This window comes from Streptomyces sp. DH10 (assembly GCF_029813805.1).
Taxonomy (GTDB): Bacteria; Actinomycetota; Actinomycetes; order Streptomycetales; family Streptomycetaceae; genus Streptomyces; species Streptomyces coeruleofuscus.
In genome coordinates, this window is the sequence record NZ_JARVKU010000022.1 from 57,672 (window position 1) to 166,389 (window position 108,718).

The following is a 108,718-nucleotide window of genomic DNA, read 5'->3' on the forward strand; positions in this document are numbered from 1 at the left end:
GCGAGCACGGCACCGCCGCGCCGCCCGCCGACCACGCCCAGCCCCCGGTCGGTACGCCGCTTGCGCACCGCCAGGTACTCGGTGATCCGCTCCTTCACGTCCTGGAGGCCGGAGTGCTCGGCGTCGAGGACGGCCTGGGCGGCCTGGATGTCGTAGGCGTCCTCCGTGCGCTCGCTCCACGGCATCTCCAGGACCGTGTCGAGCCAGGTGCGGATCCACGAGCCTTCGGGCGACTGGTCGGAGGACCGCTCCAGCTTGTCGACCTCCTTGAGCGCGGCCTCGCGGACCTTCTCGGGCAGGTCGGCGGCCTCCACGCGGGCGCGGTAGTCGTCGGACTCCTCGCCCTCCTGCTCGCCGTTCAGCTCGCGCAGCTCCTTGCGGACCGCTTCGAGCTGACGCCGCAGCAGGAACTCGCGCTGCTGCTTGTCGACGCCTTCCTGGACGTCCTTGGCGATGGACTCGGCCACGTCCTGCTCGGCGAGGTGGTCGCGCAGCTGCTGGGTCGCGAGCTTCAGCCGGGCCACCGGGTCGGCGGTCTCCAGCAGCTCGACCTTCTGATCGGTGGTCAGGAACGGCGAGTATCCGGAGTTGTCGGCGAGCGCCGAGACGTCGTCGATGGCCTGGACCCGGTCGACGACCTGCCAGGCGCCGCGCTTGCGCAGCCAGGCGGTGGCGAGGGCCTTGTACTCCTTGACCAGTTCGGTGACCTGCCCGGGCAGCGGCTCCGGGACGGATTCGTCGACGCTGGTGCCCTCGACCCAGAGGGCCGCGCCGGGACCCGTGGTCCCCGCACCGATCTTCACCCGGCCCCGGCCTCGGATCAGCGCGCCCGGATCGCCGTCGGCCAGCCGGCCCACCTGCTCGACGGTGCCGAGGACACCGGTGCCGGCGTATGTGCCGTCGATGCGTGGCACCAGGAGTACCCGGGGCTTTCCGGGTGTTGTCCGAGCAGCGGCCTGGGCGGCCTCCACCGCGGCACGGACCTCGGAGTCGCTCAGGTCCAGCGGGACCACCATCCCGGGCAGGACGACCTCGTGGTCGAGCGGCAGCACGGGCAGGGTGAGCGGTGTGGACGTCGAAGCCATGATCTCCCCTTCGGCAGTCAAGTTGAGCTATGCCGACTCAATGCTCGGGAGGCGCCGGATGTTCCCCACCCGCCGTTCGCTGTGAGCGATCGACCGTGACGCCAAGGGCGACCAGGACCGTAGAGTCAGCGGCGTAACAGATCAGGCCCATGAGTGCCTATTACCAGGGGGCGGCGTGGACGGGACCGTGCAGGCGTGGGTGGACGGGTGGGTCGTGTCGCGCGGGGCGGCTCCGCCCGTGCCCGAGCCGTGGGGCTGGACGATCGACGTGGGGATGTACGGACACGTCACCCGCCATGTGTTCGGTGCGACCGGCGACGACCTCGACGAGGCGGCCGTCCGCAAGGTGGCCGGCGCGGTGACCGGGGCCGGAGTGTGGCTGAAGGCGTTCCAGGACCCGTCCGTGGTCGCCGGCTGGCTGGACGCCACCTGGTGGATCGACCCCGAGCCCGGCTATCTGATGACGGTCCCGCTGACCCCGGGAGACACGCCGGACCCGCCCGACGGCTACCGGCTGCGCAGCTGGGAGCGTGGCGGGGTGACTCGCGTGATGGTGGCGGCCCCGGACGGTTCGCTGGCGGCGCGCGGCCAGATCACCCCGACCGGCGGCACCGCCGTGGCCGACCAGATCGAGACGGCACCGGAGCATCGCCGCAAGGGACTCGGCAGCCTCGTCATGCGGACGTTGCAGATCACCGCCGTCCGGCAGGGCGCGCGGACCGGTGTCCTCGCCGGCACGCCCGCGGGACGAGGGCTCTACGAGGCGCTCGGCTGGGAGGTGGTGGCCATGCTCACCAGCGCGAAGCACTGCCCGCGGACCTGAACGAGCTCGCCGTCAGCTCCGCACCGGCCGGGGGGGGACAGGGGCCCCTCGACCTGGCCGTCAACTCCGGACCGGACCGGGGGAACCGGGGCCCCTCGCCTGCCACCGCCGGACCACCGGCCAGGTAGCGACACCGATGGCCAGGGCGATCACATGCCCCCAGTTGGTCATCGGGTCGGTGAAGGCGAGCAGGTCCTGGAGCAGCATCCCGCCGAAGCCGGCCAGCAACGGCACCCGCAGCCAGGGCGGCAGCAGTCCGGCCAGGGCGCCGGTGCCGGCGGCGACGCCGAAGCTGACGCCGTAGTCGAGCCGGTGCAGCGAACTCCCGGGGAGCTGCCCGGCCAGCACCGCGAGCCCGACCGGGACCTCCGTCGCCAGGGTGGCGAGGACGTGCCCGAGCAGGAAGACACCGGCCGTGCGCAGACCGCCGATCCGCCGCTCCAGCGCGGTCAGCACGAGCACGAACCCGATCGCGAACGGCGAGGCCACCCCGCCCGCGAGCCACAGCGCGCTGCCGACCAGCACCAGCTCCGGCGTCCGCACCAGGTGCGCCACATCTGTACTGAAGGTTTGCCGCAGGGCGTGCACCAGGGCGGGGTCCGCGTAGGCGGAGATCAGCGAGGTCAGGCAGAGGACGATCGCGTAGCCGAAGGTGAAGGGCGTACCCGTGGGAGTCGGGAGCAGCCGCCACGGTCGCGGGGTCCGAAGCCAGGGGCTTTTTACCGCGGTGGGCTCTGTTACGCCCGGGCCCCCGGTCCCGCATGGCCCTCGGCCGCCGGCCCGCTGCCGCGGCACCCCGTCCAGCAGCCCCGGCGCATCGGGAACGGGCGCGCCCGTCGGCGTCGGCGTGGCCGTCTCATCGGCCGGCGCGGTGCGATCCACGGCGGGGCGCTCCTTCCGTCCCGCCCCACACTTCGCGCACCTTCGCTCCCTGTCTGTGACGGGCGCCACGCGAGAGCCGATTCACAGCAACCTGACAGCAGTCCACCGCGTCCCCCGGCGGCCGCTCCTTATTTCTTGGCGCGGGACACCCCCACCTGCCAGGATGCCCGGATGCCCACCTCGAACGACATCCCCCATGTGCTGGACCGTCGCGAGGGCCCGCACGGCGAGGTCGTGCTGCGACGGCACGACGACCGGCTGGAGATCATCGCGAACGGCTGCTTCCTGATGGACACCTCCGACGGCCGCTCGGAGCGGCGGCTGGTCGACGCGGCCCTGGACGCCCTGGCCGGCCGGGACCGCCCGGACGTGCTGATCGGCGGACTCGGCGTCGGTTTCTCCCTCGCCCACGCGTCGGCGGATCCGCGCTGGGGAGGGATCACGGTCGTGGAACGCGAGCACGCCATCGTCGAGTGGCATCTCGGCGGCCCGCTCTCCGCGTTCTCCGCCGAGGCCCTCGCCGATCCCCGCACGCGCATCGTCGAAGCCGATCTCGTGGCCTACGTCAATGAGACATCCGACACGTACGACGCCCTGTGCCTCGACATCGACAACGGACCCGACTGGACCGTCACGGAGGGCAACGGAAATCTCTACGGAGAAGCCGGACTGGCAAGCTGCGCAAGGGTGTTGAGGCCCGGCGGGGTGCTCGCCGTCTGGTCCGCCCAGCCCTCTCCGGAATTCGAAGAAACCCTGCGGAATGTCGGATTCCAACAGGTGCGTACCGAAGAGATCCCGGTTGCCCGGGGCGTTCCGGACGTCGTACACCTCGGCATCAGCCCTGGATAGCAAAGGTGTACTGACTCCCCGTACGCTGCTCCCCTGACGCCGATCATTCAAGCGTCAATCGCAACCATGCGCAGACCGAGGAATCACCCCACTGATTCCGGAAAGCACACCCCAGGGGCGGGCGATGGAGCAGACACACACCTCCCACAACGGTTCGGCGACGGCTACTCCGGGCGCACAGCGCCGGGTCCTGGTGGTCGAGGACGACGCGACGATCGTGGACGCCATCGCGACCCGCCTGCGAGCCGAGGGATTCCTCGTGCAAACAGCCGGTGACGGTCCGGCCGCCGTGGACACGGCCGAGGCCTGGCAGCCCGACCTGCTGATCCTCGACATCATGCTGCCCGGCTTCGACGGTCTGGAGGTCTGCCGACGCGTGCAGGCCGCCCGGCCGGTACCGGTGCTGATGCTCACGGCGCGCGACGACGAGACCGACATGCTGGTCGGGCTCGGCGTCGGTGCCGACGACTACATGACGAAGCCGTTCTCGATGCGGGAGCTGGCGGCCCGCGTGCACGTGCTGCTGCGCCGCGTGGAGCGGGCCGCGCTGGCCGCCGCGACGCCGCGCAGCGGCATCCTGCGCCTCGGCGAGCTGGAGATCGACCACGCGCAGCGCCGGGTCCGGGTGCGCAGTGAGGATGTCCACCTCACGCCCACCGAGTTCGATCTCCTCGTGTGCCTGGCGAACACCCCGCGCGCGGTGCTCTCGCGCGAGCAACTGCTCGCCGAGGTCTGGGACTGGGCGGACGCCTCCGGCACCCGGACCGTCGACAGCCACATCAAGGCACTGCGCCGGAAGATCGGCGCCGAGCGGATCCGTACGGTGCACGGCGTGGGTTACGCCCTGGAGACCCCGACGCCATGAGCGGCGGGCCGGCCGCACGGAGAGGCCCCGGGGATCCGGAACCCTGGGGCGGGGTGAGCCCGTTCTCGATCAAGACCAAGCTGGGCGCGCTGGTCGTCATCTCGGTGCTGATCACCACGGGCCTGTCGGTGATCGCGGTGCACACGAAGACGGAGCTGCGCTTCATCACGGTCTTCTCGATGATCGCCACACTGCTCATTACGCAGTTCGTCGCCCATTCGCTCACCGCCCCGCTGGACGAGATGACGGCCGTGGCCCGTTCCATCTCGCAGGGCGACTACACCCGCCGGGTGCGGGAGAACCGCCGTGACGAACTGGGCGATCTGGCCGTGACGATCAACGCCATGGCCGACGAGCTGGAGGCCCAGGACAGCCAGCGCAAGGAGCTGGTGGCGAACGTCTCGCACGAGCTGCGCACCCCCATCGCGGGACTGCGCGCGGTGCTGGAGAACATCGTCGACGGCGTCACACAGGCCGACCCGGAGACGATGCGCACGGCCCTGAAGCAGACCGAGCGGCTCGGCCGGCTGGTGGAGACGCTGCTGGACCTGTCCCGCCTGGACAACGGCGTCGTACCGCTGAAACAGCGGCGGTTCGAGGTGTGGCCGTATCTGTCCGGCGTGCTCAAGGAGGCCAACATGGTCGCCTCCGTACGCGCGGGCATCGCCACCGGCTCGGGCAGTCACACCCGTACGGACGTCCATCTGCACCTCGACGTCCATCCGCCGGAGTTGACCGCGCACGCGGACCCGGAGCGCATCCACCAGGTGGTGGCCAACCTCATCGACAACGCCGTCAAGCACAGTCCGCCGCACGGCCGCGTGACGGTCAAGGCGCGGCGCGGCTCGCTGCCGGAGTCGCTGGAGCTGGAGGTTCTGGACGAGGGCCCCGGCATTCCGAAGTCCGAGTGGCACCGCGTCTTCGAGCGGTTCAACCGCGGCAGCGCCAAGCGGCAGCAGGGTCCTGGCAGCGACGGCGGCACGGGCCTCGGTCTGGCCATCGCCCGCTGGGCGGTGGATCTCCACGGCGGGCGCATCGGAGTGGCTGAATCCGAGCGAGGTTGCCGGATTCTTGTCACTCTTCCGGGACTTCCATCTCTGCCAAGTTGACGTAAAGTTCGAAGCGGAGCCACAAGATCCACGGGCGTCCGCGCTGACGGACACGTGTGATCAGGCACAGGCCCGCGCCGTCGGCGTATGAGGCCCGGCTCAACCCTTGCCTCATTAAGCGGAACCACGCTTGTTTCCCGCCATTTCAAGCCCCGAAACACGCTCTGAGATGTGACTTGCGCGACGTTGAACGGGCCCGACCTGACCTACCCGGTGCGGGGGGCGTAGCCTTGATTCCCGCTGTCCATCATCTTGTGAAGCGGAAGAGGGCGGTTGCCGCCGTGTCGCCACAGTCCCCCAGTAACTCGAGCATCTCGACCGACACCGACCAAGCGGGGAAGAACCCTGCCGCGTCGTTCGGTGCCAACGAGTGGCTCGTCGACGAGATCTATCAGCAGTACCTCCAGGACCCGAATTCGGTAGACCGAGCCTGGTGGGACTTCTTCGCCGACTACAAGCCGGGGGCGGCCGCCGCCTCGGCTCCGGCGGGTACCGCGGCCGCGGGGGCCGCGGGGACCACCACCGCTCAGCCGGCGGCCCAGGCCGCCCCCGCCGCGGCCGCCGCCCCGGCGGCCCAGCAGCCCGCCGCCGCTCCGGCTCCCGCTCCGGCGAAGCCCGCCGCGCAGGCCCCGGCCCAGGCCGCCGCTCCGGCGAAGGCCGCCCCGGCCGCCAAGCCGGCGGCCGCGAAGCCGAAGGCCGAACCCGCCGCCGGGGCCCCCTCGGGCCCCGAGCAGGTCGTGCTGCGCGGCCCCGCCGCCGCGGTCGCGAAGAACATGGACGCCTCCCTGGAACTGCCCACGGCCACGTCCGTGCGCGCGGTCCCGGTGAAGCTGCTGTTCGACAACCGCATCGTCATCAACAACCACCTCAAGCGGGCGCGCGGCGGGAAGATCTCCTTCACGCACCTCATCGGTTACGCGATGGTCCAGGCCATCAAGGCGATGCCGGCGATGAACTACGCGTTCGCGAAGGTGGACGGCAAGCCGACCCTGGTCAAGCCGGAGCACGTCAACCTCGGTCTCGCCATCGACCTGGTCAAGCCGAACGGCGACCGCCAGCTGGTCGTCGCGGCGATCAAGAAGGCCGAGACGCTGAACTTCTTCGAGTTCTGGCAGGCCTACGAGGACATCGTCCGCCGCGCCCGCGACGGCAAGCTGACGATGGACGACTTCTCCGGGGTCACGGTCTCCCTGACCAACCCCGGCGGTCTCGGCACGGTCCACTCGGTGCCGCGTCTGATGCCCGGCCAGTCCGTGATCATGGGCGTCGGCTCCATGGACTACCCGGCGGAGTTCCAGGGCACCTCCCAGGACACCCTGAACAAGCTCGGCATCTCGAAGGTCATGACGCTCACGTCGACCTACGACCACCGGGTGATCCAGGGCGCCGCCTCCGGCGAGTTCCTGCGCCAGGTCGCGAACCTCCTGCTCGGCGAGAACAACTTCTACGACGAGATCTTCGAGGCGCTGCGCATCCCCTACGAGCCGGTCCGCTGGCTCAAGGACATCGACGCCAGCCACGACGACGACGTCACGAAGGCCGCCCGCGTCTTCGAGCTGATCCACTCCTACCGGGTCCGCGGCCACGTCATGGCCGACACCGACCCGCTGGAGTACCAGCAGCGCAAGCACCCCGACCTGGACATCACCGAGCACGGGCTCACCCTGTGGGACCTGGAGCGCGAGTTCGCCGTCGGCGGCTTCGCCGGCAAGTCGATGATGAAGCTGCGCGACATCCTCGGCGTGCTGCGCGACTCGTACTGCCGCACCACCGGCATCGAGTTCATGCACATCCAGGACCCGAAGCAGCGCAAGTGGATCCAGGACCGTGTGGAGCGCCCGCACTCCAAGCCGGAGCGCGAGGAGCAGCTGCGCATCCTGCGCCGCCTGAACGCCGCCGAGGCCTTCGAGACGTTCCTCCAGACGAAGTACGTCGGCCAGAAGCGCTTCTCCCTGGAGGGCGGCGAGTCCGTCATCCCGCTGCTGGACGCGGTCCTCGACAGCGCTGCGGAGTCCCGCCTGGACGAGGTCGTCGTCGGCATGGCCCACCGCGGCCGTCTGAACGTCCTGGCCAACATCGTCGGCAAGTCGTACGCCCAGATCTTCCGCGAGTTCGAGGGCAACCTCGACCCGAAGTCGATGCACGGCTCCGGCGACGTGAAGTACCACCTGGGCGCCGAGGGCACCTTCACGGGCCTCGACGGCGAGCAGATCAAGGTCTCCCTGGTCGCGAACCCGTCGCACCTCGAAGCCGTCGACCCGGTCCTGGAGGGCGTCTCCCGCGCCAAGCAGGACATCATCGGCAAGGGCGGCACGGACTTCACGGTCCTGCCGGTGGCGATCCACGGCGACGCGGCCTTCGCGGGCCAGGGCGTGGTGGCCGAGACCCTGAACATGTCGCAGCTGCGCGGCTACCGCACCGGCGGCACGGTCCACATCGTCATCAACAACCAGGTCGGCTTCACCGCGGCCCCCGAGTCCTCGCGTTCCTCCATGTACGCGACGGACGTGGCCCGCATGATCGAGGCCCCGATCTTCCACGTGAACGGCGACGACCCGGAGGCCGTGGTCCGCGTGGCCCGGCTGGCCTTCGAGTTCCGCCAGGCGTTCAACAAGGACGTGGTGATCGACCTCATCTGCTACCGCCGCCGCGGTCACAACGAGTCGGACAACCCGGCCTTCACCCAGCCGCTGATGTACGACCTGATCGACAAGAAGCGCTCGGTGCGCAAGCTCTACACCGAGTCCCTCATCGGTCGCGGCGACATCACCCTGGAAGAGGCCGAGCAGGCGCTCCAGGACTACCAGGGCCAGCTGGAGAAGGTCTTCACGGAGGTCCGCGAGGCCACCTCGCAGCCGGCCGCCGCGGAGCCCACCGACCCGCAGGCCGAGTTCCCGGTCGCCGTGAACACCGCGGTGACCACGGAGGTCGTCAAGCGGATCGCCGAGTCCCAGGTCAACATCCCCGACCACATCACCGTCCACCCGCGTCTGCTGCCGCAGCTCCAGCGCCGGGCGTCGATGGTCGAGGACGGCACGATCGACTGGGGCATGGGCGAGACCCTCGCGGTCGGCTCCCTCCTCCTGGAGGGCGTCCCGGTCCGCCTGGCCGGCCAGGACTCGCAGCGCGGTACGTTCGGCCAGCGCCACGCGGTCATCATCGACCGCAGCACGGGCGACGAGTACACGCCGCTTCAGTACCTCTCCGAGGACCAGGCGCGTCTGAACGTCTACAACTCCCTGCTCTCCGAGTACGCGGCGATGGGCTTCGAGTACGGCTACTCGCTGGCCCGTCCCGAGGCGCTCGTGATGTGGGAGGCGCAGTTCGGCGACTTCGTCAACGGCGCGCAGACGGTCGTGGACGAGTTCATCTCGTCGGCCGAGCAGAAGTGGGCCCAGACCTCCGGTGTGGTCCTGCTCCTCCCGCACGGCTACGAGGGCCAGGGCCCGGACCACTCGTCCGCCCGCCCGGAGCGCTTCCTCCAGATGTGCGCCCAGAACAACATGACGGTCGCCATGCCGACGTCGCCGTCGAACTACTTCCACCTCCTGCGGTGGCAGGTGCACAACCCGCACCACAAGCCGCTGGTGGTCTTCACGCCGAAGTCGATGCTGCGTCTGAAGGCGGCGGCCTCGAAGGCGGAGGAGTTCACGACCGGCCAGTTCCAGCCGGTCATCGGCGACGCGTCGGTGGACGCGGCCGCGGTCAAGAAGGTCGTCTTCTGCGCCGGCAAGGTCTACTACGACCTGGAGGCCGAGCGTCAGAAGCGCGGCGTCACGGACACGGCGATCATCCGCATCGAGCGCCTGTACCCGCTGCCGGGTGCCGAGCTCCAGGCGGAGATCAAGAAGTACCCGAACGCCGAGAAGTACCTGTGGGCCCAGGAGGAGCCGGCGAACCAGGGTTCCTGGCCGTTCATCGCGCTCAACCTGATCGACCACCTGGACCTGGCGGTCGGCGCGGACGTCCCGCACGGCGAGCGCCTGCGCCGCATCTCGCGCCCGCACAGCTCGTCCCCGGCGGTGGGTTCCGCGAAGCGGCACCAGGCCGAGCAGGAGCAGCTGGTGCGTGAGGTGTTCGACGCGTAAGCGTCCTCGCGCGTTCCACGCGGCCGGGCCGCATCCCCGCTTCGGGGGTGCGGCCCGGCCGTTTGCGCGCACATAAACTTGACGGCATGTACTTCACGGACCGTGGCATCGAGGAACTGGAGAAGCGGCGCGGCGAGGAGGAGGTCTCCTTCGAGTGGCTGGCCGAGCAGTTGCGGACGTTCGTCGATCTCAACCCCGACTTCGAGGTGCCGGTGGAGCGGCTGGCCACGTGGCTGGCACGGCTGGACGACGAGGACGAGGAGTAGGGGCGCGCGGAGCCTGGCAGAAGCCGCCCCCGACGCGCCGTAGCCGCCCGAGGGAGGGGTCTGGGGCGCCGTAGCCGCCCGGGCAAGGGGTCCGGCGCGCCGGAGCCGCCCCTCAGGAACCGGGTCCGGCGCCGTCCGGTGACAGGCGCCCGGGAACCGGCGCCGGGACGCCGGAGACCCGCAGGAACCGGGTCCGGGAGGCCGGAACCGCATGGGAGCCGACCCTGGACGCCAGAGCCCCGAGGGAGCCGGGTCCGGCACACCCGAGCCCCCCGGGGAGGTGTGGACGCGCCCAGGAACCCAGACCGGTGCTGCCGTCCGGTGATCAGGCGCCCGTGAGCCGAGGCCGGGCGCCCAAGCTCCGCAAAAGCAGGTCCGGGACGCCAGAGCCCCGAGGGAGCCGGGGCCGGCGTGCCCGGGCACCGCAGGAGCCGGAGTCGCGCAGAAACTGGGCCGTCGCCCGAGGACCGGGGCCGGCGCCGTCCGGTAACCAGGCCCTGGAGGGCAGGGCCGGTCCGGGACGTCCGAGCCCCGCAACAGCCGGGGCCAGCACGCCCAAGCCCCGCAGGAGACCGGCCCGGCACGCCCCCAGCCCCGCAGGAACCAGCCCCGCATGCCCCAGCCACCCCGCGGGAGCCGAACCCGGGTGGGAGCCGGAGTCCGCGCCGTCCGGTGATCAGGCGCCTGGGAGCCAGGTCCGGGCGCGTTCCGGTGATCAGTCGCGCGGTTGGGTGACGGCGTACGCCAGGCCCAGTGCGCCATGAGCCAGGAGCAGCGCTCCGGCCGTGGCCCAGCCCCAGCCGCCGCTGGGGCGCCGTAGCCCCCAGGTGATGAGCGGGACGCCCGCCGCCACCTGGGCGAAGGCCAGCGCGCGGGCCCTGGGGCCGCCGGTCCAGGGCATCCAGGGGCCCAGGCGGCTGTGGTCGACGGTGTCGCGTTCCGCGACCGCCTCGCGCCAGCCCGGCCATTCGACCGGGAGACTGTCCGGCTGGAGTGCGGCGGCTTCCCGGAGGCGGTCCGCGGGCTCGCCGGGGGTTAGTTGCGGGGACAGTGAGACGCCCACGCGCGCGAGGACCGCCAGCAGGCCGCGCAGACGGGTGCGGGCGTCGGCCGCGGAGTCGGCCTTGGTCAGCTGGTCGAGGGCCTGGAGGTCCAGGACGGGGTCGAGGCCCACGCGCGCGGCGAAGGCGCGCATCGCCTCCTCCTCCCCCACCGGGACACCGCTCGCGAGCCAGACGAAGCCGACCGGGCGTCGGAAGCCGGAAGCGAGCGTGAAGCCCGCGTGGTCGGCGTCCCACCACAGGGCGAGAACGGGCCAGGGCGCGCCGACCGCGAGGGCCGTGGCCCAGCCGGTGACCACACGGTCGACAGGCTCGCCGGCGTCCCGCCAGGGCCCGCCCTCGGGGACGAGAACGCTCCATTCGTCGCCCGCCCGGGTGAGCTGCATCCGTTCCCGCAGCAGATGGGCGACCGGGGCGACGGCCCCGGGCACCGCCCGGCACAACAGCAGCGCCCCAGGGGCTGGACCGGTGCGGTCGGCTTCCGTCGGCATGGACACACGTTAGGGCGAATAACTCCTCTTTGAGTACTTTTGTGCACCCTAAGGCCCCGGAACGGGTGTCTTGACTTTCCCCGACCACGATATATCGTGATTCCCAAGACGCGATATGGCGCGTCGTGTCGGGAGGTCTGCCCCATGTCCGAGTGGTCTGTCACGGAGCCGAGGAAACTCACCTTCGACGAGCCCGTGACCGAGCTTCACGTGCGTCTCGTCAACGGAACGGTGAACGTGGTGGGCACGGACGAAGGTTCCGCCCGCCTGGAGGTCTCCGAGATCGAGGGCCCGCCCCTGATGGTGACCCAGCAGGACGGGACCCTCACGGTGGCCTACGAGGACCTGCCCTGGAAGGGCTTCCTCAAATGGCTGGACCGCAAGGGCTGGCGCCGCAGCGCGGTGGTCTCCCTGGCCGTCCCGACCTCCACCCGGGTGGAGGTCGGGGTGGTCGGCGCGGCGGCCGTGATCTCCGGGATCGAGGGACCGGCGGTGGTGAAGGGCGTCACGGGCGACACGACCCTCGTGGGCCTCTCCGGCCCGGTCCGCGCCGACACGGTCTCCGGGAGCGTGGAGGCCCAGGACGTGACCGGCCACCTCCGGTTCAACTCCGTCTCGGGCGACCTCACGGTGGTCGAGGGTTCCGGCTCCTCCGTGCGGGCCGACTCGGTCAGCGGCTCCATGATCGTCGACCTCGACCCGGGCGGCCCGACGGACGTACGGCTGACCAGCGTCTCGGGCGAGATCGCGATCCGGCTGCCGGACCCGGCGGACGCGGAGGTCGAGGCCAACACGGCGAGCGGCGCGATCTCCAACGCCTTCGACGACCTGCGGGTGCACGGCCAGTGGGGCGCCCACAAGATCACGGGCCGTCTGGGCGCGGGCAACGGCAAGCTGCGAGCCGCCACGGTCTCCGGCTCGATCGCCCTGCTGCGCCGCCCCTCCAGGGAGGACGAGCCCGACGAACCGCGGGACACCCGGCCGGGCACCGGCAGCGCGCCGGCCGACCCACAGGACGACCCGCAGGCCCGGCCGGGAGACAATTCCGTCTCCGACCGGGGCGCCGCCGACGCCGGCGTCCCGGCCGACGGCACGACCGACAAGAAGGTGCTCTGACATGCCCCCCGTCTTCGCCCACGGCCGCCTCCGCCTCTACCTGCTGAAGCTGCTGGCCGAGGCCCCCCGCCACGGCTACGAGGTGATCCGCCTCCTCGAAGAGCGCTTCCAGGGCCTGTACGCACCGTCGGCGGGCACGGTCTACCCGCGCCTGGCCAAGCTGGAGGCCGAGGGCCTGGTCACCCACACCACTGAGGGCGGCCGCAAGGTGTACTCGATCACGGACGCGGGCCGCGCCGAACTGGCCGAGCGCAGCGGCGAACTGGCCGACCTGGAGCTGGAGATCCGGGAGTCGGTCGCGGAACTGGCGGCGGAGATCCGCGCCGACGTGCGCGGGGCCGCCGGCGATCTGCGCCGCGAGATGCGCGCCGCCGCGAGCGAGGCCCGCCGGGAGAACGGCACAAAGCCCCGTGGCGCGGAGGACGCGCCCTTCGGGGACTTCGGGCAGTACGGCGACAAGGAGGCCTGGCGGGTCGCCAAGGAGGAGATGCGGCGCGCCAGGCAGGAGTGGAAGGAACAGGCCCGCCGCGCCAAGGACGAGAGCCGCCGCGCCCGCGAGGACGCCCAGCGCGCCCGCCGCCAGGCCAAGGAGGCCCAGGAGCAGGCCCGCGCCCAGGCCCAGGAGCAGGTGCAGCGCATCGCCCGCCGGGTCCAGGAGCAGGTCCAGGACCACTTCGCCCGCGGCGACTGGCCCACGGGACTGCGCGAGGGCCTGAGCGAACTGGCCAAGGAGGTAGGCGAGTTCGGCAAGGACTACGGCAAGGACTTCGGCTTCGACTGGACCGGCACCGGCACCGGCACCGGCAAGCCGGCCTCGCAGCCGACGCCCTCACAGACCCCCGAGGACTTCCCGGCCGCCTACGAACCGGCCTGGGCCCATGAGGGCACCGCGGACTCCACCGGCGACCCCGCCCGCGACCTGGACCGCCTGCTCGACCGCTTCCGGGACGACATCCGCGACGCGGCCCGGGACCACGGCGTCACACCCGACCAACTGCGCGACGCCCGCCGCCACCTGTCGACGGCGGCGGCCCACATAGGAGCACTGCTGCGCACCCCGAAGGAGTAGGCGTCCGGGGCCGCCCGTCACCCGGCCTTGGCCTCGCCGCCCCCGTACAGCACCCGCACCAGGGATTCGTACGTCACCCCGTGGTCGGCGAGGACCTCGGCCGGCACTCCGGGGCGCATGGTCAGGGCCAGCAGGATGTGCTCGTCACCGATGTGCCGGTCCCGCTGGGCGAGGGCGGCCCGCAAGGAGCGCTCCAGAACGTCCTTGGCACCGCGCCCGAAGGAGGCCCGCCCCGACGACCACCACCCCTTGTCCTTCCGGTTACCGGCCATGGCACCAGGACCGTGCACTTCCTCCACCCGGGCGACGATCTCCTCCACATCGATCCCGAGCCCGGCGAGCGCGTCGGCCTCGGCCTGCGACAGCCCGGCTCGCCGCCGCGCCGCGCCCAGCGCCTCCCGCACGGAATCCCTCCGCTCAGCGAGCCCGAGAGCGGCGAGCGCGAACGACCCACGGCTGCCCTCCCGGTCGAGCAGCGCGAGCAGCAGATGCTCCGGCTCCACGACCTGCCCGCCACCACCGCCCTCCACATACTCGAACGCGCCCTTGACCACGCTCCGGGCGTCCTTCGTGAACCGCTCGAACATCAATGCCTCCCGTACTTCTTGTGCACGGCCTGCCTGCTCACACCGAGTTCGGTGGCGATCTCCTGCCACGACCAGCCCTGGTTGCGCGCGTTGCGCACCTGTACGGCTTCCAGTTGCTCCAGCAGCCTGCGCAAGGCGGCGACGGCCCGCAGGCCGACCCGTGGATCACGGTCGCCCGCACGCTCGGCCAGATCGGTTGCTTCGGTCATAATGTCAACCTACGTTGACACCCCGCCCCCGTCAACCCCAGTTGACAAACCAAACGGCCGGCCCGAACCCGGACCGGCCGTCAGCACACGCAGCGGTGACTAGGGGTTGGTGAGCACGACCTTCCCGAACTGCTCACCGGATGCCAGCCGTTCGAAGCCCTCCCGCGCGCGGTCCATCGGCAGCACCTCGTCGATGACCGGTCGCACACCGGTGGCGGCACAGAACGCGAGCAGGTCCTCCAGCTCGTCCTTGGTGCCCATCGTGGACCCGACGACCCTGAGCTCCAGGAAGAAGATCCGCGTCAGTTCGGCATGTGAGGGCCGGTCACCGCTGGTGGCACCGGAAATCACCAGCGTGCCGCCGGGCTTCAGCGACTTCACGGAGTGCGACCAGGTGGCGGCCCCGACGGTCTCGATCACGGCGTCGACCCGCTGCGGCAGCCGCGCCCCCGACTCCAGGGCCTCCACGGCCCCCAGCTCCACGGCCCGCTTCCGCTTGGCCTCGTCCCGGCTCGTGGCGAAGACCCGGAGCCCGGCGGCCTTCCCCAGCACGATGGCGGCCGTGGCGACGCCTCCCCCGGCGCCCTGCACGAGCACGGAGTCGCCGGGCCGGACCCCCGCGTTGGTGAACAGCATCCGGTACGCGGTCAGCCACGCCGTGGGCAGACAGGCGGCCTCCTCGAAGGAGAGCTCCTTGGGCTTGGGCAGGATGTTCCAGGTCGGCACGGCGACCTGCTCGGCGAAGGTGCCCTGGTAGCGCTCGGTGAGGATGGAACGGGGTTCCTTCGGGCCGACCCCGTGCCCGCTCTGTCCGATCACGGAGTGCAGGACGACCTCGTTGCCGTCCTCGTCGACGCCGGCGGCGTCACAGCCGAGGATCATCGGCAGCTTGTCCTCTGCGAGGCCGACGCCGCGCAGGGACCACAGGTCGTGATGGTTGAGGGAGGCGGCCTTGACCGTGACGGTGCTCCAGCCGGGGCGGGTCTCGGGAGCCGGACGCTCTCCCAACTCCAGGCCGGCCAGTGGCTGGTCGCGGTCGATTCGGGCGGCGTAGACAGCGAACATGACCTTGACGATAGGTTCCCGAACGGACCCGGGGAACCACGGGCCCGTGTGAGACACACCCTCTTGCCACGCGCTCGACGTCGGTGCCACTGCCGGGTGCGCCCGCAGCCCGGCGGAACGGGGTGCCGCTTCTTTGGGACGGGTGCCGGCCTGGGGGCACCTCCCAGGCCCTTAAGGCACTGGGGGAGGCACGACTGCCCGCAGCTGGGCAAGACCGGCGGCCCGCAGCGCGGCGGCCTGCGGCAGTCAAGCCACCACGCGCCCGCACGCCGCCCACGGAGAGAAGGGGACGTGTCGGGGGGTGTCCGCCCGCAGCGGTTGGCGCGTCAACGGACAGTCAGCCGGCGTCCGACCCCATCGCGCCGTTCCGAGGACGGACACCCCCGGACGCGGCCCCGACCCACGCCCACCGCCAAGGCGCGACACAAGCCCCCACCGAAGCCGCACAGGCCGCCGCAGGCACCCGCCCAACCGCCGGAGGCAACCCGCACACCACCCGAACAGCCGCACCCGAAGGCAAAAAAGTGACCCCACCACCAGGGCAGGGCCACCTCACAACACAGGCGAACGTCAGCGCCGAGCCACACCCTCAGCCCGCGCGGCCGCCGCCACCGCGGCCGTCACCGCCGGCGCGACCCGCTCGTCGAACGGCGACGGGATGACGTAGTCGGCCGCGAGGTCGTCCCCGACCACGCCCGCCAGCGCCTCCGCGGCAGCCAGCTTCATCCCCTCCGTGATCCGCGACGCCCGCACCTGCAGCGCACCCGCGAAGATCCCCGGGAAGGCCAGCACGTTGTTGATCTGGTTCGGGAAGTCCGACCGCCCGGTAGCCACCACGGCCGCGTACTTGTGCGCGACCTCGGGATGCACCTCGGGATTCGGGTTCGCCATGGCGAAAACGAACGCACCCTCGGCCATCGACGCGACCGCGTCCTCCGGCACCGTCCCACCGGACACCCCGATGAACACATCGGCCCCGGCCAGCGCCGCTTCCAGCGATCCGCTGATGCCCGCCTTGTTCGTGAACCCGGCCAGCTCCCGCTTCACCGGCGTCAGATCGTCCCGGTCCGCCGACACGACACCCTTGCGGTCGGCCACCGCGACATCTCCGATCCCGGCCTCGACCAGCATCTTCGCGATGGCGACACCCGCCGCGCCGGCGCCGGAGATGACGGCCCGCAGCTCCCCCAGCGCCCGCTTGCTCAGCCGCGCGGCGTTCCGCAGGGCCGCCAGCGTCACCACCGCCGTACCGTGCTGGTCGTCGTGGAAGACGGGAATGTCGAGCCGCTCCTGGAGCTTCCGCTCGATCTCGAAGCACCGCGGCGCCGAGATGTCCTCCAGGTTGACGCCGCCGAACGACGGCGCGAGCCGCACCACCGTCTCGACGATCTCGTCGACGTCCGTGCAGTTCAGCGCGATCGGAACCGCGTCCACGCCACCGAACTGCTTGAACAGGATCGCCTTGCCCTCCATCACCGGGAGGGAGGCCTCGGGCCCGATGTCACCGAGCCCCAGCACGGCCGTACCGTCCGTCACGACGGCCACGACCGACGACTTCCACGTGTAGTCGTGGACGAGTTCCGGCTGCTCCGCGATCGCGCTGCACACCTTCGCGACCCCGGGCGTGTACGCCAGGGACAGGTCGTCCTTGTCACGGACCGGCACCGTGGCCTGCACGGCCATCTTGCCGCCGCGGTGGAGCGCGAACGCCGGATCGAAGGAGTCGAGGGGCTCCGCACCGCCCTCTTGACCCGTATGGTCCGTCGTGCTCTCGCTGCGAGGATTGACGATCTCCGCTGCCACTTCGTTTTACCCCTTAAATCTTCATTGTCTGAGGGTGGCCACTCCTGGTGAGGCGTGGGCGGGACCGCGTACGGCCGTGGTCGTGCTGTGTACGTGATACGTACGGGCGCATACGCGACGGGCGCGCCGCACACGCGCCCTGAGCCCCGGATGAGGGGTGTAAAGACCCTTCATACCGGACGGACGGCGCCGACGACGAGTCCATAACGCGAAGGTCACACACGGACGCCCGACTCTTCGTCCAATATCGGGACAAGGCCTGGACAATCCCCCGGCAACCGGTCAACTATCGGCGAATCCTTCGGGGCCCGTATCGGATTCTCGGGACATACCGAAGATCTTCCGGCTGGAAGGAGTGATTCCCGCAGAAGGTCCGGTCGTGATGTACCGGAGTGGTGCGGTTCGGGGGTCGCCCGTTATCCGATTTTGACATGGCTGGCCCCCAGAATGGCGCCGTCCGAATGGCAAGATGCCGTAATCACACGAGGTCGCGACACTCGAAGACGTGTGTTCTCGTCGACCCACGGGACTGCCGGCACCGTCGGCAGTCCACGGCACTGCCGAACCCATCGGCAGCGCCCGCCCCATCGGCAACTCCACCCATCCGCCGGAGGAACCCACCATGACCGCAAGCTCCACCCGTCGTACGACCGCCGCGCAGTCCCGGCTAGCAGCGGTCGGTGCGATCGCGGTCGCAGGCGCGCTGATGCTCACCGGATGCGGTGACCAGACCAAGGACAACGGCTCGGACAACCAGACCGCGACGGCGTCGGCCCCGCTCGCCGACAAGCTGCCGCAGGCGATCCGGGACAAGGGCATCATCAAGGTCGGTTCCGACATCGCCTACGCCCCGGTCGAGTTCAAGGACAGCTCCGGCAAGGTCGTCGGCATCGACCCGGATCTCGCCGCCGCCATGGGCAAGCAGCTCGGGGTCGACTTCCAGTTCGAGAACGGCACCTTCGACACGCTGATCACCGGTCTGCGCTCCAAGCGGTACGACATCGCCATGTCCGCGATGACCGACACCAAGGACCGCCAGGAGGGCATCGACTCCGACACCGGCAAGAAGGTCGGTGAGGGCGTCGACTTCGTCGACTACTTCACCGCCGGTGTCTCGATCTACACCAAGAAGGGCGACGACCAGGGCATCAAGACCTGGTCCGACCTGTGCGGCAAGAAGATCGTGCTGCAGCGCGGCACGGTCTCCGAGGACCTCGCCAAGGCCGAGTCGAAGAAGTGCCCGACCGGCAAGAAGATCGCCATCGAGCCCTTCGACAACGACCAGCAGGCCCAGACCCGCCTGCGCGCGGGCGGTGCCGACGCCGGCTCGTCCGACTTCCCGGTCGCCGCGTACGCCGTGAAGACCTCCGGTGGCGGCAAGGACTTCCAGCTGGTCGGCGAGCAGGTCGAGGCCGCTCCGTACGGCATCGCGGTCGCCAAGAACCAGACGCAGCTGCGGGACGCCCTCAAGGCCGCGCTGGACGCCGTCATCGCGAACGGCGAGTACGAGAAGATCATGAAGAAGTGGGGCGTCACGGACGGCGCCATCAAGGAAGCCACCATCAACGGCGGCAAGTGACCGCGACGCAGCGGCACTGAAAGGCAACACCCGTGACTGTTGACATCGACAAGACGACGGGCGACACGCCCCCGGCCGGGCCGGAGGCCATCAAGGCCATCCCGGTCCGGCACTACGGGCGGTACATCTCCGCCGTCGTCGCCATCGCCCTGCTGGTCGGGGTCGTCTACGCGTTCTCCCAGGGCAAGATCAACTGGGACGCGATCCCCGACTACTTCTTCGACGACCGCATCCTGGACGGCGTGGGCAAAACGCTCCTGCTGACCGTGCTGTCCATGGTGATCGGCATCGTCGGCGGCGTCATGCTCGCCGTGATGCGCCTGTCGAAGAACCCGGTGACCTCGTCGATCGCGTGGTTCTACATCTGGTTCTTCCGCGGCACCCCGGTCCTGGTGCAGCTGATCGTCTGGTTCAACCTGGGCCTGGTCTTCGAGTACATCAACCTCGGGCCGTTCTACAAGGACGAGTGGTCGGACTTCATGACCCCGTTCCTGACGGCGCTGCTGGGCCTCGGCCTCAACGAGGCCGCCTACATGGCGGAGATCTGCCGGGCCGGTCTGCTCTCCGTCGACGAGGGCCAGACCGAGGCGTCGCACGCGCTCGGCATGAGCCACGCCAAGACGCTGCGCCGGATCGTCATCCCGCAGGCGATGCGCGTGATCGTGCCGCCGACGGGCAACGAGGTCATCAACATGCTGAAGACGACCTCGCTGGTCTCGGTCGTCCAGTATCCCGAGCTGCTCCGTGCCGCCCAGGACATCGGCCAGACCTCCGGCGCCCCCGCCGAGATGCTGTTCCTGGCAGCGGCCTGGTACCTGCTGATGACGTCCATCTTCAGCATCGGCCAGTACTACCTGGAGCGGTACTACGCGCGTGGTTCGAGCCATTCGCTCCCGGCCACGCCGCTCCAGAAGATCAAGGCGAACGTGCTGTCCCTGTCCAGCCGCTCCAAGCCGACGGGAGGCACCGCATGACCGCCATGGTCAAGGCCGAGGGCGTCCACAAGTCCTTCGGCCCCGTAGAGGTCCTCAAGGGCATCGACCTGGAGGTGAAGTCCGGCGAGGTGTTCTGCCTCATCGGCCCCTCCGGCTCCGGCAAGTCGACCTTCCTGCGCTGCATCAACCACCTGGAGAAGATCAACGCCGGCCGTCTGTACGTGGACGGGGAGTTGGTCGGTTACCGCCAGAAGGGCGACAAGCTCTACGAGCTGAAGGACAGCGAGGTCGCCGTCAAGCGCCGGGACATCGGCATGGTCTTCCAGCGCTTCAACCTGTTCCCGCACATGACGGCCGTCGAGAACGTCATGGAGGCACCGGTCCAGGTCAGGGGCGTGGGCAGGGGCCAGGCCCGGCAGCGTGCCCTGGAGCTCCTGGACCGGGTGGGCCTGGCCGACAAGGCGGGCAGCTACCCCTCGCAGCTCTCCGGCGGCCAGCAGCAGCGCGTCGCCATCGCCCGGGCCCTCGCCATGGACCCGAAGCTGATGCTCTTCGACGAGCCGACGTCGGCGCTCGACCCGGAGCTGGTCGGTGACGTCCTGGACGTCATGCGCGACCTCGCCGAGTCCGGTATGACGATGATCGTCGTCACCCACGAGATGGGCTTCGCCCGCGAGGTGGGCGACAGCCTGGTCTTCATGGACGGCGGTGTGGTGGTCGAATCCGGTCACCCGCGTGAGGTGCTGACGAACCCCCAGCACGAGCGGACGAAGTCGTTCCTGTCCAAGGTGCTCTGACCGCACACACGGCGAGGGGGCGGTACGGGAACTCCGTACCGCCCCCTTCCGCGTGCTACTTCAGGGCGAGCAGCAGGGTGTCCGAGGGCGAGCACCACACCGGCCTGGCCTCCGCGAAGCCCTTTTCGCGCAGCACGCGCGCGTGCCACGCCGCCGACGGCATGTCGCCGTCCGCGTGCTCGCCGTAGATCTCGTAGCGCCGGGCCGTGGGCTCGGCGAGGACCGGGTCCTTGGCGGCGAGCTGCCACCACTGCGACCAGTCGAGGACGCCGTCCCGCTCGGCCTGTTCCATGCGGGCGTGCCGCTGCGCCCGCTCGGCGGCGTTGATCCGGGGCGTCGTCTCGTCGATCATGTGGTCCGCGTTCATGAAGACACCGCCGTCGCGGACCACTCCCGCGACCTGGCCGTAGAGGTCCGCGAGGGGTTCCCGGTGCAGCCAGTGCAGGGCCGTCGCGGTCAGGACGGCGTCGTACGAGTCGTACGGCAACTTCGCCGGCCAGTCGGGGTCCTTGAGGTCGGCGGTGACGAGGCCGACCCGTTCGTCGCCCGCGAAGGTGCCCTCGGCGATGGTGAGGAGCGCCGGGTCGAGGTCGACGCCGGTGCTGGTGGCCTCCGGGAACCGGGCGAGCAGCCGGGCGGTGATGCTCCCGGTGCCGCAGGCGAGGTCGAGCACGCGCGGGGCGGTGCCCACGAGGGCCTCCACCATGTCGAGCATGATCCGGAACCGTTCCTCGCGGTCGGGCAGGTACCACTCCTGCTGCCGGTCCCAGCTCTTCTGCCAGGCCTGCCAGTCGGCGGTGGTCGTGGTGGTGTCCGCGTCCGTCATCGAGCCCCTCCCTCGTAATACCCTGGAAGCACCATCAGCTGTTACGAGTGCGCGCTCATGACCATAAAGCCCCTCCGTAAGGACTACAAGTGGAACTGGCCTATTACTCGGACTATGCGGTGCGCCTCGTCAACACCGAGGAGCCGGCCCGGGGCAAGGACTCCCTGACGTCGGTCGAGGCGGTCCGCGAGCTGTTCGGCGTCAACCAGTCGGCGGCCCGCCGCGCCACCGACGCGGACGTCACCCGCTTCCGCTCGGTCCGGGCCCGGCTGCGCGCGGTCTTCGAGGCGGCCGACAAGGACGACGAGACGCTCGCCGTGGACCTGCTGAACTCACTGCTGCTGGAGTTCCCGGTGAGCCCGCAGATCTCCGGGCACGACTTCCGCGACGACGACGGCCGTCCCCTGTGGCACATGCACCTGGCGGACCACCCGTCCAACGCGACCGCGGGCTACGCGGCGATCGCGGCGATGGGGCTGGCGTTCCACCTGACCGAGTACGGCGTGGACCGGCTCGGCCTGTGCGAGGCCGCGCCCTGCCGCAACGTCTACCTGGACACCTCCACCAACCGCTCCCGGCGCTACTGCTCCGACCGCTGCGCGACCCGCGCCAACGTGGCGGCCTACCGCGCCCGCAAACGCCTCGAAGCCGCCCGGCCCGGCCTGCCCGAGAGGACCGGCCTGGCGGCCGACAGCGCCCAGCCGAGCAGCGCCCAGGGCGAACGCCGGCCGGGCTTGAGCGGCCGGTAGCGGAACCGGACCCGGCCCAGCACCAGCTCGTCCGGTACGACGCCGTAGTCGGTGCTGTCGCCGCCTGCGTACGTGTTGTCCCCGAGCACCCACCAGCCGTTCTCGCGCCGCTCGGCGACCCGCTTGACGACCAGCAGGTCCTGCTGGAAGGGGTGCCGCAGCACGACGACGTCACCGGGCTTGGTCCGGGCCCCGTAGTGCACCAGGAGCCGGTCCCCGTGGTACAGCGTGGGCACCATGGACGGACCGGTCACCTCGGCCACCCCGAAGGGCGCGGCCGACCTCCCCCGCTCGGACTCCTGCGACAGCTCCGGCATCACCCGGCACCTCCCCGGTTCTTCGTCCACCAGTCTCAGTCTCACCCCGGACTTTTGTCCTAAGCCCAAGGGGGCACCCGCGAAAAGCCGTCCCTCACGGAGTAATGTCCCCTGTGAGAAGACGATCACGAGGAAGGAATGCTCCATGCTTTCCCGCCTGTTTGCCCCCAAGGTCAAGGTCAGCGCACACTGTGACCTTCCCTGCGGTGTGTACGACCCTGCTCAGGCCCGCATCGAGGCGGAGTCGGTGAAGGCCATCCAGGAGAAGATGGCCGCCAACGACGACCCGCACTTCCAGGCGCGTGCCACCACCATCAAGGAGCAGCGCGCGGAGCTCGCGAAGCACCACGTGTCCGTGCTGTGGAGCGACTACTTCAAGCCGCCGCACTTCGAGAAGTACCCCGAGCTGCACCAGCTGGTCAACGACACCCTCAAGGCCCTTTCGGCCGCCAAGGGTTCGACCGACCCGGCGACCGGCCAGAAGGCGCTGGACTACATCGCCCAGATCGACAAGATCTTCTGGGAGACCAAGAAGGCCTGAAGTCAAGGGCAGAAGGGGCCCGGCCGGGAGCACCGGCCGGGCCCCTTCGTCATGGGCGCGGTCGTCGCCGTCAGTGGAACCGCGGGACGATCAGGAAGATCCCGTACGCCACCACGGCCGCGCAGGCCAGGAAGCACAGCGCCGCCTGGGTGAAGCCGAGGGCGGAGGTGGGGCCCGGCTGGTCGCGGGCGCCCTCCAGTTGGGCGAGGCCGAGGACGCCGAGGGCGAAGACGACGACCACGGCGACGGTGACGCCTGTGCTCACCGCGGCGACCTGGCCGAGTGCGGTCCAGTCCAGATGCATGTCGACTCCCCGTCGTTCAGGCGGCCGTGCCGAGCTTGGCGGGCGGCTCGGTGCGGATGGTGACGTCGTGTGCGTCGTTGACGTTGTGCGCGTGGACCGGGTTGCGGCGGGAGACGACCACGATGCCCGCGGCGAGGGCCGCGCCGACCAGGGCGACGACCGCCGTACCGAGGTCGCCGCCGCTGCTGACCACACTCGCGGCCAGGCCGCCGACCAGCGCGGCGGCGGGCAGAGTGACCAGCCACGCGACCGCCATGCGGCCCGCGACGCCCCAGCGGACCTCCGCGAGCCTGCGGCCGAGCCCCGCGCCGAGGATGCTGCCCGAGGCGACCTGGGTGGTGGACAGGGCGAAGCCCAGGTGCGCGGAGGTCAGGATGACGGTGGTGGAGGCGGTCTCGGCGGCGAAGCCCTGCGGCGACTGGATCTCGGTGAGGCCCTTGCCCATGGTGCGGATGATGCGCCAGCCGCCGAGATACGTGCCGAGGCCGATGGCGATGCCCGCGGACGCGATCACCCACAGGGGCGGTCCGGCGTCGTGGCCGAGCGCGCCGGCCGAGATCAGGGTGAGGGTGATGACGCCCATGGTCTTCTGCGCGTCGTTCGTGCCGTGGGCGAGGGAGACCAGCGAGGCCGAGGCGATCTGGCCGATCCGGAAGCCCTTGGTCACGGAGTCCTTGCGGGCGCGGTCGGTGAGCCGGTAGGCGAGGTAGGTGGCCAGCAGCGCGGCGACGCCCGCCACGACCGGCGAGGCCACCGCCGGCACCAGCACCTTCTCGACGACCTTGTCGAAGTTGACGCCGTGGCTGCCCGCTCCGACCCACACGGCCCCGATCAGCCCGCCGAACAGGGCGTGCGAGGAACTCGACGGCAGGCCGACCAGCCAGGTCAGCAGGTTCCACAGGATCGCCCCGACCAGGCCCGCGAAGATCATTCCCGGGGTGACGAGGGTGTCGTCCACGATGCCGCCCGAGATGGTCTTGGCGACCTCGGTGGACAGAAAGGCACCGACCACATTGAGGACACCGCTGATCAGGACCGCCGTACGGGGAGCGAGTGCGCCGGTGGCGATGGACGTGGCCATCGCGTTCGCCGTGTCGTGGAATCCGTTGGTGAAGTCGAAGGCGAGCGCCGTCACGATGACGACCGCCACTAGGAACGTGATGTGGTCCATTCCTGAATGCAAACAAGTGCAGGCCAATAGGCGGGGAACGGCGAGGCAAAGGCTGGTCAAGGTTCACGCGGGTGGCGGTGACGCCGCCCTTGTACGATCGCGCCCATGAGGATCGGCTGGACGTACGCCTTCATCGACCGCCCGCGCGAGGGGTTCGACGCCGCCTGCGCGTTCTGGACGGAGGTCACGGACACCCGGCTTTCCGAACTGCGCGGAGAGCAGGACGAGTTCGTCACGCTGGTCCCGCACGACGCCGACGCCTGCCTGAAAGCACAGGCGGTGCGCTCGGGGGACGGCGGTGCACATCTCGACTTCTGTGTGGACGACGTAAGGGAGTTCGCCGACTCGGCGACGCGGCTCGGCGCGAGCGTGGTGGCCGACCTCGGATCGCTCGTCGTGCTGCGGTCGCCCGGTGGGCAGTTGTTCTGCGCGGACCCTTGGCGCGGGCAATCGTCGCGGCCGGGGGTGGTGGGGGGCAGCCGTCTCGACCAGGTGTGCGTGGACGTGCCGCCGTCCGCCTACGACGCCGAAGTCGCCTTCTGGAGCGGGCTGCTGGCCGACTGGACGTCACGTCCCGGTGCACTCCCGGAGTTCCACGTGGTCGAGCCGCCGCCCGGTCTGCCGGTGCGTCTGCTCCTGCAACGCCTCGAAGAGGAACGCCCGGCCTCCGCCCACCCCGACCTCGCCTGCGCGGACGTCGAGGCGACCCGGGCGTGGCACGAGGAGCGCGGGGCCGTGTTCGTGGCCGGCTTCTCGGGCTGGACGGTGATGCGCGACCCGGCGGGCGGCACGTACTGCCTGACGACCCGTGATCCGGAGACGGGCGGGCTGCGCGTCTAGTCCGATTCGGCGTACGCACACAGGACGGCCCCGCCGTGCTCGGGCGTCGGGCAGGGCGGCAGGTCCGGTGTCTCGTCGGGGTTCGTGTTCTGCCAGACGTACGGCCCCCGAGGCCGAGTCGAGTCCTGCATCCACAGCGTCAGCCCGCCCGCGACGACCACGACCAGTGCCCACACGATCATCACGCGGCGCCACACCCGGCGCCGCCGCTCCCCCGCCATGTCCATGCCTCACACGCTAGTCGGTCAACCGCGCCGCCCGCGCCTGGAGATAGCGCTGTTCGGGCAGGCTGAGGGTCTGGGCGGCGGCCGACTCGTAGGCGGCACGAGCGGCTTCGGGCTCGCCCGCGCGCTCCAGGAGGTGACCTCGTACGGCGTCCAGGCGGTGACCCTTCAAGTCGCCTGCCAGGGCGTCCAGTTCGGACAGACCCGCGCGAGGGCCGTGGACCATGGCGACGGCCACCGCGCGGTTGAGGCGTTCGACCGGGCCGGGGACCAGGGTCACGAGGACGTCGTAGAGGCCCAGGATCTCGGCCCAGTCCGTCGCCTCGGGCGAGGGCGCCTCGTCGTGGACGGCGGCGATCGCGGCACGCAGTTGGTAGGGCCCGGGCCGGCCCCGGGACAGCGCCCCGGTGACCAGGGCGACGCCCTCCTCGATCGCGGCCTCGTCCCAGCGGTCCCGGTCCTGCTCGTCGAGGGGGATCAGCTCGTCGTGCGGTCCGCTGCGCGCGTCGCGGCGGGCGTCGGTGAGCAGCATCAGCGCGAGCAGGCCGGCCACCTCGCGGTCCTCGGGGAGCAGCCGGTGGACCGTGCGGGTCAGGCGTACGGCCTCGGCTGCGAGGTCACGGCGCTGGAGTGTGGCGCCGGAGGTGGCCGTGTAGCCCTCGTTGAAGATCAGGTAGAGGGTCTGGAGGACGGACGGCAGCCGCTGTTCCCAGCGCTCCGGGCGGCCGAAGCGCACACCCCGCACCTTCTGCTTGGCCCGGCTGATCCGCTGGGCCATCGTCGCTTCCGGCACCAGATACGCGCGGGCGATCTCCGCCGTGGTGAGACCGCCGACGGCGCGCAGGGTGAGCGCGATCTGGGCGGGCGGCGTCAGGTCAGGGTGGCAGCACAGGAAGAGCAGCGTGAGGGTGTCGTCCTCGCGGGGAGCCCGCTCCCCGGGCGGCGGGGCGGTGAAGGCGTCGCGGGGCGTGAGCGCCGCCGCCCGCTCCTCGCGCTGCCGCCGTGCCTCCTCGCTGCGCAGGGCGTCGGTCAGCCGCCGCGAGGCGACCCTGATCAGCCAGCCGCGCGGATTGCCGGGCACACCCGCCGAGGGCCACTGCCCGGCCGCCGCGAGCAGCGCCTCCTGTACGGCGTCCTCGGCGGCGTCGAACTGCCCGTAGCGCCTGACCAGCGCGCCGAGGACCTGCGGCGCGTTCCGGCGCAGCAGGTCCTCGATCTCGGGTGGGTTCCTCACCGGCCCGTCCGTCGGCGTGGTCCGGCCCTCAGATGTCCCCGGAGCCGTCCATGATCGGACGGATCACGACCGGGTAGTCGGGGGCGCCGGCCGGCTGGGGGCACCGGGCGACGCGCTCGGCGATCTCCGTGACCCGCTCCAGGCTCTCGCACTCCAGGACCCAGTAGCCGGCGAGCAGCTCCTTGGTCTCGCTGTACGGCCCGTCGGTGATCACCGCCTTGCCGTCGTCACCGAGGGTGACGTGCCGGGTCTGCGCCGGCTCTGCCAGGCCCTGACCGTCGACGAATTCGCCCGTCTCGGAGAGGTCGTCGTTGATGGCGCCCATGTAGGCGAACATGGCCTGGATCTCGTCCTCGCTCCAGGCGGGGGAGCCCGCCGACGCCTTGCCGCGCATGGCTTCGTAGTCCGCCTGCGTGCCCTGCACCATGACCAGGTACTTCATCAGTCCGCTCCTTCGGCTCTCGCCGCCCTCATGGGCGGCTCTCACAGGGGACGTCGGAGCCGGGCCGGGATTCTCGACACGAGCTCAGGGATTTTCCGCGACGGTTTCTCCTGGGGCGTCTTCGGTCGGGGTCGTCGCAGGTGGGGCGGTGCCCTCGGCGGACCGGGGCCAGTCGGCGGTCCGGATGCCCTCGCCGGACTGACCGCCCTCGGCACTCTCCGTGTCGTAGGCCGCGCACTCGGGGTTGCGGCAGGGGCCCGGAACCCAGCGCGGGACCCACGCGCCCAGCGTCTTGTGGCGCCGGACGACTGTTTCCACTGGCTGTCCGCAGGTCGGACAGACGCGTTCTTCGCTGCCCATGTCCTCAGGGTAGGCCGGGCGGGGCCTCAGCGCTTCCTGCTGTACGTGCGCACCAGCACGTCGTTGCCGAAGGTGCGCACCGACTCCAGGGCGAACTCCGAGATCTCGAATCCGGAGCCGAACATCGGCATGCCCGCGCCGTACACGAGCGGGTAGGTCTTGATCACGAGTTCGTCGATCTCGTCGCGCAGTTCGCCCGCGATCTGCGCGCCGCCGCACAGGTAGATGCCGAACTCGCCGTCCTCGGCCTTCAGTTCGCGGACCTTTCCGGCCAGGTCGTCCGCGATGATCTCGACGTTCGGGTCGGGCGACTCCTTCAGCGTCCGGGAGGCGACGTATTCACGCAGGTGGGCGTAAGGGCTGGTGATGTCGTCCTTCAGGGCGAGGTCGTAGCTGGCCCGGCCCTGGACGATGGTGTCGAACCGCTTGTTCGGCAGGTCGTCGAAGCCGAGGGCCCGGCGGCCCTGGGTGGGCACGGTCTCCGGGTATTCCGCCTTGAGGAAGGCGAGGAACTCCTCGTCGACGAAACGGACCATCGACGTCGCGTCGCCGCCCGGGTCGCCGATGAAGCCGTCGATGGAACAGGCGATGAAGTACGTGAGCTTTCGCAAGCCGGTCTCTTTTCGTAGGCTGCCGGTGCAACGACTTCAGTTGTAGTACTCCTGCTGTAGTGGTTGCAAGCCGATTTCCACGAACCGCCGAAAGTGGGAGAAGGGACTCCGCATGGTCAGCAATCCCGAGCGCCGGGCCGCGCTCGTCGACGCCGGCGTCGAGGTGCTCGCGCGTGAGGGAGCGCGCGGGCTGACGTTCCGCGCGGTGGACGCGGAGGCCGGCGTGCCCGTGGGCACGGCCTCCAACTACTTCACCGGCCGTGCCGACCTGCTGCGCCAGATCGACACCCGGCTGCACACACGGCTCGCGCCCGACCCCGACGTGGTCGCCGAGCTGATGACCCGCCCCAGGGACCGTTCACTGGTCACGGCCTTCATGTACGACCTGATGGCCCGCGCGACCCGCGACCGCACGGGCTACCTGGCCCTCATGGAGCTGCGCCTGGAGGCCACCCGGCGCCCCGAACTGCTCGCCTCCTACACCAAGTCGGTGCGCGGCGACCTGGAGGAGGCCATGGAATTCCACCGCACGGCCGGCCTCCCCGGCGGCGACGAGTCCGTCGCCGTGCTATACCTGGCCATGCTCGGACTGCTCCTGGAACACCTGACCCTGCCGGGCGTCCTGGAGGGCGTACTGCCCGGGGTGAGCGTGCCGGACGGGCTGGTGGACAGGATCGTGGCGACGGTGTTGCCGGAGGGAGGAGCCGGAGAGGGTGGCGCGGACACGCCCTAAGCCTTGCGCGGGCGGGGCTCGCGCCACATCGGCCACATGGCCGGGCCGTTCTCCGGGAGGTCGAGCGCCGGGCCGGCGGGCTCGAAGCCGAGGCGTTCGTACAGCTTTCGGCTGCGGCCGCTGCTCGCCTCCAGGTAGGCGGGCAGTCCCTCGCGGTCGCAGCGGTCGAGGACCGACTCGATGAGCGCCGTGCCGAGACCCTCGCCCTGGCGGCCGGGGGCCACGGCGATCATCCACAGGTACTCGTGGGCCCGCCCGGAGGGGTGGATGGCGGCGGTCAGCCGGCCGATCGCCTCGACGCGTTCGTTGTCCGGGTCGACGGCCTGACGCACCTGGGCCGGACCGTCGTCCTCGGCGTCGCCGTCATGGTCGTCGGCCGGCATGGACAGCCACAGCGCACAGGCCGAACCGTCCTCGGTGAGGTCGATGCGCCCGGCCGCGAGCACGATGTCGGTGAAGGCGGCCATGAGTCCGGGATGCTTGGCGCGACGGTCCTCCGCCCCGGGGAAGACCCAGCCGCTCACCGGGTCGTTCTGGAACGCCTCGTCCAGCAGCCGGACAACCAGCTCCCGGTCGCCCTCGCCCGCCGTCCGGATCGCCACACCCATGTCCCGCCCCTTCGCTCGCCCGACGGGCGTTGATCGTAGGGCGGTTGGGAGCCGCCCCGGCACGTGGGGCCTGAGCTTGGCGGGATTTCGTCGAACAGCTGCCCAAAGCGCCTGTCCTGACCGGCAGGAGGAGGCGGGCCCCGCACACCGTGGGGCAGTGCGGGACCCGCCTGGCCGGAAGCCCGGGGCCGTACGGAGTCAGGAGCCGCACGGCCCCCGGGGCGCTCCGGGGTCCTGCCCTTCGGTGACCCGAAGGTCCGTCAGGTGCCGCCGACGGCCCGTTGCAGCACCGGCGGCCGTTCCCGACCGCCATGCCCGCACCGTCCGCCGCAAACGGCCGCGCCGTCAGCCGGTGCGCCGCGTCACGAACTCGGCGAGGGCCAGCAGGCCGCCCGCCGCCTCCGGGTCCGGCACCGCACGCGCCAGTTCCTGCATCGCCAGTGCCATCCGGTCGGCCGCCTGGTTCTGCGCCCAGTCACGGCCGCCCGCCCGCTCCACGGTCAGGGCGATGTGGTCCAGGTCCTCCTTCTCGCTGGGTCGTGCGTACAGTTCGGCGAGTTCCGCGGCCGCCGGCGTGCCGGAGGTGAAGGCCGCCACGACCGGCAGGGACTTCTTGCGGGCGGCCAGGTCCGCGCCGACGGGCTTGCCGGTGCGGCGCGGGTCGCCCCATATGCCGATCACGTCGTCGATGAGCTGGAAGGCGAGCCCGGCCTCCCGGCCGAACGCGTCCAGCGCCGCCACGTCCGCGTTCCCGGCACCCGCGTACAGCCCGCCGATCGCACAGGCGCTGCCCAGCAGTGCGCCCGTCTTGGCCTCCGCCATGGCGAGCACCTCGTCGAGCGTGACCTCGCCGGGAGCGCGCCGCTCCAGAGCCGTGTCCGCGTGCTGTCCCGCGCACAGTTCGATCACACAGTCGGCGAGCCGGGCGGTGGCGGCCGCGGCCGCCGGATGCGGGTCCTCGGCGAGCAGCCGCATGGCCAGCGCCTGGAGGGCGTCGCCGGCGAGGATCGCGTCGGGGTCGCCGAACACGGTCTACGCGGTGGGCCGGTGCCGGCGGGTGGCGTCTCTGTCCATCACGTCGTCATGCAGAAGCGTGAAATTGTGGACCAGCTCCACCGCCGCGGCCGCCCGGACCGCCGCCACCCGTGCCTCCGCCCCGCCCAGGGCGGCCGCCGCGGCGAGGACGAGCGCGGGCCGGATCGCCTTGCCGGAGCCGCCCTCGGCCGGTGTGCCGTCCGCCTGCTCCCAGCCGAAGTGGTAGAGGGCGATCCGGCGCATCGGCCCGGGCAGCGAGTCGAGCGCGTCCCGCAGTACCGGGTCGACCTCCGCCCGGGCCCGCTCCAGGAGCATGACCGCCTCGTGCCCTTCGGCCGGTCCTGGCCGGCCGTCCCGCTGTGTTCCGATGGGCCCCCGCCTTTCCGGTGCCCCGGCCGCACGCCCGGGCTCGGCACCGCGCTGCCCGCCGGGGGCGGGCAGCGTCGTCTCCGTCCTGAACTCCGTAAGGGACTCACCCATGGGACCGCCTCGGAGACTGAGCGGACGGTAGTGCTTCCGCTGCCGCTGGGCGCGTACTCCGAGGGTGTACCCGCACCGCCGGGCGCGGACACGGCCGCCGCACCGGAAGCGTCACCCCCAGCGCCCGATCTCGACGTTCTCCAGGACGCCGAGCGCGTCCGGTACCAGGACCGCGGCCGAGTAGTAGGCCGTGACCAGGTACTTGATGATGGCCTGTTCGTTGATGCCCATGAAGCGCACCGACAGGCTCGGCTCGATCTCGTCCGGGATGCCGGAGGCCCGCAGGCCGATGACGCCCTGGTCGCTCTCGCCGGTACGCATGGCGATGATCGAGGTCGTCCGCTCCTGGCTCACCGGGATCTTGTTGCACGGGAAGATCGGCACTCCGCGCCAGGTGGGGATGCGGTTGCCGGCCATGTCGATGGTCTCGGGGACGAGCCCGCGCTTGTTGAGCTCGCGGCCGATCGCGGCGATGGCGCGCGGGTGGGCGAGGAGCAGTTTGGTGCCGCGGCGCCTGCTGAGCAGCTCGTCCAGGTCGTCAGGGCCGGGCACGCCGTCGTGCGGCTGGATCCGCTGGTCGTACTCGCAGTTGTGCAGAAGGCCGAAGTCACGGTTGTTGATGAGCTCGTCCTCCTGGCGCTCCTTCAGCGCCTCGACCGTCAGCCGGATCTGCTGCTCGGTCTGGTTCATGGGCTGGTTGTAGAGGTCGGCCACGCGCGTGTGGATGCGCAGGACGGTCTGGGCGACGCTCAGTTCGTACTCACGGGGCCTGGCCTCGTAGTCGACGAAGGTGTGCGGGATGTCCGGCTCTCCGGAGTGGCCGGCGGCGAGGTCGATCTCCTTCTCGCCGTACTTGTTGGAGCGCTGCTGGGGGATCGAGCGGCGCTGGCGGAGGTGCTCGCGCAGCGAGTCCGAGCGCTCCGCGATCTGCTCGACGTCCTGGCGGGTCAGGACGAGCACGGTGCACGCGGTGAGCGCCCGGGCCGTGTACTCCCAGATGGCGTCCTCGTTCAGCAGCGCCTCGTCGCCGAGGTAGGCGCCGTCGGCGAGGACCCCGAGAGACTCGTCGTCGCCGTACGGGCCCGTGCCGACCTTCTCCACCCTGCCGTGCGCCAGCAGGTACACCTCGTCGGTCGGGCTGCCGAACGAGGCGATCACCTCACCGGCGGGGATCTCCCGCTGCTCGCAGCGCCGGGCGATCTCGAAGAGCACCTCCTCGTCCTCGTACGACCGCAGCGCCGGCAGCTCACCCAGCTCCGCGGGGATGATCTCGACGCGGTCGCCGGTCTTCACGAACGTCAGCCGGCCGTCGCCCACGGCGAACGTCAGCCGCCGGTTCACCCGGTACGTACCACCCTGGATGTCGACCCAGGGCAGCATGCGCAGCAGCCAGCGGGAGCTGATCTCCTGCATCTGCGGCACGGACTTGGTCGTGGTGGCCAGGTTCCGCGCGGCCGCCGTGCCGAGACTCTGCTGCGGCTTGGTCTGCTCCGTGCGGACCTCTTCGCCTACCGACATAGAGAACTGCCCTCCCGGTTGTGACCGACGCCCATATGCCTCGGGCATCGATGTGCACCGCCAAGCCTTCCTCACTCAACGTCGCGGTGCTATTACACGAACGAGCGGGAATGGATCTTCGTACGACTGGGCAGGGGCCCGCTTTCCCGGCGTTAACGGGCGGCGTGGCAGGCTCCGTGGCTGCTGGCGAGAACCCGTCGGAACCTGTCGGTCATGCCGCTGGGGAGCGTGCGGGGCCGGACCTAGCGTGGTGATCCCTTCCTTTCACCGACTCCGGAGACGGCCCGTCCATGCAGTACATCGCGCCGATCGCCATCGGCATCCTCTACGCCCTGTTGATGTCCCTGGTCCGCGAACCGCACCGGCGGCGCCTGAACGCGGTCATGGTCGCCGGTGCCGGCGCGGCGTACCTCAGTGGCGGCGGCATGGGCGGCTGGGAGTTCCCCTTCACCGCGCTGCTCGCCTACGTCGCCTTCCGCGGCCTGGAGTCGTGGGCGTGGATCGGCGCCGGCTGGCTGCTGCACACGGCGTGGGACATCGTGCACCACGTCAAGGGCGCCCCGATCATCCCCTTCGCCCACACCTCCTCCCTGGGCTGCGCGATCTGCGACCCGGTGATCGCACTCTGGTGCCTGCGGGGCGGCCCGTCCCTCATCGACTTCGTGCGCGAGCGCCGCCGGCCCGGGCAGCCGCGGCCCGGCCCGGGCTCGCGGGAAGGCGTCAGCCCCGAGTCCCCCTCCCCCACCCCCGGGTGACAATGGCCCGGTGACCAGCCCCGACACCTCCGGATTCGCCGCACTGCGTCCCCGGCTGCCCTCGCCGGCGGAGGAGGTGGCGGACGACCGGTTCGAGCGCCACGGCGTCCGGCTGGTGCTGAAGCGGGACGACCTTATCCACCCGGAACTGATCGGCAACAAGTGGCGCAAGCTGGCGCCCAACCTCGCGGCGGCGGCCGGCCGTACCGTCGTCACCTTCGGCGGCGCCTACTCCAACCACCTGCGCGCCACGGCCGCGGCGGGCCGGCTGCTCGGCATCCGCACGGTCGGCGTCGTACGCGGTGAGGAGCTGGCCGGCCGGCCCCTCAACCCCTCACTGACCCGCTGCAAGGCCGACGGCATGCGGCTGCACTTCGTCGACAGGGCGACCTACCGCCGCAAGTCCGAGCCGCGGACCCTGGCCGCGATCCTGCGCGCGGCGGACGCCGAGGAGGCCTACGTCGTCCCCGAGGGCGGCAGCAACGCGGAGGCCGTGCGCGGCTGCCGGGCGCTCGGCGCCGAACTGCACGGCCGAGCCGATGTCGTCGCCGTGGCCTGCGGCACCGGCGGCACACTGGCGGGACTGGCCGCCGGCCTCGCCCCCGGGCAACGCGCCGTGGGTGTCCCCGTCCTCAAGGGCGGCTTCCTGGCCGCCGACGTCAGGGCCTTGCAGCACCAGGCCTTCGGCGGTCCGCGCGGCACCTGGAGCCTCGACGACCGCTTCCACTTCGGCGGCTACGCGCGCGTGCCCGGCGAGCTCGACTCCTTCGCCGCGGACTTCGAGCACCGTCACGGACTGCCCGTCGAGCGCCTGTATGTCGCCAAGCTGCTGTACGGGCTCGTCGCCCTGGCCGGCGAAGGAGCCTTCCCGCGCGGGACGACGGTGGCGGCCGTGGTCACCGGCCGCCCCTTCCCGTGACGCCGGGCAGCGCGCCCCCGCCGCCCCTCCCGCCGCCAGGCCGTGTCCTGCCGTCCGTCCCTGCCCGCCTCTATGCCGTCTCCCGAAAGGCCGCCGCCTCCTCCAGGTCCAGCCTGCGCAGCAGCGTCCGCAGCATCTCGTCGTCGATGTACCGGGCGTCCCTGAGCTTGACGAACACCTCGCGCTCGGCGCTGATCATCTCCCGCGACAGCCGCCGGTAGGTGTCGTCGACGGACTCCCCGGTGACCGGGTTGGCCTGCCCGAGCCGTTCCCAGACGGCGTTGCGGCGGCGCTCCAGGACGGTGCGGAGCCGGTCGGCGAGCGGCGCGGGCAGGGCGTTGCGGTCGTCGGCGAGGAGTTCGTCCAGGCGCCGCTCGGCGGCCCGGGAGGCCTGCGCCTGGGCGTTGGCCTCGGCCAGTGTCTCGGCCTGTGCGTCCCGCCCGGGGAACCTCAGCAGACGGATCAGCGGGGGCAGGGTCAGCCCTTGCACGACCAGCGTCCCGATGACGGTCGTGAAGGTCAGGAAGAGGATGAGGTTGCGGTGCGGGAAGGGCTCCTCGCCGTCATGCAGGGTGAGCGGGATCGAGAAGGCGATGGCGAGCGAGACCACGCCCCGCATACCGGCCCACGCGACGACGAACGGCCCCCTCCAGGTCGGACTCGCCTCCCGCTCCCGGATCCGGGCCGACAGCAGCCGCGGCAGGAAGGTCGCCGGGTACACCCACGCGAACCGGGCGGCGACGACCACCAGGAAGACGGCGACCGCGTACCAGGCGGCCAGGACCCCCTCGTACTCCCCGAGGCCCCTCAGCACCACCGGCAGCTGGAGTCCGATCAGGGCGAACACCGCCGACTCCAGGACGAAGGCGACCATCTTCCACACCGCCTCCTCCTGGAGTCGCGTGGCGAAGTCGACCTGCCACGCGCGGTGTCCCAGATAGAGCGCGACGACGACGACGGCGATGACACCGGAGGCGTGCACCTGCTCGGCGACGGCGTACGCGACGAACGGGGTCAGCAGGGAAAGCGTGTTCTGGAACAGCGCCTCCTTCACGTGCGTGCGCAGCCAGTGGATCGGCGCCATCAGCACGAGCCCGACCACGACGCCGCCGACGGCCGCGAGCAGGAACTCGCCGATGCCCCCGGCCCAGGTCGCGCCCTCGCCGACGGCGGCGGCCAGGGCCACCCGGTAGGCGGTGATCGCGGTGGCGTCGTTCAGCAGGGACTCGCCCTGGAGGATCGTGGTGATCCGCGACGGCAGCCCGACCCGGCGGGCCACGGCCGTCGCCGCGACCGCGTCCGGCGGTGCCACCACCGCGCCGAAGACCAGGGCGGCGGTCAGCGGCAGGTCCGGCACGATCAGGTACAGGGCCCAACCGACGACGAAGGTCGCGAACAGCACGTACCCGACGGACAGCAGCGCCACCGGGCGCAGCTGCGCCCGCAGGTCGAGGTACGAACTGTCGGTGGCGGCCGTGTGCAGCAGCGGGGGCAGCAGGAGCGGCAGGACGATGTGCGGGTCGAGGGTGTAGTCCGGCACCCCGGGGACGGAGCTCACCGCCAGCCCGACCGCCACCAGCAGCAGGGGCGCCGGCACCGGTGTGCGCCTGGCCGCCGCGGCGATCGCGGCGCTGCCCGCCACCAGCAGCAGCAGTGGCATCACGTCCATCTTCTCGCCCGCCCTCTTTTTTCCACGCGGTCTTCGGCGCGACCGTCGTAACCTGGCAATCATGAAACAGTGCACCCACGCCGAGGCGCTGCCTCATCCCGAACCCGTCCCGCTCAGCGAGACGTGTCCGGAGTGCCTGGCGGAGGGCATGGATCCGGTGCAACTGCGGCTGTGTCTGAGCTGCGGTCACGTCGGCTGCTGCGACTCTTCGCCGGGGCGGCACGCGGCGGTGCACCACGAGAAGTCCGGACATCCCGTGATGCGGACCCATGAACCCGGGGAGAGTTGGCGGTGGTGCTTCGTCGATCATGTCCTGGTGTGACTCGGCAGGACCCCGGCGCGGGACGGTTCGACCGTCTGACGTCTGGGTACGTCAACCCGGCGCACGCTCTTCCCATTTGGGCCCGCAGAACCTCTAGACACGGAGCGTATTCACAGGTTTACTGTGAGTGACGGCAAGGGGTTGGGGTCCCGGGGACAGGACCGTTGAGAGCGCGGTAGCGTCACCGCTGAACCATGTATCGCGTTACCCCGGGGGGCGACCCTCGGCCCCGAAACACTTGTACCACCATGGAGGTGAGGGTGTCCCAGATCGCAGGCGAGCCCGCGACGCAGGACTTCGTGGAAGTCCGGCTGCCGGCTGCGGGTGCCTACCTGTCGGTGCTGCGTACGGCCACGGCCGGTCTCGCGGCCCGTTTGGACTTCACCCTCGACGAGATCGAGGACCTGCGCATCGCTGTGGACGAGGCCTGCGCGATCCTGCTTCAGCAGGCCGTGCCCGGCTCCGTGCTCAGCTGTGTCTTCCGCCTCGTCGACGACTCACTCGAGGTCACCGTCTCGGCGCCGACCACCGATGGTCATGCCCCCTCGCGGGACACCTTCGCCTGGACGGTCCTGTCCGCTCTCGCGGGCAAGGTCTCCTCCGCCGTGGACAAGGACAAAACCGTTTCGATCAGCCTCTACAAACAGCGCGGCGCGGGACCCGGGCCGGCGTGAGGAAAGAGGACGGGCCGGTGCGGGACGAAGAGCGCGGCACACGAGAGCTGCCGGCCGAGGGCACGGCCACGGACCCGTGCGGTCCGACCGTGGCCCGGCGCATGGCGGACGGCATCGACGGCATCCCCGAGCAGGCCCGCCCGCATCCGGAGGACGACTCCGCGGGGGCCGTCCTCCCGGGCGGCGGGCAGCGGACCCAGGACGGTGCCGTGCGGAGCGCGCCTCCGGGCGGAGGGATCGCGGCACCTCCTGCCCAGGGGGGTCCCCCCACTCGCGCGAAGTCGGGAGTGGCGGAGGAGGCGAGGGCTCGGGGAAGGGCGACGGGCGGGACGATGAGCGAGCACGAGCGACACTCCGAGGACGAAGCGCCGCGCGCACGCCACACACAGGGTGCGCACGGCTCCACGGACCGCAGCGGGGCGCGCGAGATGTTCCTCAAACTGCGCACGCTGGACAACGGCAGCCCCGAGTACGCGGAGCTGCGCAATCAACTGGTCCGTATGCACCTGCCGCTCGTGGAGCATCTCGCACGCCGCTTCCGCAACCGCGGCGAGCCGCTCGACGACCTGACCCAGGTCGCCACGATCGGGCTGATCAAGTCGGTCGACCGCTTCGACCCGGACCGCGGCGTGGAGTTCTCCACGTACGCGACCCCGACGGTCGTGGGCGAGATCAAGCGGCACTTCCGTGACAAGGGCTGGGCGGTGCGCGTCCCGCGCCGGCTCCAGGAGCTGCGCCTCTCCCTGACCACGGCCACGGCCGAGCTCTCCCAGCTGCACGGCCGCTCCCCCACGGTCCACGAGCTCGCCGAGAAGCTGGCGATCTCGGAGGAGGAGGTCCTGGAGGGCCTGGAGTCCGCCAACGCGTACTCCACGCTGTCCCTGGACGTCCCCGACACCGACGACGAGTCCCCGGCGGTCGCCGACACCCTCGGCGCGGAGGACGAGGCGCTGGAGGGCGTGGAGTACCGGGAGTCTCTCAAGCCGCTTCTGGAGGACCTCCCGCCGCGTGAGAAGCGGATCCTGCTGCTGCGCTTCTTCGGCAACATGACCCAGTCGCAGATCGCGCAGGAGGTCGGCATCTCCCAGATGCACGTCTCGCGGCTGCTGGCGCGCACGCTGGCCCAGCTCCGGGAGAAGCTCCTCGTCGAGGAGTGACGGCTACTTCTGTACGTTGCCGGGCCCGCGGATCCCGAGGGCCCGGGTCGTCTCCGGGTTCACCAGCAGGACGAGCGCCGCTACGGCCACGACCGCGAGGGCGATCCCGGCCGGAATGGCCATGCTGTCGGCCTGGAGCAGGTTGTAGGCCACGGGCAGCGCCATGAGCTGGGTGATGACGGCCGGGCCGCGGCTCCAGCTGCGGCGGCCGAGCAGCCCGCGCGCGGCGAGCAGCGGCAGCAGCGCGAGCACGACGAGCGTGACGCCGCCGGTCACGGCCTGCTGGCGGTTGTCCGGCTCACCGGTGAGTGCGAGGACGAGCATCCAGACGCCGCCGACGACCAGCGCCAGCCCCTCCAGTGCGGCCAGCAGCGCGGCGTACGTCAGCCGCCGCGGGCGGGGGCCGGTGTTGTCCGAGGTGGTGGGGGTCTGCTCACTGCTCACCCCTGAAGAGTAGCCCTCGGCCGCGCGCCCCTCATGGCGAGGTTCACCCCCGCTCTCTTACCTGATCCCTACCTCGGTCTGGGCCAGGTACCACCCAGTAGGTACGCTGCCAGTCATGCGTGCACTTCTCGTGGTCAATCCGGCGGCAACCACCACAAGTGCGCGCACACGCGACGTACTGATCCACGCGCTCGCCAGTGAGATGAAGCTGGAAGCGGTCACCACCGAGTACCGCGGCCACGCGCGCGACCTGGGCCGGCACGCGGCGGAGAGCGACGACATCGACCTCGTGGTGGCTCTCGGCGGCGACGGCACGGTCAACGAGGTCGTCAACGGCCTCCTGCACGCGGGCCCCGCCCCGGGACACCTCCCCGGCCTCGCCGTGGTGCCGGGCGGCTCCACCAATGTCTTCGCCCGCGCCCTGGGTCTGCCCAACGACGCGGTGGAAGCAACCGGCGCCCTGCTGGACGCCCTGCGCGACCGCAGTGAACGCACTGTCGGCCTGGGCCTGACCTCCGGCACACCGGGCACGGAGGACGAGGCGGTGCCCCCGCGCTGGTTCACCTTCAACGCGGGGCTCGGCTTCGACGCCGGCGTGGTCGGCCGGGTCGAGCAGCACCGCGAGCGCGGCCGGAAATCCACACACGCTCTTTACGTGCGCCAGGTCGTGCGCCAGCTCCTCGGCGAGCCGAACCGCCGGCACGGCACGATCACGCTGGAGCGGGACGGCGAGGATCCGATCACCGATCTGGTGCTGTCCATAGTCTCGAACACCTCCCCGTGGACGTTTCTGGGGAATCGCCCGATCTACGCGGCACCTAAGGCCTCGTTCGATACCGGCCTCGATCTCTTCGGTCTCAGCCGGCTGTCCACCGCGGCCGTTGCCCGGTATGGCACCCAGTTGCTCACTTCGTCCCCCGAGCGCGGACCCCGTGGCAAGCACGCCACCTCTCTGCACGATTTGACCGAGTTCACCTTGCATTCGAAGGCTCCGCTCCCCCTCCAGATGGACGGTGACCACCTGGGCCTGCGAACAAGCGTGACGTTCACAGGCGTACGCCGTGCACTGCGTGTGATTGTGTGAGCAGAACTGGCTAAAGTCCTTTCACTCGAACGTTTAGGCCAGGGTCCACCCCATGGAAGTACGGCTGTGACCTAGTCGACACCGAAGAATCAAAAAAAACTTTCCAGAAGGGGTTGTATCCGCCGCTGAGGTTTGCGAGTCTCTACGTGGCGATCGGGACGGCCCGCAACATCGGCCTCCACTGATCACCAGAACCCCTCTTCAATTCACAGGACCCACGCCAGGGAACCTGGCGATCGGCCCTTCACTTGTTGAGGGATTCGTGAAAGCGTTCACATTCACAAGCACCTGCACGTAATACCAAGGAGAGGTAGCAGCCATGGACTGGCGTCACAACGCCGTTTGCCGCGAGGAAGACCCCGAGCTCTTCTTCCCCATCGGCAACACCGGTCCTGCGCTGCTGCAGATCGAGGAAGCCAAGGCCGTCTGCCGTCGCTGCCCGGTGATCGAGCAGTGTCTGCAGTGGGCGCTCGAGTCCGGTCAGGACTCCGGCGTCTGGGGTGGTCTCAGCGAGGACGAGCGCCGCGCCATGAAGCGCCGTGCCGCCCGCAACCGGGCCCGTCAGGCCTCCGCCTGACAACCCACCCCTGCTGACAGCCTGAGCTTGGCGGCGCGTACAGCGAGTACGCATCTCCCGCCCCCGAGCCGCAGCGCGCAGTTCCCCCGATGCGCTTGAGTTAAGCAGCAACGAGCTTTAGCCCCGGGCCACTTGGTGGCCCGGGGCTCAATGCTTTTCAGGGCCGGATCCGGATGGGCGTTTCCTACTTCCGCGTCGGCACCGGGATGTCCAGGATCACGCGGGTGCCTCGCTCCGGGGCCGGAACCATGTCGAACGTTCCCCCCAACTCGCCCTCCACCAGGGTCCGTACGATCTGGAGTCCGAGGTTGCCCGCCGTCTGCGGATCGAATCCCTCCGGGAGACCGACGCCGTCGTCCTGGACGGTGACCAGCAGTCGGGCCTCCTTGGTCGTACCGCCGCGGACCGCCGACACCTCGACCGTGCCGGTGTCGCCCTCGCGGAAGCCGTGCTCCAGCGCGTTCTGCAGAACCTCGGTCAGCACCATCGACAGCGGCGTGGCGACCTCGGCGTCGAGGATGCCGAAGCGGCCCGTGCGCCGGCCCGTGACCTTGCCCGGGGAGATCTCCGCGACCATCGCCAGGACGCGGTCGGCGATGTCGTCGAACTCCACGCGCTCGTCCAGGTTCTGGGAGAGCGTCTCGTGCACGATCGCAATCGATCCGACGCGTCGCACCGCCTCCTCCAGCGCTTCGCGGCCGCGGTCGGACTCGATGCGCCGGGCCTGGAGGCGGAGCAGGGCCGCCACCGTCTGGAGGTTGTTCTTGACGCGGTGGTGAATCTCCCGGATGGTCGCGTCCTTGGTGATCAACTCGCGTTCGCGGCGGCGGAGTTCGGTGACGTCACGGAGGAGGACCAGCGAGCCGATGCGGGTGCCCTTGGGTTTGAGGGGGATCGCACGGAACTGGATGACCCCCTCAGTGGCCTCGATCTCGAACTCGCGGGGCGCCCAGCCGCTGGCGACCTTGGCGAGCGCTTCGTCCACCGGGCCCAGGGTCGGGGCGAGTTCCGCGGTGGTCTTGCCCAGGTGCTGGCCGACGAGGTCGGAGGCGAGGCCGAGGCGGTGATAGGCGGACAGCGCGTTCGGGGAGGCGTACTGGACGATGCCGTCGGCGTCGAGCCGGACCAGTCCGTCGCCCACCCGGGGCGAGGCGTCCATGTCGAGCTGCTGGTTCGCGAACGGGAAGGCGCCGGCGGCGATCATCTGCGCGAGGTCGGAGGCGCTCTGGAGGTAGGTGAGCTCCAGGCGGCTCGGGGTGCGCACGGTGAGGAGATTGGTGTTGCGCGCGATGACACCCAGGACGCGCCCCTCCCGCCGTACGGGGATCGACTCGACCCGGACGGGGACCTCCTCGCGCCACTCGGGGTCCCCCTCGCGCACGATGCGGCCCTCGTCGAGGGCGGCGTCGAGCATCGGGCGGCGGCCACGCGGGACCAGGTGGCCCACCATGTCGTCCTGGTAGGACGTGGGACCGGTGTTGGGCCGCATCTGCGCGACGGACACGTACCGCGTGCCGTCGCTGGTGGGGACCCACAGCACCAGGTCGGCGAAGGAGAGGTCGGAGAGCAGCTGCCACTCCGAGACCAGCAGGTGGAGCCACTCGAGATCGGTGTCGTCGAGGGCGGTGTGCTGGCGGACGAGTTCGTTCATGGAGGGCACGTGAGCGAGCGTACCCGGGGGTTTGTACGGCTCTGAAATGTACGGCCCCTCACAGACAGGGGTGCCCTGAAACACCCGCGGGCCGCGGCGCCTGAGAGGGACCCTCAACCCTCCCGGCACCGCAGCCCGGAGCAGTATCGGCCGCGGGGTGTGCGGTCCCGGTCGGCCGAAGGGCGAGGAGCCGGGGCAGTCAGGGCAGAGAGCCTCGGTTCCTCTGTCCGCCTTCCTGTGCGGGGAAAGCGGAGGCTGGTGCACGCTTCACACGCGCTCTCGTCACGCATTGTGGACTAGACCACTCGCAGGTGTCCATGCGTTGGAGGCTGTTCGTTGTTGTTAATTCTCCGACTGATCGGACGCGCCAGCGTCCACCACGCAGCCTAACCCGTGTGGGTTCCTGTGCGGGGCCAGATGGACATGGCAATTTCCGCGACCGCCTCCAGTTCCTCCCGGCTCGCCCCGTCGCGCGCCTGTTGCGACATGCCCTGGATCATCGCTCCGGTATGACGGGCCAGGGCGGCGGCGTCGGTACCCGGGGGCAGCGCGCCGGCGGCGACATCGGCTCTGATGCGGCTCTCGAACGCGGCGATGTCGGCGTTACGGCGGTCCCGCAGCGACTGTTCGACCTCGGGCGTCGAGCAGTTCGCGGCGGCGTGGACGACGAGGCAGCCGTGCGGGCGGCCGGGTTCCGTGTACGCGGTGGCGGCCTCGCGCAGCATGCGGTCGACGGCGGCCCGGGCGGTGGGCTCCTCGGCGAGGGCCCGGTCGGTGAACGAGCCGTACCTCGCGGCGTAGACCTGCACCACCTCCTCGAAGAGGGACCGCTTGTCGCCGAAGGCCGCGTAGAGACTGGGGGCGCCGATGTCCATGACCCGGGTGAGGTCGGAGACGGACGTGGCCTCGTAGCCGTGCTCCCAGAAGGCCAGGAGCGCCTTCTCCAACGCGGTCTCGCGATCGAAGGAGCGGGGACGGCCGCGGGGCCGCCCCTTGGCCTTGCCCGCCGCGGCCCCGGGCCTCTCGGCCTGCGCGATTCCGTGCGGCTCAGCCCTCGTGGTCACGTCGTCGTTCACCATGGAGTGCATTTTATAGCGGGCACTAGAGAAATGGCGGCGGACTACGGTACGGTCTTTTTGTAGCGATCACTAGCGAACGGCGCTGTTCACCCGCTGGAGACTCGGTCGGCACCGGCCGGCCGCCCCTGCGGGACCGGGGGCATTCACCCTGGGGACGACGCCACCGCTCTGTTAGATTGGTCTAAACCACACGACCCCTCTCCCGGGTCCAGTCCCAGTTGAGCATCCCTCTCAGATCGGCAGGCCCAGCGTGGAAGTTGTCATCGTTCCGGACGCCAAAGCGGGCGGCGAGCTCATCGCCGAGGCCATGGCTCAGCTGCTCCGGCGCAAGCCCGACGCCCTGCTCGGCGTGGCGACCGGCTCGACGCCTCTGCCCGTGTACGAAGCGCTGGCGGCCAAGGTTCGGTCCGGTGCCGTGGAGGTCGCGCGGGCTCGGATAGCCCAGCTCGACGAGTACGTGGGGCTGCCTGCCGCGCATCCGGAGTCGTACCGCTCGGTGCTGCGGCGTGAGGTGCTGGAGCCGCTCGGGATCGGGATGGACCAGTTCATGGGGCCGGACGGCACGGCCGAAGACGTGCAGGGGGCGTGCGAGGCGTACGACCAGGCGCTCGCGGACGCCGGGGGTGTGGACCTCCAGCTGCTCGGGATCGGGACCGACGGGCACATAGGGTTCAACGAGCCGTGTTCGTCGCTGGCGTCACGCACACGGATCAAGACGCTGACCGAGCAGACCCGGATCGACAACGCGCGCTTCTTCGACGGCGACATCGAGCAGGTGCCGCACCACGTGATCACGCAGGGCATCGGCACGATCCTGGAGGCCCGGCACCTGGTGCTGCTCGCCACCGGGGAGGGCAAGGCGGACGCGGTCGCGGCGACGGTCGAGGGGCCGGTCGCCGCGGTGTGCCCCGCGTCCGCGCTCCAGCTCCACCCGCATGCGACCGTCGTGGTCGACGAGGCCGCCGCGTCGAAGCTGAAGCTGGCGGACTACTTCCGGTACACCTACGCCAACAAGCCGGAGTGGCAGGGCATATAGGGCCTGCCGTTTGGATCAGGACCTAGGGGCCTAGGGGCCTAGGGGCGCGCACCCCCCTAGCGGCCGGGCGCCGCTGCCTCGAGCGTCTCGTCGTCGGCCGGCTCGTCCTCGGCCCGCAGGCCGGCCACCCACAGCGGCATGACCCAGTGGACGACGAGGACGGCGATGAGGAGGGGTGCCGCGTAGGCCTTCGGGGCGTTGCCGTCGACACCGCCTGTGATCAGCAGGGCGACCGCCGCGGCGGCCAGGAGCAGGGTGGTCATGCGGTGGGCCCGGGCCAGGACGCGGCTGCGTTCGGCCCGCTGCCGCTCGTCCAGTACGTGTTCGCGCAGCTCCAGCAGGCCCCGGGTGGCGCCGTTGATGATCCCGGTCGCGACCGTCCAGGGAAGCAGCAGCACCGCCATCGCGACGACGGGCCACAGCGGCTCGCCCTTGGCGAGGTAGAAGTGGGTCATCAGGGCGCCGATGGCCACGGTGAGGGTGATGTGTGCGGCGACGGCCAGACGCCGGCGTGCCGCCGTGGCGACCAGGCCTGGCCGCGACGGTCGTTCATGAGCCGCAGCATGCTCCGGTCGTAGCGGGTCAGGCGTGTCGTCGTCATGGCTGGTTCCTCCCGTAGACCTCGTCCGTGAGCGGCCGGAACGGTTCGAGGGAGAACAGGGCCTCGACCGGCAGATCGAAGAATTTCGAGATCTTCAACGCCAGGTCGAGGCTCGGGTTGTACTGCCCTCGCTCGATGTAGCCGATGGTCTGGTAGTGGGCTCCCACCGCCTCGGCCAGGCTCTGGCGCGACACCTTCCGTTCGGCGCGCACCATGGCCAACCTGTTGTGCACCTGCTCGCTCACGTATGAGAAGTACTACATTCGGAGGTAGCTTTACAACCAGCTTTACAACCCGGCGATCACCTCGGCCGCCGCCCGGCCGCAGACGCGGGCCGCGCCGTGGGTGGCGATGTGCAGGGCGCCGCGGGGTGCGGCCCGGGGGACGCCCATTTCGACCACGATGGTGTCGGGGCGGGCGGCCAGCAGGGTGTCGAGGGCCGAGGCCATCCAGGGGTGGCGGTGTTCGTCGCGGACGACGGCGACGATGCGGCGCGCACCGGCTGCCTGAAGGGCCGCCCGTCCGGCGCTGTCACCGGCACCGGCGTCGCCCTCCTTGCCTTCGGCCGCCGAGAAGCTGCCCGTCACCGTGCCCGGCAGGAGGTGGACGAGTTCGGCCGCGACGCCCCAGGGGGTCTCGTCACCCACCGCGATGTTGGCGACGGGCGTGAGTGCGGCGACGTAGGGCGGTTCGGTGAGGGGCTCGAAGGTCTCCGGGCTCCCCAGGCCCGGGGCGGCGGTGACCGTGAGGGCGCGGCGGGCGGCGTGCAGGCCGATCTCGCTGCCGCGGGTCTCCTCGGACGCACGGCCGGCCGTGCTCGCCCAGCGGGCCAGCGCCCGGACCCGGTCCGCGGCCTCGGCCAGGCGTTCCTCCGGCAGTTCGCCCGCGCGTACCGCCCCGACCAGGGCGTCCCGCAGGCGCCGTACGGTCGCGTCGTCGGCGAGGCCGCCGCCCACGCAGATCGCGTCGGCACCGGCGGCGACGGCGAGGACGCTGCCCCGTTCGATGCCGTAGGTGCCCGCGATGGCCCGCATCTCCATGCCGTCGGTGACGATGAGGCCGTCGTAGCCGAGTTCGCCGCGCAGCAGGCCGGTCAGGATGCGGCGGGAGAGGGTGGCCGGGCGGTCGGGGTCCAGGGCCGGGACGAGGATGTGGGCGCTCATCACGGCCCGGCTGCCGGCGGCGATGGCCGCGCGGAACGGAGTCAGCTCGCGGTCGCCCAGCACGTCCGCGGGGACGTCGATGCGCGGCAGGGCGTGGTGGGAGTCGACGGCCGTGTCGCCGTGGCCGGGGAAATGCTTGGTGCAGGCGGCGACTCCGGCGGACTGGAGGCCCGTCACATAGGCCGCGGTGTGCCGGGCGGCCAGTTCCGTGTCGGCGCCGAAGGAGCGGACACCGATCACCGGGTTGCGCGGGTTGGAGTTCACGTCGGCGGACGGGGCCCAGTTGAGGTTCACGCCGCAGGCCGCGAGACGGCGGCCCAGTTCGTGGGCGACCTCTCGCGTCAGCTCCACGTCGTCCACCGCGCCGAGCGCGTGGTTGCCCGGGAAGGAGGAGCCGGTCCGCACCTCCAGGCGCGTCACGTCACCGCCTTCCTCGTCGATGGCGACCAGGACGTCGTCGCGCTCGGCCCGCAGCCGCGCCGTCAGCGCGGCCAGTTGGCCGGGCGAGGCGATGTTGCGGCCGAACAGGCCGACGGAGGCGAGGCCCTCTCCGAGCCGGCGCAGCAGCCAGTCGGGGGCGGTGGTTCCGGTGAAGCCGGGCTGGAGGACCGTCAGGGCGTCACGGGTGAGCGTGTCGGTACCGCTGGCGAGTGTCGTCATGGGGCGGGGTCATCCCTTCACGGCGCCCGCGGTCAGGCCCGCGGCCATCTTGCGCTGGACGAGGAGGAAGAGGGCGACGATCGGCACGGCCATCATCGTGGCGCCGGCCATCATCGGGGCGTATTCGGTGCCGTGTTTGGTGGTGAAGTTGCCGAGCCAGACGGTCGCCGTCTGGTTCTTCTGGCTGAGCAGCATCAGGGCGTACAGGTACTCGTTCCAGGCCTGGATGAAACCGTAGACGGAGGTGGCGACCATGCCGGGGGCCAGGAGCGGGAAGACGACCCGGAGGAAGGCGCCCGTGCGGGAGCAGCCGTCGACCATGGCCGCCTCCTCCAGTTCCTTGGGGATGTTGACGATGAAGCCCCGCAGCGTCCACACGGTGAACGGCAGGATGAAGGTCAGGTACGTGATGATGAGACCCGTCAGCCGGTCGTACTGGCCCAGGTCGTTGAGCAGCAGGAACACCGGGATGATCATGGCGACCAGCGGGACCATCTGGACCGCGAGGATGCCCACGATCACGATCTTGCGGCCGCGGAAGGCGAAGCGGGAGATGGCGAGCGCGGCCAGCAGCCCCACGACCATGCCGATGACGACCACCGCCAGCGAGACCACCATGCTGCGGCCCACCGGACCCCAGAAGTCGGCGATGTCCAGCGCCCGGCCGAAGTTGGCGAAGGTGATGCCGGTCGGCAGCAGGCTCGGGTCCGGGTCGATGGCGTCCTTGGCGGGCTTGAACGCCGTGTTGAGCATCCAGTACAGCGGGAAGCCCGCGGTGACGAAGACCAGGAGGCCGAGGACGTTCCACCAGAGCTTCGGCGCCCGGCGGCCGGTCAGCGTACTGCTCATTCGACCTCTCCGATCTTCAGCATCTGCCGCATGTAGACGGCGACCACGCCGAGCAGCAGCAGGACGGTGACCAGCGCGATCGCCGAACCCTGGGCGTAGTCGTTGACCACGAACGCCCGGTCGTAGGAGTAGGTGTTGAGGACCTGGAACTCCGGCTCGGGGTGGCCGTTGCGCATGACGAACACCTGGGGGAAGACGCCCATGTCCCAGATGACCGACAGGGTCGTGAGCATCACGATGATCGGCTTGAGGACGGGCAGGGTGACATAGCGGAAGACGCCCCAGGACCCGGCACCGTCCAGTCGGGCCGCCTCCTCCAGTTCCTTCGGCACCTGGGTGAGACCCGCGCTGAGCGTGATGACCACGAACGGCACGGCTCCCCACACCACCAGCAGCATGATCACGGCGAGGCCCTCGGGCCCGCTGGCGAACCAGTTGTGGCCGATCATCTCCACGCCGGGCAGCTTGCTGAGCAGCGCGTTGAAGACGCCGTAGTCCGAGTCGAAGAGCCACTTGAAGACCGTGGTGGCCACGATGACGGGCATGCCCCAGCTGGCCACCAGCACGATGTTGATGAGCACCTTCAGCCAGCCGGAGACCCGCTGGAGCAGCAGGGCGATCGCCATGCCGATCACCATCGTGAAGACGACGGCCCCGGCGGCGAAGACGATCGTGCGGACCACGACGGTCCAGAACTCGCCGTCGCCCAGCACCTTCGCGAAGTTGCCGAACCCGACCGACTCGGCCGGCTGGAAGCCCCACAGCTGGGACTGCCCGAACTTCTGGAAGGACAGGGTGACCAGACGGGCCAGCGGATAGCCCATGACCAGGGCGAGGATCAGCAGGCAGGGCGCGAGCAGCAGCCAGGGGACCGCGGTCCCGCCCGACGGCCGGTTCGCCCGTGGCCGCTCGGCGGCGGGAGGTGGCGGTGCCTGCCGCGGTGGCGGCACCTTGACGGGGGTGGTGGTGTCTGCGGCACTCATCGCGCGCTCCTCGGCGGTCCCTCAGGTCTTGACGACGGCGGGGCTCCCCGGCCGGGAGCCCCGCGCGAAGATCACTTCGTGTTGATGACCTTGTCGATCGCGGCGTCCGCCTCCTTGGCGGCGGCCTCGACCGACTTCTTGCCGGTGCCGATGCTCTGGAGCATGGTCTGGAGGATCTGCGCCTTCTCGACCTGGCCCCAGCCGGGGGCCATCGGGACGAACCAGTTGGACTCGGCCGCGGTGGCGGGGACCGCCGTCTTCGGGTCGTTCTTCAGCGTCGCGAGGTCGGTCTTGTTGTTGGGCAGGTTGCCCTTGGCCATCAGGCCCTTCTGGCCGGAGGAGCCGGTGAACGCGTTGATCCACTCGGCGGCCAGGGCCTGCGCGTCGGACTTCACCGGCACGGCGAGGTCGCTGCCGCCCAGGAAGACGGGCAGGTTCTTGCCGGACGGGCCGGGCATCACGAAGTTCTCGAGGTTGCCCTTGAGCTTGCCGGACTTGTCGTTCTTCGGGTCCTCGGCGGTCGCGCCCTCCCAGGCGGCGGCGAAGATCATGGCGGACTTGCCCTGGCCGTAGACGATGTAGCGGTCGGACTCGTCCTTGGTCTTGTCGCCGTGCATGTACTTGTCGACGACGTTCTTGAACTCCTTGAGGCCCTTGAGGGACTGGGGCGAGGAGAGGGAGGCCTTCCACTGGCCGCCCGACTCGGTGGCGATGGCACCGCCGGCGTCGTAGACGAAGGACATGGCCGCGTACCAGTCGCGGGTCGGCTGGTACCAGGCGCTGAACTTGTCGCCCTGCTTCTTCTGGATCTTGTCCAGGGCGGCGGTGAGCTCCTTGTAGGTCTTCGGAGGAGTCTTCACCCCGACCGAGGCCGCCACGTCCCCCCGCCAGTTGGCGACGCGGCCGCCGGCGTAGTACGGGACCCCGTAGGTCTTGCCCTCGTAGGTCACCGAGGCCTCGAGGCCGTCCAGCCAGGCGTCCGAGCTGTCGAACCCGGCGGGGTCGAGGGGAGCGAAGGCGCCCTTGACCATGTAGCCGAGCATCTCGGTGTTGCCCATCTCGACCACGTCGGGGACCTTGTCGGTGGCGAGGACGGCGTCGAGCTTGGCGTTCTTGTCGGGCCAGCCGTAGTACTCGTGGTTGATCTTGAGGCCGGGGTGCTTCTTCTTCACCGCCGCGTCGGCGGCCTTCACCAGCTCCGGCCAGTTGTTCTGTGCGTCGACGGTGAGCCAGACGGTCAGCTCCTTGGCGTCCGCGCCCTTGTCCGAACCCCCGTTGCCGCCCTCGCCCCCGCACGCCGCGATGGAGACCACCATGCCCGCGATACCGATCGCGGATATCAGCTTGCGCTTCACGCCACCCTCCTCAGGGATGCCACCGACCCCCCTGCTCCCCGAACGTGGGGCCAGGACCCTGGACCAATGGTGTAGACCAGTAGGGGGAGCTTGGACCAGACCTGTAGGCCTGTCAAGGGTCCGGAATGAGCTCTGACCAGCCGTTATGCGACCTACATATGCAGGAACCTTTAAGTAAGAACCCGGCGAAAACCCGGCCGGGCACGGCATACTCCAGGTAGACCACTTGCAGTTGTGGACTAGACCAAAAGCAGGGCCGACGGTATACAAGTGGGATCGTGTCGGCACAGGAGCCGGGAAGGCGGAGCATGAGCACCGACATCAGCAGTGCGGAGAACGAGAGCGGGGCACCCGTCCGTACCGCACGCGTGCCCAAGTACTACCGCCTTAAGAAGCACCTGCTCGACATGACCGAGACCCAGGCGCCCGGCACGCCGGTCCCGCCCGAGCGCACACTGGCGGCGGAGTTCGACACCTCGCGCACGACCGTGCGCCAGGCGCTCCAGGAGCTGGTCGTCGAGGGCCGGCTGGAGCGCATCCAGGGCAAGGGCACGTTCGTCGCCAAGCCGAAGGTCTCGCAGGCGCTGCAACTGACCTCGTACACCGAGGACATGCGCGCCCAAGGTCTCGAACCCACCTCGCAGCTCCTGGACATCGGCTACATCACCGCCGACGACCGCCTCGCCGGGCTGCTCGACATCACGACCGGCGGACGGGTGCTGCGCATCGAGCGGCTGCGCATGGCCAACGGCGAGCCGATGGCCATCGAGACCACCCACCTCAGCGCGAAGCGCTTCCCGGCCCTGCGCCGGTCACTGGTGAAGTACACGTCCCTCTACACCGCGCTCGCAGAGGTCTACGACGTCCATCTCGCGGAAGCCGAGGAGACCATCGAGACCTCGCTGGCCACCCCGCGCGAGGCCGGCCTGCTCGGCACCGACGTCGGCCTGCCGATGCTGATGCTCTCCCGTCACTCACTGGACCGGGACGGACAGCCGGTGGAGTGGGTGCGGTCGGTGTACCGCGGGGACCGGTACAAGTTCGTGGCGCGTCTGAAGCGGCCTCAGGAGTAATGCGCACCGGGCGGTGCGACTGCTGCTGAGCTCGGTTTCTTTTGGGTACCGCATTGCGGACGAGGGGTTCCGTTCCCGCCGCACCCTGACCTAGATTGCCTGCGCATTCACAGGTGATCACTGAGGGGACGGAGCCGCCTGATGTCGCAAGCCCCAGAAGCCGGCAGAGGGGCGACGGTGACGCCGATGCGCGTCGTCATCGCTCTCTGCCTCATAGCGCCCTTCGTGGCCATGTTGTGGGTCGGCTCGTACGCCAAGACCGACCCGGCCTTCATCGGGATCCCGTTCTTCTACTGGTACCAGATGGCGTGGGTGCTGATCTCCACCGTGCTGACGATGATCGCCTACAAGCTGTGGCAGCGTGACCAGCGCGCCCGCTCTGCCGCGAAGGGCGGTGCGTCGGAGTGAAGGACGGCGTGAACGGCGTCGCACTCGCCGTCTTCATCTTCTTCTTCCTGCTCGTCACGGTCATGGGCTTCCTGGCCGCGCGCTGGCGCAAGGCCGAGAACGAGCACAGCCTCGACGAATGGGGCCTGGGCGGCCGCTCGTTCGGCACCTGGGTCACCTGGTTCCTGCTCGGCGGCGACCTGTACACGGCGTACACCTTCGTGGCCGTGCCGGCGGCGATCTACGCGGCGGGCGCGGCCGGCTTCTTCGCCGTGCCGTACACCATCCTGGTGTACCCGCTGATCTTCACGTTCCTCCCGCGCCTGTGGTCGGTCTCGCACAAGCACGGGTACGTGACGACGTCCGACTTCGTGCGCGGCCGCTTCGGCTCCAAGGGCCTCTCCCTGGCCGTGGCCCTCACCGGCATCCTCGCGACGATGCCGTACATCGCGCTCCAACTGGTCGGCATCCAGGCCGTGCTGGACGTGATGGGCGTCGGCGGCGGTGAGGACACCAACTGGTTCATCAAGGACCTGCCGCTGCTGATCGCCTTCGGTGTGCTGGCGGCGTACACGTACTCGTCGGGGCTGCGGGCACCGGCGCTGATCGCGTTCGTGAAGGACACCCTGATCTACATCGTCATCGCGGTGGCGATCATCTACATCCCGATCAAGCTGGGCGGCTTCGACGAGATCTTCGCCAAGGCCGGCGAGGCGTACGGTCAGACCAACCCGGCGACGGGCGCGCCGCGCGGAGCGCTGGTGCCGCCGGAGGCGGGGCAGTGGACGTACGCCACGCTGGCGCTGGGCTCCGCGCTCGCGCTCTTCATGTACCCGCACTCGATCACGGCGACGCTGTCCTCGAGGAGCCGTGAGGTGATCCGCCGCAACACCACGATCCTGCCGCTGTATTCGCTGATGCTGGGCCTGCTCGCGCTGCTCGGCTTCATGGCGATCGCGGCCGGGATCAAGGTGCAGAACGGTCAGCTGGCGATCCCGCAGCTGTTCGAGACCATGTTCCCGGACTGGTTCGCCGGCGTGGCCTTCGCGGCGATCGGCATCGGGGCCCTGGTCCCGGCGGCCATCATGTCCATCGCGGCCGCGAACCTCTTCACCCGCAACATCTACAAGGACTTCATCAAGCCCGACGCCACGCCCGCCCAGGAGACCAAGGTCTCGAAGCTGGTCTCCCTGCTGGTGAAGGTGGGCGCGCTGGCCTTCGTCCTCACCATGGACAAGACGGTCGCCATCAACTTCCAGCTGCTCGGCGGCATCTGGATCCTCCAGACCTTCCCGGCCCTGGTCGGCGGCCTGTTCACCCGCTGGTTCCACCGCTGGGCCCTGCTCGCGGGCTGGGCGGTCGGCATGGTCTACGGCACGGTCGCCGCGTACGGCGTCGCCTCCCCGACCCAGAAGCACTTCGGCGGCTCGTCGAAGGAGATCCCGGGCATCGGCGAGATCGGTTACATCGGCCTCACGGCGTTCGTCCTGAACGTCGTCGTCACCGTCGTCCTGACCTTCGTCCTCCGGGCGCTGAAGGCCCCCGACGGCATCGACGAGACCAAGCCGGAGGACTACACGGCGGACGCGGGCGACCCCGGCGTCCAGGTGGAGCTTCCGCCGGCGACGGCCGGCACCTCGCACTGACTCGCAGGTGACAGCGGGCCGTCGGCGAGAAACCGGCGGCCCGTTGTCATACCCGTCTCGCACACTCGGACCATGGACATCCTCATCCGGCGGGTGAAGCCCGCCGAATACGACGCCCTCGGCGAGATCACCGCCCAGGCCTACCTGAAGGACGGCCTCCTCGACTTCGGGGAGAGCGACGGATACCTCGGCGAACTCAGGGACGTGGCCAAGCGGGCCGCCGCCGCGGACGTCCTCGTGGCCACCCAAGGCGAACACGTCCTCGGTGGTGTCACCTTCGTCCCCTCCGGCGGTCCCATGGCCGACATCGCCCGGCCCTCGGAAGCCGAGATACGGATGCTCGCCGTCGCCCACGAGGCCCGCGGGCGCGGCGCCGGAGAGGCCCTCGTCCGCGCCTGCGTCGACCGCGCCCGTGCGACGGACGGCTGTGTCCGCGTCGTCCTGTCGACACAGCGCACCATGCACTCCGCCCACCGCATCTACGAACGCCTCGGCTTCGTCCGTACCCCGGAGCGCGACTGGAACCCGCTTCCGGAGCTTGCCGACATCACTCTCCTCACCTACGAGTTGACGCTGTCACCTTCTCGGCCCTGAACGGCCGAGCTTGTTGGCTCGGTCGTTCACACCTCGTCGCGCTCCCGACTGCCCCCTACGACAGGACGGTCACGGGTCGCATCTCCCCTCTCCGGTCAGACCGGGTGTGGGACGGGCATGGTGACGAATGCCCACGCCGAGCGTGCGCGGTCGCGCACGTTGACCCCGGCTACGACGTCGGCGGGGCCAGCGAGCCCGCACCGACGACAGCGGAAATAGTCCCGGGTGGGCCGGTTGGCCCGCTCGGTGTGACCGCAGCGCGGGCAGCGCTGCGAGGTATGTCGTGCGTCCACTTCCAGGAATGGCACCCCGGCCTTACGAGCTTTGTAGGCGAGGTGGTGTCCGAGCTGGTGGAAGGGCCATGAGGAGAGGGTGCCCCGCTGGTGACCCCGTAGCCGTACCCGCTCGCGGATCCCGCCGAGGTGCTCGACGGCAATGCCGCGACCGGTGCGTTGGGCAACGGACACGATCTCCTTGCTGATCCGGTGGTTCACATGGGTGGCATGGCGGCGTTCCTTCTGTGCGCGGCGGGTGGCCGAGCGGGTCCGCCTGGCCTGGAGTTCGGCACGTTTGCGGGCCTGCCAGCGCCAGTAGCGGGACAAGCGGCGGCCCTGGTGGTTGGTGCCGTCGCTGGTGGTGGCGAGGTTCACGATGCCCCGGTCGACCCCGATCCAATCGGCAGGCTCGTACACCTCCGGGCCGGGGATGTCGCAGGTGGCGATCAGGAACCACTTCCTGCCGCGCTGGACGAGGTCGCTCTCGCCCTTGCAGTACTGCACGAGGGTCTTGAGCTGCTCGGGGGAGCAGACAAAGCGGATGCCCTTCATCCGCCCGGCGACGGTCCAGATGGACACCGTGCGTGCGTCGTACTGCCACGACAGGCAACGGTCGTCGAACGGCTGGGCCGCCTCCGGGCGGAAGGCGATCGGTGAGCCGACCGCCCTGCGGTGCCGCTTGGAGGTGGGCGAGCCCAGGTTTCCGGCCTGAAGGTTGTCCTTGAGGTTCTCGGCGAAGGCAACCTGCGAAGCGTAGGTGGCGGCCCGGTTGCAGGCGCGCAGGGTCGCCTCAAGCGCCGACGCCTGCTCGGGCGTCGGCAGCAACTTCACCTGCACGACCAGCCTCATGGCATCGGACCGTAGTACGACATCCGCACACACAACCGCTATTCGCCCCGCACTCACCACAGCAGGTGACCCGCGGGACGACTGTTCGCATTCCCCGGCTCCGCCGGGCAGCCGTGGGCGGGCGCCCCTCGCCGGACAAAGAGCCGACGCGGCGACGCTCCGCGTCGCGGCCGACAGGAGGCGATTGCTCCCCGGCGTAAACGCCGAGGCATCCTCGCCAGAAGCGGGTGAAACCGTCGCGGCACTACATCTAGGGGTGCTTTCTCAACCCGGCACAAGATGTATGCTCATGCTCGCTGTCGCCGCAGGGGAATCCGGTGCGAATCCGGAACTGTCCCGCAACGGTGTACTTGTGCGTGTTCGCGCACAGGCTTCAGTCCGAGGACCTGCCGACAGCGCGCCCGGCCGCCCGGCCGGTGCGCCCTGACGTCCGGGCCTCGCGGAGTGGGCCGGTGGACGCGACGCCGCGTGCGCTCGCGTGCTGCCCGCTGCCCTGCGAGGCCCCCGTGCCGAGCGAGGGAGAGCCCCACGTGACCATCGCGCCAGCCGATCCGGTCTCAGCCGCCGAAGAAGAGCAAGACGGTCCTGGTGCCGCGCTGCTGCGGACCCTGACCGAGCTGACCGCCGACCTCCCCGACGCCGACCCCGGCCGGGTCGCCGCCGCCGCGCTGCGCGGCCGGTCCGCGCGGGCCGACGAGTCGGAGTTGCGCGAGCTGGCGACGGAGGCGGCCGCCGGCCTCATCTCCGAGGACCCCGCCTACTCCCGGCTGGCCGCGCGCCTGCTGACGATCGGGATCCGCGCCGAGGCCGCCTCGCAGGGCGTCACATGCTTCACCGAGTCCGTCGCGGTGGGGCACCGGGAGGGCCTCATCGCCGACCGGACCGCCGAGTTCGTGCGCGTCCACGCCGCCCGTCTCGACGCCCTGATCGACACGGCCGCCGACGACCGCTTCGGCTACTTCGGCCTGCGCACGCTGCACAGCCGCTACCTGCTCCGGCACCCGATCACCCGCAAGGTGATCGAGACGCCCCAGCACTTCATGCTGCGCGTCGCCGCCGGTCTCGCCGAGGACGACACCCGCCGCTCCGTCGACGAAGTCGCCGCGCTCTACGGGCTGATGAGCCGGCTCGACTACCTCCCCTCCTCCCCCACCCTCTTCAACTCCGGCACGCGGCACCCCCAGATGTCGTCCTGCTACCTGCTCGACTCCCCCAAGGACGAGCTGGACTCGATCTACGACAGGTACCACCAGGTGGCGCGGCTGTCGAAGCACGCCGGCGGCATCGGCATCGCGTACTCCCGCATCCGTGCGCGCGGTTCGCTGATCCGCGGTACCAACGGCCACTCCAACGGCATCGTCCCGTTCCTGAAGACCCTCGACGCCTCGGTCGCCGCCGTGAACCAGGGCGGCCGCCGCAAGGGCGCCGCCGCGGTCTACCTGGAGACCTGGCACTCCGACATCGAGGAGTTCCTGGAGCTGCGCGACAACACCGGCGAGGACGCCCGCCGTACGCACAACCTGAACCTCGCGCACTGGGTGCCCGACGAGTTCATGCGGCGGGTGAACGCCGACGCGCACTGGTCGCTGTTCTCCCCCGCGGACGTGCCCGAGCTGGTCGACCTGTGGGGCGAGGAGTTCGACGCCGCGTACCGGGCGGCCGAGGCGAAGGGCCTCGCGCAGAAGACCCTGCCGGCCCGCGAGCTGTACGGCCGCATGATGCGCACCCTCGCGCAGACCGGCAACGGCTGGATGACCTTCAAGGACGCCGCCAACCGCACCGCCAACCAGACCGCCGAACCGGGCCACGTCGTTCACTCCTCCAACCTCTGCACGGAGATCCTGGAGGTCACCAGCGACGGCGAGACGGCGGTCTGCAACCTGGGATCGGTCAACCTCGGCGCGCTGGTCGACCAGGCCGGCGGGGACATCGACTGGGAGCGGCTGGACGAGACCGTCCGCACCGCCGTCACGTTCCTCGACCGGGTCGTGGACATCAACTTCTACCCGACCGAGCAGGCGGGCCGTTCCAACGCCAGGTGGCGTCCCGTCGGCCTCGGCGTCATGGGCCTCCAGGACGTCTTCTTCAAGCTGCGCCTGCCCTTCGACTCGCCCGAGGCCAAGGCGCTCTCCACCCGCATCGCCGAGCGCATCATGCTCGCCGCCTACGAGGCCTCCGCCGAACTCGCCGAGCGCAACGGCCCGTTGCCCGCCTGGGAGAAGACCCGTACGGCCCAGGGGGTGCTCCACCCCGACCACTACGACGTGGAACTGACCTGGCCGGAGCGCTGGGCCGCCCTGCGCGAGCGCATCGCCGCGACCGGCCTGCGCAACTCCCTGCTCCTCGCCGTCGCGCCGACGGCCACGATCGCCTCGATCGCTGGCGTGTACGAGTGCATCGAGCCGCAGGTGTCCAACCTGTTCAAGCGCGAGACGCTGTCCGGTGAGTTCCTCCAGGTCAACGCCTACCTGGTGCAGGAGCTGAAGCGGCTCGGCGTGTGGGACGCCCGCAGCCGCGAGGCCCTGCGCGAGGCCAACGGCTCGGTGCAGGACTTCGCCTGGATCCCCGAGGACGTGCGCGCCCTCTACCGCACGGCGTGGGAGATCCCGCAGCGCGGTCTGATCGACATGGCGGCGGCCAGGACCCCGTTCCTGGACCAGTCCCAGTCCCTGAACCTCTTCCTGGAGACGCCGACCATCGGCAAGCTCTCCTCGATGTACGCCTACGCCTGGAAGTCCGGGCTGAAGACGACGTACTACCTGCGCTCGCGCCCGGCGACCCGCATCGCCCGCGCCGCCCAGGCCGCTGTCCCCGCGCAGGCCACCCCGGACCCCGAAGCGGTCGCCTGCTCCCTGGAGAACCCCGAGTCCTGCGAGGCCTGCCAGTAATTCCCACCCGCCACCCGACCGCCACCCCTGGAGGACGGCGCTCCGCGCCGACTGTTATGACTCAGAACCTTCTCGACCCCGGCTTCGAGCTCACCCTGCGCCCCATGCGCTACCCGGACTTCTACGAGCGCTACCGGGACGCCATCAAGAACACCTGGACCGTGGAGGAGGTCGACCTCCACTCGGACGTCGCCGACCTCGCCAAGCTCTCCCCCGCCGAGCAGCACCTGATCGGCCGGCTGGTCGCCTTCTTCGCCACGGGCGACTCGATCGTCGCGAACAACCTCGTGCTGACGCTGTACAAGCACATCAACTCCCCCGAGGCGCGGCTCTACCTGAGCCGTCAGCTCTTCGAGGAAGCCGTGCACGTCCAGTTCTATCTGACGCTCCTGGACACCTACCTCCCCGACCACGACGACCGGGCGGCGGCCTTCGCGGCCGTCGAGAACATCCCCTCCATCCGCGAGAAGGCCGAATTCTGCTTCAAGTGGATGGACTCGGTCGACCAGCTCGACCGGCTTCAGACCCAGGCCGACCGCCGCCGCTTCCTGCTCAACCTGATCTGCTTCGCCGCGTGCATCGAGGGCCTGTTCTTCTACGGTGCCTTCGCGTACGTCTACTGGTTCCGCAGCCGGGGCCTGCTGCACGGTCTGGCCACCGGCACCAACTGGGTGTTCCGCGACGAGACAATGCACATGTCGTTCGCCTTCGACGTGGTCGACACCGTCCGCAAGGAGGAGCCGGAGCTGTTCGACGACCAGCTCCAGCAGCAGGTGACGGACATGCTCCGCGAGGCCGTCGAGGCCGAGCTGCAGTTCGCGCGCGACCTGTGCGGGGACGGCCTCCCGGGCATGAACACCGAGTCGATGCGGCAGTACCTGGAGTGCGTCGCCGACCAGCGGCTCACCCGCCTGGGCTTCGCTCCGGTCTATGGCTCCGAGAACCCCTTCTCCTTCATGGAGCTCCAGGGTGTTCAGGAGCTGACCAACTTCTTCGAGCGGCGGCCCTCCGCGTACCAGGTGGCGGTGGAGGGCACCGTCGACCTGGACGAGGACTTCTGAGCCGCCACGCCTTCACGGGTCTCCTGGGCCTCCCTGATCTGACGGTCGACGCGCCGGTCGCGCACGATGCCGATCACTGACGGGAGGACCAGGAGGACCAGCGTCCCGAGTACGAAGATCATTGCGATGAGTGTCTGCGTCTGGTTCGTGTCCATGGACACCACTGTCGCGCCGGTGACTCCTTACCGTCAGTGGCAGTACTGTCGTAGACCCTCGAATTACTGCCACTCGCGAGGCACACTGGAGGCATGCTCCAGAACGTGGCCGTCATCCTCCTCGACGGCGTGAACCCCTTCGAACTCGGTGTGGTGTGCGAGGTCTTCGGCACCGACCGCAGCGACGACGGACTGCCGGTCTACGACTTCGCCGTGGCCTCGGCCGAGGGCCCAGCCCTGCGCATGAACTCGGGCGTCTCACTACAGGTGGAGCACGGCTTGGAGCGGCTGGAGACGGCCGATCTGATCGCGGTGCCGGCCGGGCACAGCTACGCGTCCCGTGAGTTCCCGCCGGAGCTCCTGGACTCCCTGCGGCGTGGGGTCGCCCGCGGCGCCCGGGTGCTCAGCGTCTGCTCCGGCGCCTTCGTGCTGGCCGCTGCCGGGCTGCTGGACGGCCGCCGCTGCGCCGTGCACTGGAAGCACGCGCCGGACCTGGCCCGAAAGTACCCCCGGGCGGTCGTGGAGCCGGACGTGCTCTACGTCGACGAGGACCCGGTGATCACCTCCGCCGGCACGGCCGCCGGCATCGACGCCTGCCTCCACCTGGTGCGCAAGGAGCAGGGCTCCGAGGTCGCCAACAAGATCGCCCGGCGGATGGTGGTGCCGCCGCACCGCGACGGCGGGCAGGCACAGTACATCGAGCGCCCGCTGCCGCACTCCGAGGCCGACACGATCGGCGAGGTACTGGCGTGGATGGAGCGGCACCTCGACGAGGAGGTCACCGTCGAGCAGCTGGCCGCGCGCGCCCACATGTCCCCGCGCACCTTCGCCCGCCGCTTCCAGCAGGAGACCGGGACGACTCCCTACCGCTGGATCCTGCGCCAGCGCGTGCTGCTGGCCCAGCGGCTGCTGGAGGCGACGGACGAGACGATGGACGCGATCGCCGGTCGAACCGGGTTCGGCAACGCGGCCACACTGCGCCACCACTTCGTCCGGGCGGTCGGGACGACGCCGAACGCCTACCGGCGCACGTTCAGGGGCCCGGAGGCGGCCTGAGGCCAGGGGCTCTCACCTCGCCACCGGCCGCACCCGCAGGTCGTGCGGCCGCAGCGTGATGCCGACGCGCGTGCCGTCGTTCGATCCGGCGACCTGCTCGAAGCGGTACTTGGTGGCCAGCGCCGCCGTGATCAGCGTCAGCTGGGCCATCGAGAAGTGGTCGCTCGGGCACTTGCGGTTGCCCACGCTGAACGGGCTCATGGCGTGTTTCGGGACGTCCTTGACCCGGTCCGGAAGCCAGCGGTCGGGGTCGAACTCCAGGTTCCGCGCGTACGACTTCGGATCGCGCTGGATCGCGTACGGGCTGTAGACGATGTCCGCCCCGGCCGGAATCCGGTATCCGCCGAGTTCCGTGTCCCGCACCGCCCGCCGCGTCAGAATCCACACGGCCGGGCTCAAACGCATGGACTCGACGACGACATTGTTGGTGTGCCTGAGTCCCCGGACGTCCGCGAATGCCACCGGCCTCCCACCGGTGACGGCTTCTACTTCGTCGCGCACCCGGTCCGCGTGTTCAGGGTGTTCCGCGAGCATATGCAGCAGCCACATGATCGTGGAGGCGACGGTTTCACTGCCGGGAGTGAGGATCGCGACGACCTGGTCGTGGATCTCCTGTTCCCCGATGGGGTCGCCATTCTCATCCGTCGCCTCCAGCAATGCCGTCAGCAAATCGTCCGGCTTTTGACCGGATGCGCGGCGCTCGGCGACGATCTCGTCCACCAGGAGATGCAAATCGGCCAATGCCCGGTTGAATTCCCGGTTGGCCGGGAGGGGCAGCTTGTAGAGCGGTCCGAGCGGCACCACCATCCGCCGGTACATCCCGCGGAAGACCGTGGCGAGCGCGACGCACAGCCGCTCCGCCCGCTCGTCCATGTAGTCGCCGCGCAGCAGGCAGCGGGCGGCGATGCGCACGGCCACCCGGAAGGACTCGGAGGTGCAGTCGATGGTCTGCCCCGGCTGCCACCGCTCGGTCAGCGCGTGCGCCTCCTCCTCCATGATCGGCCCGTAGGCGGGGATGGCGTCGAGCCGGAATGCGGGCTGGATGGTGCGCCGCTGTCGCCGGTGCCGCGGGCCGTTCGCCGTGGCCACGCCCTCCTTGCCGAGCAGACCCTCCAGGGACTCCCACAGCGGCCCGGCGATGATGAAATCGTTGCTCAGCGCCAGCGCGCCGGTGAGCGCCGGGGTGGTGACGGCGTAGACCGACTTCGGTCCGAGCTTCAGCCGGACCACGTCGCCGTGGTCGCGCAGCCGGGACATGAACGCCAGCGGGTCGCGCACCAGCTTCCAGCCGTGTCCCAGAACGGGGACACCGCCGCCGGCCCGGGGCGGTTCCCGCAGCTCCGGAACCAGGGGGGCTTCAGGCTTCACGGACTCGACGGTCATTTCTCACCTGCCGCTTCGTTGTTGACGTACGGGGGCGTGGACCGGTCGTCCCAGCTGTCGACCATGTACCGGCCGGACTCGTGATGGAACCAGTAGACGGAACTGAACCAGTTCCGCATATTGCTCAGACAGGCCCGCGCGGCGGCGCTGAGTTCCTTTCCCCGCACGGTGCCGTCGGCGAGGCCGTCGGCGAACCGTATTGCTTCCTGTTCCACGACGAGGAATTCCGTTATGCAGTTCTCGACACGGTTCCTGACTTCTATGACCGCCTGTTCCAGCGTCAGCCCCTCATGGGTGATGAGACTGATTCCGAGATTGTGCACCTCGTCGCCCGCTATTTCCTTCGGAAGTGAGCAGAGGTCGTTGTACCAGGCGGCGAACTCCTGACTCAGCAGCGCGGCCCGCCGAAATGCCGGGTGTTTCCGTACCATGTCGGGGAGTTCGCATCCCGCGGTCGGCTCCAGCAGATCCGTCCAGATCCAGTGGGCGAAGGTGAGCCGGCGCAGCCGGAGATACTCCTCGACCGTGGGCACGATTCCGTGGGTGCGATTGTGGAACTCCCGGTCGTACGCGTCGATCACCTCGTGGAAGTGCCGGGCGAACCGGAGGTTCCACGTCGCCGGCAGGAAGGCGTACAGCCGCAGCACGCTGTCCGCGAACCCGGCGACCAGTGGGTCCTCGTGGTGCAGGTGCTCCCCGGGGGAGTCGAGGGCCGAGTGCAGCCGGTCCCGCAGCCGCCGCCAGGCGACCGGGCGGCCGTGCACGATGTCGCGGTCGTGACGGTCGTCCCAGACGAAGAACCAGGCGCTGTAATCCGCGATCGCCTGCATGACCTCGTCGGAGGCGCCGATGTAGTACCCGGCCATGAGGTCGGTGTAGCACAGGCCGTCGGCATATTCCTCCACCTTGTCCGCGGGCATGAGCCGCTTTTCGAGCAGCCACGCCCGGGTCTTCTCCTGGCACTTCGGCCAATACGGGTGGAGTTGCCGGGGAAACGCCGCCTCGATCACCGGAAGGGAGAGCGACGGTGGAACTGCGATGGTGGTCGGTGTCGATGTGGTGCCGTGTGACAAAGCATGCACGAACTAACCCCTCTCAGCCGCCAGTTGGCGCGGGCGCCCCTCCTTCCGTGCCGGGCGTGCGCCGTTGCGTACCCCGCTCCCTCCATTCAGCCCTACAACTGACCGGTCTGGGAACGCATTTGCTTCATCCACTACCCCAAGGGCCGGGAACCTCCCTTTGCGTGACTGGTACCGGATCACCAGGAGAGCAGAAGCGATCGAACGTGCGACGGACAGGCGAACGGCGCAGACGAACGGCGCCTGTTCAGGACGGGAATCCCGAACAGACGCCGTGCGCCTGGTGATCGTGGGGTCTCAGTCGTTCGCGACGACCGGGTACCGCGGCTCGTTCTCGGCCATCTGCCGCAGCGCGTCCTTGCGCTCGCGCTTCGAGAGGCGGTCGATGTAGAGGTAGCCGTACAGGTGGTCGGTCTCGTGCTGCAAACACCGAGCGAAGTATCCGGTGCCGCGCACCCGGATCGGGTTGCCCTGCTCGTCCTGCCCGGTCACCTCGGCGTAGTCGGGCCGGGCGAGCGGCGCGTACGCGGTGGGCACCGACAGGCAGCCCTCGTTGCTGTCGTCCAGCCGGCGCTTCTCGGCGGGCAGTTCGACCAGCCTGGGGTTGCAGACGACGCCGGTGTGCCGGGCTCCCTCGTCGTCCGGGCAGTCGTAGACGAAGACCTTCAGGTCGACGCCGATCTGGTTGGCGGCCAGGCCCACGCCCTCGGCGGTGCGCTGCGAGGCGAACATGTCCGCCACCAGCTGCTGGAGCTCGTCGCCGAAGTCGGTGACGTCCTTGCACTCCTTGTGCAGCACCGGGTTCCCGACCACCGTGATCGGCCGTGAGGTCCCCCGCTCCCGCCAGGCCGCCTCGCGCTCCTCGCAGTCCTCCGTGTCGATCACGTACCCCTCGTCATCGACGGGGAGCACGCCCGCGCGCTGCTGATCGGTGTCCTGCTGAGCCATGACGTTACGTACGCCTTCCTGAACCTAACCGAGCTGAGATGCTGATACAGGGTACGCGGGTGGCGGAGGCCCCTTCAGGGGCGCGGGGAACTCCGCGAGAAACCGACGGCGCCGCACCCTGCACACGACTTAGCACACCTCTTCCAAATCCCGCCAATCCCGAGAATCCGGACTGTCGGCAACCCACCCGTCCAGCAACCCCCTCACAAGGGAAGCCGGCGCGGCCAAGCCGCACTCCCGCTCGGGAACCCACAGCTGCCCGTCCGTCCGATGCCCCAGCGGCCCGGGATGCCCCGGCTCACTGTGATCGTGCGGATCGAGATGCTCCCCGTCGCCCTCGTCGGACGGCATCCGTGATTCGGAGCACATCCGGCACAGCAACCGCACCGAGGAAGACCAGTCCTCCGCGGCGAACCCGGCGTCCCCGGCGAGCTGCTCCAGCGCGTCCCGGTCCGACTCGGTCGCCGCTTCCAGCAGCACCACCCAGGTCGGCACCGGCGACGGCGCCCACAGCTCGATCTCGTCGAACACCGGGTAGGTGTGCCCGGCGGCCGTGGTCCGCTCCCCGTGCGGCACGCCGTCGTGCAGCACGACCTCGCCCCAGCGCCGCCCCGACGACGGCAACGGGATGGACAGCACCTCGATCCGCGCGGGATCCAGCCGCCGCCCCCACACGACCTCGGCCTCCCCCTCCGGGGACAGCCGCACGGCCGCGCTGCCGAGGTCCATGCCGACGGGTTCACCGGAGTCGTTGGGCGGCCCCGGCACCCGCAGCCCGTAGGCCTGCCAGGCGCGCCGGGCCAGCGGCCAGTCCTGGAGGGCGGTCGCGGCGATGCCGACGTTCCACCAGTCGGGCGCGCCGGTGTCCCGGTCGAGCAGCGCCACGGCCCTGAGCCCCGCCGCCCGCGCCTGCTCCCAGTCGTGCCGGAACTTGTGCAGCAGGGCGAGGTTGAACCAGGACTCGGACAGCCAGGGCTCCAGGTCGGCGGCACGTGTCAACAACGCGCCGGCGTCCTCGTACCGGCCGTCGCCGATGAGAGTGAACGCCCGGTCTGTGGCCTGCCGCCAGGAGGCGGAGGGCCGGTTCCGTCCCTTGCCGAAGATCCTCACGATTCCCGCCTGCCAGTTCCGTGCGGTGGGCTGGCCGTAGCTGTGTTTCGAGCCCCCGGACACCTTCTTCTTCGCATCCAACCACGTACGGCCTCCGGGGCGCTCATTACCCATGGGTTACCCAGTCACACGCAAGGTCAGACTGCTTCTTGCCAGTACCCGGGCCAGCGATTCCACCACCTCGGGGGCGTACTCCCCGGCGGTGGCGAGCCGGAGTTCCTCCAGCGCCGTCAGCGGTCCGCCCAGGCCGCCTTCCCGGGACTTCTCCTCGTACGCGTTCACGGCCCGGACGATCCGCGCGGCGAGCGGCTGCTCCGCATAGGGGTCGGCCTGCCGTTCCACGACCACGGCGACCGCCTCGTCGACGCCCGTCTGCCGTACGACGGCCCCGCCCAGCAGTGCGATCCGCCGCTGTTCCGCGGCGGGCAGGCCGGCGGTGGCGCCCGCCGGCACCGGGTCGACGAGGCTCAGCTGGCCGATGTCGTGCATGAGAGCGGCGTACTCCAGGACGGCCAGCTCGGGCTCGGTGAGGCCCAGGTCACGCCCCACCGCCTGGCTGAGCGCGGCGACGCGGCGGGCGTGCCCGCAGGGGGTGTAGCCGGCGACCTCGGTGGCCCGTGCCAGGGAGGCGATGGTCTGCCGGTAGGTCGCCCGGACGGCGGCGTAGCGGCGGAACGACATCTGGGCGAGCAGCAGCGGCACGGAGAACACGGGCAGTGCCCACAGCCCCACGACGGCGACCGCCAGGGCCATCACCGCCCCGGTCGCGATGACGGCGGAGCCGATGCCGAGCACGGCCCGCAGTTCGTCCCGCAGCACCGGCCCGAAGGGCCAGCCGGTGCGGGAGTGGGCCAGCGCGGCGGCGAGCACCGCGTCGCACAGCGCGGTCAGGGACAGCAGCGCGAGCAGCAGCAGCGCGTAGGCGGGGCCGCCCCAGTCGTCGAACATGCCCCGGTTGTAGGGGGGCTGGAAGCACACGGCGACGAACCCGGCGGTGAGCACCCGGCGGGCCAGATGGTCGAGCGTGGGTCCCTGCCCGCGCGCCACGTGCGGCACGCTGCCGAGCAGCGAGGCGGCCAGCACGACGGCGACGACCTGGGCGGGGCCGTGGTGCGTGGCCCGCCCGCCGGCCTCGCCGAGCAGCGCGTACGACAGGGCCACGGCGGCCCCGAGCGGCGCAGGCTCCCTGACCTGCGCCCCGTTGCGCCGGGCGAGCTCCCCGACGGTCACGAGGACGCCGAAGGCGAGGGCGACCCGGCGTTCCTCCAGCCCGTCGTAGAGGGTGACGGCGAGGGAGCCGGCCGCGAGGAGGGCGGCGCAGCCGTGGACGAGGGTGAAGAGCGGCGGCGGGCGGTACGCGCTCACCGGTGTGCTCCCGGCCGGCTGGAGACGGGTGCGCCGGGCGGGGGGATGCGGGGCGGGTCGACGACGTCGGCGGTCACGGCGGGGCGCCACCCGGCCCGGCCGACGGCCTCCACGAGAGCCGCGACCATCACCGGGTCGAACTGGCTGCCGGAGCACCGCTTCAGCTCCGCCAGGGCGACCGCGACGGGCCGGGCCCTGCTGTAGCTGCGTGTGGAGGTCATGGCGTCGAAGGCGTCCGCGACCGCCACGACCCGGGCGGATTCCGGGATCTGACCGCCCATCAGGCCGTACGGGTACCCGGTGCCGTCCAGCCGTTCGTGGTGGTGCAGCACGGCGGCGCGTGCCTCCCCGAGGAAGCCGATGCCGCGCACCATCTCGTGCCCGTACTCGGGGTGCAGCTCGATCACCCGCCGCTCCTCGGGTGTCAGCGGCCCGTCCTTCCTGAGCAGCCGGGTGGGGACGCCGAGTTTGCCGACGTCGTGCAGGATCCCGGCGAACCGGAGCACCTCGACGCGCTCGTCGTCCATGCCCAGCTCGCGCGCGATCATCATGGATGCCTGTCCGACGCGCTCGCTGTGTCCGCGCGTGTAGCCGTCCTTGATGTCGACGGCCTGGACGAGCGCCCGGATGGTCGCCTGGTGGGCGGCCCGTTCCCGGTGGTACTGCGCGAAGGCCCACCAGGAGACGCACATCGGCAGCAGCACGAGCAGCGCGGCCACCGGACCGTAGGGGCTGCGCCACAGCACGGCCATCATCAGCCCGGCCAGCCCGTGCACGGCGATGGGCGCCAGGGAGCGCGACACGAGCCCCCGCCAGGCCCGCCGCACGGGCACCCGCTCGGCGACCGCCAGGATCCCGCCGTCCAGTAGCGCGAGCACCAGGCAGAACGCCAGCACGGCCGCCCCGGCCGGCCCGAGCGCGTAGGGCACGTCGCCCGCGACGACCGCGTCCCGCCCGCCGAGCGCCCAGTGCACCCGGGCCGCGGCCCACACCCCGAGGACAAGCTGGGCGGCCCGCCAGATCCGGCGCAGCGCCACGGGCCGCTGCTCGACGTGGGAGAGCAGCGCACCGGGCACGGCCACCAGGGCGGCGGCGGGCGCGGGCAGCAGGAAGGCACCGGCGAGCAGTACGGGGTAGAAGGTCCCGGCCGGATGGGAGATCCCGACGAACCGGGACCGGGCGACGCGCTCGCAGCCCGCGTACAGCGCGGCGAGCAGTGCCACGGCCCACCAGGGCGTACGGACGCCCGGCAGCGGCAGCATACAGAGCAGGGCGGCGACCAGGACAAAGGCGACGTACACGCGTGCCCGCACCGGTACCGCTTCCATGCGCCCCTCCCCCGGCCGTCTCCGTCAGGCCCGGAGCCTAGGACGCGGACAGGGGGCTCCGCGGGTCGATAACCCGCGGATTAGCACGTTCGAGTGATGCGTTCGAGGATGACTACCCCTTTGGAGGCGGGGTAGTTGAAAAGCGCAGGAGTGTCAGGATTCCTGCGGCGTGGCAGGCGAGGCCGTGACGTCCTGCTCGGGGACGGCCTGGCCGGAGCGGATCAGCTCGATCCGCCCCATGACCTTGTCGCGCAGGTCGCCCGGCACGTCGTCATGCCCGCAGCAGCGCTTGACCAGCTTCTTCACGGCCTGCTCGAGCCCGTACTTCTCCAGACAGGGCGAGCATTCCTCGAAGTGGTGCTCGAACTTCACGCAGTCCGAGTCCGGCATCTCACGGTCGAGGAACTCGTAGAGATGATCGAGGATTTCGCTGCAATCCGTCTCGTGCGGCTCTCCGCAGCTCATGACCCCGAGCCTTTCGCTTCGTTCGACTCTCCGGCGCCGGCCGGGACCATCCCGCGGTCACGGGCGTAGTCCTCCAGCATGCCGCGCAGCTGACGGCGTCCCCGGTGCAGCCGGGACATCACCGTACCGATGGGTGTCCCCATGATGTCGGCGATCTCCTTGTACGCAAAGCCCTCGACGTCCGCGAGATACACGGCAATGCGGAACTCCTCGGGGATCGCCTGGAGCGCTGACTTCACGTCCGAGTCGGGCAGGTGGTCGAGCGCCTGCGACTCCGCGGAGCGCAAGCCCGTCGACATGTGCGACTCGGCGCGGGCGAGCTGCCAGTCCTCGATCTCCTCGGCCGCGGAGCGCTGCGGTTCGCGCTGCTTCTTGCGGTACGAGTTGATGAAGGTGTTGGTGAGGATCCGGTACAGCCACGCCTTGAGATTGGTGCCCTCGCGGAACTGGTGGAAGGACGCGTACGCCTTGGCGTACGTCTCCTGCACCAGGTCTTCCGCGTCGGCCGGGTTGCGCGTCATGCGCAGCGCGGCCGAGTACATCTGGTCGAGGAACTCGAGCGCGTCCCGCTCGAAGCGCGCGTTGCGCTCCGCGGCCGTCTCCGCGCCCGTGCCACCCTGGCCCTCGGGCTGCTCCGCCTGGCCGTGTTCGGTCCCTGCGTCGGTCCCAGTGACCGGACCCACCTCCTCCAGTGTTCTCGTGAGACCGAGACCGGTCTCACCCGAATCGGAGGATAGACGACGATCCGGTCCGCCCGCCGCCCGAATAGGGGCGGTCTTGGCCGCGTGCAGCACCGTCCAGTCCAGGTCGGCGCGGCTGCTGCGACTCGGGCAGAAGGTCGAACCCATGCGGCGGACTTCCTCTCCTACGGCGTCGGTGCTGGTCTCCAGCACGTACGTCCCGCACAACAGTGCTCGCCGCCCCGGCATTCCCGAAGCTTTACCCGAGTGACCCGGTCCACTCCAGGACCGCGTCCGTGATGACCGCCACTGCCTCCTCCTGCGTGATCTCCGCCCGCTTGGGGACGGCGAAACCGTGGTCGCCGTGCGGCACCTCGACGAGCTCGTACGGCCCCTCGGGGAACTCCCCGGGCTTGCCGAACGGGTCGTTCCCGCCCTGGACGACCAGGGTGGGTACCCCGGAACCCAGCAGCTCGGCGGCACGGGACTTCTCCGGCTTGCCGGGCGGGTGGAGGGGGAAGCTGAGGGCGAGGACCGCGTGGGCGCCGAGCTCGGTGGCGGTGCGGCAGGCGACGCGGGCCCCGGCGCTGCGGCCGCCGGACACGACCGGCAGGCCGGGCTCGGCGAGGGCGGGCCAGATGCCCCGCCAGCCGAGGTCCAGGGTCTTGGGCGCGGGCGCGAGCTTCTTCCCGGCCACTCGCCAGGGCTGCTCCACCCGGGCCACGCTCACGCCGTGGGCGGGCAGGGCGGCGGCCAGGGCCGTCAGGTCACGGGCCTCGATGCCGCCACCGGCGCCGTGGCTGACGGCGAGGACCAGCCGGGCCTTTTCCGCCGTGTGCCAGGTGATTCTGGCGGGGCCGGCGTCGGTCTCGACGATCTCGGTGGTCGCCTCTGCCGCATTGGTCACATGGGCCACATCGTTCGCATCCGTCACGTCAGAAGAGTGTGCCCTCTTCCGGCCCTTCCAGCTCCTTCAGCAGCTCCGCGCCGTTGTTGCGGACGTTGCTGACGGCCGTCGTGACGGGATAGGCGCGCATCAGCCCGGCGGGCGGCGGGGCGAGCAGCTCGCGCAGGTCGTCGGCGTCCGTGCGGGACGGGTCCAGCCAGGCGTCCCAGCGGTCGGGCGTCAGCATCAGCGGCATCCGGGGGTGGATGTCGGCCAGGGTCCGCGGACCGTCCGCCGGGGAGACCGCCAGCGGGCTCGCCTCGGCCTCGGTGGTGATGACGGAGCACGTCACCCACCAGGCCTGCGGGTGGTCGTCCGGCAGCGTCTTGTCCCGCCAGAACTCGTACAGCCCGGCCATCGCGAAAACCGACCCGTCCGCCGGGGTCACGAAGTAGGGCTGCTTGCGGGGCCGCTTCTTCTTGCCCTCGACCTCCAGCTCCCGCTCCTGCGTGCCGGTGACCCACTCGTAGTAGCCGTCGGCGGGCAGAATGCAGCGCCGGGAGGTGAAGGCGCGGCGGTAGGACGGCTTCTCGTGGACCGTCTCCGCGCGGGCGTTGATCATCCGGGCGCCGCCCTCGGGGGTCTTCGCCCAGGACGGGACGAGCCCCCACTTCAGCGTGCGCAGCTGCCGAACCGGGCGCGGGTCGTCCGCGTCTTTCACAGGGCGGTCGAGGACGGCGTAGACCTCTTTGGTGGGCGCCACGTTGTAGTCGGGCTCCAGAGTCTCCTCGGGCTCCCACTTCTCGATCTCAAAGATTCCTGCGAGATCCTCTGGCCTACGACTCGCTGCATACCGTCCGCACATACGTGCCACACTGCCAGATTCCATCCGCCCACAGGGAGCCATCGCCGCACATGGACAGCACCGCAACCGCCTCCCTCGCCTCCCTCTGGGACGAGGTCTCCGGCACCCAGCCCGACCCCGACCTGTGGGTCGTGATCGCGACCCTGGCGGCCGCGCTCGCCGTGGTGATCCCGCACGGCCTGTGGCGCGTCTCCCGCAACGCCATCACCATCGCCCACGAGGGCGGCCACGGGCTCGTGGCCCTGCTCACCGGCCGCACCCTCACCGGCATACGGCTGCACTCGGATACCAGCGGCCTGACCGTCAGCCGCGGCAAGCCGTACGGCATCGGCATGATCCTCACCGCGGCCTCCGGCTACACCGCCCCGCCCCTGCTGGGCCTCGGCGGCGCGGCCCTGCTGGGCTCCGGGCGCATCACGCTCCTGCTGTGGCTGGCCACGGCCCTGCTGCTGGCCATGCTCGTGATGATCCGCAACGCCTACGGCGCCCTCACCATGATCGTCACGGGCGGCCTGTTCGTCCTGGTGTCCTGGCTGGCCGGCCCGCAGGTCCAGGCCGCGTTCGCCTACGTGGTGGTGTGGTTCCTCCTGATCGGCGGGGTGCGTCCGGCGTTCGAGCTCCAGGCCAAGCGGTCGCGGGGCGGGGCGGGCGACTCGGACGCGGACCAGCTGTCGCGGCTGACGCACGTGCCGGCGGGGTTGTGGCTGTTCCTGTTCCACGCGGTGTCGCTGTGCTCGCTGATCGGTGGGGGCAGGTGGCTCCTGGAGATGTGACGCGCCCCGCACAGGCGCCGGGGCTGTGCCGAGGTGCGGCTCCGCCGCGCGGGTGCGACCGGCCCCACGGCGCCGCACCCGAGCCACCGCCTCCTTATAAAGTGAAGCCATGGCCCCGAACACCGCAGACACCGCCCTTTGGCCCGCCCCGCACGCGAGCGGAGCCGTCGACGCGACGGTCCACGTGCCCGGGTCCAAGTCGGTCACGAACCGCGCCCTGGTCCTCGCCTCCCTCGCCTCCGAACCGGGCTGGCTGCGCCGCCCCCTGCGCTCGCGCGACACCCTGCTGATGGCCGGCGCGCTGCGCGCCATGGGCATCGAGATCGAGGAGGGCGTGGGCCCGGACGGCACCGGCGAGGCCTGGCGTGTGCTCCCCGCGGGCCTGCGCGGCCCGGCCACGGTCGACGTCGGCAACGCCGGCACGGTGATGCGGTTCCTGCCGCCGGTCGCCACGCTCGCGGACGGTCCCGTCCGCTTCGACGGTGACCCCCGCTCGTACGAGCGTCCCCTGAACGGAGTCATCGACGCGCTGCGTCAGCTCGGTGCCCGGATCGACGACGACGGCCGTGGCGCACTGCCGTTGACCGTGCACGGCAGCGGCGCCCTGGACGGCGGCACGGTCGCCATCGACGCGTCCTCCTCGTCTCAGTTCGTGAGCGCCCTGCTGCTGTCCGGCCCGCGCTTCAACCAGGGCGTCGAGGTCCGCCACACCGGTGCCACGCTGCCCTCCATGCCGCACATCCGCATGACCGTCGACATGCTGCGCGCGGTCGGCGCCCAGGTGGACACGCCCGAGTCGGGCGGCGAGCCCAACGTCTGGCGGGTCACGCCCGGCGCCCTGCTCGGCCGCGATCTGACGATCGAGCCCGACCTGTCCAACGCCCAGCCGTTCCTGGCGGCCGCGCTGGTGACCGGCGGCCGGGTCGTCATCCCGGACTGGCCGTCCCGCACCACCCAGCCCGGTGACCGGCTGCGCGAGATCTTCACCGAGATGGGCGGCTCCTGCGAACTGACCGAGTTCGGGCTCGTGTTCACCGGCTCCGGCTCGATCCACGGCATCGACGTCGACCTGAGCGAGGTCGGCGAGCTGACGCCGGGCGTCGCGGCGGTCGCGGCCCTCGCCGACTCCCCGTCGACCCTGCGCGGCGTGGCCCATCTGCGGCTGCACGAGACGGACCGCCTGGCCGCGCTGACCAAGGAGATCAACGAACTCGGCGGTGACGTCACGGAGACCGCCGACGGTCTGCACGTCCGCCCCCGCCGGCTGCACGGCGGGATCTTCCACACGTACGACGACCACCGCATGGCCACGGCCGGGGCGATCATCGGCCTCGCCGTCGAGGGCGTGCAGATCGAGAACGTGGCGACGACGGCCAAGACGCTGCCCGGCTTCCCCGACCTGTGGACCGGGATGCTCGGGGCGTAGGACACGGGGATCAGGTCATGCGCCGCTACGGCAAGCACACCGACGAGGACGACATCCGCACCCGTCCCGGCCGCCGGAACACCCGGCCCCGGACGAACATCCGGCCCAAGCACGAGGACGCCGCCGAAGGCCTCGTCCTGACCGTCGACCGGGGCCGCCTGACCTGCCTCGTCGAGGACCGTGTGGTCATGGCGATGAAAGCCCGCGAGCTGGGCCGCAAAGCCGCGGTCGTCGGCGACCGGGTGGCCATCGTGGGCGACCTGACGGGCAAGAAGGACTCACTCGCGAGGATCGTGCGCATCGAGGAGCGCACCTCCGTTCTGCGCCGCACGGCGGACGACGACGATCCGTACGAGCGCGTGGTCGTGGCCAACGCCGACCAGCTGGCGGTCGTCACCGCCCTGGCCGACCCGGAGCCCCGCCCCCGCCTGATCGACCGCTGCCTGGTCGCGGCCTACGCCGGCGGTCTGGACCCGCTGCTGGTCCTGACCAAGTCGGACCTCGCCCCGCCCGACAAGCTGCTGGAGCTGTACGGCCACCTCGACATCCCCCACGTCGTCACCAGCCGCGAGGAACTGCAGAACGGAACCGCCCTCGCCCGCGTGCGCGAGCAGCTCGACGGCAAGATCACCGCGTTCGTCGGCCACTCCGGGGTCGGCAAGACCACGCTGGTCAACTCGCTGGTGCCGGAAGATCAGCGGCGTACGACCGGGCATGTGAACGCGGTGACGGGCCGCGGACGCCACACCACCACCTCGGCGCTGGCGCTGCCGCTGTCGGGAAGTGAGGGCTGGGTGATCGACACGCCGGGCCTGCGGTCCTTCGGCCTGCACCACGTGGACCCGTCCCAGGTCATCCACGCCTTCCCCGACCTGGAGCCGGGCACCGAGGGCTGCCCGCGCGCGTGCAGCCACGACGAGCCGGACTGCGCGCTGGACGCGTGGGTGGCCGAGGGGCACGCGGATCCGGCGCGGCTGTACTCGCTGCGGCGGCTGCTGGCCACGCGGGAGCGGAAGGAAGGCGACTGACCTCCGCGTTGTTTGTCATGGCGTGCGGACGGTAAGTGCATAATCGCACCGAGCCGGATGCAAGATCGCCCAGAAGCTGAGGAATCTGGCGGACTTGCTCAAACTGACTAAGCGGTCGCTGAACGTGGGATACGGGAGGAACGACTCATGGCGTGGCTGCTGGTCATAGTGGCGGGGTTGCTGGAGACCGGCTTCGCCGTGTGTCTGAAGCTGTCGCACGGTTTCACACGGCTCTGGCCGACGATCGCCTTCTGCGTCTTCGCCCTCGGCAGCTTCGGCCTGCTGACCCTGGCGCTGAAGAAGCTCGACGTGGGTCCCGCGTACGCGGTGTGGACGGGTATCGGCGCGGCGGGCACGGCGATCTACGGCATGGTGTTCCTCGGCGACCTGGTGTCGACGCTGAAGATCGTGTCGATCAGTCTCGTCATCATCGGTGTGATCGGGCTTCAGTTGTCCGGGTCGGCGCACTGACGGCCTGTCAGCCGGCCTCGCGCTGAAGGGCGCCGCGGACCAGGCCGGCGACGCCGCCCTCGCCGGGTGGCGCGGCCACGCAGGACAGGGCGAGCCGGACGGCGAGTTCACAGGAGCGGGCCAGGTCGGCGGTGCCGGACTTGGGGGTGCCGGGTTCCGCCAGGACGGTGACGGCACGGTCGCGGACGAGGGCGACGAAGTCACCGGGTGACGGCAGTGGGCCGTCGGCGCGGCGCTGGGCCGGTACGGCGGAGGTCGAGGGCACGGCGGGCAGCGCCGGGGACGGCAGCCATTCGCTCCAGCAGCCGGTGAGCATGGCGCGGACGAGGGCGTTCTCGCGGGCGGCCGAGGTGATCCACTCGGCGGTGGCGGTGAGCCGGTCGCGCAGGTCGCTGTGCCCGGTGAGCGCCCGGTCGACCCCGGCGAGATACCCGTCGGCCTCTCTCCTCACGAGCGCCCGGGCGAGCCCGTCCTTGCTGCCGAACTCGTTGTACAGCGTCTGCCGGGACACTCCCGCCGCCGCGGCCACGTCCACCATCCGCACGGCGGACCACGGCCGGCGCGCCAGCGCCGCGTAAGCGGCGTCCAGTAGAGATTCCCGCGCTGCAGGCATCAACGCCTCCCCTTGGGGCGAGCGGCACTGCGCCCAGATTTGACGCGCACGAAACCACTGTCAAGGGTCCGCGGGCGCACACAGGGGGCGCCTTTGAGCCGACCTGCGCGGGCGCCTCCGGCGGCTGAGCCGGGTCGCCCGCCGCCTGCCCTCGGCCCAAACGCCGCGGCACCCCGCACCCGCCGAGCCCCCACAACACCCCCACCCCCGCCCGCAAACCCCCTGTAGCCCCACCCCCACCTCGGCAGATAGGTTCGTTACATGCCCGACTACCTCGACGACCTGCGTCTCGCCCACGTCCTCGCCGACGCCGCCGACGCCGCGACGACGGACCGGTTCAAGGCACTCGATCTCAAGGTCGAGACCAAACCGGACATGACCCCGGTGAGCGAAGCGGACAAGGCCGCCGAAGAACTCATCCGCGGCCAACTCGCCCGCGCCCGCCCCAGGGACGCGATCCTCGGCGAGGAGTACGGCGTCGAGGGCACCGGTCCCCGGCGCTGGGTCATCGACCCCATCGACGGCACCAAGAACTACGTGCGCGGCGTCCCCGTCTGGGCCACGCTCATCTCCCTGATGGAAGCCGGCGAGGGCGGCTTCCAGCCCGTCGTCGGCGTCGTCTCCGCCCCCGCCCTCGGCCGCCGCTGGTGGGCCGCGAAGGGCTACGGCGCGTTCTCCGGCCGCAGCCTCACGAAGGCGACCCGCCTCCAGGTCTCCCGCGTCGGAAAGCTCGCCGACGCCTCCTTCGCGTACTCCTCGCTCAGCGGCTGGGAGGAGCAGGGCCGCCTGGACGGCTTCCTGGACCTCACCCGCGAGGTCTGGCGCACGCGCGCGTACGGCGACTTCTGGCCCTACATGATGGTCGCCGAGGGCGCCGTCGACATGTGCGCCGAGCCGGAGCTGTCGCTCTGGGACATGGCCGCCACCGCGATCATCGTCACCGAGGCCGGCGGCACCTTCACCGGACTCGACTCCCGCCCGGGCCCGCACAGCGGCAACGCGGCGGCGTCGAACGGTCTGCTGCACGACGAGTTGCTGGGGTATCTCAACCAGCGCTACTGAGGGCGCGCCCTCTGTTACCGAACGCCCCCTTGTTGCCCCTCCCTTTGCCTGTCACTCTGGGAGTCCGCCCGCTTGTGAACTTGTGAAAAGATGAACAAACGGCGGGGACACTCCCAGGAGGTGGCTCCATCCATGCTCGTCCGTGACGCCATGAGCACTGTCGTCCTGACCATCGGCCCGACCCACACCCTCCGCCAGGCCGCCGCGCTGATGGCCGCCCGGAAGGTCGGCGCGGCCATCGTCCACGACCCCGACGCCGGCGGCATCGGCATCCTCACCGAACGCGACATCCTCATCTCCGTGGGCCAGGGCCAGGACCCCGACACGGAACGCGCCCACGCCCACACCACCACCGACGTCGTGTTCGCCACTCCGGCCTGGACCCTGGAGGAGGCGGCCACCGCCATGGCGCACGGCGGCTTCCGGCACCTCATCGTGCTCGAGGACGACGAGCCCGCCGGCGTCGTCTCGGTCCGCGACATCATCCGCTGCTGGGCACCGGCCCGTCAGCAGGTGCCCGCCTGACAGCGCGAACGGCCCGGGCTCCCCGAAAGGGCCCGGGCCGTCCCTACCGCAAGCGGTCCAGTGCTGGAGTTCAGCCGCGCAGGGCCTGGACCGCGGCCTCCAGCCGCTTGCCGTAGTCTCCGTCGGCCTGACGGAAGTTGTCGATCGCCCGCTCCACGATGTCGTTCCGCGAGACCTTGGCGATGAAGCCCGCCAGGTTGGCGATCAGGCGCTCCTTCTCGTCCTCGCCCATCAGCCGGTAGAGGTTGCCCGCCTGCACGAAGTCGTCGTCCTCGGCGTGGACCGGTGCCGGGTGGTTGCCCGTCACGCCGTTCACGGCCGTGGCGGACCACAGCGGACGGTCCGTCTGGAACGGGCCGCCGAAGCTGTTCGGCTCGTAGTTCTTCGCGCCCTTGTGGCGGCCGTCGTAGAGGTGACCGTCGCGGGAGTTGGTGCGGGCCACGGTGGCGTGCGGGCGGTTCACCGGCAGGTGGTCGGCGTTGATGCCGACGCGGTAGCGGTGGGCGTCGCCGTACGCGAAGAGGCGGCCCTGGAGCATCTTGTCCGGGGACGGGCCGATGCCCGGCACGAAGTGCGCGGGGCTGAAGACCGACTGCTCGACCTCGGCGAAGACGTTCTCCGGGTTGCGGTTGAGCTCCAGCCTGCCGATCTCGATCGGCGGGTAGTCGGCGTGCGGCCAGACCTTGGTCAGGTCGAACGGGTTGAAGCGGTACGTCGCCGCGTCCGCCTCCGGCATGATCTGCACCTGCACGGTCCAGGACGGGAACTCACCGCGCTCGATGGCCTCGCGCAGATCGCGCTGGTGGCTGTCCGGGTCCTCACCGGCCAGCCTGTTGGCCTCGGCCTGGGTGAGGTTCCGGATCCCCTGGTCGGTCTTGAAGTGGTACTTGACCCAGAACACCTCGCCGGCCTCGTTCTGCCACTGGAAGGTGTGCGAGCCGAAGCCGTCCATGTGCCGGTACGAGGCGGGGATGCCGCGGTCGCCGAACAGCCAGGTGACCTGGTGCGTGGACTCGGGCGACAGGCTCCAGAAGTCCCAGACGTTGTCCGCCTCGGTCGAGCCGGTGTACGGGTCGCGCTTCTGGGTGTGGATGAAGTCCGGGAACTTGATGGCGTCCTTGATGAAGAACACCGGGGTGTTGTTGCCGACGAGGTCGTAGTTGCCCTCCTCGGTGTAGAACTTCAGCGCGAAGCCGCGCGGGTCGCGGACGGCGTCCGCCGCCCCCAGGTTGCCGGCCACGGTCGAGAAGCGCAGGAAGACCTCGGTCTCCCTGCCGACTCCGGAGAGGAAAGCGGCACGGGTGTACGGGGTGACGTCCGCGGTCACCGTGAAGGTGCCGTAGGCGCCGGCGCCGCGGGCGTGCACGACCCGCTCCGGGATGCGCTCGCGGTTGAAGTGGGCGAGCTTCTCCAGCAGGAGCTGGTCCTGGACGAGCACCGGGCCGCCCGCACCCGCGGTCTCGCTGTTCTGGTTGTCGGCGACCGGAGCCCCGGCCTCCGTCGTAAGCGGTCCCTGCGTCACGTCTGCCTCCTGCGCCATTCCTGACCGTTCCTGCCCCTCGGCCAAATCCGGTCTCGATCCTACAATAGACATTGTCTAAAGCAAGCAAGACTCTAACTTCACACCTGTTCGCGACCTGGTCCCTTTTGCTGTTAGGCTGGTGACCATGAGCGACCTTCTGGAACGGCTGCGCGGACGCGGATGGCGTATGACCGCGCAGCGGCGCGTCGTGGCCGAGGTCCTCGACGGCGAACACGTCCATCTGACGGCCGACGAGGTCCACGCCCGGGCCGTCGACAAGCTGCCCGAAATCTCCCGGGCGACCGTGTACAACACGCTCGGCGAGCTCGTGTCGCTCGGCGAGGTGCTCGAGGTCTCCACCGACCAGCGCGCCAAGCGGTACGACCCGAACGCCCACCAGCCGCACCACCACCTGGTCTGCGCCCAGTGCGGCGCGATCCGCGACGTGCACCCGGCGGGCAACCCGCTGGCCGACCTCCCCGACTCGGAGCGCTTCGGCTTCACGGTCTCGGACGTCGAGGTGACGTACCGCGGCGTCTGCCCGAACTGCGCGGCCGCCTAGGACACCCAGCCTCCCCCCGCCTTCTCACGCGAAGCCCCGGCACCCATGGGTGCCGGGGCTTCGCGCTGCCCGCGCACTTCCCGTATCTGACGGGTCGTCATATGGTCAACGGCACCCACCAGTCCGTTCCGCACTCCGCGAGGAGACCGAAGTGGGAGAGCCGTATCCGAAAGTCACCGCCCATGACCTGACGCGCATCTTCGGCCGGGGCCCTCGCGCGGTCGGGGCCCTCGGCCCCCTCGACCTGACCGTCGCGCCGGGCGAGTTCGTCTGCCTCGTCGGCCCCTCGGGCTGCGGCAAGTCCACCCTGCTGCGCATCGCCGCCGGTCTGCTCCGGCCCAGCACCGGCACGCTGGAGATCCGTACGTCCAGTCCGCGCCCGGCGGCCATGATCTTCCAGGACTACGGCATCTACGACTGGAAGACCGTCCAGGCCAACGTCCGCTTCGGTCTCGACGTCCAGCGCGTCCCACGCCGGGAGGCGAACGCCCGGGCCGCCGACTGGCTGGCCCGCACGGGCCTCGCGGACTTCGCGCACGCCTACCCGGCGGCCCTCTCCGGCGGCATGCGGCAACGCGTCGCCATCGCCCGCGCCCTGGCGGTCGAGCCCGAAGTGCTGCTGATGGACGAGCCCTTCGCCGCCCTGGACGCCCAGCTCCGCACGATCCTCCAGGACGAGCTGCTGGAGATCACCCAGGCGCTGCGCACCACGACCCTGTTCATCACGCACAGCCTGGAGGAGGCGATCGTCCTCGGCGACCGCGTCCTGGTGATGTCCGCCCGCCCGGGACGGATCATCGCCGAACACCGCCCGCCCTTCCCGCGCCCCCGCACCGGCGACGTCCGCGCCACCGCCGAGTTCACCGCGCTGAAGAGCGAGCTGTGGGACCTGCTGCGCAAGGAGGCGGTGCCCGCATGACCACCGTCGCTCCTGAGGCGAAGGCCTCCGTCCTGGTCCGCCGCCCGGGCCCCCGCGAACTGCACCCCGCACGCACCCATCGCCGCCGCCGCGCCCTGGAACTGTCCCTCGCTGCGGCCGTACCCCTCCTTCTCGTACTGCTCTGGCAGCTGGCGGCGGTCCGGGGCTGGATCGACGACCGCGTCTACCCGGCGCCGTCCACGATCCTCGCCGACGGCTGGGACCGGGCCGCGGCCGGTGATCTGTGGCCGGACGTGTGGGCGACGCTCAGGCGCGTCCTGGCCGGTTATGCCGTCGGCACGGCGGCGGGTTACCTCCTGGGCCTGCTGATGGGTTCGCTGTCGCTGGTACGGGCCGCCCTGGAACCGCTCCTGGACGCCCTGTACGTCGTGCCGAAGCTGGCCCTGCTCCCCGTCTTCCTGAACATGTTCGGCCTGGGCGAGGGCCCGCAGGTGGCCCTGGTCGCCGCCACCGTCTTCTTCTTCGTCTGGATCTCCACGATGTCGGCGGTCATGGCGGTCCCCGACGGCCACCGCGACGCCGGGCGGGTCTTCGGCGCCTCGCCGTGGCAGATGTTCCGCCACGTCCTGCTCCCCGCCTCGCTGCCCGCCGTCCTGGTCGGCGCGCGGATCGCGGCGGGGGTGGCGGTCCTGGTGATCGTCGCCTCGGAACAGATCGCCGCGACCGACGGCCTCGGCCATCTGATCTTCGACTCCCGCGCCCTCTTCCAGAACGACGTGATGTTCGTCGGCATCGTCTGCGTCGCCGTCCTGGGCGTGCTCTTCTCCGAGCTGGTCCGCTTCGTCGGCCGGCTGCTCACCCCATGGGCTCCGCGCGACCGGGGGCGGGGCCAGACATGAAGGGACGTAAAGGGACAGTCGTGAGGGGACGTACGGGGGCAGTCGTGAGGGGACGTACGGGGACAGCCACGAGGGGACGCACCTACGGCCTCGCCCTGCTCGCGGCCGCGCTGCTGGCCTCGGCGGCCTGCTCGTCGCCGCCCTCCGGGACCTCCACGCCGAAGGCGGACGCCGGAACGCGCACGGTCCGCCCGGTCGAGGGGTGCGGCGCCGGCTCCTGGACGGACCCGGCCGACCTCGCCCCCGACCGCACCCCGGCCCGCTGCCGCCCGGGCTCCCCGCCCGCCCAGCGGCTCCCCGGGTCCCGCGAGCTGACCATCGCGACGGGCACACTCGGCGCCGAGTACGCGGCGCCCCTGCGCGTCGCCCTCGACAAGGGCGAGTTCGCCAAGGAGGGCCTGGACGTCACGCTGAAGGTGCTGCCGACGCCCGAGGCACTCCCGCTGCTGGCCAAGGGCGAGGTCGACGCGCTCTGGGCGGCCCCGGAGGCAGCCGTCATGAACGGCATCCGCGGCGGATTCGCCATCCGCTGGGTCGCGGGGAACTTCTCACCCGACCCGAAGTCCAAGAGCGGGCTGTGGGTCCGGCTGAAGGACGGCGAGACGGCGACCGCCGTCCGGATGGCCGGCCGGAAGCTCGGCACGATGATCGGCAAGGGCTCCGTGATCGCCTATCCCATGGAACAGGCCCTGGAGCGGCACGGCGGCGGCCTCGACCGGATCCGCTACCAGCAACTGGGCTCCGCCGACGTCCTTACCGCCCTGGAGAACGGCGGCGTCGACTCGGCGTGGCTGCTCGACCCCGTGTGGCGCCGGGTCGACGGCGAACCCGGCTACGCCTTCCTGGGCGGCCAGCCCCCCGGCGAGCCCCTGGGCGGCATGCTCTACGGCCCGAGCCTGCTGGACGACGACGTGGACGCGGGAGTGGCACTGCTGCGGGCGTACATCCGCACGGTGAACACGTACTTCGCGGCCGACTACAAGAAGCACGAGAGCTTCGTCACATACCTGGCGAAGCTTCTGAAGACGGACGAGACGATCCTGCGCTCGACGCCGTCGCTCCGCATGGACTGGGAAATCCGTACCGGCACGACGGACCGCCTCCAGTCCGCCTACCGCGCCCAGGGCGTGGCGGAAGGCGATTCGCTCCCCGAGTCGCGGACGGTGACCCGCTCCCTCTACGAGGAGGCGGTGGGACACCGCCGGTAGATACACCGAGGGCCGGAACCCTTTCGGATTCCGGCCCTCGGCCTTCAGTAGCGGGGACAGGATTTGAACCTGCGACCTCTGGGTTATGAGCCCAGCGAGCTACCGAGCTGCTCCACCCCGCGTCGGTGAATGCAACGTTACGTCAACGCGGAGGGCGGATGCAAATCGCTTAGCTTCAGCCCCACTGAGCTGCGGACAGTCGTGCCTCCGCCAGTGCCTCAAGGACACCAACGCCGAGCACCATGCAGCCCGCAGTCGCGGGACCCGGCATCAGGCAGACAGCTCCTGCCTGAGCGCATCCCGCAGCCGGGCCGCCCGCTCCGCCACGGACGCCGGCCCCAACGCCACCGCCCGGTCGGCCCACCGCTGCCCCTCCGCCAGCTCACCCCGACGCGCGTAGACCAGGGCCAGTCGCAACGCCGCCCGACCGTGCCCGGCGTCAGCCGCCCGCGTCCACCACACCGCCGCCTCGGGCTCACTGCCCTCCCGGGCCAGCAGCAGCCCGAGATTGAACGCGCCGTTGCGGGACCCGGCCTCGGCCGCCTCCCGGTACCACCGAGCCGCCTCGGCGACGTCCCCCCGGGCCGCCGCGAGCATGCCCACCCGCACCTGCGCCCGCCGGTGCCCCTGCGAGGCCGCTCTCTCGTACCACTCCTCGCACTCGCTGCGCCGGTGCACCGGCTCCCCGAGCTCGTGCGCGGGCTCCGGCGGCCGGCGCGCGTCGAGCACGGTCGCCAGCCGGTACGCGGCCTCGGCGCTCCCGCCCCCGGCCGCACAGCGCAGATGCCGCTCGGCCTCCTGCTCGTCGCCGTCCCGCAGCCGGGCCATGCCGACCTGGAGCGCCGCCTCGGTGTGCCCGGCGGCCGCGGCCCGCTCGTACCAGCGCAGCGCGGCCCGCTCCTCGCCCCGGCCGGCGTGCAGGATGCCCAGGTTGAAGGCGGCGTCCACGCTCCCGGCCTCCGCGGCCTTGGAGAACCACGGCTCCGCGCCCTTCTCGTCCCCGGCCCGCAGCAGCAGGATCGCCAACGCGTTCGCGGCCTCCCGGTGCCCGGCGTAGGCCGCGCGCCGGTACCACTGCTCGGCCGGCGCGGTGCGTCCCTGCTCAGCGCAGAGCAGGCCGAGGTTGTAGGCGCCGTTCACGTCGCCCGCGTCCATCGCGGCCCGGTACCAGCGCTCGGCGGTCTGGGTCTCGCCCCGCTCGGCGTGCAGTGCGCCCAGCGCGTTCGCCGCGTTGCCGTCGCCGTCCTGGGCGGCCCGCAGCCACCACACGGCGGCGTTCTCGGTGTCGCCGGCGTCGCGCAGCAGGAACCCGAGCGCGCAGGCGGCACGCGGTTCGCCGTCCTTGGCGGACGTCAGGTACCAGCGTCCGGCCTCCTTGAGCTCGCCGCGCTTCTCCAGGATCGTCCCGAGGTGCAGCGCGGCCCGCCGGTGACCGCGCGCGGCGGCCTGCCGGTACCACTGCTCGACCTCGTCCAGCACCTGGACACCGCTGTCACCGTCGGCCTCCCGCGCCGCCTTCCGGTCCAGCGCCCGGGCCAGGCGGTACGCCGCCTCCCGGTGCCCGCGCTCGGCTGCGACCCGCATCCACTTCTCGGCCCCGGCGTCACCGCGGTGCTCCAGCAGGTCGGCGAGGGCGTACGCGCCCAGGGTGTGCCCCTGTTCCGCGGCCTGGCGCAGCCAGTACTCGGCCGCGGGCTCGTCGCCGCGCTCGCGGTGGTGCCGCCCGAGGGCGTGCGCGGCCGCCGCGGACCCGGCGACGGCGGCGATCCGCCACCAGCCGGCGGCCTCGTCGGCGTATCCGCGCTGGTGGAGCAGGACTCCGAGGTTGTTGGCGGCGGCCCGGTCGCCCGCGGCGGTGGCGGCACGCAGATGGGGTTCGGCACCGTCGAGATCACCACGGCGCAGCAGCATGGCCCCGAGGACACTCATCGCCTCGACGTCGCCGGCCTCCGCGGCGAGCCGCTGACGCAGCTCCTCGGCCGCCTCGTCGGCGATCTCCCCGGTCTCGTCCGGGGTGTCGGTGTCCTCCCGGCTGGAAGGCTGCACAAAACGCCCTGTCTCGAACAGAGTTGCCTTGTCCCCCATAACGTCCATCGTCGCACCACCTGCAACCTGGGTACACCTGGTATACCGCAGCCAGTGAGGTCACTACAGCGTTTTGTCGACATGCCCACAGAGAGACAAGTCAAACACAGATCGCCCAACTCCCCACGGCGGCACGGCCGCAGCCCAGGCCAGCACATGCGTTCACACATCACGAAGGCCCGGATTCCTTTGTGGAATCCGGGCCTTCGTGGTCGCTCCGTCACTCGGACTTCGCGATTTCAGTAGCGGGGACAGGATTTGAACCTGCGACCTCTGGGTTATGAGCCCAGCGAGCTACCGAGCTGCTCCACCCCGCGCCGTTGTGTTCACAACCGTATCACGGCGCGGGGTGGGCGTTTGACCAGGCCAGGCCCCTAGCTGCTCGGCTTGGGGCTCGGACTGCCGCTCGGCTTCGGGCTCGGGCTGGCGCTGGGCTTGCTCTCGCCGCCCCCGGCACCCCCGCGGCCGTCCTGGGCCTGCGCGTCCTCGGCCCGCCGCAGAGCGTCCTCGAGGTCCTTCTGCGCCCGGCCGTACGCCTCCCAGTCGTTCTCCTTCAGGGCCTCCTGGCCCGCGTCGAACGCCTTCTGGGCGTCCTCCAGGGCCTGTTGGACCGTCGGGTTGTCGGACGTCGGCGGTGGCGTCGTGGTGTCACCCTCGTCCGGTGGCTCGGGAGCCTGCCCCTCCTGTCCGAAGATCTTGTTGAGGGCCTCGTCGAGCGTGTTCTCGAAGGCGGTCTGGCCTCCGTAGGTGACCAGCACCTTCCGCAGCAGCGGGTACTTCAGTCCACCACCGCGTACGTAGACCGGCTCCACGTAGAGCAGTCCGCCGTCGAGCGGCACCGTCAGCAGGTTGCCGTACTCGACTTCGGAGTCGCCGCCTCTCAGGAGCCTGATGGACTCGGCGATCTCCTCTTGCGAGTTGAACTGGCTCTGGACCTGCTTGGGTCCGTTGACCGTCGTGTTCGTCGGCAGTTTCAGGATTCTGATCCTGCCGTAGTCACTGGTGCCCGCCTCGGCGTCGACCGCCATGAACGCGCTGAGGTTGTCCCGGCCGTTGGGCGTGAAGGTCGTCGTCAGCGAGAACGACTGGGCCTGCTGGTCGGGCATCTTCATGCTCAGGTAGTACGGCGGCACCGCGTTGCCCGACCGGTTCGTCGGGTCGTCCGGCACCTGCCAGACCTCGCTGCCGCTGAGGAACGTCGTCGCGTCCCTGACGTGGTAGCGCGTGAGCAGCTCCCGCTGGACCTTGAACAGGTCCTGCGGGTAGCGCAGGTGGTCCATCAGGTCCTTGGAGATCTCGCCCTTGGGCTGCACCGTGTCCGGGAAGGCCTTCATCCAGGTCTTCAGGACCGGGTCCTTGGTGTCCCACTGGTAGAGCTTGACCTCGCCGGTGTACGCGTCGACGGTCGCCTTCACCGAGTTGCGGATGTAGTTGACCTGGTTCTGCTGGGCCACCACCGCGCGGTTGGTGTTGGCGGCGGTCAGCGAGTCCGCCGTCGTGTCCCCGAGGGTCGTACGCGAGGAGTACGGGTAGCCGTTGGTCGTCGTGTACGCGTCGACGATCCACTGGATACGGTTGTTCACCACCGCCGGGTAGGCGTCGCCGTCGATGGTCAGCCAGGGGGCGACCGCCTCGACGCGCTCCTTGGGCGTGCGGTTGTACAGGATCCGCGAACCCTCGCCGATGGCACCCGAGTACAGGATCTGCGGCTCGCCGAACGCCACCGCGTACGCGGCCCGGTTGACCGGGTTGGAGAGGTTGACTCCGCTGTCGCCCTTGTAGCTGGTGGTCTTCTCGCCGTTGTCGTCGGAGTAGTCGATCTCCTTCTGGGGACCGCCGACGATCGAGTACGTGTCGGTCTTCTCGCCGTAGTAGATCCGCTGCTCGTAAGTGCCGAGGTCGCCCTCGGAGGGCAGATCGGACTCCGTGAAGTTCGGCCGGCCCTGGGCGTCGGCGCTGGTGCCCTGGGCGGCGACCACTCCGAACCCGTGGGTGTAACGGAAGTGGTTGTTGATCCAGTTCTTCTTCGGGATGCCCGCCAGGTTCAGCTCACGCAGGCCGATGACCGTGTCCTGCTCCTTGCCGTCCTTGGCGTAGCGGTCGACGTCCAGGTTGTTCGGGAACGCGTAGTAGTTCCTGATCTGCTGGAGCTGCTGGAACGTCGGCGAGACGATGTTCGGGTCCATGATCCGGATGCTCGCCGTGGAGCCGACGTCGTCGCGCAGCGTGGTCTTGTCCTCGGTCTTGCTCGTGCCCGAGTAGTCCGTGACCTTGGTGCCGTCGATGCCGTAGGCCTTGCGCGTCGCCTCGAGGTTCTTCTCGACGTACGGCGCTTCCTTGGCCTGCTCGTTGGGCTGGACCTGGAACTTCTGCACGATCGCCGGGTAGAGGCCGCCGATGAGGATCGCGGACAGCACCATCAGACCGAAGCCGATCACGGGCAGCTGCCAGGTGCGCCGCCAGATGGTGGCGAAGAACAGCAGCGCGCAGATGACGGCGATGCAGAACAGGATCGTCTTGGCCGGCAGGTAGGCGTTGGCGTCGACGTACCTCAGGCCCGTCCAGTTGTCGGTCGCCCTGAAGTCGCTGGACTTGACCGCGAGGCCGTACCGGTCGAGCCAGTACGCGACCGCCTTGAGGGCCACGAAGATGCCGATGAGCACGGACAGGTGCCCGGTGGCCGCCGCCGTCGCGCGGGCACCGGGGCTGGTGACGCGCAGCCCGCCGTACAGGTAGTGCGTGAGCGCGGCGGCGATCACGGACAGGATGGCGGCGGCGAAGCCGAAGCCGAGCATGAACCGGTACCAGGGCAGGTCGAAGGCGTAGAAGGAGACGTCCAGCTTGAACTGGGGGTCCTTCTGACCGAAGGCCACGCCGTTGACCCACATCAGCCAGGTCCGCCACTGGCCGGACGCGGAGGCGCCGGCGATCAGGCCCACCAGGGCCGTGATCCCGAGCAGCAGCCACTTCTTGTAGGGCGCGATGCTCATCCGGTAGCGGTCGAGGTTCTGCTGCTCCATGGACATGGCACTCAGCGGCGGCCGCAGCCGGTGCGCCAGCCAGATGTTGAAGCCGACCGCGAGGGCCATGAGCAGACCGAAGACGAAGAAGAGCCCGATCTTGGTCCACAGGGTGGTGGTGAAGACCGACGAGTAGTTCACCGACCGGTACCAGAGCCAGTCCGTCCAAAAGCCCGCGAACATGGTGAACACCATGCCGAGGGCGGCCAGGACGCCCAGTGTCATGAGCAGGGTCCGGACACGCCGGGACGGGCGGCCCACTCTCATCCGCGGCCCCGAAGGGCCTCCGCCGCGGTCCGGCATCTGGAAAGCCAAGGTGCGCACCTCGAAGTTCGCTGTTGATTCGTCAGACCCGCGTCTTCACGGGCCGTCAGCGGCCCCCGTGATCGCGGGCCCCCACCTATGCAACTTACTCACCGTTTACTCGGTTCCCGATTCCGGTCGGGAACGAGGCAGGATTGTGACCATGTCCAACACTCCCATGGCGGCGAACCCGCTCACCCGGGCCGTGCTCGAGATCGACGAGTACGTCTCCGGCCTCGGCTGGGACCAGCCGGCCCGCCTCTTCGCACTCGTCGACACCTCCCGGCTCCGGGCCGAACAGCCCTCGCTCGCGGACCGGCTCGGTCTGGGCGACGAGTCGGAGAGCTCCGGCCTCACCCCGATCGAGCAGGACGAAATTCCAACGGGCAAGCCGCTGGACGAGTTCCTCGCCACCATCGCCTGGCCCGATTCGGTGGCCGGCTGCGCCCTCGCCGTGGAACGCCTGATGCTGCCGCCGTCCGCGGAGGCCCAGGTTCCGCAGGGCCTGGACGAGGCCGCGCTGACGAAGTGGGTGGCGGACCACCCGGACCGCCAGGAGGTCCGCATGACGGTCGCGGTCCTGCGGGACGGCACCCGGGAGTCGGCCCTGCGCCTGCGCGAGAAGGACTCCCCGACGGAGGTCCTCACCGGCTCCGACCTGGTACCGGGCCTGGCGGAGGCACTGGCGGCCACCTTCGAGGACTAGGGCGGCTGCGCGCCCCGGGCCGGTCGCCCGTGCCGGCTCGGCGGCTCAGGTGCCGCACTTCGGCAGATCGGCGGTGTCGCCGCTGCGCAGGTCCTTGAGAGCGCCGAGGGCGTCCTCGATGGTGTCCACCTTGATGAGGGTGAGGCCCTCGGGGGTGTCCTTGGCGGCGGCCTCGCAGTTGTCCGCGGGCGTCAGGAAGTACTGCGCGCCCTTGGCCCGCGCACCCACGGTCTTCATCTCGATGCCGCCGATCGGGCCGACCTTGCCCTCGTCGTCGATCGTCCCCGTACCGGCCACGAACTTGCCCCCGGTCAGGCTGCCCGGCGTGAGCTTGTCGTAGATGCCGAGCGCGAACATCAGACCGGCGCTCGGCCCGCCGACATCGGCCAGCTTGATGTCGATGGTGAACGGGAACGTGTGGTCGGTCCCCGCGGAGATCCCCACGATGGCCCGCTTCTCGCCGGCGTCGTCCGAGGTCGTCGTGGTGATGGTGATGTCCTCGGTCTTCGTCGGCGTCCGCTTCTCCTTCTCCGCCGCGGTCTGCTCCTTGGCGGGAACGATCGTGAAGCGGACGTTCTGGCCCGGCTTGTGCTTCGTGACCAGCTTCGCGACGTCGGCCGGCTCCTTCACCGCCGTACCGTCCACGGCTTTGATCACGTCCCCGGCGTGCAGCTCGCCCTCGGCCGGGGATCCCTTGACGACCGTCGAGACGATGACCCACGACTTCACCGGAACGTCGAGTTCCTTCAGCGCGGCGACCTTGGCGCTCTCCTGGGACTGGCTGAACTCCTCGGCGTTCTCCTGCGTGGACTGCTCCTCGGTCTTGCCGTCCGGGTAGAGCGTCTCGTGCTGTACCACCTTGTTGTCATGCGCGAGCCAGCCGTAGACGGCCTCGACCAGGTTCATCCGGTAGTCGGCGCTGGTGACCCGGACCGTCGTCATGTTCAGATGGCCACTGGCCGCATACGTCTTCCGCCCCGAGACCTGGAGCACCGGCTCGCCGCCGTGATCGCCCAGCGTGTTCACCGTCGGCCCCGGGGACATCTCCGCATACGGCACGGGGATGAACACTCCCGCGCACAGGAGCGCGATCAGCATCAGGGTGGAGGCGAGCATCGTCGCGGTGCGGCGTGGCATGACTCGACAGTACGGGACGGTCCTGTCAGCGCACCGTCAGGGCCGCCCGTCCGGGACGGCCCCGCGGGCTCACACGCCTGTGACCTGCGCTTTTCCTGGCCGTCAGCTACCCGGCCGGGGCTTCTCCATGGCCTCGCGGAAGCGGGCGTAACCGATGAGCTCCGGGCCGTCGCCACGGACCTTGCGAGTCCGGTTGGCCCAACTGCCCCAGAGGCCCGCGCCGATCGCAGCCACAAGCGGAATCAGCAACCAGGCGAGCGCCGCCATGCCGACCTCCAACCCCTTGAGCGTCCGCAACTGACTGATCAGCAGATTAACCATCCGCAGTGACAACGCTCACGCCAGGGGTCCGGTTACGCAACCGGAGGGCTGCGTACCGGATTCAGCAGGCGCCGACCCATTCCTCGGTGCCGTCGGAGAACTTCTGGTGCTTCCAGATGGGCACTTCGTGCTTGAGGTCGTCGATCAGCTTCCGGCAGGCCTCGAAGGCCTCCCCCCGGTGCGGGCACGAGACGGCGACGACCACGGCGAGGTCACCGACCCGGAGGTCCCCCACCCGGTGCACGGCCGCCAGCGCCCGCACCGGGAACTCGGCGACGACCTTCTCGGCGATCCGCCTCATCTCGGCCTCGGCACTGGGGTGGCAGGAATACCCCAGCTCCGCCACGTCGGCACCCCCGTCGTGGTTCCGCACAGTGCCCACGAAGAGCGCCGTGCCGCCGGCCGCGTCGTCCCCCACGGCACGGAACACCTCGTCCACGGAAAGGGCCGTGTCGCGGATCCCGATCAGCCTGATCGGTTCCTGCGCGGCCTGCTCGCCCGGGTGATCGCTCGTGGTTGCCATGCCACCATCGTGCCGCACGCGGCCGACAGCGCGGAATAGAGCTATCGACCGGCACGCGCGCGTGGGCGTTGGACTCTCCTACGACGGGACCTGAGAGGCAGGGCCGGCCGGTCGCGTCAGATGCGCCGCCGGGCCTTCCGGGCCCGTCGCACCACCGCGGCCGCACCCAGCAGCGCCACCGTCGCTCCCGCGGCGCCCGCCGCCGTCGCGTCCTTGCGGCCCAGCCGCCGACCGGCCACCGTGTGCCGACCGGAGACCTCCTCCAGGAGCTGCGCCAGCACCTCCTCGTTGGTGTACCGCGGCCGCCACCCGGCGTCGTGCAGCCGGCTGCCGCTGACCACCCAGGGGTACATCGTGTACGCCAGGTCCCCGGCCGGGGACGGCGTGAGCCCGATGCGGTGCAGTCGCGCCGCCGCACCCAGTGCGACCGCCGACGGCAGCTCCATCCGCCGGATGCCGCTGAGCTCCTCGACCTCCTCCTGCTCCAGCCACCCGTCGCACCCGACGGTCAGTTCCCCGTCGACCTTCTCCAGGACGGCGTACTCCAGCGCGCCGCACAGGTCCTCGACGTGGCAGAACTGCCACGCGGGTCGCGACCCGGCGACGACGAGCAGCCGAGGAGACTCGAAGTACCTGGTCAGCGCGGTGTCCGTGCCTCCCACCAGGATCGCCGGCCGCACCACGGTGACGTTGAGCCCCGGGTGGGCCCGCGGCGCCCGCCGCGCCAGCCGCTCGATCTCCAGCAGGTCGCCGACGCCCGTCGCCTCCGCCGTGGCCCGCAGCTCCGCGTCCTCGGAGAGCGGCAGCTCGTTGTCCGGCAGGGCCCCGTAGACCATCGCCGAGGTGCAGAGCACGACCCGGTGCACCCCGGCCGCCGCGGCCGCCGTCAGGACGGTCTGTGTCCCCCGTACGTTGTAGGCCGTTCGGGCGGCGGCGTCGGTCTCCAGGTCGAGGTCCAGCGCCAGGTGCACCACCACGTCGGCGCCCCGCAGCTTGTCCGCGATGGCCGGATCCCGTACGTCCAGGATGTGCCACTGCGCCTCGGCGCACTCGCCGCGGCGCTCGTCGATAGCCACGACCTGCTTGACCTCGTCGGACGCGGCGAGCCGCTCGGTGAGCAGGGCACCGACGCCGTACGCGGCACCGGTGACCGCGACGACGGGTCCGCGTGCCGCGGGGCTCGAGGAACTGGTTGACTGGTTTCGCGCTGCGCGAACCTGCGGATCTGGGGAACTCACCGGGCGTCTCCAGCGGTTGTCTTCAGTACGAGCGCGAGCGACGCGTGCGTACCAGGTGGCATCCATCCTGCCGCAGGCTGTCAGTCGGCGAAGCACCGAGGCCCGATCCGCCTCAGGTGTCTACGCTGGGTGGTGTTGTCGGGCAGCCGTGCCGCCGGAAAGAACCGGCGGCCCTACCAGCCGAGGAACCCCGTGAGTGACACCCCATTCGGATTCGGCCTTCCGCCGGAGGAGCCGGACGACGGCGACGAGGGCAAGAAGAAGGACCAGGAGAGCGGTGGTGGTCAGGGACCGGCCAATCCGTTCGGTTTCGGCGGCCTGCCAGGAGCCGGAGGATTTGGCGGCGGCCCCGGCGGCCCCGGTGCGGACAATCCGTTCGCAGCCATGTTCGGCTCCCTGAACCCCAACGACCTGGGCGCCGCGTTCCAGCAGCTGGGCCAGATGCTCTCCTACGAGGGCGGCCCGGTGAACTGGGACATGGCCAAGCAGATCGCCCGCCAGACGGTGTCCCAGGGCAGCCCTGACGGCACCAAGGACACCAGCGTCGGCCCCGCCGAGCGCAAGGCCGTCGAGGAGGCCGTCCGCCTCGCCGACCTGTGGCTCGACGACGCCACGTCCCTCCCGTCCGGCGCCGGATCGGCCGTGGCCTGGAGCCGCGCCGAGTGGGTCGAAGCGACCCTGCCCGCCTGGAAGGAACTCGTCGACCCGGTCGCCGAGCGCGTCGGCACCGCCATGGGTGACGTCCTGCCGGAGGAGATGCAGGCCATGGCCGGCCCGCTCATCGGCATGATGCGCTCGATGGGCGGCGCCATGTTCGGCACGCAGATCGGGCAGGCCGTCGGCGTGCTCGCCGGCGAGGTCGTCGGCTCGTCCGACATCGGCCTGCCGCTCGGCCCGGCAGGCAAGGCCGCGCTGCTGCCGGTGAACATCGAGACGTTCGGCAAGGACCTGAGCGTCCCGCAGGAGGAGGTGCGGCTGTATCTCGCCCTGCGCGAGGCCGCCCACCAGCGGCTCTTCGCGCACGTGCCGTGGCTGCGCTCGCATCTGTTCGGCGCGGTCGACGGCTACGCCCGCGGGATCAAGGTGGACACGGCCAAGCTGGAGGACGTGGTCGGCCAGTTCGACCCGCAGAATCCGGAGCAGCTCCAGGAGGCCCTCCAGCAGGGCATGTTCCAGCCCGAGGACACGCCCGAGCAGAAGGTGGCTCTGGCGCGTCTGGAGACGGCGCTGGCTCTCGTGGAGGGCTGGGTCGACGCGGTGGTCCACGCCGCCGCCAAGCCCCGTCTGTCGTCCGCCGACGCCCTGCGCGAGACGCTGCGCCGCCGCCGCGCCTCGGGCGGCCCGGCCGAGCAGACGTTCGCCACGCTGATCGGTCTGGAGCTGCGCCCGCGCCGCCTGCGGGACGCCTCCCGTCTGTGGGCCTCGCTCACCGACGCGCGCGGTGTCGACGGCCGGGACGCCCTGTGGCACCACCCGGACATGCTTCCGACGGCCACCGACCTGGACGACCCGGACGGCTTTGTGCACCGCGAGCAGATCGACTTCTCCGAGCTGGACAAGATGCTCGGCGAGGCGGCGGACAAGCCCGACCTGAAGAAGGACGAGGGCGAGGGCGAGAACAAGGGCGACGGCGCCGAGTGAGCCTGTACGACGACGCGGTCCTCGTGCTCAAGGAGTACGAGGACCAGGCGGAGCTGCGCCAGGCCTACCTCGACCATCTGGCCGAACACCCGGACGGCCTGTGGAAGGCCTGCCATGCGGGTCACATCACGGCGAGCGCCCTGGTGATCGACCCCGAGGCCGGCCGGGTTCTGCTGACCCTGCACAGGAAGCTGCGGATGTGGCTCCAGATGGGCGGCCACTGCGAGCCGGGCGACGGCTCCCTGGCGGCAGCGGCCCTGCGTGAGGCGACGGAGGAGTCCGGCGTCTCGGGGCTCTCGCTGCTGCCGGGCGGCCCGGTGCGGCTGGACCGGCACCCGATCCCGCCGCCGTGCCACTGGCACTTCGACGTCCAGTACGCGGTCCTGGCCCCGCCGGGCGCCGCGCACACGGTCAGCGACGAGTCGCTCGACGTGCGCTGGTTCGGGTACGACGAGGTCGCGGGGGTGGCCGATGAGTCGGTCGTGCGGTTGCTGGAGGCCACGCGCGCGAGGCTATCGGCCTGAGGCTGTGTTTTTCGGCTTGAGGCGTGTGTCTCCTGAGGCATGTCTATCGGCTTGAGGCATGGGTAAGGGGCGACCGCCTAGGCGATCGCCCCTTACATCTTGCCGGGTCCGTGGCCGGTCAGTTCCAGACGTTGCCCTGGTTCTGCCCGCGTGCTCCCTGCTGGCCCATGCCGTACTGCGCCGCGAGGCCCGAGCCGATCTGGGCGTTCTGCGGCGGCAGCAGTTCGCTGGGCTGGACGAGCGCGAAGCCGGTGCCCATGAAGCTCAGCTCCCAGCCCTCGCCGGTGCTGCCGCGGCGCCGCCACACCCCGGAGGAGTGCGTCTGGGCCTGCATCTGCACGCGCAGGCTCGTCGACCAGGCGACGATCGCGTCGGCGTCGCAGTTGACGTACCTGTCGGGCGTCACCTGCATCAGCAGCGGCATGCCCGAGGTCATCAGGGCGACCTTGCCCCGGCCGGTGATGTTGAGCTGGTACTTCCCGGAGCCGGAGATGCCGTAGAGGCTGTCGACGGCGATGACCTCGTGGTGCAGGGAGGAGTCCATCGCCAGCACGTAGCTGCTGTCGACGGTGAGGCCGTCCTGCTCCACCTCCATGACGTGGACGTGCTGCTTGAGGTTGGCGAGGTAGACCGTGCCCTGCCCGTGGCAGCGCATCAGGTCGAGTCCCTCACCGGTGTGCGAACGCGAGCGTGCCTGGTCGTTGCTCTGGTACTCGGCGTCGAACTCGACGAGGCCCTGGTAGGCGACCATGGTGCCCTTGCGGGCCAGGATGTCGTCGTGGCCCTCCAGGGCGACGCGCAGCATCTGCTTGTTCTGCAGACTCCAGCGGTCCTGGGTCTGCTGCTCGTTGTAGGCGAAAATCGGGCTCTGCATGGCTCTCTGGCTCCCCCTCAGCCCCGGGTCCGGAGGCGGTCGGTGCTGTCCTCGCTGGGCTGGACGACGACGATGCCCTGACCGGAGAAGGCCATCTGGTAGGCCTCGCCGCTGCCGCGGCCGATCAGCGACTGCGCACGGAAGCTGCGCTTGCCCTTCACCTTGAGGTTCGGGGACCAGGCGACCAGGGCGTCGGGGTCGACGTAGGTCTCGTCCTCGCCGCCTCCGCAGTCGACGACGATGGGCTTGCCCCGGGAGGTCAGCGCGACCCAGCCCTGCCCGGAGATCTTGGTGTTCCACAGGCCCTGTCCGGCGAACTTCGCCAGGCCCTTGACCCGCTCGACGCCCCACGTGAGGTGGGCGTCGAAGGCGAGCAGGTTGGTGGCGTTGACGGAGATGCCGTCGCCGTTGAGGTTGATGACGACGACGTTCGCCCCGTAGTCGGCGAGGTAGAGCAGGCCGTCGCCGGAGCACTTCATCAGGGGCGCGCCCTCGCCGGTCATCCAGTCCTTCGCGACCTGGCGCACGGCCGGCGGGTTGGGCTCGTACTGGACGAACCCTTCGTACGCGACCATCGACCCCACGCGCGCGAGGAGGTCGTGTCCGGTCTGCATGGCGACCTTCAGCATGTGGTTGCCGTGGTTCTCCATGCGGGCGGTGACGGGTGCGGGGGCGTGGCCCGCGAGCTGCTGTGTCATGACGGGCTCCCTCAGACCTCGTACGGCTGGACGACGATGAAGTTCCCGGGCGCTGCCCGGAACTGGAGGTTGACGCTCTCCCCGGTGTCACCCGGGTAGGCGTTGCGGCGCATCCGCACCTGGCTGGAGACGACGACCTGGGCGGCGGCCGACCAGGCGACCACGGCGTTGCAGTCGGCGAACGTGGTGGGCGTGACCGGCAGGACCACCGGCGTGCCGTGGGTCTTCACGACGATCGTGCCGGTGCCCGTGAACTGCATCGTGAACAGCGCGCCACCGGGGATGCCGTGCCCCTCGATGCGGCGCACCTCGTACTGGAGGCTCTCGTCGAAGGCGAGGACGTTCTCCGCGGAGACGCAGATGCCGTCGCCCTGGAGCTCGATGGGGTGCAGCATCGTGGAGTCCTCGGCGAGGAACACCTGCCCCTGGCCGGTACAGCGCATCAGCTGCATCTCCTGACCGGTCGCGTTGCCCACGATCCGGCCTGCGAAGCCGGCGCCCTTGTAGCTGAAGTCGACCTTGCCCTGGTAGAGCACCATGCTGCCCTGCCTGGCCAGCACCGGCTGCCCGCCGATGCCGAGATCGACGCGGACGAGCTTCTTGTTCTGCTGCGTCCAGCGCTGCCCGGTGGGGGTCTCCTTGAACTGCTGGAGCGCGGCGGTGACACCGGGGCCCTGCGGTGCTCCCTGGGGAGCCCCTTGAGGCGCTCCTTGGGGGACTCCTTGGGGCGCTCCGTAAGGGGCTTGCCCGGTCTGCTGCCCGAAGGGCGGCTGCTGGCCGTAGCCCGGGGGCGGCGTGGGCTGGCCGTAGCCGGGGGGCGGGGCCGGGGCCTGGGGTGCTTGAGGTGCCTGGGGCTGACCGTAGCCCGGGGGTGGCGGGGCCGTCTGTCCGGGGACCTGACCGTACGGCGGCGGCTGCTGGCCCGGCTGGCCGTACGGCGCGGGAGCCGGGGCCGGAGGCGGTACCGGTGAGCCGCCGGGCGGGGTGTTCATGGGCGCGACGATGGTCGGGGCGGCGTGCACCGGGGGCGCGGGCGCCGGGGCGGGAGGCGGAGTGGCGCCCGGCGGGGGCGCGAAGCCCTGTGCGGCGGCCTGGTGCGCGGGAGCCGGGGCGGGAGCCGGGGGCGCTGCCGGTGCGGGAGCCGGGGCGGGTTCCGGAGTGCCGGGGACACCGAACGCGGGCGGTGCGAAGCCCGGGGCGGCGCCGGCCTGCGGCGGCTGCGCGGCGGGCGCGGGCGGCGCGGGCGTCTCCTCCTCGGCCACTTCGCCGCCGAAGTTCTGCAGCAGCGCGTCGAGACCACCGTCGAAGCCCTGTCCGACCGCGGCGAACCGCCAGACGTCCTTCAGGTAGAAGTCTCCGAGCATCACGGCCCGTTCGGTGGAGAACTCCACGCCGCTGAAGGGGTAGCGGGCCACTTCCTCGCCGCCGGCGACGATACGGATGTAGCCGGGGGCGATCTGCGACATCTGCCCGGCACCGTCGATCGTCGCCGTGAAGGACAGCTTCTGGATCTGGGGCGGGATCCGGTCGAGCGTCACCCGGAAGGACTCCGTGTCGCCCGCCTGGGCGCCCAGGAGCTGAATGGCCTCCTCGGGGGACTTCGGCTGGTTGTAGAAGACGAAGTACCGGTCGTCCGAGAGCCGTTCGTCGGCGTCGAGGCCGAAGCAGCTGATGTCGAAGCTCAGCCCGGGGCCGGAGATCTGCACGCCTACGTACAGATCCGTGCCCGCGGTGAGGTCACTGATCCTGGCCTTGTGGCCGCGTTGGAATTCCCTGGCCATGCGTAACGACCGTCCCCCATCCAGAACGTGATTGCGTCGCGCCAGGCTAACGGCAAACCCGGACAGCGGACGCAGTCGGTACAGACCCGGTACAGAACCCGCGCCCAGCCGTATCTGCTGCTCTCTCGCGGAAAGCGGTCACTTACCCCGTCGCTCGCCGTGGCCGCTCGTCCCAGGCGCTCAGCCAGGCCGCCAGACGCTCGACCCACTACACGCTCAGTCCGCGGGATGTTCACTCCGCGCACCGGGCACATGGGGCAGCCGTTCGGCCGCGACCACGCCTTCGAGGTAGCCCCGGGCCCGCTCCGTCCGCGGATAGGCCTCCAGCAGCGCCCAGAAGCGGGGGCCGTGTCCGGGTACGAGCAGATGGGCGAGTTCGTGGACAAGGACGTAGTCGACGACGTACTCGGGCATGCCCTGGAGGCGGTGCGACAGGCGGATGCTGCCCTCGGACGGGGTGCAGGATCCCCAGCGCGTGTTCTGGTTGGTCACCCAGCGCACCGAAACCGGCCGGGCCCGCCCGTCGAAGTACTGGTCCGAGAGGCGCCGGGCCCGCTCGGACAGCTCGGCGTCGCCGAGGGACCGCTTGCTCTCCTGGGCGGCCAGTTTGTCGAGCATGACGCTCACCCAGCGCTGTTCCTCCGCCTCGGACATCCGGGCGGGGATGAGCACAATGGTGCGATCGCCCTCGCGGTACGCGGAGACCGTTCTGCGCCGGCGGGCGCTCCTGCGAACCTCGATCGCGCTCGCCCCCGAGCCGCTGGGCGGCTGGCTCGTCGTGCTGCGCTGTGGTTTTCCGGCGCGGTGCAGTGGGTCGGCGGGCACGCCCCGACGTTACCCGCTGTACCCGGGGAAGTCCCGGCTCCGAGACGGTTGGATGCCCATACCCCCCACCTGCCGCCGGATTTGTACGACGAATGCCCGCACCTGTGGACAACTTTCGGCAGCCGGCGACGTGTTTGGGCATGCTGGCTCTTGCGGCGAAGCGACGGAGAGGCCCGGCCCGGGACCAGGCCGGCCTGTGACCGGGTTCGACGTACGGCTGGTTCGGCGTGCGGGCGTTTTTGACGTGTTGCCGGTTTCGGCGTGCGGCCGTCTTGGCGTGCGGCCCTTTTCCGGACTGCCGTCACACTCAATCGGCATACGGGGACGATCTATGGCATACGGGGGACTGTCATGCATCCGATGGTGAAACCCGCGCTCCGGCGCGGCTGGCGCGACCTCAACACCGTGCAGTTCGGGATGACACCGGCGCATGCGATGACGCTCGGCCCGATGGACCTCGCGACGGGCAGTTTCCTCGATCTGCTGAACGGCACGCGAGGGCTGGAGCTGCTGCGCGAGGAGGGACGCCGGATGGATCTGCCCGACGGCCATGTCGACGGGCTGGTGGGGCGGCTCGCCCCGGCCGGGCTCCTCGACGACGCCCGGGGCGGCGGACCGGGCGCCGACGCCCTGCGACGGAAGAAGGAGGTGCTCGACCGGCTGCGCCCCGACCTTGCTTCCCTGTCCCTGACCACCTCGGAACCGGGCGACGCGATGCGCCAGCTGGCCGCCCGGCGCTCGCAGCGCGTGCAGGTGCGGGGCGCGGGCCGGGTGGGTGCCGTGCTGGCGTCGTTGCTGTCGGGGGCGGGTGTGGGCGAGGTCGACGTGCGCGACGGCGGCCGTGTGGAGCCGTGGGACGTCGCTCCGGGTGGGCTGCCCGCGGAGGCCGTCGGCGACCGCAGGGACGAGTCGGCCCGCCGGGCCGTGCGCCGGGCGGCCCCGGACCGGCCGCCGCGCCGCGCGGCGGCCCAGGCATCCCCGGAGGAAGGCGACCCGGGCTTCGCGCTGGTGATCATCGCCCCGCGCGACGACGTCGCCGTGCACGTGCCCGACCCCTCGGCCGCCGAGCCCCTGATGTCCTCCGGGACGCCCCATCTGTACGCCGGGGTCGTGGAGGGAACCGGGGTGGTCGGCCCGCTCGTCCTGCCCGGGGAGACGGGCTGCGCGGGGTGTCTGCACGAGAGCCGCACCGACCGGGATCCGACCTGGCCGCGCCTGGTCGCCCAGTGGCGCTCCGGCCGGCAGCGGCAGGTACGGCCCTGCGACCTGGCACTGGCCACTACTGTGGCCGGACTGGCCGCCGCCCACGCGCTCGCCTTCCTGGACGGCCGGGTTCCGACGAGCGCCGGGGCACGCTGGGAGGTCTCCGTGCCCGGTCTCCACTGGCACGCACGGCCGGTCTGGGCGCATCCGGCATGCCCGTGCGGGGCGGAGGAGAGAGGAAAAGGGGAGCACCCCTCGGAGGATGGGGAGTCACACGAGACAATGGCGGTGCAACGGTCGTCGGCGCAGTGCCGTGAGGCATCGGCGAAGCGGCCGGCTGGGACTTGGAGGGCGCATGTCTGATCTTCCCCGGAAGGCGGTCACCCGGACCGCCAAGCTCGCCGCGCTCCCGCTCGGCATCGCCGGGCGGGCCACCTGGGGATTCGGCAAGCGAATCGTCGGCGAGTCCGCGGAGCTCGTCGGCCGCGAACTCCAACAGCGCACGGCGGACCAGCTGTTCAAGGTGCTCGGCGAGCTCAAGGGCGGCGCGATGAAGTTCGGCCAGGCCCTGTCCGTCTTCGAGTCGGCGCTGCCCGAGGAGGTGGCCGGCCCCTACCGGGCCGCGCTGACCAAGCTCCAGGAGGCGGCACCGCCGATGCCGACGCGCACCGTGCACGCGGTGCTCGAGGAGCGTCTCGGCGAGGGCTGGCACGAGTTGTTCCTGGAGTTCGAGGACAAGCCCGCCGCGGCTGCCTCGATCGGTCAGGTGCACCGAGGGGTGTGGCATGACGGCCGCGAGGTTGCGGTCAAGGTCCAGTACCCGGGCGCCGGCGAGGCCCTGCTGTCCGATCTGAACCAGCTGAGCCGCTTCTCCCGTCTGCTCGGCCCGCTGATCCCCGGCATGGACATCAAGCCGCTGATCACGGAGCTGAAGGACCGCGTCTCCGAGGAGCTGGACTACGGCCTGGAGGCCCAGGCCCAGCAGGCCCACGCCGAGGAGTTCGCGGACGACCCGGACGTGATCGTGCCGCAGGTGGTGCACCAGTCCGACCAGGTCCTGATCACGGAGTGGATCGACGGCATCCCCTTGTCGGAGATCATCGCGGACGGCTCCCAGGAGCAGCGCGACCGGGCCGGCCAGCTCCTGGCCCGCTTCCTGTTCTCCGGCCCCGCCCGCACCGGCCTGCTGCACGCCGATCCGCACCCGGGCAACTTCCGGCTGCTGCCCGGTGGCCCGGAGGGTGAGGACGACTGGCGTCTGGGCGTCCTGGACTTCGGCACGGTCGACCGTCTCCCGGGTGGTCTGCCGGCCACGATTGGCGAGTCCCTGCGCATGACCCTCGACGGGGAGGCCGAGACGGTCTACGAGCTCCTGTGCGAGGAGGGGTTCGTGAAGGAGACCATAGAGCTGGATCCCGACGCGGTCCTGGACTACCTGCTGCCGATCATCGAACCGGCCGAGGTCGAGGAGTTCACGTTCACCCGCGGCTGGATGCGCAGCCAGGCAGCCCGCATCGCGGACCCGCGCTCCCCCGCCTACCAGCTGGCCAAGCAGCTCAACCTGCCCCCGTCGTATCTGCTGATCCACCGGGTGACGCTGAGCACGATCGGCGTGCTGTGCCAGCTGGGAGCCACGGTGCGTCTGCGCGAGGAACTGGAGGAGTGGCTGCCGGGATTCGTCCCGGAGGACCCGGCGGACGGCGAGGAAGCGGTGGCGGAGGCATGAGCCTCAGCGGGCATCACGGGTGACCGGGTGACCGCGCCTCACCACCAGTCCGAGTCCAGGCGTCCCTCGATCGACCTGAGGTTCTCCCGGGAACAGCGCTCGCAGAAACAGCGGCGGACGCCGCTCTCCACGGACCAGGTCCAGGTGAGTGGTGGGTCGTCGGCCAGGGCGCCGGCCGACGTGCCGCAGCGGTCGCACACGAGTGGCCGGGACTCCGCGGCGGAGCCGTCGTCACCGTCTCCAGGAGGACTCGTCACCCGACGACGGTATCGCCGTGCCCGGCGGTCCGCCGGGCACAACGCACCGCGGGGCCGGTCCGTTCGGCACGGTCCGGCCCCGCGGGGGGTGGCTCGGCCTCCCGGACTCGGGAGGCCACCGCTTCAGGTGGGGTCGGTTACTGCATGACCGCCATGGCGAGCGCCCGGCGGGCACGCCGCGAGGCGCGCTCCGCCCTGCGCTGCATCCGGCGGGCGGACGCCAGGCGCACGGCAGGGCGTTCCCGCTCCGCCTCTTGCAGTCGCTCGTGCATATGCGCACGGGCCATGGCTTCTGGGATGAGTTGCATCTCTCGGGTCCTGTTCTGGCGCGAGTCCTTCACGCCGGTGGTGGTGAAGTCTTGGGTTGCGGAGCCTGCGGGCTCGTAAGTGGACGGCTTCATCGGGGCCTGCTTCTTGGGGTCGTGCGTGAGGGGGCGGTCGATTGTTCCTGCGGTGTTCATGCTGTGACCGGGTTCTTGCGCGGGCGGCCACGCGGCCGCTTCCGGGCGACGACGACACCCTGCACGAACAGCTCGCCACCCCAGACGCCCCAGGGCTCGCGCCGCTCCTTGGCGCCGGCGAGGCAGGCCTCGACCAGCGGGCAGGTGCGGCAGAGGGACTTGGCGTACTCGACGTCCGCGGGCGACTCGGCGAAGAAGACCTCCGGGTCGTACGAACGGCACGGGACGGGTACGCCGAGGTTCTCGATGGCGTCGTCGAGCGCGGTGAGCGCGGTGAGCGGGGTCAAGGCGGAATCCTCCGTGGGGCCGGGCTTGGGGATCGTTTCCGAAGGCGGTACGGACGGTGCGTGCGCTTCGAGTTGCACGGTTCGTCTTCCTCGTCTGGTCGTTCCGGCCTGTTGGCCGGGGGCGGCTGGTACCGGGTTCTTTTCTTGTCCCGGGGCTCCTTCGGTCCGTCGTCCCCGGTCGGGGACAAACAGAAGGGCCGCGGATCCCGGATGGGGTTCCGCGGCCCTGAAGGCGCCGGCCTGATCGAATCAGGCTGGATCACTCCAGGGTTCTGGCCCACGGAAGGCCCACATCAGGTGGTGCTGCGTCGTCTGCTTCCGGAATCCGGCACCGGTCGCCGTAAAGGCATAGGCCTGCGCCTGTGCCACTACTGCTGCTTCCAGTGCCTTGGTCGGTCGCTCATTGCGCTCACGGACGGGAAGGCCCGCGGGAGCAACGGAGGAGGACGCCGGACGGACGGCACGAATGCCGGACAGACCGGTGCCCAGGTTCGAAACGCCGAGCATGCACGTGGAGACGGCCGAGCGATCGGTCATTTTCACGGCGTTGATGGAGCTGGTGTTGATGCTGATCACTGGACTCGCCTCCTCTCGGCGTCTCGGGGGACTGGGTGAACCAGTCCGACGGATATGCAAGTACAACACGGGATCAGGGCCTCCGAGAAGGCCGCTGCTCTCGTGCCTAAGAACCTATGGGGATTGCTGGGGCATGCGCAAACTATTTTTTCGACGAGTTCGTGTCAGTCCTGATCTGGGTCCCCGTCGGCGAACTGGCCTGCGCAGATGGCCAGTACGTCGGTTCCGTAGCGGTTGAGCTTGCGCATCCCCACACCCGGGATGCGCGCCAGCTCGTGCTCGCCGTCGGGCGCGGTCTCGGCGATGGCCATCAGGGTCCTGTCGGTGAAGACGCAGAAGGCGGGCTGACCACTGCGTCGCGCCTGGTCGGCACGCCACTCGCGCAGCCGCTCGTAGAGGCCCTCGTTCATGCCGGAGGGGCAGTCGTCGCAGCGCATCAGCTTCATCTCGCCCGCGTCAGTCAGCGTGCGGCCGCAGACTCGGCAGCGAGCGGGCGTTCGCTGGACTCGTCTCGGGGCGGAACCCCTGGTTCCGGGGATTCCACGCTCGATGCCGCCCGCGCCGCCGGCGGCGGTACGGCCCGTGGTGGCCGTCGAACCCGGGCGCAGTCCGTCGAGGAAGCGGCTGGGACGGCGGCTGGGGCGGCCGCCGGGGGAACGGGAGAGGGCCCAGGAGACGTGGAGGCGTTCCCGCGCGCGGGTGACGCCGACGTACAGGAGGCGGCGCTCCTCCTCGACCTGTTCGTCGGTCTTGGCGTACGTGATCGGCATCATGCCCTCGGCGACGCCGACCAGGAAGACGACGTCCCACTCCAGGCCTTTGGCCGAGTGCAGGGAGGCGAGGGTGACGCCCTGCACGGTGGGGGCGTGCTGGGCGTTCGCCCGTTCGTCGAGTTCGGCGACGAGGTCCGCCAGGGTGGCGCCGGGTCGGGCGGCGGAGAAGTCCTGGGCGAGGTTCACCAGGGCGGCCAGGGACTCCCAGCGTTCTCGCACGGCGCCGGACCCGGCCGGTGGCTGCGTCGTCCAGCCCTCCCCCGACAGCACGGCGCGCACCTGGGAGGGCAGGTCGACGGCGTCGTCCAGGAGGGAGTCGTTGCCGCCGAAGCGGGCCGCGCCGCGCAGGGCGACGCCCGCCTTGCGCACCTCCGCACGGTCGAAGAACCGCTCGGCGCCGCGCAGCTGGTAGGGCACCCCGGCGTCCGCGAGGGCCTGCTCGTAGGTCTCGGACTGCGCGTTCGTCCGGAACAGGATGGCGATCTCGGCGGCCGGGACTCCGGAGTCGATGAGCTCGCGGATGCGCCGGGCCGCGCCCTCCGCCTCGGCGGGCTCGTCCGTGTACTCGGCGTAGACCGGCTCGGGCCCCGGGGGTCGCTGGGAGACCAGCTCCAGCCGGTGGTCAGCGGCGCGGCCCTTCGCCTGGGCGAGCAGGCCGTTGGCGAGGTGGACGACCTGGGGAGTGGACCGGTAGTCGCGAACCAGCTTGACGACGGTGGCGCCGGGGTGGCGGGTGCGGAAGTCGAGCAGGTGGTCCGGTGTCGCCCCCGTGAACGAGTAGATCGTCTGGCTGGCGTCGCCTACCACGCACAGGCTGTCCCGGTCGCCCAGCCACAGGTCCAGCAGGCGCTGCTGGAGAGGGCTGACGTCCTGGTACTCGTCGACCACGAAGTGCTGGTACTGGGCGCGGACCTGCTCCGCGATGTCGTGCCGGTCCTGGAGGACGGCGACGGTCAGCAGCAGCACGTCCTCGAAGTCGATGACGGCGCGCTCGCGCTTGACGTCCTCGTAGGCGGCGTAGAGCTGGGAGATCTCGGCGGGGGCGCGGGGGGTCTCCCGGCCGGCCTTGGCGGCGGCGGGCGCGTAGTCGGCGGGGACGGTCTGGGTGACCTTGGACCACTCGATCTCGGCGGTGACGTCCCGAAGCTCGCCGCGGTCGAGCCGGATGCGGCAGGCGGCGGCCGCGTCGGCGACGAGCTGGACCTTGCGGTCGACGAGCCGGGGCATGGAGCCGCCGATCGCTTTCGGCCAGAAGTACTGGAGCTGGCGTAGCGCCGCCGAGTGGAACGTGCGCGCCTGGACACCGGCGGCGCCGAGCTGGCGCAGCCGGCCCCGCATCTCCCCGGCGGCGCGGTTGGTGAACGTGACGGCGAGCACGCTGGAGGGGTGCAGGATGCCGGCGCGCACTCCGTAGGCGATGCGGTGGGTGATCGCCCGGGTCTTGCCCGTGCCGGCGCCCGCCAGGACGCACACCGGACCGTGCAGGGCCGTGGCCACCTCGCGCTGCTCGGGGTCGAGCCCTTCGAGCACCGCGTCGGCGGAGTCCGGTACCTGCGGGAACAGGGTGGAGCGCGTTGCTGCTGTCACACAGCCATGCTGCCAGGTCCCGCGAGACGGCTGTGCCGGTTGTCCACAGGCAGGCACCGATAGTCGTACCAATGCGGCAGGCGTCACGTCCTGCAGGGCGCGGGCCCCGGGAATGGTTGCCCTTTCACGTACGTTCCACCACTGCGAGCACCCGTCCCCGAGCCACCGAAGGAGCACGAGAGACATGCCGGGCACTGTGACGATGTACAGCACCACGTGGTGCGGCTACTGCCGTCGGCTGAAGAGCCAGATGGACCGCGAGGGCATCGCGTACACCGAGATCAACATCGAGCAGGACCCGGAGTCCGCCGCGTTCGTGGAGAAGGCGAATGGCGGAAACCAGACGGTGCCCACCGTTCTGTTCCCGGACGGCTCCACCCTCACCAACCCGTCGCTGGCTCAGGTGAAGCAGAAGATCGGCGCCTAGTCGCCGATCGGTTGTGCCGGGAAGGCGGTTCCTGAGGCGTCTCAGGGGCCGCCTTCTCGTGGTTGTTGGCCCGCTGGTTTGTCCCACACCACGACGTAGCGCCACAGCAGTGTGCGGCGGAAGTCGCAGCCGGGCAGCAGCCGGTGGACCGCCTGACGGATCTGTCCCCAGGACATGTGCACGTCTTCCATGGGCATCCCGGCCGGGCCCCGCTTGCCGCCGTGCCGACGGGCGTGCCACTGGCTCGCCGGCACGCCGCACGCGCTGACGACCCAGTCCAGGACCGTCCGGTTGGCGGCCATGCCGACGATCACCAGACGGCCGCCGGGCGCGGTGAGCCGGGTGAGGCGGATGACCGCCTCCTCGAACGGCGCGTGGTGGACCACGGCGACCGCGCTGACGAAGTCGTACGCGCCCTCGGGGAGGGATCCGTCGGCGAGGAAGTCCGCCTCCAGGTACGTGACGTTGCCGGGCACGCGCGCGTGCTCGCGAGCGAGCTTGATCATCTCCGGCGAGCGGTCCACACCCGTGACCGATGCCGCCCGCGCCGCGAGCTTGCGGGTGAGCAGGCCGTCCCCGCAGCCCGCGTCCAGGGCCTTGCCGCACCCGTCCGGGACAGCGTCGAGCACCTCGGGGTGGTGGTGGACGTTGTGGTTCCAGTACGGGTCGGGCACGCGGGCGGCCTCCGTCAGGCGGCGCTCCTCATCGGGAGCGGCTTGCCGTACCAGAGCTCGATCAGGCGGGCCGCGATCGAGATGCCGTACGGCGGGAGCACCTCGCCCGACTCGAAGGCGGCGCGCAGTTCGTCGCGGGAGAACCAGCGGGCCTCGTGGATCTCGTCGCCGTCGACGTCTATCTCGGTCGAGGTGGCGCGGGCCAGAAAGCCCAGCATGAGGCTGGACGGGAAGGGCCACGGCTGGCTGGCGACGTACTCGACCTGGCCGACGGTGATGCCGACCTCCTCGTGGACCTCGCGGCGCACCGACTGCTCAATGGACTCGCCGGGCTCGACGAAGCCGGCGAGGGTCGAGAAGCGGCCCTCGGGCCAGTGCACCTGGCGGCCGAGCAGGATGCGGTCGTCCTCGTCGGTCACGGCCATGATCACGGCGGGGTCCGTACGCGGGTAGTGCTCCGCGCCGCAGGCCTGGCAGCGGCGGATGTGACCGGCCGCGGCGATGACGGTGCGCTCGCCGCAGCGCGAGCAGAAACGGTGGGTGCGCTGCCAGTTCTCCAGGCCGACCGCGTGCACCATCAGGCCCACGTCCCGGGCCGACAGGAGCAGGCCCGCCTCACGCAGCCCCGCCGGCCGCGCGGACTGGTCCATGCGCCCGGGCAGGGAGTCCTTCTGGAGGGCGAAGTAGCTGACGCCGTCCTCGTCGTTGCCGAGGAAGTAGCGGTGAGCCTCGGTGAGGGGGGCCTCGAAGGAAGGCGTCATGACGAGTTCGGTGCGCCCGTCCGGCGTCTCGTCGATGAGGACCTGGCCGCCGGAGACCACGAAACAGCGCGTGGAGGGGTGGCTCCACGCCGCCGCGAGCCAGGCCTCGTCGAGCCGGTGGTGTGCGGCCCGGTCGATGCCGCTCGGTGCGGTGAGCGAGATGGGTCGGTCGGCGTTCTGGTCGGTCCAGGTGGTCACGGGTGCTTCCAACTCCCCGGTGGAACGGTCGGGTTCGGCGGGCTGATCAGCGGGACGTACGGCGGGAGGCGACCGGGTCCGGCGGGGTTGCGCGGTGCGGGGCGGCCCTTCCAGTGTGCCCCGCGCGCGCTGCCGGTCCGGACGGAATGAGGCGCTCAGGGCACATGGCGCCAGTGCTCGGCGAGGTCGCCCCACAGGTACGCGGTGGTCTCGACGCCCTTGAGGAGCAGGTCGAGTTCCACTTTCTCGTTCGGGGCGTGCCAGCCGTCGGACGGGACGGAGATGCCGAGGAAGAGCACCGGGGCGCCGAGGACGTCCTGGAGGTCCGCCGCCGGTCCGGAGCCGCCCTCGCGCGTGAAGCGGACCGGCTTCCCGAAGGCCCGGCCCATCGCGCGGGCGACCGACTTCAGGGCCGGGTGGTCCAGCGGTGTCAGGCACGGGCGCGTGGCCCCGCTGAACGTGATCTCACAGCGGATCCCGGCGGGCACCTGCTGCTCGGCCCAGGCGCGGACCGCCTTCTCCACAAGGGCGGGATCCTGACCCGCCACGAGCCGGAAGGACAGCTTCACCATGGCGGAGGACGGCACGATGGTCTTGCTGCCGGGGCCCTGGTAGCCGCCGCCGATGCCGTTGACCTCCGCGGTGGGGCGGGCCCAGACGCGCTCCAGGGTGGTGTACCCGGCCTCGCCCTGGGTGGCGTACGACTTGGCCGCGCGCAGCCACTGCCGCTCGTCGAAGGGCAGCTCGGCGAAGAGTTCCCGCTCGCGGTCGGTGAGCTCGACCACGCCGTCGTAGAAGCCCGGGATCGCCACGCGCGCGTGCTCGTCGTGCAGGGCCGCGACCAGGCGGGCGGCGGCGGTCGCCGGGTTGGGCACCGCGCCGCCGAAGGAGCCGGAGTGGATGTCCTGGTCGGGGCCGTACAGCCGTATCTCGCACTCGGCGAGGCCGCGCATGCCGGTGCACACCGTGGGGGTGTCCTCGGACCACATGCCGGTGTCGGAGACGATCACGGCGTCGGCGGCGAGCCGCTCGGCGTGCTGCTCGACGAGGGCCGGGAAGTGCGGCGAGCCGGACTCCTCCTCGCCCTCGATCAGCAGCTTCAGGTGCACCGCCGGGGTGGTGCGGCCGGTGGCGGCTAGGTGGGCGCGGACACCGAGGGTGTGGAAGAAGACCTGGCCCTTGTCGTCGGCCGCCCCGCGCGCGTAGAGGCGGTTGTCGCGGACGACCGGCTCGAAGGGCTCGCTGTCCCAGCCGTCCTCACGCGCTGCGGGCTGCACGTCGTGATGGCCGTACACCAGCACCGTGGGCGCCTGCGGGTCGTCACAGGGCCACTCGGCGAAGACGGCGGGCGCACCCGGGGTCTGCCAGACCTCGGCCGTCGGGAACCCGGTCTCCTTCAGCTTGGCGGCGAGCCAGTCGGCGCTGCGTCGTACGTCGGGCGCGTGGTCCGGCTGGGCCGACACCGACGGGATGCGCAGCCACTCGGCGAGGTCGTCGAGGAAGGCGGCGCGGTGCTGCTCGATGTACGTACGGACGACACTGTCCGGGGTCTGGCTCATGGTCACGAGCCTATCGGCCCGCACTGACGTCCTCGGAGTGCGGTTCCTCACCGGACGGCTCCCCGAGCAGCAGCCGCTCCAGCGCGGCCCGGTCCGGCAGGTCGTCCGGCCGTACGACCTCGCCGCTGCGCACGTACAGGAACGCGGCCGTGACCGACTCCAGCGGCACGCCCTGCTGCTCTGCCCATGCGACGCGGTAGACGGCCAGCTGGAGCGGGTCGGCGGTGCGGGTGCGGTTCGTCTTCCAGTCGACGATCTCGTACGTCGTCTCCTGACCGTCGACCTCCTTGTAGACGGCGTCGATGCGGCCCCGCACGACGCGGCCGGCGATCTCGAGCTGGAAGGGGGCCTCCACCCGGTAGGGCGTGCGATGCGCGTACCCGGTGCGTTCGAAGGCGTCCTTGAGGGCTTCCAGGTCCTGTTCGTCGGCGATCTCGGCGTCGCTGCCGGGCAGGTCCCCGGGCTCCAGGAACGGCAGCGTCAGCGCTTCGAAACGGGCCTCGACCCAGGCGTGGAAGCGGGTGCCGCGGCGGGCGGCGGGCTGCGGCGGGCGGGGCATGGGGCGGGCCAGTTCCTGGGCGAGGCCGTCCGGGTCGGCGGCCAGGAGCAGCAGCTGGGACGCGGTGAGCGAAGCGGGCAGGGGGACCTCGGTGACGCTGTCGCGGGCGCGAAGGAGCTCTCCGGTGAGGGCGTCGAGGTCGCGGTCCCAGGAGGCGACGGTGCGGGCTTCCTCGGGGGTGAGATACGGGTGGTCCGGGGCCGTGGGGTGCGGGCGCGCGGCGGGGGGCTCCGGTGGGGCCGCCTGGTGGGGAACCCTGGGGCGGTCCGCGGGCCGCCCGTCCCGGGCGGCCGGGTCCTCCGCGGAGGCGTCACTCTCAAAGAGGTCTTCTGCGAAGGGGGCGTCGTCGAAGGGATCGTCGTCGAACGGGTCCGGTTCGTCGTACGGAGGCTCGTCGTCCTCGGGGGGCGGCGGCCACTCCGGGTCCTCGGCCCCATCCGGGTCGTGCGCGGCCGCGGGGTGCCCGGCCTCGTGGGACGCGAGGTCCTCCAGGTGCGCCAGGACGGTCGCGGCGGCCGCGCGGCGCCGGGCCAGGGCCGTCTCGTCCAGGGGCAGGGGCCACACCTGGTCGGCGGTGGCCTGGTGCAGGGCCGGGTTCTCCGCGTCCTCGGCGGGTTCGTCGGCCCAGGCCTCGATCTCGCCGTACCCGGCCGCGCAGTGGTCGTGGAGGGCCTGGAGGAACGCGGACGGTCCGCGGCGCTTCTTCTGGGTGGGCCCCCACCAGTGGCCGGAGCCGAGGAGCAGCGAGCGGGGGCGGGTGAAGGTGACGTAGCCGAGGCGGAGTTCCTCGGTGTGCTGGTGGTCCTTCATGGCCTCGTGGAAGGCCTTCAGGCCCCTGGCGTCCCAGGACTCCACCTCGGGCAGGGTGTCGGCGTCGCCGCGCAGCCGGTGCGGCAGGACCTTGCCCTGGGAGGTCCACTTCTCGCGGCCCTGGCTGCTGGGGAAGGTGCCGGTGACCAGCCCGGGGACGACCACGACGTCCCACTCCAGGCCCTTGGACTTGTGGGCGGTGAGCACCTTGACGGTGTTCTCGCCGCCGGGGAGGGCGTTGTCGAGCCCCTTCTCGTACTGGGCGGCGGTGCGCAGGAAGCCGAGGAAGGCGAGCAGGGTGGCCTCGTTGTCGCCGGCGGCGAAGGAAGCGGCGACGTCGAGGAAGTTGGAGAGGGTCTCGCGGCGGCGCGCTGCCAGGGCGTGCGGGGACGCCGACAGCTCGACCTCCAGGCCGGTGACGGCGAGGACGCGGTGCAGGACGTCCATCAGCGGGTCGGCCAGGGAGCGGCGC

105 protein-coding genes, 2 tRNA genes, 2 pseudogenes and 1 riboswitch (1 of these 110 running past the window's edge) are annotated in these 108,718 nt (G+C 70.7%); of the genes and pseudogenes, 46 read left to right on the top strand and 63 right to left on the bottom strand.

Annotated features, from left to right (window positions below; all coding sequences use genetic code 11):
- Window positions 1-1,085 carry the 5' end (the start) of an endopeptidase La gene (gene lon / locus QC385_RS34430; protein ID WP_279545285.1) on the bottom strand. The gene continues 1,330 nt to the left of window position 1, outside the view, so the window shows 1,085 of its 2,415 coding nt (coding positions 1-1,085); the start codon lies at window positions 1,083-1,085; its stop codon lies beyond the left edge, outside the window.
- A gap of 175 nt (window positions 1,086-1,260) precedes the next feature.
- Here lon and QC385_RS34435 point away from each other — a divergent pair, with 175 nt between their 5' ends.
- A complete protein-coding gene (locus QC385_RS34435) occupies window positions 1,261-1,908 on the top strand; it encodes a GNAT family N-acetyltransferase (protein ID WP_279545286.1) in 648 nt (215 codons plus the stop codon).
- Between the two features lie 60 nt (window positions 1,909-1,968).
- Here QC385_RS34435 and QC385_RS34440 read toward each other — a convergent pair whose 3' ends face one another.
- Entirely contained in the window at window positions 1,969-2,790 is an 822-nt protein-coding gene (locus QC385_RS34440; protein WP_279545287.1) for a rhomboid-like protein, read from the bottom strand.
- Window positions 2,791-2,961: 171 nt separating this feature from the next.
- Between QC385_RS34440 and QC385_RS34445 the strand changes: the two genes are divergently transcribed.
- From QC385_RS34445 to QC385_RS34465, 5 genes are all read left to right on the top strand, one after another.
- Window positions 2,962-3,639: a spermidine synthase gene (locus tag QC385_RS34445; protein ID WP_279545288.1), complete on the top strand. Its 678-nt coding sequence runs from the start codon at window positions 2,962-2,964 to the stop codon at window positions 3,637-3,639.
- Window positions 3,640-3,763: 124 nt separating this feature from the next.
- On the top strand, window positions 3,764-4,504 hold the full coding sequence (locus QC385_RS34450; RefSeq protein WP_010040369.1) for a response regulator transcription factor: 741 nt from the start codon (window positions 3,764-3,766) through the stop codon (window positions 4,502-4,504).
- Window positions 4,501-5,613 carry a HAMP domain-containing sensor histidine kinase gene (locus tag QC385_RS34455; RefSeq protein ID WP_279545289.1) on the top strand — a complete coding sequence of 371 codons (1,113 nt, stop codon included), beginning with the start codon at window positions 4,501-4,503 and terminating at the stop codon, window positions 5,611-5,613. The genes QC385_RS34450 and QC385_RS34455 overlap by 4 nt, the downstream gene beginning before the upstream one ends.
- Before the next feature lie 281 nt (window positions 5,614-5,894).
- On the top strand, window positions 5,895-9,701 hold the full coding sequence (locus QC385_RS34460) for a multifunctional oxoglutarate decarboxylase/oxoglutarate dehydrogenase thiamine pyrophosphate-binding subunit/dihydrolipoyllysine-residue succinyltransferase subunit (protein ID WP_279545290.1): 3,807 nt from the start codon (window positions 5,895-5,897) through the stop codon (window positions 9,699-9,701).
- An 86-nt stretch (window positions 9,702-9,787) separates the two neighbouring features.
- Window positions 9,788-9,967: a DUF6104 family protein gene (locus tag QC385_RS34465; RefSeq protein ID WP_086841052.1), complete on the top strand. Its 180-nt coding sequence runs from the start codon at window positions 9,788-9,790 to the stop codon at window positions 9,965-9,967.
- Between the two features lie 715 nt (window positions 9,968-10,682).
- On the opposite strand, the gene QC385_RS34470 is transcribed toward QC385_RS34465, so the two are convergent.
- Window positions 10,683-11,519, bottom strand: coding sequence for a hypothetical protein (locus tag QC385_RS34470; RefSeq protein ID WP_279545291.1), 837 nt, complete (start codon window positions 11,517-11,519; stop codon window positions 10,683-10,685).
- A gap of 144 nt (window positions 11,520-11,663) precedes the next feature.
- Here QC385_RS34470 and QC385_RS34475 point away from each other — a divergent pair, with 144 nt between their 5' ends.
- The gene (locus QC385_RS34475) at window positions 11,664-12,635 is read left to right on the top strand and encodes a DUF4097 family beta strand repeat-containing protein (RefSeq protein WP_279545292.1); all 972 of its coding nucleotides are present in this window, start codon (window positions 11,664-11,666) and stop codon (window positions 12,633-12,635) included.
- 1 nt (window position 12,636) lies between these two features.
- Window positions 12,637-13,704: a PadR family transcriptional regulator gene (locus QC385_RS34480; protein ID WP_279545293.1), complete on the top strand. Its 1,068-nt coding sequence runs from the start codon at window positions 12,637-12,639 to the stop codon at window positions 13,702-13,704.
- A gap of 17 nt (window positions 13,705-13,721) precedes the next feature.
- Here QC385_RS34480 and QC385_RS34485 read toward each other — a convergent pair whose 3' ends face one another.
- From QC385_RS34485 to QC385_RS34500, 4 genes are all read right to left on the bottom strand, one after another.
- On the bottom strand, window positions 13,722-14,291 hold the full coding sequence (locus QC385_RS34485) for a Clp protease N-terminal domain-containing protein (protein WP_279545294.1): 570 nt from the start codon (window positions 14,289-14,291) through the stop codon (window positions 13,722-13,724).
- Window positions 14,291-14,500: an HTH domain-containing protein gene (locus QC385_RS34490; protein WP_003992902.1), complete on the bottom strand. Its 210-nt coding sequence runs from the start codon at window positions 14,498-14,500 to the stop codon at window positions 14,291-14,293. Before QC385_RS34490 ends, QC385_RS34485 begins: the two co-directional genes overlap by 1 nt.
- A gap of 99 nt (window positions 14,501-14,599) precedes the next feature.
- Entirely contained in the window at window positions 14,600-15,565 is a 966-nt protein-coding gene (locus tag QC385_RS34495; protein WP_279545295.1) for a zinc-binding dehydrogenase, read from the bottom strand.
- A gap of 570 nt (window positions 15,566-16,135) precedes the next feature.
- A complete protein-coding gene (locus QC385_RS34500) occupies window positions 16,136-17,368 on the bottom strand; it encodes an NAD(P)-dependent malic enzyme (protein ID WP_279545296.1) in 1,233 nt (410 codons plus the stop codon).
- Between the two features lie 622 nt (window positions 17,369-17,990).
- Here QC385_RS34500 and QC385_RS34505 point away from each other — a divergent pair.
- Genes QC385_RS34505 through QC385_RS34515 form a run of 3 tightly spaced genes read left to right on the top strand, consistent with a single transcriptional unit; the run spans window position 17,991 to window position 20,679 of the window.
- Complete coding sequence (locus tag QC385_RS34505; RefSeq protein WP_279545297.1) at window positions 17,991-18,947, top strand: ABC transporter substrate-binding protein; 957 nt, start codon at window positions 17,991-17,993, stop codon at window positions 18,945-18,947.
- Window positions 18,948-18,979: 32 nt separating this feature from the next.
- Window positions 18,980-19,921: an amino acid ABC transporter permease gene (locus tag QC385_RS34510; RefSeq protein WP_279545298.1), complete on the top strand. Its 942-nt coding sequence runs from the start codon at window positions 18,980-18,982 to the stop codon at window positions 19,919-19,921.
- Window positions 19,918-20,679, top strand: coding sequence for an amino acid ABC transporter ATP-binding protein (locus QC385_RS34515; protein WP_279545299.1), 762 nt, complete (start codon window positions 19,918-19,920; stop codon window positions 20,677-20,679). Before QC385_RS34510 ends, QC385_RS34515 begins: the two co-directional genes overlap by 4 nt.
- 55 nt (window positions 20,680-20,734) lie before the next feature.
- Here QC385_RS34515 and QC385_RS34520 read toward each other — a convergent pair whose 3' ends face one another.
- The gene (locus QC385_RS34520; protein ID WP_279545300.1) at window positions 20,735-21,505 is read right to left on the bottom strand and encodes a class I SAM-dependent methyltransferase; all 771 of its coding nucleotides are present in this window, start codon (window positions 21,503-21,505) and stop codon (window positions 20,735-20,737) included.
- 89 nt (window positions 21,506-21,594) lie between these two features.
- Between QC385_RS34520 and QC385_RS34525 the strand changes: the two genes are divergently transcribed.
- Window positions 21,595-22,254, top strand: coding sequence for a CGNR zinc finger domain-containing protein (locus QC385_RS34525; protein WP_279545302.1), 660 nt, complete (start codon window positions 21,595-21,597; stop codon window positions 22,252-22,254).
- Between the two features lie 65 nt (window positions 22,255-22,319).
- On the opposite strand, the pseudogene sodX reads toward QC385_RS34525, so the two are convergent.
- Window positions 22,320-22,718, bottom strand: a pseudogene (gene sodX / locus QC385_RS34530) (nickel-type superoxide dismutase maturation protease); the annotation flags it as partial.
- Between sodX and sodN the strand changes: the two are divergent.
- Window positions 22,717-23,112: a superoxide dismutase, Ni gene (gene sodN / locus QC385_RS34535; protein ID WP_086846677.1), complete on the top strand. Its 396-nt coding sequence runs from the start codon at window positions 22,717-22,719 to the stop codon at window positions 23,110-23,112. The pseudogene sodX and the gene sodN sit on opposite strands and share 2 nt — an antisense overlap.
- Window positions 23,113-23,182: 70 nt before the next feature.
- Here the strand turns inward: sodN and QC385_RS34540 are convergent, their stop codons facing one another.
- Entirely contained in the window at window positions 23,183-23,416 is a 234-nt protein-coding gene (locus QC385_RS34540; protein WP_279545303.1) for a hypothetical protein, read from the bottom strand.
- Window positions 23,417-23,432: 16 nt separating this feature from the next.
- The gene (locus QC385_RS34545; protein ID WP_279545304.1) at window positions 23,433-24,587 is read right to left on the bottom strand and encodes an inorganic phosphate transporter; all 1,155 of its coding nucleotides are present in this window, start codon (window positions 24,585-24,587) and stop codon (window positions 23,433-23,435) included.
- 105 nt (window positions 24,588-24,692) lie between these two features.
- On the opposite strand from QC385_RS34545, the gene QC385_RS34550 reads away from it, so the two are divergent.
- On the top strand, window positions 24,693-25,427 hold the full coding sequence (locus tag QC385_RS34550; RefSeq protein WP_279545305.1) for a VOC family protein: 735 nt from the start codon (window positions 24,693-24,695) through the stop codon (window positions 25,425-25,427).
- Here QC385_RS34550 and QC385_RS34555 read toward each other — a convergent pair.
- From QC385_RS34555 to QC385_RS34575, 5 genes are all read right to left on the bottom strand, one after another.
- Complete coding sequence (locus QC385_RS34555; RefSeq protein WP_279545306.1) at window positions 25,424-25,654, bottom strand: hypothetical protein; 231 nt, start codon at window positions 25,652-25,654, stop codon at window positions 25,424-25,426. The two genes, QC385_RS34550 and QC385_RS34555, sit on opposite strands and share 4 nt — an antisense overlap.
- Before the next feature lie 10 nt (window positions 25,655-25,664).
- Window positions 25,665-26,885 (bottom strand): RNA polymerase sigma factor, encoded by a 1,221-nt coding sequence (locus QC385_RS34560; protein ID WP_279545307.1) that lies wholly within the window; start codon window positions 26,883-26,885, stop codon window positions 25,665-25,667.
- Window positions 26,886-26,913: 28 nt separating this feature from the next.
- Window positions 26,914-27,327, bottom strand: coding sequence for a YciI family protein (locus tag QC385_RS34565; RefSeq protein WP_279545308.1), 414 nt, complete (start codon window positions 27,325-27,327; stop codon window positions 26,914-26,916).
- 84 nt (window positions 27,328-27,411) lie between these two features.
- Window positions 27,412-27,687 (bottom strand): hypothetical protein, encoded by a 276-nt coding sequence (locus QC385_RS34570; protein ID WP_279545309.1) that lies wholly within the window; start codon window positions 27,685-27,687, stop codon window positions 27,412-27,414.
- 26 nt (window positions 27,688-27,713) lie between these two features.
- Window positions 27,714-28,298, bottom strand: a complete 585-nt coding sequence (locus QC385_RS34575; protein ID WP_279545310.1) for a dihydrofolate reductase family protein — start codon at window positions 28,296-28,298, stop codon at window positions 27,714-27,716.
- A gap of 112 nt (window positions 28,299-28,410) precedes the next feature.
- On the opposite strand from QC385_RS34575, the gene QC385_RS34580 reads away from it, so the two are divergent.
- Window positions 28,411-29,031 carry a TetR/AcrR family transcriptional regulator gene (locus QC385_RS34580; protein ID WP_279545311.1) on the top strand — a complete coding sequence of 207 codons (621 nt, stop codon included), beginning with the start codon at window positions 28,411-28,413 and terminating at the stop codon, window positions 29,029-29,031.
- Here QC385_RS34580 and QC385_RS34585 read toward each other — a convergent pair.
- The 3 genes and pseudogenes from QC385_RS34585 to QC385_RS34595 form a co-directional block, all read right to left on the bottom strand.
- A complete protein-coding gene (locus QC385_RS34585) occupies window positions 29,028-29,639 on the bottom strand; it encodes a GNAT family N-acetyltransferase (RefSeq protein ID WP_279545312.1) in 612 nt (203 codons plus the stop codon). The two genes, QC385_RS34580 and QC385_RS34585, sit on opposite strands and share 4 nt — an antisense overlap.
- A 345-nt stretch (window positions 29,640-29,984) precedes the next feature.
- A pseudogene (locus QC385_RS34590) lies at window positions 29,985-31,154 on the bottom strand (family 2 encapsulin nanocompartment cargo protein polyprenyl transferase).
- Between the two features lie 111 nt (window positions 31,155-31,265).
- Entirely contained in the window at window positions 31,266-32,672 is a 1,407-nt protein-coding gene (locus QC385_RS34595; protein WP_279545313.1) for a family 2B encapsulin nanocompartment shell protein, read from the bottom strand.
- Window positions 32,673-32,962: 290 nt separating this feature from the next.
- On the opposite strand from QC385_RS34595, the gene QC385_RS34600 reads away from it, so the two are divergent.
- On the top strand, window positions 32,963-33,427 hold the full coding sequence (locus tag QC385_RS34600) for a DUF6010 family protein (protein ID WP_279545314.1): 465 nt from the start codon (window positions 32,963-32,965) through the stop codon (window positions 33,425-33,427).
- A 10-nt stretch (window positions 33,428-33,437) separates the two neighbouring features.
- Complete coding sequence (locus QC385_RS34605) at window positions 33,438-34,346, top strand: 1-aminocyclopropane-1-carboxylate deaminase/D-cysteine desulfhydrase (protein WP_279545315.1); 909 nt, start codon at window positions 33,438-33,440, stop codon at window positions 34,344-34,346.
- A gap of 70 nt (window positions 34,347-34,416) precedes the next feature.
- Here the strand turns inward: QC385_RS34605 and QC385_RS34610 are convergent, their stop codons facing one another.
- Entirely contained in the window at window positions 34,417-36,015 is a 1,599-nt protein-coding gene (locus QC385_RS34610; RefSeq protein WP_279545316.1) for a Na+/H+ antiporter, read from the bottom strand.
- A gap of 61 nt (window positions 36,016-36,076) precedes the next feature.
- On the opposite strand from QC385_RS34610, the gene QC385_RS34615 reads away from it, so the two are divergent.
- The 3 genes from QC385_RS34615 (at window position 36,077) to QC385_RS34625 (ending at window position 38,168) form a co-directional block, all read left to right on the top strand.
- A complete protein-coding gene (locus QC385_RS34615; RefSeq protein WP_279545317.1) occupies window positions 36,077-36,337 on the top strand; it encodes a UBP-type zinc finger domain-containing protein in 261 nt (86 codons plus the stop codon).
- Between the two features lie 260 nt (window positions 36,338-36,597).
- On the top strand, window positions 36,598-37,011 hold the full coding sequence (locus QC385_RS34620) for a hypothetical protein (protein ID WP_003992877.1): 414 nt from the start codon (window positions 36,598-36,600) through the stop codon (window positions 37,009-37,011).
- A 17-nt stretch (window positions 37,012-37,028) separates the two neighbouring features.
- Window positions 37,029-38,168, top strand: a complete 1,140-nt coding sequence (locus tag QC385_RS34625; protein WP_279545318.1) for an RNA polymerase sigma factor SigF — start codon at window positions 37,029-37,031, stop codon at window positions 38,166-38,168.
- Window positions 38,169-38,171: 3 nt separating this feature from the next.
- On the opposite strand, the gene QC385_RS34630 is transcribed toward QC385_RS34625, so the two are convergent.
- On the bottom strand, window positions 38,172-38,612 hold the full coding sequence (locus QC385_RS34630) for a hypothetical protein (protein WP_279545319.1): 441 nt from the start codon (window positions 38,610-38,612) through the stop codon (window positions 38,172-38,174).
- 115 nt (window positions 38,613-38,727) lie between these two features.
- Here QC385_RS34630 and QC385_RS34635 point away from each other — a divergent pair, with 115 nt between their 5' ends.
- On the top strand, window positions 38,728-39,696 hold the full coding sequence (locus QC385_RS34635; protein ID WP_279545320.1) for a diacylglycerol/lipid kinase family protein: 969 nt from the start codon (window positions 38,728-38,730) through the stop codon (window positions 39,694-39,696).
- A 319-nt stretch (window positions 39,697-40,015) separates the two neighbouring features.
- Window positions 40,016-40,273: a WhiB family transcriptional regulator gene (locus tag QC385_RS34640; RefSeq protein ID WP_003992873.1), complete on the top strand. Its 258-nt coding sequence runs from the start codon at window positions 40,016-40,018 to the stop codon at window positions 40,271-40,273.
- 184 nt (window positions 40,274-40,457) lie between these two features.
- On the opposite strand, the gene QC385_RS34645 is transcribed toward QC385_RS34640, so the two are convergent.
- Together QC385_RS34645 and QC385_RS34650 are read right to left on the bottom strand one after the other, a co-directional pair.
- The gene (locus tag QC385_RS34645) at window positions 40,458-41,924 is read right to left on the bottom strand and encodes a sensor histidine kinase (protein ID WP_279545386.1); all 1,467 of its coding nucleotides are present in this window, start codon (window positions 41,922-41,924) and stop codon (window positions 40,458-40,460) included.
- A gap of 386 nt (window positions 41,925-42,310) precedes the next feature.
- A complete protein-coding gene (locus QC385_RS34650) occupies window positions 42,311-43,003 on the bottom strand; it encodes a TetR/AcrR family transcriptional regulator (protein WP_279545321.1) in 693 nt (230 codons plus the stop codon).
- Between the two features lie 250 nt (window positions 43,004-43,253).
- Here QC385_RS34650 and nagB point away from each other — a divergent pair, with 250 nt between their 5' ends.
- Window positions 43,254-44,039 (top strand): glucosamine-6-phosphate deaminase, encoded by a 786-nt coding sequence (gene nagB / locus QC385_RS34655; RefSeq protein WP_279545322.1) that lies wholly within the window; start codon window positions 43,254-43,256, stop codon window positions 44,037-44,039.
- 56 nt (window positions 44,040-44,095) lie between these two features.
- Here the strand turns inward: nagB and QC385_RS34660 are convergent, their stop codons facing one another.
- The 6 genes from QC385_RS34660 to QC385_RS34685 form a co-directional block, all read right to left on the bottom strand.
- The gene (locus tag QC385_RS34660) at window positions 44,096-44,512 is read right to left on the bottom strand and encodes a hypothetical protein (RefSeq protein WP_443033067.1); all 417 of its coding nucleotides are present in this window, start codon (window positions 44,510-44,512) and stop codon (window positions 44,096-44,098) included.
- Between the two features lie 124 nt (window positions 44,513-44,636).
- Window positions 44,637-44,885: a helix-turn-helix transcriptional regulator gene (locus QC385_RS34665; protein WP_086600158.1), complete on the bottom strand. Its 249-nt coding sequence runs from the start codon at window positions 44,883-44,885 to the stop codon at window positions 44,637-44,639.
- Window positions 44,886-44,927: 42 nt separating this feature from the next.
- Window positions 44,928-46,463 carry a glycoside hydrolase family 3 protein gene (locus tag QC385_RS34670; protein WP_279545323.1) on the bottom strand — a complete coding sequence of 512 codons (1,536 nt, stop codon included), beginning with the start codon at window positions 46,461-46,463 and terminating at the stop codon, window positions 44,928-44,930.
- A gap of 9 nt (window positions 46,464-46,472) precedes the next feature.
- Complete coding sequence (locus tag QC385_RS34675; protein ID WP_086563476.1) at window positions 46,473-47,312, bottom strand: carbohydrate ABC transporter permease; 840 nt, start codon at window positions 47,310-47,312, stop codon at window positions 46,473-46,475.
- Window positions 47,309-48,295: a carbohydrate ABC transporter permease gene (locus tag QC385_RS34680; protein WP_279545324.1), complete on the bottom strand. Its 987-nt coding sequence runs from the start codon at window positions 48,293-48,295 to the stop codon at window positions 47,309-47,311. Before QC385_RS34680 ends, QC385_RS34675 begins: the two co-directional genes overlap by 4 nt.
- 71 nt (window positions 48,296-48,366) lie before the next feature.
- Window positions 48,367-49,650 (bottom strand): extracellular solute-binding protein, encoded by a 1,284-nt coding sequence (locus tag QC385_RS34685; RefSeq protein ID WP_279545325.1) that lies wholly within the window; start codon window positions 49,648-49,650, stop codon window positions 48,367-48,369.
- A gap of 308 nt (window positions 49,651-49,958) precedes the next feature.
- Here QC385_RS34685 and QC385_RS34690 point away from each other — a divergent pair, with 308 nt between their 5' ends.
- From QC385_RS34690 to QC385_RS34705, 4 genes are all read left to right on the top strand, one after another.
- On the top strand, window positions 49,959-50,723 hold the full coding sequence (locus QC385_RS34690) for a GntR family transcriptional regulator (protein ID WP_279545326.1): 765 nt from the start codon (window positions 49,959-49,961) through the stop codon (window positions 50,721-50,723).
- A 141-nt stretch (window positions 50,724-50,864) separates the two neighbouring features.
- Window positions 50,865-51,131 carry a DUF3311 domain-containing protein gene (locus QC385_RS34695; RefSeq protein WP_086600164.1) on the top strand — a complete coding sequence of 89 codons (267 nt, stop codon included), beginning with the start codon at window positions 50,865-50,867 and terminating at the stop codon, window positions 51,129-51,131.
- Window positions 51,128-52,756 carry a monocarboxylate uptake permease MctP gene (gene mctP, locus QC385_RS34700; protein WP_279545327.1) on the top strand — a complete coding sequence of 543 codons (1,629 nt, stop codon included), beginning with the start codon at window positions 51,128-51,130 and terminating at the stop codon, window positions 52,754-52,756. Before QC385_RS34695 ends, mctP begins: the two co-directional genes overlap by 4 nt.
- A 72-nt stretch (window positions 52,757-52,828) precedes the next feature.
- Complete coding sequence (locus tag QC385_RS34705; RefSeq protein ID WP_279545328.1) at window positions 52,829-53,350, top strand: GNAT family N-acetyltransferase; 522 nt, start codon at window positions 52,829-52,831, stop codon at window positions 53,348-53,350.
- Window positions 53,351-53,445: 95 nt separating this feature from the next.
- Here QC385_RS34705 and QC385_RS34710 read toward each other — a convergent pair whose 3' ends face one another.
- The gene (locus QC385_RS34710) at window positions 53,446-54,474 is read right to left on the bottom strand and encodes an RNA-guided endonuclease InsQ/TnpB family protein (RefSeq protein ID WP_279545329.1); all 1,029 of its coding nucleotides are present in this window, start codon (window positions 54,472-54,474) and stop codon (window positions 53,446-53,448) included.
- A 283-nt stretch (window positions 54,475-54,757) separates the two neighbouring features.
- Window positions 54,758-54,882, top strand: a riboswitch (cobalamin riboswitch).
- 122 nt (window positions 54,883-55,004) lie between these two features.
- On the opposite strand from QC385_RS34710, the gene QC385_RS34715 reads away from it, so the two are divergent.
- The 3 genes from QC385_RS34715 (at window position 55,005) to QC385_RS34730 (ending at window position 59,634) form a co-directional block, all read left to right on the top strand.
- Window positions 55,005-57,362 (top strand): ribonucleoside-diphosphate reductase subunit alpha, encoded by a 2,358-nt coding sequence (locus tag QC385_RS34715; RefSeq protein WP_279545330.1) that lies wholly within the window; start codon window positions 55,005-55,007, stop codon window positions 57,360-57,362.
- Between the two features lie 56 nt (window positions 57,363-57,418).
- A complete protein-coding gene (locus QC385_RS34720) occupies window positions 57,419-58,423 on the top strand; it encodes a ribonucleotide-diphosphate reductase subunit beta (protein WP_279545331.1) in 1,005 nt (334 codons plus the stop codon).
- A gap of 248 nt (window positions 58,424-58,671) precedes the next feature.
- Window positions 58,672-59,634 carry a GlxA family transcriptional regulator gene (locus QC385_RS34730; RefSeq protein ID WP_279545333.1) on the top strand — a complete coding sequence of 321 codons (963 nt, stop codon included), beginning with the start codon at window positions 58,672-58,674 and terminating at the stop codon, window positions 59,632-59,634.
- A gap of 12 nt (window positions 59,635-59,646) precedes the next feature.
- Here QC385_RS34730 and QC385_RS34735 read toward each other — a convergent pair whose 3' ends face one another.
- From QC385_RS34735 to QC385_RS34780, 10 genes are all read right to left on the bottom strand, one after another.
- Complete coding sequence (locus QC385_RS34735; protein WP_279545334.1) at window positions 59,647-61,017, bottom strand: bifunctional albaflavenone monooxygenase/terpene synthase; 1,371 nt, start codon at window positions 61,015-61,017, stop codon at window positions 59,647-59,649.
- On the bottom strand, window positions 61,014-62,099 hold the full coding sequence (gene cyc1, locus QC385_RS34740; protein WP_279545335.1) for an epi-isozizaene synthase: 1,086 nt from the start codon (window positions 62,097-62,099) through the stop codon (window positions 61,014-61,016). Before cyc1 ends, QC385_RS34735 begins: the two co-directional genes overlap by 4 nt.
- A 294-nt stretch (window positions 62,100-62,393) precedes the next feature.
- The gene (gene def, locus QC385_RS34745) at window positions 62,394-63,044 is read right to left on the bottom strand and encodes a peptide deformylase (RefSeq protein WP_279545336.1); all 651 of its coding nucleotides are present in this window, start codon (window positions 63,042-63,044) and stop codon (window positions 62,394-62,396) included.
- A gap of 129 nt (window positions 63,045-63,173) precedes the next feature.
- Window positions 63,174-64,154 (bottom strand): tetratricopeptide repeat protein, encoded by a 981-nt coding sequence (locus tag QC385_RS34750; protein ID WP_279545387.1) that lies wholly within the window; start codon window positions 64,152-64,154, stop codon window positions 63,174-63,176.
- A 117-nt stretch (window positions 64,155-64,271) separates the two neighbouring features.
- Window positions 64,272-65,519: an HD-GYP domain-containing protein gene (locus QC385_RS34755; RefSeq protein ID WP_279545337.1), complete on the bottom strand. Its 1,248-nt coding sequence runs from the start codon at window positions 65,517-65,519 to the stop codon at window positions 64,272-64,274.
- Window positions 65,516-66,847, bottom strand: a complete 1,332-nt coding sequence (locus QC385_RS34760; RefSeq protein ID WP_279545338.1) for an HD-GYP domain-containing protein — start codon at window positions 66,845-66,847, stop codon at window positions 65,516-65,518. The genes QC385_RS34755 and QC385_RS34760 overlap by 4 nt, the downstream gene beginning before the upstream one ends.
- 153 nt (window positions 66,848-67,000) lie before the next feature.
- The gene (gene rsrA, locus QC385_RS34765; protein WP_033314427.1) at window positions 67,001-67,312 is read right to left on the bottom strand and encodes a mycothiol system anti-sigma-R factor; all 312 of its coding nucleotides are present in this window, start codon (window positions 67,310-67,312) and stop codon (window positions 67,001-67,003) included.
- Window positions 67,309-67,995: an RNA polymerase sigma factor SigR gene (gene sigR, locus QC385_RS34770; protein ID WP_279545339.1), complete on the bottom strand. Its 687-nt coding sequence runs from the start codon at window positions 67,993-67,995 to the stop codon at window positions 67,309-67,311. The genes rsrA and sigR overlap by 4 nt, the downstream gene beginning before the upstream one ends.
- Window positions 67,996-68,251: 256 nt before the next feature.
- Window positions 68,252-68,926 (bottom strand): alpha/beta hydrolase family protein, encoded by a 675-nt coding sequence (locus QC385_RS34775; protein WP_279545340.1) that lies wholly within the window; start codon window positions 68,924-68,926, stop codon window positions 68,252-68,254.
- A 1-nt stretch (window position 68,927) separates the two neighbouring features.
- The gene (locus QC385_RS34780) at window positions 68,928-69,743 is read right to left on the bottom strand and encodes an SOS response-associated peptidase (protein WP_279545341.1); all 816 of its coding nucleotides are present in this window, start codon (window positions 69,741-69,743) and stop codon (window positions 68,928-68,930) included.
- A gap of 50 nt (window positions 69,744-69,793) precedes the next feature.
- Between QC385_RS34780 and QC385_RS34785 the strand changes: the two genes are divergently transcribed.
- The 4 genes from QC385_RS34785 to QC385_RS34800 all read left to right on the top strand — a co-directional run bounded on the left by QC385_RS34785 (window position 69,794) and on the right by QC385_RS34800 (window position 73,441).
- Window positions 69,794-70,516: a M50 family metallopeptidase gene (locus QC385_RS34785; RefSeq protein WP_279545343.1), complete on the top strand. Its 723-nt coding sequence runs from the start codon at window positions 69,794-69,796 to the stop codon at window positions 70,514-70,516.
- Window positions 70,517-70,625: 109 nt separating this feature from the next.
- Entirely contained in the window at window positions 70,626-71,942 is a 1,317-nt protein-coding gene (aroA, locus tag QC385_RS34790) for a 3-phosphoshikimate 1-carboxyvinyltransferase (RefSeq protein ID WP_279545344.1), read from the top strand.
- A gap of 17 nt (window positions 71,943-71,959) precedes the next feature.
- Window positions 71,960-72,970 (top strand): ribosome small subunit-dependent GTPase A, encoded by a 1,011-nt coding sequence (rsgA, locus tag QC385_RS34795; protein ID WP_279545345.1) that lies wholly within the window; start codon window positions 71,960-71,962, stop codon window positions 72,968-72,970.
- A gap of 147 nt (window positions 72,971-73,117) precedes the next feature.
- Complete coding sequence (locus tag QC385_RS34800; protein WP_086600180.1) at window positions 73,118-73,441, top strand: DMT family transporter; 324 nt, start codon at window positions 73,118-73,120, stop codon at window positions 73,439-73,441.
- A 7-nt stretch (window positions 73,442-73,448) separates the two neighbouring features.
- On the opposite strand, the gene QC385_RS34805 is transcribed toward QC385_RS34800, so the two are convergent.
- Entirely contained in the window at window positions 73,449-74,054 is a 606-nt protein-coding gene (locus QC385_RS34805; RefSeq protein WP_279545346.1) for a TetR/AcrR family transcriptional regulator, read from the bottom strand.
- Between the two features lie 261 nt (window positions 74,055-74,315).
- Here QC385_RS34805 and hisN point away from each other — a divergent pair, with 261 nt between their 5' ends.
- On the top strand, window positions 74,316-75,116 hold the full coding sequence (gene hisN / locus QC385_RS34810) for a histidinol-phosphatase (protein WP_279545347.1): 801 nt from the start codon (window positions 74,316-74,318) through the stop codon (window positions 75,114-75,116).
- A gap of 132 nt (window positions 75,117-75,248) precedes the next feature.
- Window positions 75,249-75,641 (top strand): CBS domain-containing protein, encoded by a 393-nt coding sequence (locus QC385_RS34815; RefSeq protein WP_279545348.1) that lies wholly within the window; start codon window positions 75,249-75,251, stop codon window positions 75,639-75,641.
- Between the two features lie 70 nt (window positions 75,642-75,711).
- Here the strand turns inward: QC385_RS34815 and QC385_RS34820 are convergent, their stop codons facing one another.
- Window positions 75,712-77,163: a catalase gene (locus tag QC385_RS34820; RefSeq protein ID WP_279545349.1), complete on the bottom strand. Its 1,452-nt coding sequence runs from the start codon at window positions 77,161-77,163 to the stop codon at window positions 75,712-75,714.
- Window positions 77,164-77,308: 145 nt separating this feature from the next.
- Here QC385_RS34820 and QC385_RS34825 point away from each other — a divergent pair, with 145 nt between their 5' ends.
- The 4 genes from QC385_RS34825 to QC385_RS34840 all read left to right on the top strand — a co-directional run bounded on the left by QC385_RS34825 (window position 77,309) and on the right by QC385_RS34840 (window position 80,712).
- Window positions 77,309-77,725 (top strand): Fur family transcriptional regulator, encoded by a 417-nt coding sequence (locus tag QC385_RS34825; protein ID WP_279545350.1) that lies wholly within the window; start codon window positions 77,309-77,311, stop codon window positions 77,723-77,725.
- Between the two features lie 151 nt (window positions 77,726-77,876).
- Window positions 77,877-78,644 carry an ABC transporter ATP-binding protein gene (locus QC385_RS34830; protein ID WP_279545351.1) on the top strand — a complete coding sequence of 256 codons (768 nt, stop codon included), beginning with the start codon at window positions 77,877-77,879 and terminating at the stop codon, window positions 78,642-78,644.
- Complete coding sequence (locus QC385_RS34835; RefSeq protein WP_279545352.1) at window positions 78,641-79,504, top strand: ABC transporter permease; 864 nt, start codon at window positions 78,641-78,643, stop codon at window positions 79,502-79,504. The genes QC385_RS34830 and QC385_RS34835 overlap by 4 nt, the downstream gene beginning before the upstream one ends.
- Window positions 79,505-79,548: 44 nt before the next feature.
- Window positions 79,549-80,712 (top strand): ABC transporter substrate-binding protein, encoded by a 1,164-nt coding sequence (locus QC385_RS34840; protein ID WP_279545353.1) that lies wholly within the window; start codon window positions 79,549-79,551, stop codon window positions 80,710-80,712.
- Window positions 80,713-80,760: 48 nt separating this feature from the next.
- Here the strand turns inward: QC385_RS34840 and QC385_RS34845 are convergent.
- The 4 genes from QC385_RS34845 to QC385_RS34860 form a co-directional block, all read right to left on the bottom strand.
- Window positions 80,761-80,834: transfer RNA gene (locus QC385_RS34845), tRNA-Met, on the bottom strand.
- 148 nt (window positions 80,835-80,982) lie between these two features.
- Window positions 80,983-82,806: a tetratricopeptide repeat protein gene (locus QC385_RS34850; RefSeq protein WP_279545355.1), complete on the bottom strand. Its 1,824-nt coding sequence runs from the start codon at window positions 82,804-82,806 to the stop codon at window positions 80,983-80,985.
- Window positions 82,807-83,040: 234 nt separating this feature from the next.
- A tRNA-Met gene (locus tag QC385_RS34855) sits at window positions 83,041-83,114 on the bottom strand.
- A 57-nt stretch (window positions 83,115-83,171) separates the two neighbouring features.
- Complete coding sequence (locus QC385_RS34860; RefSeq protein ID WP_279545389.1) at window positions 83,172-86,120, bottom strand: UPF0182 family membrane protein; 2,949 nt, start codon at window positions 86,118-86,120, stop codon at window positions 83,172-83,174.
- Window positions 86,121-86,283: 163 nt separating this feature from the next.
- On the opposite strand from QC385_RS34860, the gene QC385_RS34865 reads away from it, so the two are divergent.
- Entirely contained in the window at window positions 86,284-86,826 is a 543-nt protein-coding gene (locus tag QC385_RS34865; protein WP_279545357.1) for a PPA1309 family protein, read from the top strand.
- A gap of 45 nt (window positions 86,827-86,871) precedes the next feature.
- Here QC385_RS34865 and QC385_RS34870 read toward each other — a convergent pair whose 3' ends face one another.
- The 4 genes from QC385_RS34870 to QC385_RS34885 all read right to left on the bottom strand — a co-directional run bounded on the left by QC385_RS34870 (window position 86,872) and on the right by QC385_RS34885 (window position 90,045).
- Window positions 86,872-87,963, bottom strand: coding sequence for a YlbL family protein (locus QC385_RS34870; RefSeq protein WP_279545358.1), 1,092 nt, complete (start codon window positions 87,961-87,963; stop codon window positions 86,872-86,874).
- Window positions 87,964-88,065: 102 nt separating this feature from the next.
- Window positions 88,066-88,284, bottom strand: coding sequence for a hypothetical protein (locus QC385_RS34875; protein WP_010047638.1), 219 nt, complete (start codon window positions 88,282-88,284; stop codon window positions 88,066-88,068).
- A 61-nt stretch (window positions 88,285-88,345) separates the two neighbouring features.
- Complete coding sequence (locus tag QC385_RS34880) at window positions 88,346-88,807, bottom strand: molybdenum cofactor biosynthesis protein MoaE (protein WP_279545359.1); 462 nt, start codon at window positions 88,805-88,807, stop codon at window positions 88,346-88,348.
- A 116-nt stretch (window positions 88,808-88,923) separates the two neighbouring features.
- Complete coding sequence (locus tag QC385_RS34885) at window positions 88,924-90,045, bottom strand: SDR family oxidoreductase (RefSeq protein WP_279545360.1); 1,122 nt, start codon at window positions 90,043-90,045, stop codon at window positions 88,924-88,926.
- Between the two features lie 192 nt (window positions 90,046-90,237).
- Between QC385_RS34885 and QC385_RS34890 the strand changes: the two genes are divergently transcribed.
- Together QC385_RS34890 and QC385_RS34895 are read left to right on the top strand one after the other, a co-directional pair.
- Window positions 90,238-91,686 carry a zinc-dependent metalloprotease gene (locus QC385_RS34890; protein ID WP_279545361.1) on the top strand — a complete coding sequence of 483 codons (1,449 nt, stop codon included), beginning with the start codon at window positions 90,238-90,240 and terminating at the stop codon, window positions 91,684-91,686.
- Window positions 91,683-92,210: an NUDIX hydrolase gene (locus QC385_RS34895; RefSeq protein WP_279545363.1), complete on the top strand. Its 528-nt coding sequence runs from the start codon at window positions 91,683-91,685 to the stop codon at window positions 92,208-92,210. The genes QC385_RS34890 and QC385_RS34895 overlap by 4 nt, the downstream gene beginning before the upstream one ends.
- A 118-nt stretch (window positions 92,211-92,328) precedes the next feature.
- On the opposite strand, the gene QC385_RS34900 is transcribed toward QC385_RS34895, so the two are convergent.
- The 4 genes from QC385_RS34900 to QC385_RS34915 form a co-directional block, all read right to left on the bottom strand.
- A complete protein-coding gene (locus tag QC385_RS34900) occupies window positions 92,329-93,084 on the bottom strand; it encodes an AIM24 family protein (protein ID WP_279545364.1) in 756 nt (251 codons plus the stop codon).
- A 17-nt stretch (window positions 93,085-93,101) separates the two neighbouring features.
- Window positions 93,102-93,782, bottom strand: a complete 681-nt coding sequence (locus QC385_RS34905; RefSeq protein ID WP_279545365.1) for an AIM24 family protein — start codon at window positions 93,780-93,782, stop codon at window positions 93,102-93,104.
- 11 nt (window positions 93,783-93,793) lie between these two features.
- Window positions 93,794-95,563 (bottom strand): TerD family protein, encoded by a 1,770-nt coding sequence (locus QC385_RS34910; RefSeq protein WP_279545366.1) that lies wholly within the window; start codon window positions 95,561-95,563, stop codon window positions 93,794-93,796.
- Between the two features lie 216 nt (window positions 95,564-95,779).
- Window positions 95,780-96,388, bottom strand: a complete 609-nt coding sequence (locus tag QC385_RS34915; protein ID WP_279545367.1) for a M48 metallopeptidase family protein — start codon at window positions 96,386-96,388, stop codon at window positions 95,780-95,782.
- Between the two features lie 351 nt (window positions 96,389-96,739).
- Here QC385_RS34915 and QC385_RS34920 point away from each other — a divergent pair, with 351 nt between their 5' ends.
- A complete protein-coding gene (locus tag QC385_RS34920) occupies window positions 96,740-97,954 on the top strand; it encodes a TOMM precursor leader peptide-binding protein (protein WP_279545368.1) in 1,215 nt (404 codons plus the stop codon).
- Window positions 97,947-99,317: an ABC1 kinase family protein gene (locus tag QC385_RS34925; protein WP_279545370.1), complete on the top strand. Its 1,371-nt coding sequence runs from the start codon at window positions 97,947-97,949 to the stop codon at window positions 99,315-99,317. Before QC385_RS34920 ends, QC385_RS34925 begins: the two co-directional genes overlap by 8 nt.
- A gap of 38 nt (window positions 99,318-99,355) precedes the next feature.
- Here the strand turns inward: QC385_RS34925 and QC385_RS34930 are convergent, their stop codons facing one another.
- From QC385_RS34930 to QC385_RS34950, 5 genes are all read right to left on the bottom strand, one after another.
- Window positions 99,356-99,574, bottom strand: coding sequence for a hypothetical protein (locus QC385_RS34930; RefSeq protein ID WP_279545371.1), 219 nt, complete (start codon window positions 99,572-99,574; stop codon window positions 99,356-99,358).
- Between the two features lie 137 nt (window positions 99,575-99,711).
- Window positions 99,712-100,035 (bottom strand): hypothetical protein, encoded by a 324-nt coding sequence (locus QC385_RS34935; RefSeq protein WP_279545372.1) that lies wholly within the window; start codon window positions 100,033-100,035, stop codon window positions 99,712-99,714.
- Window positions 100,032-100,400, bottom strand: coding sequence for a WhiB family transcriptional regulator (locus tag QC385_RS34940; protein WP_059417291.1), 369 nt, complete (start codon window positions 100,398-100,400; stop codon window positions 100,032-100,034). The genes QC385_RS34935 and QC385_RS34940 overlap by 4 nt, the downstream gene beginning before the upstream one ends.
- A gap of 171 nt (window positions 100,401-100,571) precedes the next feature.
- Window positions 100,572-100,898: a hypothetical protein gene (locus QC385_RS34945; RefSeq protein WP_279545373.1), complete on the bottom strand. Its 327-nt coding sequence runs from the start codon at window positions 100,896-100,898 to the stop codon at window positions 100,572-100,574.
- Window positions 100,899-101,062: 164 nt separating this feature from the next.
- Window positions 101,063-103,258: an ATP-dependent DNA helicase UvrD2 gene (locus QC385_RS34950; protein WP_279545374.1), complete on the bottom strand. Its 2,196-nt coding sequence runs from the start codon at window positions 103,256-103,258 to the stop codon at window positions 101,063-101,065.
- Window positions 103,259-103,442: 184 nt separating this feature from the next.
- On the opposite strand from QC385_RS34950, the gene QC385_RS34955 reads away from it, so the two are divergent.
- Window positions 103,443-103,685, top strand: coding sequence for a mycoredoxin (locus tag QC385_RS34955; protein ID WP_004983675.1), 243 nt, complete (start codon window positions 103,443-103,445; stop codon window positions 103,683-103,685).
- A 41-nt stretch (window positions 103,686-103,726) separates the two neighbouring features.
- On the opposite strand, the gene QC385_RS34960 is transcribed toward QC385_RS34955, so the two are convergent.
- The 4 genes from QC385_RS34960 to QC385_RS34975 all read right to left on the bottom strand — a co-directional run.
- Window positions 103,727-104,359: a class I SAM-dependent methyltransferase gene (locus QC385_RS34960; RefSeq protein ID WP_279545378.1), complete on the bottom strand. Its 633-nt coding sequence runs from the start codon at window positions 104,357-104,359 to the stop codon at window positions 103,727-103,729.
- 14 nt (window positions 104,360-104,373) lie between these two features.
- Window positions 104,374-105,318, bottom strand: coding sequence for an NAD(+) diphosphatase (gene nudC / locus QC385_RS34965; protein ID WP_086843974.1), 945 nt, complete (start codon window positions 105,316-105,318; stop codon window positions 104,374-104,376).
- A 155-nt stretch (window positions 105,319-105,473) separates the two neighbouring features.
- Window positions 105,474-106,877, bottom strand: a complete 1,404-nt coding sequence (locus tag QC385_RS34970) for a dipeptidase (RefSeq protein WP_279545379.1) — start codon at window positions 106,875-106,877, stop codon at window positions 105,474-105,476.
- 10 nt (window positions 106,878-106,887) lie between these two features.
- Window positions 106,888-108,718, bottom strand: a 1,831-nt coding sequence (locus tag QC385_RS34975) for a 3'-5' exonuclease (RefSeq protein WP_279545381.1), incomplete at its 5' end; no start/stop codon positions are given.

Excerpts from the sequence above, each read along its gene's own strand:
- QC385_RS34445 (WP_279545288.1), top strand. The coding sequence starts at position 2,962 with ATGCCCACCTCGAACGACATCCCCCATGTGCTGGACCGTCGCGAGGGC.
- QC385_RS34450 (WP_010040369.1), top strand. The coding sequence starts at position 3,764 with ATGGAGCAGACACACACCTCCCACAACGGTTCGGCGACGGCTACTCCG.
- QC385_RS34455 (WP_279545289.1), top strand. The coding sequence starts at position 4,501 with ATGAGCGGCGGGCCGGCCGCACGGAGAGGCCCCGGGGATCCGGAACCC.
- QC385_RS34465 (WP_086841052.1), top strand. The coding sequence starts at position 9,788 with ATGTACTTCACGGACCGTGGCATCGAGGAACTGGAGAAGCGGCGCGGC.
- QC385_RS34470 (WP_279545291.1), bottom strand. The coding sequence starts at position 11,519 with ATGCCGACGGAAGCCGACCGCACCGGTCCAGCCCCTGGGGCGCTGCTG.
- QC385_RS34475 (WP_279545292.1), top strand. The coding sequence starts at position 11,664 with ATGTCCGAGTGGTCTGTCACGGAGCCGAGGAAACTCACCTTCGACGAG.
- QC385_RS34480 (WP_279545293.1), top strand. The coding sequence starts at position 12,637 with ATGCCCCCCGTCTTCGCCCACGGCCGCCTCCGCCTCTACCTGCTGAAG.
- QC385_RS34485 (WP_279545294.1), bottom strand. The coding sequence starts at position 14,291 with ATGTTCGAGCGGTTCACGAAGGACGCCCGGAGCGTGGTCAAGGGCGCG.
- QC385_RS34490 (WP_003992902.1), bottom strand. The coding sequence starts at position 14,500 with ATGACCGAAGCAACCGATCTGGCCGAGCGTGCGGGCGACCGTGATCCA.
- QC385_RS34495 (WP_279545295.1), bottom strand. The coding sequence starts at position 15,565 with ATGTTCGCTGTCTACGCCGCCCGAATCGACCGCGACCAGCCACTGGCC.
- QC385_RS34505 (WP_279545297.1), top strand. The coding sequence starts at position 17,991 with ATGACCGCAAGCTCCACCCGTCGTACGACCGCCGCGCAGTCCCGGCTA.
- QC385_RS34515 (WP_279545299.1), top strand. The coding sequence starts at position 19,918 with ATGACCGCCATGGTCAAGGCCGAGGGCGTCCACAAGTCCTTCGGCCCC.
- QC385_RS34520 (WP_279545300.1), bottom strand. The coding sequence starts at position 21,505 with ATGACGGACGCGGACACCACCACGACCACCGCCGACTGGCAGGCCTGG.
- sodN (WP_086846677.1), top strand. The coding sequence starts at position 22,717 with ATGCTTTCCCGCCTGTTTGCCCCCAAGGTCAAGGTCAGCGCACACTGT.
- QC385_RS34540 (WP_279545303.1), bottom strand. The coding sequence starts at position 23,416 with ATGCATCTGGACTGGACCGCACTCGGCCAGGTCGCCGCGGTGAGCACA.
- QC385_RS34545 (WP_279545304.1), bottom strand. The coding sequence starts at position 24,587 with ATGGACCACATCACGTTCCTAGTGGCGGTCGTCATCGTGACGGCGCTC.
- QC385_RS34550 (WP_279545305.1), top strand. The coding sequence starts at position 24,693 with ATGAGGATCGGCTGGACGTACGCCTTCATCGACCGCCCGCGCGAGGGG.
- QC385_RS34555 (WP_279545306.1), bottom strand. The coding sequence starts at position 25,654 with ATGGACATGGCGGGGGAGCGGCGGCGCCGGGTGTGGCGCCGCGTGATG.
- QC385_RS34565 (WP_279545308.1), bottom strand. The coding sequence starts at position 27,327 with ATGAAGTACCTGGTCATGGTGCAGGGCACGCAGGCGGACTACGAAGCC.
- QC385_RS34570 (WP_279545309.1), bottom strand. The coding sequence starts at position 27,687 with ATGGGCAGCGAAGAACGCGTCTGTCCGACCTGCGGACAGCCAGTGGAA.
- QC385_RS34580 (WP_279545311.1), top strand. The coding sequence starts at position 28,411 with ATGGTCAGCAATCCCGAGCGCCGGGCCGCGCTCGTCGACGCCGGCGTC.
- QC385_RS34585 (WP_279545312.1), bottom strand. The coding sequence starts at position 29,639 with ATGGGTGTGGCGATCCGGACGGCGGGCGAGGGCGACCGGGAGCTGGTT.
- QC385_RS34595 (WP_279545313.1), bottom strand. The coding sequence starts at position 32,672 with ATGTCGGTAGGCGAAGAGGTCCGCACGGAGCAGACCAAGCCGCAGCAG.
- QC385_RS34600 (WP_279545314.1), top strand. The coding sequence starts at position 32,963 with ATGCAGTACATCGCGCCGATCGCCATCGGCATCCTCTACGCCCTGTTG.
- QC385_RS34610 (WP_279545316.1), bottom strand. The coding sequence starts at position 36,015 with ATGGACGTGATGCCACTGCTGCTGCTGGTGGCGGGCAGCGCCGCGATC.
- QC385_RS34615 (WP_279545317.1), top strand. The coding sequence starts at position 36,077 with ATGAAACAGTGCACCCACGCCGAGGCGCTGCCTCATCCCGAACCCGTC.
- QC385_RS34635 (WP_279545320.1), top strand. The coding sequence starts at position 38,728 with ATGCGTGCACTTCTCGTGGTCAATCCGGCGGCAACCACCACAAGTGCG.
- QC385_RS34640 (WP_003992873.1), top strand. The coding sequence starts at position 40,016 with ATGGACTGGCGTCACAACGCCGTTTGCCGCGAGGAAGACCCCGAGCTC.
- QC385_RS34645 (WP_279545386.1), bottom strand. The coding sequence starts at position 41,924 with ATGAACGAACTCGTCCGCCAGCACACCGCCCTCGACGACACCGATCTC.
- QC385_RS34650 (WP_279545321.1), bottom strand. The coding sequence starts at position 43,003 with ATGGTGAACGACGACGTGACCACGAGGGCTGAGCCGCACGGAATCGCG.
- QC385_RS34670 (WP_279545323.1), bottom strand. The coding sequence starts at position 46,463 with ATGACGACACTCGCCAGCGGTACCGACACGCTCACCCGTGACGCCCTG.
- QC385_RS34675 (WP_086563476.1), bottom strand. The coding sequence starts at position 47,312 with ATGAGCAGTACGCTGACCGGCCGCCGGGCGCCGAAGCTCTGGTGGAAC.
- QC385_RS34680 (WP_279545324.1), bottom strand. The coding sequence starts at position 48,295 with ATGAGTGCCGCAGACACCACCACCCCCGTCAAGGTGCCGCCACCGCGG.
- QC385_RS34690 (WP_279545326.1), top strand. The coding sequence starts at position 49,959 with ATGAGCACCGACATCAGCAGTGCGGAGAACGAGAGCGGGGCACCCGTC.
- QC385_RS34695 (WP_086600164.1), top strand. The coding sequence starts at position 50,865 with ATGTCGCAAGCCCCAGAAGCCGGCAGAGGGGCGACGGTGACGCCGATG.
- QC385_RS34705 (WP_279545328.1), top strand. The coding sequence starts at position 52,829 with ATGGACATCCTCATCCGGCGGGTGAAGCCCGCCGAATACGACGCCCTC.
- QC385_RS34710 (WP_279545329.1), bottom strand. The coding sequence starts at position 54,474 with ATGAGGCTGGTCGTGCAGGTGAAGTTGCTGCCGACGCCCGAGCAGGCG.
- QC385_RS34720 (WP_279545331.1), top strand. The coding sequence starts at position 57,419 with ATGACTCAGAACCTTCTCGACCCCGGCTTCGAGCTCACCCTGCGCCCC.
- QC385_RS34730 (WP_279545333.1), top strand. The coding sequence starts at position 58,672 with ATGCTCCAGAACGTGGCCGTCATCCTCCTCGACGGCGTGAACCCCTTC.
- QC385_RS34735 (WP_279545334.1), bottom strand. The coding sequence starts at position 61,017 with ATGACCGTCGAGTCCGTGAAGCCTGAAGCCCCCCTGGTTCCGGAGCTG.
- def (WP_279545336.1), bottom strand. The coding sequence starts at position 63,044 with ATGGCTCAGCAGGACACCGATCAGCAGCGCGCGGGCGTGCTCCCCGTC.
- QC385_RS34760 (WP_279545338.1), bottom strand. The coding sequence starts at position 66,847 with ATGGAAGCGGTACCGGTGCGGGCACGCGTGTACGTCGCCTTTGTCCTG.
- rsrA (WP_033314427.1), bottom strand. The coding sequence starts at position 67,312 with ATGAGCTGCGGAGAGCCGCACGAGACGGATTGCAGCGAAATCCTCGAT.
- QC385_RS34780 (WP_279545341.1), bottom strand. The coding sequence starts at position 69,743 with ATGTGCGGACGGTATGCAGCGAGTCGTAGGCCAGAGGATCTCGCAGGA.
- QC385_RS34785 (WP_279545343.1), top strand. The coding sequence starts at position 69,794 with ATGGACAGCACCGCAACCGCCTCCCTCGCCTCCCTCTGGGACGAGGTC.
- aroA (WP_279545344.1), top strand. The coding sequence starts at position 70,626 with ATGGCCCCGAACACCGCAGACACCGCCCTTTGGCCCGCCCCGCACGCG.
- rsgA (WP_279545345.1), top strand. The coding sequence starts at position 71,960 with ATGCGCCGCTACGGCAAGCACACCGACGAGGACGACATCCGCACCCGT.
- QC385_RS34800 (WP_086600180.1), top strand. The coding sequence starts at position 73,118 with ATGGCGTGGCTGCTGGTCATAGTGGCGGGGTTGCTGGAGACCGGCTTC.
- QC385_RS34805 (WP_279545346.1), bottom strand. The coding sequence starts at position 74,054 with ATGCCTGCAGCGCGGGAATCTCTACTGGACGCCGCTTACGCGGCGCTG.
- hisN (WP_279545347.1), top strand. The coding sequence starts at position 74,316 with ATGCCCGACTACCTCGACGACCTGCGTCTCGCCCACGTCCTCGCCGAC.
- QC385_RS34815 (WP_279545348.1), top strand. The coding sequence starts at position 75,249 with ATGCTCGTCCGTGACGCCATGAGCACTGTCGTCCTGACCATCGGCCCG.
- QC385_RS34825 (WP_279545350.1), top strand. The coding sequence starts at position 77,309 with ATGAGCGACCTTCTGGAACGGCTGCGCGGACGCGGATGGCGTATGACC.
- QC385_RS34835 (WP_279545352.1), top strand. The coding sequence starts at position 78,641 with ATGACCACCGTCGCTCCTGAGGCGAAGGCCTCCGTCCTGGTCCGCCGC.
- QC385_RS34850 (WP_279545355.1), bottom strand. The coding sequence starts at position 82,806 with ATGGACGTTATGGGGGACAAGGCAACTCTGTTCGAGACAGGGCGTTTT.
- QC385_RS34860 (WP_279545389.1), bottom strand. The coding sequence starts at position 86,120 with ATGCCGGACCGCGGCGGAGGCCCTTCGGGGCCGCGGATGAGAGTGGGC.
- QC385_RS34865 (WP_279545357.1), top strand. The coding sequence starts at position 86,284 with ATGTCCAACACTCCCATGGCGGCGAACCCGCTCACCCGGGCCGTGCTC.
- QC385_RS34870 (WP_279545358.1), bottom strand. The coding sequence starts at position 87,963 with ATGCCACGCCGCACCGCGACGATGCTCGCCTCCACCCTGATGCTGATC.
- QC385_RS34875 (WP_010047638.1), bottom strand. The coding sequence starts at position 88,284 with ATGGTTAATCTGCTGATCAGTCAGTTGCGGACGCTCAAGGGGTTGGAG.
- QC385_RS34880 (WP_279545359.1), bottom strand. The coding sequence starts at position 88,807 with ATGGCAACCACGAGCGATCACCCGGGCGAGCAGGCCGCGCAGGAACCG.
- QC385_RS34900 (WP_279545364.1), bottom strand. The coding sequence starts at position 93,084 with ATGCAGAGCCCGATTTTCGCCTACAACGAGCAGCAGACCCAGGACCGC.
- QC385_RS34905 (WP_279545365.1), bottom strand. The coding sequence starts at position 93,782 with ATGACACAGCAGCTCGCGGGCCACGCCCCCGCACCCGTCACCGCCCGC.
- QC385_RS34910 (WP_279545366.1), bottom strand. The coding sequence starts at position 95,563 with ATGGCCAGGGAATTCCAACGCGGCCACAAGGCCAGGATCAGTGACCTC.
- QC385_RS34920 (WP_279545368.1), top strand. The coding sequence starts at position 96,740 with ATGCATCCGATGGTGAAACCCGCGCTCCGGCGCGGCTGGCGCGACCTC.
- QC385_RS34925 (WP_279545370.1), top strand. The coding sequence starts at position 97,947 with ATGTCTGATCTTCCCCGGAAGGCGGTCACCCGGACCGCCAAGCTCGCC.
- QC385_RS34935 (WP_279545372.1), bottom strand. The coding sequence starts at position 100,035 with ATGAACACCGCAGGAACAATCGACCGCCCCCTCACGCACGACCCCAAG.
- QC385_RS34955 (WP_004983675.1), top strand. The coding sequence starts at position 103,443 with ATGCCGGGCACTGTGACGATGTACAGCACCACGTGGTGCGGCTACTGC.
- QC385_RS34970 (WP_279545379.1), bottom strand. The coding sequence starts at position 106,877 with ATGAGCCAGACCCCGGACAGTGTCGTCCGTACGTACATCGAGCAGCAC.